This is a genomic window from Nocardioides sp. NBC_00368, from assembly GCF_036090055.1.
Taxonomy (GTDB): domain Bacteria; phylum Actinomycetota; class Actinomycetes; order Propionibacteriales; family Nocardioidaceae; genus Nocardioides.
The window spans coordinates 4881951-4996222 of the sequence record NZ_CP107970.1 but is presented as its reverse complement, the minus strand read 5'-3'; the positions used below and the strand labels follow the sequence as shown (position 1 = coordinate 4996222).

Below are 114272 nucleotides of genomic sequence, written 5' to 3'. Positions count from 1 at the left end.
CTTGGTGGTGAACTTGTCTGCCGAAAACTGGCTCATCTGTCTCTGCACTCCTCCTGGGGACGCACCTGAGTCTGCCGCGAGTGCCTGTCACCCGCATCTATCTCAACACAACCAAAGTTGAGTCTGTTCCACTCAACTTTGACATTTCTAATATTGCGGCAGCGGACCAAACGATCGGGCACACTCCTCCTGTGGACCCCCGAGGCGCCGTGCGCGACCAGCTCGCCGCGCGCCAGCGCGAGGTCCTCGACGACCTGCTGGCGGGACGTACGCCGCCGGGGTTCGATACCGCCGGAACGACCGCGACGACGCGGGTGCTGCACCACAAGCGCTCCTCGGCTGCCGAGCACGCGGCCCCCGAGCTCGACCTGCTGCCGAACTGGCGCGCCCGCTTCCATGCCTGGGCGGCGCAGCATCCGCAGCAGGGCTGCGCCCACGACGACGTACGCGACTTCCTGACCACCATCGGTGCCGACTGGCTCCGCCTGCACGAGGTCTATGAGGGCCGGCGGCGGTTGGCCCTCACCCGGATCGCTGGGCGCCGGGTGCTCACCATCGGTCTCGGCACACAGATCTGGCACCTCGAACGCCGCACCAGGAAACGGAGCTCCCCGTGGAGAACCTGATCGTCATCGTCGTCCTCGGCCTGATCATCCTCGGGTGCCTCCAAGCCGCCCTCGCGGGCAGCCGAGGCAACCGCCGCCGAGGCCCCCGCAGGCGCAACCGCGGCGGCAGTTCCAGCTCGAGCTCCTGCGGCTCCACCTACGACGGCGGCAACAACCACGACAGCTCCTGCAGCAGCTCCTCCTGCGGCTCGAGCTGCGGCGGCGGAGGCGGCGGCGACTGACCCCTCCCGCCGACTCGGCGCAACTGCCCCACACAACACCGCCGAGTCGGCGCAACTGTCCCACGCGTGGGTGACTCAGCCGGCCTCGGCGGGACAGACGCGCCGACTCGGCGCGCAATCTTGGGACAGACGCGCCGACTCGGCATCAGAAGAGGTCCAGAGCCGTCACTTTCCACTGGCCCTCGACCCTGGCGGCCTCGACGGCGATCTGAGCAGCCGAGATGGAGGACTCCTTGTCGGTGGAGCGCTGCGAGGCCTGATCCAGGAAGACCAAGAGCGAAGCGGAGTCGGCGTCGAGCGACTTGACCGCAGCGACCTGGACCTCCGCGCTGAGCACGAGCTTCTGCCCCGGCGCCTTCTCCTGGAGCTGCTTGAAGAGGAGGTCGTACTCCTTGCGGGCGTCGCCGGCCAGGAACTCGTCGGCGGCCGCGGCCGTCGGGGCAGGGTCGGCGAAGTTGTAGGAGAAGACCTGGAGCAGACCGGTGGAGACGGCCGACTGCACCTCGGTGGTGGCCTCGGCGTCGACGACGGCCCGGTTGCCGACGTGGTCGGTCCTCCGCTCCCGGTCGGCCTGCCAGAACGCTCCCAGCCCGAGGATGAGAGCGAGCGCGGCGAGGAAGGGCGCCCAGCGGCGTACGAAAAGGCTCATGACATGTTCACCGCCACCTGCTCGAGGCTCTCCAGGAGCCAGTCGTCGCCGACCTTGACCAGGTCGGCGGCGAAGCGGTTGCGCTTGACGGTCGGCTCCGCGTCCTCACCGGAGGCCGAGCCGTCGCGGACCGTGATCTCGACCGCCGCGATCACGGTCGCGGTGTCGTCGTCGAGCTCGGTCACGGCGATGTCCATCACCGACCCTGTCGAGATCTTCTCCTGCTCCGCGAGGACCGTGCGGTCCTCCTCGGAGACGCTGGTCAGCTGGTCGTGCAGGGTGCCGGTGGTGACCGCGGCCCATCCCTTCAGCCCCTCGTCGACCTTGCGGTAGTCGAGCGAGTTGAGGGTCTCGATGTGGCTGGTCGCGACGATGAGCACCCGGTCGCGGCGGGCGGCCTCGTCGACCATCTCCTGATCGTGCCCGGTCGCCCGCCACCAGGTCAGCGCACCGGCCACCAGCACACACAGCGCCACCAGCGGGAGCGCCCAGGTGAGCACCCGGTCGCGCCTCGACGGTGCGTCGAGTGTGTCCATCTCGACCACCGAGGCCTCCGTCCGGGTCTCTGTTCGTCTCTGCGTCGTCGTGCTCATCGCTCCCCCATCAGTCCGGCGAGCGTGGTGGGGACGCTAACCGTCCCCGGCTCGGCTGTCTCGGTCTTGGTCGTTTTCGGTCGCGGCACGGCAGCGCAGCCGGCCGCGGTGTTGAACGGCTTGCCCTTGCTCACATCGGTGCCGGCACGCAGGTCGGTGCCCTCGTAGCCGGCGACGCAGGCGGGCGGGTTGAAGAAGGACGGCATCAGGCTCAGCCGGGGGCCGTTGGAGGTGTTGATCGCCCAGCCGATGCTGACTGCCTCGGGCACGGTCACGAAGGTCGACTCCAGCGCGGCGGCGTTGGTACCGAACAGCTGCGCCGGGGTGACCAGGTTGCTCATCAGGATCCCCAGCGGCTGCCCGACATCCTTGACCAGCAGCGAGATCTCGGTGGCCGTGCCAGGCGCGGCCCCGATCAGGTCGCGCAGGTCCTTGTCGGAATCAGCCAGCGTCGCGGAGAAGAGGGCGAGGTCGTTGCTCCAGGCCTTGATGCTCGTCGCCGACTCCTCCTGGGTCGCGAGCACCTGGTCGGAGTTGCGGATCAGGCTCGCCGAGACCAGGAAGTTGCGGTCGGCCTCCTTCTGGAACGACAGCGAGGTGTCGACCAGCTTCCGCAGGTCGGAACCGGCACCCCGGGACAGCAGGTAGGACTCGTCGATCGTCGTCACCAGCGCCTCCTCGGGCACCGAGGCGACGAAGTCGCGGCCGGTCTCGATGACCTGGGAGGCGTCGTACGGCAGCGCCTCCTCCCCCGCAGCGAGCCGGTCACCGTCGGCGAGCCGGGACGAACCCACGGCGCCGCCACGGAGGTCCAGATACTGCTCGCCGATGGCCGACCGGTTGGCGACCTTCACGGTCACGTCCTTGGGGATGGCGGGGGCGTCGCCGTCGATCTCCAGCACGGCACGTACGTCGTCGGCCCCTGCCTCCAGGGCCGTCACCTCACCCACGGGCACCCCGCGGTAGGTCACCTCGGAATTGACGAAGAGCCCGCCGCCCTCGGGCAGCGAGACGTCGACGCGATAGGGCTCCTCGAACAGGTCCAGCCCGACGTAGCGGGCCCCGACATAGCTGGTCCCCACGAGGGCGAGGGCGACGAAGAGCCCGAGCTTGACGCGTACGCCTCCGGTCAGCCGTTGCATCATTCGCTCCCTTCCACGGAGCCGGTGCCAGGATCAGAGACCGCGCCTTCCGGCGACGTCTCGGAGGTCTCCGAGCCCGACCCGGACGGCTCGGACGACTCGGACGACTCGGACGGCGACTCCGACGGCGACCCGGAAGGATCGGAGGGCGACGACGAGGACGACCCGGACTCGGACGACGACGGGTCCGAGGAGGACGACGAGCCGGGGTCGGAGGGCAGGATCGACTCCCCCGGGATGGCCGGCGAGGACGAGCCCGGCACCGGCGAGGTGGTCGACGGCAACAGCCCCGGCGCGCCCGACGACCCGGACTGGGAGGAGACCGGGCCGCCGGACCCGCCTTCGACCGACACCTGCAGCCAGTCGCAGCCCTTGGACCGACAGCCGTCGGGAGTGCGGAAGTTCGTGACCAGGAACAGATTCAGGTAGTCGCCGCGGATGGCGTTGAGCACCTCGTCAGGGAACGGGTAGGTGAAGAGGATCTCCAGCGCGTAGGGCAGGTCGGAGCCGGCCTTGGCGAGCTGGTCGAGGATCGGGTCGAGCAGCTTCAGGTCGGCGACGATGTCGTCCTGGGCCTCGTCGAGGGTGCGGATGGTGACCTTGGAGAGCTGGTCGAGCGCCTCCAGCATCGCGACCAGCTGCGGCCGCTGGTCGACGAGGACCTGCATCCCGGGCGAGAGCCCCTCCAACGCGTTCGCGATCTTGGTCTTGTCCTTCTCCAGCGTGACCGCGAGCTCGTTGAGCGAGTCGATCGCCGAGGTGATCGACTCCGAGCGGGAATCGAGGGCGGAGACGAACCGGTCCATCTCCTTCAGGAACGCCCGGATCTCCTCCGGCCGACCGTCGGAGATCTTCTGCATCTCCCGCGAGATCTCCTGGAACTGCGCGATCCCACCGCTGTTGAGCACCATCGACAGCGCCCCGAGCACCTCCTCGACCTGAGCGGCCGCCTCGGTGTCACCCCGCCCGAGGACCGCACCGTCACCCAGCGGCGAGCCCGCGACCGGGGTCGCGGGGCGGATCAGCGCGACGTACTTCTCTCCGAGCAGCGAGGTCTGCTGCAGTCGGGCCGTGGTGCCGGCGGGGAGCTCGACGTCGTCCCTGACCACCAGGGACACCCGCGCGCTGCGGCCGTCCTCGGCGAGCCGGATCTTGGCGACCCGGCCGACCGCGACGTTGTCGATCTTGACGCTGGACTGCGGAACCAGATCGAGTACGTCGCTGAACTCCGCGCTCAGCGTGATCGGGTCCTCCCCCACGTCGGCGCCACCGGGAAGCGGAGCCTCGTAGACGCCGCCGCTGACGGCACCGAGTCCACAGCCGGAGAGGGTCAGCGCGGCGGTGGCCAGGACAGCCACGAGCGGGCGAGACAGACGCGACATCACTGCTCCTCTCCCACACCGGACCCGACACCGGGCAGCAGCACCGGCGGCGCGTCCTCGGAGGTCTGGCCGGTGAGGCCGTCTCCGGACCAGACGCTCAGCTCGTTGAGGTTGGTGCGGCCGACGAGGCTGTTGTTCGCCGGGTCGTAGGCGTTGATGTACTTTTGCAGCACCAACGGGATCGTGGCGACCGCCTCCTCCAGCGACTCGTTCTGGTCGACGAGCACCTGCGTCGGCCCCTGCAGGTTCTCGACGCTCGTCCGCATCTCGGCGCGGTTGTCCTTGATGAACGACTCCAGCAGCGCGAGCGCCTCGCCGAGGTTGCCGACCGCGGAGGCCAGGTCGTCGCGGTCGTCGGCGAGATACTCGGTGACCTGCGCGAACCGGCGGTTGGCGTCATGGACCCCGTCGTCGTGCGCGAGCAGGGTCTTGTTGAAGGTGTCGAGGTTCTCGACGGTGGCGAAGAAGTCCTGGTCGACGTCGGCCAGGGTCGCCGAGGCGTCGGCGCCCTCCCGGATCACCTGGTTGATGTCGTCGCCCTGACCGTCGAGGTTGGCCGCGATCACCTCCAGGAACCGCGACAGTGCGCCGTTCCGGTTGGCGCCATCGGGACCGAGCTGTTCGCCGGCCTCGGTCAGCGAGGCGTAGAGGTCGTCGATCTCCACCGGCACGGCGGTCTCCTCGATGACGGTCCCGTCGCGGAGCTCGGGGCCGTCGACGTACGGCTCGGTGAGCTGCACGAAGCGGTCCGAGACCAGGGTCGGGGCGACGATCACGGCCGAGGTGTCGGCTGCGGCGGTCTGGCCGGGGTCGAGCATCATCGAGACCTTCACGTGCTCGCCGGCCGGGGTCACCGAGGTCACCTCGCCCACCGGCACCCCGAGGATCTGCACGTCAGAGCCCGGATAGAGGCCGACGGAGGCCTCGAAGAGCGCCGAGAAGGTGGTCCCGCGACCCCCCTCCCGGATCCCGTACGCAGCACCCCACCCGATCGCGCCGACGACGGCGACCACGAGGAGCCCAGCGATGAGGCGTCTCATCTCGTCCCTCCCGGCTTGCAGTCGCGCTGGACGTCGTTGTCGAGCACCGGTGCGTTGTTCTCGTCGAAGAGTCCGCAGCCGTAGACGTCGATCCACGGGCCGTTGCTCATCGAGGCGCCGATCACCCGGTAGTAGGCCCCGATCTGGGAGAGCGCCTTGTCGAGGTGGTCCTGGTTGCGCCGCAGGATCTCGGAGACCCGGTCGAGCTTCTCGAGCGCCGGCCGCAGTCGCTTCTGGTTGTCCTCGACCAGGCCGGTGACCTGCTTGGCGAGGTCGTCGGTGTAGGTGAGCATCTGGTGGATCGCCCGCCGACGGGCCGCGAGCTCCTCGAGCAGCTTGTCGCCGTCCTCGATCAGGAGCCCGATCTCCTGGTTGCGCTCGGCGAGGGTCCCGGTGACCTCGGTCGTGGTGCGCATCAGCTCGGCCAGCTCCTGGTCCCGCGAGGAGATCGTGCGGGAGAGCCGGGTGAGCCCGGACACCATGCCGCGTACGTCCTCGGGGGTGTCCTCGAACACCTCCGAGAGCGCGTCCATCGACTCCTCGACCTGCGCCATGTCGATCTCGTCCACGGTCGAGGAGAGGTCGGAGAAGGCGGCGTTGACGTCGTAGGGGGTGGTGGTCCGAGACACCGGGATGGGCTCGCGAAGACGGCCGGGGCCGCCGGGGTCGAGGGCGAGGAACTTGCGTCCGAGCAGCGTCTTCACCTTGATCGACGCGGTCGTCTGCGACCCGAGCGTGACGTCCTTCGCCCGGAACCTGATCAGCACCTTGTCGCCGTCGAGCTCGAGCGCGGACACCTCGCCGACCTTCACCCCGGCGACCCGCGCCTCGTCGCCCGGACGGATCCCGGCGGCCTCGGCGAAGTACGCCTCGTAGGTGTCGCCACCTCCGATGACCGGCAGGTCCTCGGCGTGGAACGTGGCGAAGAAGACACCGGTCATGGCCAGGATTCCGACGACGGCGATGACGACCTTGTTGCGTTCGGCGAACGACTTCGGATAGCGGGCCATCATTGGCACCTTCCTGCCGGCGAGTCCACGCCGAGGTCGCCGTAGTAGCCCTCGGGTTTCGGGATCCGCCCGTCGATGGAGCAGATGTAGAAGTTGAGCCAGCCGCCGTAGGTGGCCATCCGGCCGATCTCGTCGGTCTTCTGCGGCATGGTGGTCAGGAACTTCGTCAGCGCCTCGTCGTTCTCGGCGAGGTTCTCCGAGACGTCACCGAGGGAGTCGATCGAGTCGCGCAGCGGCTCCCGACCCTCCTGCAGCAGGCCGGTGACGCTCTGGGAGAGCTCGCCCATCCCCTCGATGGTCGAGCCGAGCGTCTCCCGGTCGGCGGCCAGACCGGTGACCAGCCGCTGCAGCGTCACCAGCGTGGTGTCGAGCATCCCGGTGCGCTGGCTGACCACCTCGAGGACCGAGTTGAGGTTGGTGATCAGGTCGCCGATCACCTGGTCGCGGTCGGCGAGGGTCGAGGTCAGCGAGGCCGTCGAGGAGAGCAGCGACTCGACCGTCGCGCCCTCACCCTGGAAGACCGCGATGATCTGCGCGCTGAGGTTGTTGACGTCCTCCGGGTCGAGGAACTTGAACAGCGGCTGGAAGCCGTTGAACAGCATCGTCAGGTCCAGCGCGGGTTCGGTCTCGTCGAGCGAGAACGTGTAGCCGGGCTTCAGCCCCTCCCCACCAGGAGCTCCCGGCTCCAGCGCGATGTAGCGCTGGCCGATCAGGTTGCGGAACCGGAGCTCCGCCCGGGTGCCCTCGACCATCGGCGCCGACTCGGCCGCGGTGAAGACGACCTCGGCGGTGTCGTCGTTCCGCAGCCCGATCGACTGGACGGTGCCGATCTTCACGCCCGCCATCCGTACGTCGTCGCCCTTGTTGAGGCTGGTCACGTCGGTGAAGAGCGCCGTGAAGGTACGCCCCGACGAGGTCGATCCGTTGGAGATCGTCGTCGCCAGCGCGGCCATCGCCAGGACCGTCACCAGCGCGAAGACCACCGACTTGGTGAGCGTCACCGCGACCGAGCCGCCGCTGTTCAGCCTCATCGCACGATCACCTCCGTGCCTCGCAGGGTCGGGCCGAGCAGCAGGCTCGACCAGGTCGGGTAGTCATCAGGTGCCATGCCTTCCGCAGGTGCCATCACCTCGGCGATCAGCTGGTTCTCGCCCTCGGAGTTCTGCTCCCCCAGGCCCGTCGTCGCACCGAAGGTGCGCACCCGGTCCGTCGGCGGCGCCTCGATCTGCTCGGCCGTGCCGGCCGTCCCGGTGACGGCCGGCTGGCTGCCGGTCTGACCGGTGACGTACGGGCAGCGCGGGCCGCCGGTGCGCAGCTTCGGGGTGTAGCCGGCCGGATAGGGCTGCCGGATGTCGGAGACGCTGACCAGCGCGTGGATGCCGGGTTCGTCGGTGCCCTTGCCGAGGTTCTTCGCCATCACCGGCGCGTAGTCGCGCAGGGCGCTGAACAGGCACGGGAAGGAGGAGGCGTACGGACTGACCGCGCGCAGCGCGTCGCGTGAGGTGTCGGAGAGCACCACGATCGTCTCCCGGTTGCGCTCGAGCCAGCGGTCGGTGTCGGCCGCCGTGGTGGTCACCGACCGGAACGTGTCGGCGAGCTGTCGCTGCTGGTCGACCAGGGTCTCGGCGGTCACCGTCATCGTGTCCAGCGCCTCGAGCAGATCCGGCGCCGCTTCCTCGTAGTGGCCCGCGACCCGCCCGAGCGCGGCCAGGTCGTCGGCCATCTGTGGCACCAGCGGATTGAGCTTCTTCAGGTAGGCCGCCCAGGCCGAGAAGACCTCGCCGATGTCGTCGCCGTTGTCGCGCAGCATCGTGGCCAGCTCGCTCAGCGTCGCGTTGAGCTTGTGCGGCTGGATCGCCTTGAGCACCGGGAGGAGCTCGTCGAGCACCTGCTCCAGCTCGATCGCCTCGTCGGAGCGGTCCTGCTCGATGACGGCGCCCGCCTCGAGCTCCGGCCCGGGCCCCGGCTGGAGCGCCACGTAGCGCTCCCCGAAGAGCGTCTTGGGCAGCAACCGCGCCGTGGTGTCGGTCGAGAGGTCGGAGAGTACGTCCGGCTCCAGCGCCAGGGTCAGCTCGGCGCCGCCCTCGCGGGCCGAGACCGTGCGGACCGTGCCGACCGGCACGCCACGCAGCTTGACGTCGGAGCCGGCCTGGAGCGCGTTGCCGAGGGTGCCGGTGGTCAGCGTGACCTCGGAGCGGTCCACGAAGGTCTGGTCGTAGGCCAGCCAGGCGCCGAGCGCCACCGCCGCGATCACGGCCAGATAGCACAGGCCGAGGAAGGCATCACGAGCTCTCGACAGCGTCATCCCGCGATCCTCACCGTCGTGGTGGCGCCCCACATCGCCATCGAGAGCGCCAGGTCGAGCAGCGCGACGACCACGATGGTCCGCCGCACCGAGCGCCCGACCGCGATCCCGACCCCCGACGGCCCACCGCTGGCGTAGAAGCCCAGCCGGCAGTGGATCAGGATGATCAGGATCGAGAAGATCAGCACCTTCCCGAAGCTCAGCAGGATGTCGATGGGCGGCAGGAAGAGCTGGAAGTAGTGGTCGTACGTCCCGGCCGACTGTCCGTGGAAGTACACCGTTACGATGCGCGAGCCCGCATAGGAGGTCAGCAGCCCGACCACGTAGAGCGGGATGATCGCCACGAAGCCGGCGACCACCCGGGTGGAGACCAGGTAGGGGATCGTGCCCAGGCCCATCACCTTGACCGCGTCGATCTCCTCGTTGATCCGCATCGCGCCGAGCTGCGCGGTGAACCCGGCACCGACGGTCGCGCTCATGGCCAACGCGGCGACCAGGGGCGCGATCTCGCGGGTGTTGAAGTAGGCGGAGATGAACCCGTTGAGCGTCGAGGTGCCGATCTGGTCGAGCGCCGCGTACCCCTGCATGCCGACGACCGTGCCGACGAAGATGCTCATCCCCGTCATCACCCCGATCGTGCCGCCGATGACGGCGAGCGCGCCGGTGCCGAAGGAGACCTCGGAGAGGATCCGGAGGATCTCGCGCGGGTAGTGCCGGATCGCCGACGGGATCCCGAGCAACACCTTGCCGTAGAACCGGATGTCCTTCCCGGTCTGCGCCAGCCCGTCCAGCGGGCGGCGGACGCCGGTGGTCGAGCTTGTCGAGACACCCTTCGCGGGAACGGTCGTCGTCATCTCAGGCCCCCTTCCCGGGGACGAGCTCGAGATAGAGCGTCGTGATCACGAAGTTGACGAAGAAGAGGAGCAGGAAGGTGACGACGACCGACTGGTTGACCGCCTCCCCGACCCCCTTCGGGCCGGGCTTGGTGTTGAGCCCCTGGTGAGCGGCGACGAGGCCGGCGATGAGCCCGAAGAGCACCGCCTTGAGCTCGCCCACCCACAGGTCGGAGAGCTGGGCGAGGGCGGTGAAGGAGGAGAGGTACGCCCCGGGCGTACCGCCCTGGATGATCACGTTGAAGAAGTAGCCGCCGAGGACGCCGACCACGCTGACCAGCCCGTTGAGCAGCACGGCCGCGAGCACGCAGGCGAGCACCCGTGGCACCACGAGCGCCTGGACGGGATCGACCGCGATCACCCGCATCGCGTCGATCTCGTCGCGGATCGTCCGGGAGCCGAGATCGGCGCAGATCGCCGCTCCGCCAGCTCCCGCGATGACGAGGGAGGTCACGATCGGGGCCGCCTGCTGCACGACCGCCAGGACGGAGGCGGCGCCGGTGAACGACTGCGCCCCGATCTGCACGGTCAGCGTGCCGAGCTGCAGCGCGATCACCGCGCCGAACGGGATCGCGACGAGCATCGCCGGGATCCAGGAGACCGAGGTGACGAACCAGAACTGGTCGAGCAGTTCGCGGGCCGCGAACGGCCGCCGGAAGGCGGCTCGGAACGTGTCCAGCCCCAGCGCGAAGAGCGCGCCGACCTGATCCAGGGCCCGGCTGACCGGGTCCTTGACCTTCGGTCTCGGGGCTCGGTCAACGTCGTCGTCATCGGCGGTGTAGAGCGTCGCCGCCCCGCTCGCCACCCGCGCGGTGTGCCGCTCGACCGCGGCCCGCGGGGCGCCGTTGGCGGGCGCCAGCTGTCGCGGCAGCACCTCGATGGCGCGGGCGCCGGCACGTACGGTCGCGACGCCGGCGGTCGGGTAGTAGGCCTCGCCCTCGACGTAGTCGTCGTTGACGCCGTGATCCGTCTCCTCGCTCATCCCGATCGGCCCGATCGGGTCGCCGCTCATGAACTGGGAGACGACCGGGTGGTCGGTGAGCAGGAACTCCTCGCGCGGCCCGTACATCACCAGGCGCCGGCGGTAGAGCATGCCGAGGTTGTCCGGCAGCGTACGCGCCAGCTCGATGTTGTGGGTGACCACCAGCATCGTGGCGTCGGTGGCCGCGTTGACGTCGACGAGGAGCTGGGCGAGGTTGGCGGTACGCACCGGGTCGAGCCCCGAGTCGGGCTCGTCGCACAGGATGATCGAGGGCTCGGTGACCAGCGAGCGGGCCAGGCCGGCGCGCTTGCGCATGCCGCCGGAGATCTCGCCGGGCAGCTTGTGCTCCTGGCCCAGGAGTCCGACCAGGTCGAGCTTGTCGTTCGTGATCTGCCGGATCTCCGACTCGCGCTTCTTCGTGTGCGCGCGCAGCGGGAAGGCGACGTTGTCGAAGACGCTCATCGACCCGAAGAGGGCGCCGTCCTGGAAGAGCACCCCGAACCGCCTGCGCAGCTCCTGCCGCTGCGACTCGCGCGCCTTGACCATGTCGACCCCGTCGACCAGGCAGACCCCGGCCTCCGGACGCAGCAGCCCCATCAGCGACTTCAGGAACACCGACTTCCCGGTGCCCGACGGGCCGAGCAGCGCGGTGATCTCCCCCTGGGGCAGCGTGAGGGTCACGTCGCTCCAGATGTTCTGAGATCCGAAGCTCTTGGTGAGCCCGGTGACCTCCACGGTTCCGCCCATCGCGGGACCTCCTGATCTGCCGTTGTGGGGTGTGCTTCCGACCGGACAGTACGTGTGGCTCACGTCACAGCGGCAGGAGAAATCGGGCCGTCCGGCAAATGAGTGCCGTCCTTTGTCATGCGCATGACAAATTGCCCGCGCAACTCTCAGCCGCAGCGCTCGAGCTCGACCCAGTCGGCGGCTGGGCTCTCCCCGGCACCGAGGGCGAAGAGGAGCAGGGTGACGAACTCAGGATCCTGGAGCCGGCTGCCGAAGGCGGCCCGCAGCCGGAGCTTGTGGTTGCGGACGGTGTGCTCGTGGATACCGAGCTCCGCAGCCAGTGCCGAGGCGTTCGCGCCGGTGAGCAGCCAGAGCCGCAGCGTACGCAGCACCGCCCGCCGGTGCTCGTCCTTGAACGCCTCCAGCGGCGCGAGCGCCTCGCTCGCCTCCCATCGCGAGAGCGTGGGGTCGGCGTTGAGCAGCAGGGCGACGTGGTGGTCGGCGCAGCGCACCACGGGGTCCGCGGGGATCACCCCGGACTCGACGAGGTCCCGGGCACGCTCGGTCCAGCGGATCGCGGCCGGTACGTCGGCCAGCGGCACCGGCACGGTCACGAAGACCGGACCCGTACGCGGCCACCCGCGCATCACCGCGCTGACGGCGTCGACGTCGGCCGGGTCGGTGACCACCAGCGCGCGCCGGCCGGCGGTGTCCCACACGCACCCGCCGGGCAGCTCGACAGGCCGCTCGGCCGAGTCCAGCGGGATGACGGTGTCGACCGAGCAGACCACCACCGCTTTCGGCAGCTGCCAGCCGACGCGCGCGCCGAGATCACCGATCACCTCGGCGTCCGCCGCTCCGGCGAGACCGCGGACGAGCCGGCGCCGGATCCAGCCCGGATCCGCCTCGCGGTCACGGACCCCGGCGGCGTACCCGCGGGCGACGTCGTCGAGCAGGGTGCCCATGTAGGCGAGGAGCGACCCGCACAGCGTCCCGCGTACGTCGTCGGGGACCAGCCCCTCGGCCTCGTGACGGATCGCCTCGGCCGCTCGGTGGGTGGCCACGTCGACGGCTGCCCTGAACCCGTCGAGGCTCCGTTCGGCCAGCGCCTCTCCCCTGCCCATCGCGAAGTACATCGCCGACACCGCCTCCGGGTCGGACGGGATGTTCTCGACCACGTCGGCATAGAGCTCCACGGCACTGGCGACGGCCTTGGTGATCAGGTCCCGACGCCGCTGGGTGGGATGCCGGGAGTAGGCAGCGACCTGGCGCAGGATCTCGTCGGTGATCTGCGGGACCAGCCCGCGGCCGACCCTGCGGATGACCGCACACTCCGTCGGCGAGACGCGCGGGGCATGGACCTTCTCGGCGAGCTGCCGCGAGGCGCTTCGGCGTGGCAGTCGTGGGTGCGGGACACGCGTTCCGGTGGTCGTCGTCTGGCTCTGCGTCGGACTCATGGATCTACGACTTCTCCCCTCGATCCCCGGCCCGCGGGAGCACTGTGCTTCGTCAGGCCGGCGTCACTCAGTGACGCTCATCACAGAGGACATCGAGCCGATCGGCCAGTGCAGGAAGGCCCGATCAGGACACAAACGCCCCTGAGTTGTCACGCGCGTGACAAATTCGGAGGTCGTCACCGACCACTCGTGGGGATCTCCGGGAGCGGGGGGACCTGTGGCGGCGACACGTCCATGCGGCACGGGACCGACTCGGGGGTCGATGCACCAGGCGCAGGCGGCAGGTTCTTACCGCCGGGGTTCGGCACCGTGCAGCCGAGAACCCCACCCTGATAGGTACGCAACGGGAACCCTTCGCCCGAGACGGTCGCCGTCAGCAAGCTGGAGATGTCGTCACCGTCGGTGGTGACGCACCCCGAGAACGGGGGCACGTCGACGGTACCCGCGAGGAGGCCGCCCGGGCTGAGGTTGAAGAGGCCTTCGTTCCACAGATCCGGCTGCACGCGCGCAGGCACGTTCTGGCTTCCGTCCCACCCCATCAGATACCCCTCCCCGGACAGGTCCAACACTCCCGGCTCCCGAGTCCGACACTCTCCTCGGAAGGGCAGCGACACGCCGTCAACCCGCACCGACATCACGCGCGTACTGACCCGGCCCTTGACCGGGCTGTCCGGAACCTCCACCCCGAACGGGGGAATTCGGGCGCACGTCAAGGTCTCGAGCTCGATCGGCACGGGGAGTCCGTCAGCTCTCTCCTGCTCCAGGCGTACGGTCGCCTCGACGGGGACGGCACCGAAGGTGACCGTACGAACGACGATGTCGGGCGTCTGGCCGTAGTTGTACGCGGACCCTGGCTGAGCGACGAAGTAGATGTTCGCGCCGGCCTTGGTGCACTGCCGGTACTTGGTCGCGTCGAATTCCTCGATACGTCCCTGGTAGAAGTCGGCGGCCACCGTCATGAGGGGCGTACGCAGCCACTGACGCGCCCGCTCCACGTCGGCGAGCGACGAGTTCGCCGCCCCGGTCCAGGAGGCGTGCCGGAGAGGCAGCTCCTGCTGCTCCGGGGCGGGCAGCCCCGGGTACGGACCCTCCTCCGCCTCGCTCGCCCCCAGACCGAGCATCGCGAAGGCGGTGCCGGCGAGGATGGCCAGCGCCGCCGCACGCTGCAGAGTGTGTCGCATACCGACAACGTGGCATCGCGGATATGCGGAAGCAACAAGGTCGGCTCGGATACGTCGGAACCGGTCCCCGGACTTGTCATGCCCATGACAAGTCTCGGGCCGCCGTCCACATCGGATGTCGCGTACGCGACATCGTGGCGCCCCATTTCGTGGTTTCGGGCAGATGGCCGTCGACAGCCCGATTCGCGACGCGGATGAATGGGCCCCGACGGAGACAACCAGTCTCCATCGCCATGAAAGGACGACCTTCGATGAAGAAGAAGCTTCTCCTTGTAGGTGCGGCAGCCGCCGCCCTCACCCTCGCCGCGCCGGCGATGGCCAGCGCCGCGCCTCCCTACACCGTGTCCGTAGGCGGCAGCACGGCCACCGGCAACCACGCCTTCAGCGCCACCGCTGTCGGCGGCATCGCCTTCGCCGTCCCGCTCAACGCGATGTTCTGCACCTCGGCCGGCGCCAGCGGCTCCATCCACAGCGGCACCGGAAAGAGCGGGCTCGCCCCCGACCATCTCGCGACCATCTCATCGACGACCTGGGGCGGCTGCACCGAGCAGTTCGGCACCCCGCTGACCGTCACCCACAGCGGCGCCTGGAAGCTCGAGACGAACGACACCTCGGTGACCTCCGCCGCCACCGACCAGGTCGACGGCTGGATCAGCGGCATCAGCGCACGCGTCACCGACTCCACCGGTCTCTGCGACTTCACGGTCACCGGCACCGCCAACGGCCACTTCGACGAGGCGACGCAGCGGCTGGTCGTCGACGAGACGGGCGACGGGTCCCTGGAGGTGACCACGGTCGTCGCCGACTGCCTCGGCTCGATCTCCGTCGGCGATCCGGCCTCGTTCAACGGCACCTACAACGTCTCCGTCCCGAACGGCGCCGTCAACGTCAGCTGAACCCGGCAAGCGAGAGCGGTGCGTCCGAGCGGCGCACCGTTGTCGCGTCTCCCTGTTCCACCATCTTGAAGGAGCCCGTCATGTCTCTCTCGACCCTCATGAAGCGCCGGCTCGGTCTGCTCGCCGTCCCCGCCGCGGCAGCGCTGCTCACCGTCGCCGCGGCCGCACCCGCCCACGCCGCACCGCTCGACATCCTCTACGACGCCAACGGCACCACGGTCGTCGCCTCGACCGGGTCGCAGATCCCGGTCGGCCCGGCCGTCCTGGACACGACGCTGGAGACCACGACCGGCGCGTTCACCGGCTCGCTCGCGCTTCCCGGCGCCCACACCGAGTTCAAGGCGGCGGGGTTCATCCCGATGAGCGCCGACGTCAGCTTCGAGGAGGCCGCCCCCACCACCGGCACGCTCTCGCCCCATCCGGAGGGCGGCGGCAGCTATGTCGAGGCCACCTCCTACTACAACGTACGTCTCACCAACATCAAGGTCGTCGGCTTCCCGACCTTCTCCGGGCCGTTCTGCCGCACCGTCGAGCCGGTGGCCATCCCCGTGGCCACGCCCGAGGGTGAGCGGTTCGGGGTCTTCACCGGTGGCCGGCTCACCGGGACGTACTCGATCGGCGACTTCCAGAACTGCGGCCTCAACACCTGGCTGGTCAATGCCCTCGTACCCGGCGACGGGAACACCATCGAGCTCAACCTCACCAACCCGCGGCGCGGCTGAGCCTCCCTCCCGAGTCCGCCGGGCGGCCGATCGGCCCCCGGCGGGCTTTGCCCATCCGGGCCACGCAGCGGCACGGGCGTACCGCATTTCGGGGGCACGCCAAGCAAAGACGTGCCATGGTGGTCGATACCTTCTCGGGCATGTTGGACGAAGGAGTTTGACGTGCGACGGAGCACGAGATGACGCAGACCCACCAGTCCCCCGGGCTCCCCGGTTCCGCCGTGTGGATGCTGAAGAGCCTCGAGAGCGAGGTGCGGCCGATCGCGCGCAAGATCACTCGTCACCTGCGCGAGGGGCTGCCGGCCGAGACCGAGGGCTTCGAGGAGCTCATCTTCACCGCCGTCCACGGCGCGATGTCGCACTTCATCGACCTGGGCCTCGGGCGTTCGGCGCCCTACATCGCGATCGACGACCACTTCCGCAAGGTCGGCTTCAAGGTCGCCGCGCTGGGCCAGGACCGGGCCATCGTCGACCAGGGCATCGACATGGCCACCACCGAGCTCTGGGACGAGCTGCGCCGTCGGGCGGTCGAGAACGAGCTCTCCGCCGCGGCGCTGAACGCGCTCAACGAGATGATGACGTCGTACGTCGAGCACCTGACCACGCAGGTCGGCACCGGCTTCGAGGCCGGCACCGAGGCCCGCGACCAGAACAACGACGTCGCCCGCGCGCGGCTGATCGACCGGATGCTGTCGGGCGCGTCGCACGACGAGATCGAGACGCAGGCGGCACTCGGCGAGTGGCCACTGCCGGAGAAGGTGACGGTGATGGCGGTCGAGCTGCTCGACGCCGACCAGATCTCCGCGGACGCGCTCTCGTCCGTCGCGCTCACCCGGCGACGCCGGCCGACGCAGGTCGTGATCTGCCCGCCCAGCGCCACCACCACGGTCACCGAGGAGGTCCGCGCGGCCGCTCCGAAGGCCCGGGTCGCGATCTGCTGGCCGGTGCCGCCGGCCGATGTCCCGGCCGCCTGGCGCTGGGCCAACCGTGCCCTGGCGTTGGTCAACGCACGCGTCATCCCGGCCAAGCCGGTCATCGACTGCCTCGCCTACCGCACCGAGATCTGGCTGCACGCCGAGCCGGTGATGCGTCGCCAGCTCGCCCAGGAGCTGCTCGAACCGCTGCTGGCCGAGTCGGCCAACTCCCGCGAGATCCTCACCGAGACCCTGCTGGTCTGGCTCGAGACGCGGGAGAGCGCGCCGGCGATCGCAGCGGTGCTCGGGGTGCATCCGCAGACAGTCCGCTACCGCTGGAAGCGGATCAACGAGCTCTTCGGCGAGTCGCTGCGCGACCCCGAGTTCGTCACCCAGCTCCTGCTGCTGCTCAAGGCGAGCGTGCCGCTGTGGATGGCCGGCGACCAGAGCGACTTCGACCGCTACCAGCAGCAGACGGGCTGACCCGGGATCGCACATGGAGATGCTCGTTCTCGTGGCCGGTGCTGTCGCTGCCTACGTCCTGGGGCTGGCGCTTCCTCGCGTCGTAGCCGGCTGGGTCGGGCGCCGGCACGGGATCTCGTCGGTGCCCGGTCCTGCGTGGGCGGTGGCCGCCCGCATCGACGCGGTGGTGCTCGACCGGTGGGGGACGGTGACCACCGGGCGCCTCACGGTGACCACCGTCGATCCGCTCGATCCCGACCACCTGCGCAACCTGCGCTGGTTCGCGGGGGCGCTGGAGCACGAGGCCGAGGGGCCGCTGGCCCGGGCGGTCGCCCGGCTCTCGCCGCGCGGCAAGGTCACCGACTTCGGGGTGGTTCCCGGATCGGGGGTGCGGGGGTCGGTGGACCGGCATCCCGTACGCGTCGGGCGGCCCTCGTGGGTCGGCATGGCCGACCGCGACGACCGCGGCACGGTCCTCGGCGTCGAGCTCGACGGTCGCCCGCTGGGCTATCTCGTGGTCGGCGACGAGCCGCGCGAGGACGCGGGATCGTCGGTGTCGCGGCTGGCGTCGGCCGGGGTGTCGCCGGTGCTGGTCTCCGACGACGGTGCCCGCGAGACCGAACAGCTGGCCGAGGCCTGCGGGATCGAGCGATGGCACTCCGAGATCGCCCCCGAGAAACGGGAACGGCTCGTCGCCGAGCTGCAGGAGCAGGGGCGGGTGGTCGCCTTCGTCAGCTCGCGTCCCGAGGACGCCGAGGCCCAGGCGGTGGCAGACCTGGCGATGGGCGGGGACTCCGGCGTGGAGCTGACGGATCTCGACGTCGGACGCGTCGCCGAGCTTGTCTCCCTCGCGCGCGGGGTCGTCGCGGGGCGTCGCTGGGCCGGACCGGTCGCGCTGGCGCCGGCGGTGGTCGGGGCGGCGCTGACGATCCTGGGTGCCGGCTCGGTCGCGCTGGCCGCCGGGTGCGCGCTGCTCTGTCTGCTGACGGCAGCCGTCGCCGCCACGATCCCGGTGACGAGGTCGGGAAACTTGTCACGTACGTGAGTAGTTTCGGGGATTCTCGGGCCTGATCGCGCGCAGCGCGTTGTGGCGGGGCTCACATGATGGCTGGATCGGTGACATCGATCCGCCGCCCGCCCGACCCGAGGATGTGACCGAGGATGACCCCGCGACCCGGTCTGCTGCTCAAGGCAGCGGCGCTGCCCGTCGCCGCCGCCACCGCCGCCTGGACGATCCACGCGATCCAGGAGGGTCGGCCCGTCGACGCCACGGCCAGCGTGCGGCAGGTGCCGGTCGAGGTGCCGGCCCAGGAACTGCTGCCGCCGGTGAGCGTCTCCGCGGTCAAGCCGGTCCCCAAGACCGTTCCCACCCTGGCGGCCAAGCCGGCCGGGTTCGCCGCCGAGGCCGCCGCCGGCGTCATCCCCGAGACCGCGCTCTCCGCGTACCAGCGCGCCGCGACCGTGCTCGCCGACGCCGATCCGGGCTGCCGTCTCGACTGGTCGCTGATCGCCGCCATCGGGCGGGTCGAGTCCGACCACGGCCGGGCGGGCGGTAACACGCTGTCCGCCTCCGGGGTCGCCACGCCCGGGATCTTCGGCGTACCCCTCACCGGGGCCGCCGGCACCGCACGCATCCTCGACACCGACGGCGGCACCTACGACCGCGACCTCGTCTACGACCGCGCGGTCGGGCCGATGCAGTTCATCCCGTCGACCTGGTCCGACGTCGGGGTCGACGCCGACGGCGACGGCCACCGCGACCCGCAGGACGTCGACGACGCCGCGCTCGCCGCCGCGGTCTACCTGTGCTCGGGCTCCGCCGATTTGTCCACCGAGGCCGGGCAACGCTCGGCGGTGCTGCGCTACAACCACAGCGAGGCGTACGTCTCGGCCGTCCTGCAGATCGCCGAGGGCTACCGCCAGGGGACCTTCGAGGCACCGGCCGGTGTCGTCCTCCCCGCCGCGCAGATTCCGGTCACCTCGCCCGCCGACCTCGAGCCGCTCTCCGGAGCCTCGCCGAGCGCTGCGCCGCCCCGGCCCTCGTCCAGCGGGTCGACGGGAGAGACGGACACCGGTACGCCCAGCGGTGGCTCGACCGCGCCCTCCTCCCCGTCCCCGTCGGGTTCGCCCTCCTCCGGCGGTTCCGATGGACCGTCGCCCACCTCTGGCCCGTCGCCGACCGACTCGGCCACGGAGTCGCCGACGGAAACCCCGACGGAAACCCCGACCGAGACACCCACCGAGACCCCCACCGTGGACCCGACTCCCACCGAGACACCGACCGAGACACCGTCCGAGACCCCGGCCGTCTCGGAATCAGCGGCCACAGAATCAGCGGCCACAGAATCGGCGGCCACGGAATCGGCGGCGACGGAGGCCTCCGCGGGCACCCCCTGAGTCTCGGCCCCGATCGTGTTGGCCTCGGTACGCCCGCCCGCGCCCGGCTCGCCCACCGCCCTCCCCCGTTGGTCGAGCCGACGAACCCGCTGGACGAACGTGTCGAGGCCAACACCCCTCGGTTCGGTTAAATCGCGTTACAACCCCGCTCGGGACGGGCACACTAAAGGCGCCGCTTGACTCCCCCACCAGGAGCCGCCCCGGATGCTCACCGATAACGATCGCCTCGTCGCTCATGTCGCGCGCCTCGGGGAGGAGCACCCACCGATCCCGATGGACTCCGTCGACTTCTCAGTGAACGACCCGGCCGCCTTCGGCGACCGCTTCGGCCATGTGCTCGACTACATGGCTCGGGTCGAGCTCGAGGTCGACCGCAACGTACTCGAGATCTCCACGATGCTGCCCAACCCGCCCGAGGTCGACAAGCGGTTCTACGCGGAGGTGTGGCAGCCGCAGGAGATCCAGCACGGACTGATCCTCGACCGGCTCCAGCAGGTCGTCGGGCGGCCGCCGGCGACCACCGACCTGGACCACGTCGGCCTGAAGCTGATGGTGCTCGGCCTGCTGGCTCACCTGGAGCCGTTCCAGGACGTCTGCCGGATGCTCTACTACCTGACCGGGATGGCCACCGAGCGCTCCGCGGTGATCGCCTACAACCTGCTCCACGACGGGGTCGTCGAGACCGGTGAGCACGCCGTCGCCGAGACCGTCATCGCGCCGATCAAGCGCCAGGAGCCGGGCCACTACGCCTTCTACCAGCTCTCCGCCCGGGCCCACTGGGCCACGCTCGCGGCCTGGCAGAAGTGGCTGGTCAGACGCATGCGCCGGATCTCGTTCGCCCCGGTCGGGGTCAACAACGACACCCAGCTGGCCGACTTCGGCGACGTCATGGAGACCCTGGGCGTCGACCACGAGGGTCGCGACCTGGCCGCCGACGTGGCCCGGGTCGAGCAGGAGCTCCTCTGGGCCCGCGACCGCGGCCTCCCCGTCCCCGACTACGTCGCCCGCGCCTTCCGCGAGGCCGTCGAGGCAGCTCAGGCGCGGCGGGCGGTTCGTCTAGGTATGTAGCCGAACCCTCACTTCCCTCGCGGAGTTCCACACGGGATGTGACGGTTGGTCTGCATACCTAGACGAACCGCCCGCCCCGCGACCCCTACCCGCGCCATTTCGACACCAGCATCTCGACCGTCGCGCCCTTGATCGCGCGGCTGCCGGGAACCGTCCCGACGACGGTGCCGGCCTTCCAGCGCGACTTCACCCGCTTGCCGACGACCGGCTTGAACCCGGCCGCCTTCAGCCGGGCGGTGGCCTTGGCGATCGAGAGTCCCTCGACCTTCGGGATCTTGATGCCCCTGCCGTTGATCACGCTGGCCCCGGGACGTACGAAGCTGGCGGAGCCGAGCTTGCCGTCGATCGCCCGCATCGCACCGGCCCACATCGGGCCGGCGACGGTCGAGCCGGAGGCCGAGGCGACGTAGCCACCTCGGAGGCGCTGCCCGTTGAGAGTGACCCAGTTGCCCTCGTAGTCCGCACCGGCGATCATCGACGCGGTCGCGAGCTTCGGCGTGTAGCCGTTGAACCACACCGCACGGTTGCTGTTGGTTGTGCCGGTCTTGCCGGCCGACGGCACGCTGAGCGCGAGCTTCTGCCCGAACCCACCGGGCTGCAGTACGCCGCGGAGGATGTCGTTCATGGCGTCCGCGGTCCCGGTACGCATCACCTGCTCGCACGAGGCCGCGTACTCCTTCATCGTCTTCCCGTCCGGGCCGACGATCGCGGTCACCGGCCGCGAGTCGCAGTGCTTGCCGCGGGCGCCGAACGTCGCGTACGCCTCGGCCATCTCCAGCGGGCTGACGTCGACCGGGCCGAGGGTGAAGGACGGCACCCGCTCGTGGGCCGGGTCGGTCAGGCTGACGCCCATCTTCTTCGCGAGCGCATAGGGCGCGCAGACGCCGGTGAACTGCTCGAGCCGGACGTAGAAGGTGTTCACCGACTCCCGGGTGCCGGTGTAGAGGTTCTTGTTGCCGGAGGTGGTCGAGTTGCCGACCGGGTAGGGGTTGGGGCTGAAGTTGCCCTCGCCGGGACAGTTGGCGAAGGACGCCTGGTTGAAGGTCCGCTTGGCCGGCGACGGGATCTCCTGGCGGAGCGGGAAGCCCTTCTCGATCGCCGCGGCGCCGACGAAGACCTTGAACGTCGAGCCCGCCTGGAAGCCGTTGGCGTCGCCGTACTCCTTCGGGACCAGGTAGTTGAGATAGGACTCGCCCTTGCGACGGCTCTCGCCCATCGGCCTCGACTGCGCGAGCGCCTTGACCATGCCGGTGCCGGGCTCGACCATCGCCAGGGCGCCGACGGCGTTGTCGGTCGGCGAGACGTGCCGGCTCACCGACCGCTGCGCCGCCTTCTGGAAGCTCGAGTCCAGCGTCGTCCTGATGGTCAGGCCACCGGTCTGCAGCAGCCGCCAGCGCTCGGCCTCGGTCTCCCCCAGCGACTTGTCGGCGAGCAGCCACCGCAGCGCGTAGTCGCAGAAGAACTCCGCCGACGACCCGAAGCAGCCGTTACGGCTGTCCTGCACGTTGAGCCCGAGCTCGCTCTCCTTGAGCTTCTCCGCGTCGGCCCGCGGCAGGTCGCCGACCTGGGCCAGCCGCTCGAGCACCAGGTTGCGGCGGGCCAGCGTGGCGTCGGGGTAGTCGGTCGGGTCGTAGCCGGTCGGGTTCTTCACCATCCCGGCCAGCATCGAGGCCTGTCCCCAGGTCAGGTCGGCGGAGTCGACTCCGAAGTAGTGCTTCGCGGCTGCCTGGACGCCGTAGGCGGAGTCACCGAAGTAGGCCGCGTTGAGGTAGCGCTCGAGGATCCAGTCCTTGTCGTGGTTCTCCTCGAGCCAGATCGCGTAGCGGAGCTCGCGGATCTTGCGGGCCGTGGACTTCTCGGTCGCGGCCGCCCGCTCCTCGTCGGAGTCGGCGCCGTAGACGAGGGTCGTCTTGACCAGCTGCTGGGTGATCGACGAGCCGCCCTGCACCGCACCCGACTCCGAGGCCGAGTTGCGCAGCAGGGCCCTCAGGGTGCCCTTGAGGTCCATCGCGCCGTGCTCGTAGAAGCGGCTGTCCTCGATCGCGAGCAGCGCCTTCGGCATGTTGGGCGAGATCTGGTCGAGCGCCTTGTAGGACCGGTTCTGGTCGTAGAGGGTCGTGATCACCTTGCCGTGCACGTCCAGGATCCGTGTCGTCTGCGACAGCTCGCCCATGTCGATGTCGAGGGGCAGATCGTCCATCACCTGAGCGCCCGACTTGGCCGCGACACCGGTCAGGTGGATGAACGGGATCGCCATCCCGGAGGCCACCAGACCCGTCACCGCGGCGACACCGATGAGAGCCGCGAACCGCATCACGATGCGATGAAACGGAAGGGAACGAACGACTTTGCGGGCCAAGTTGGGGGCTCCTACCCGGGCCTCGAGCCGGGACCGGCGAGGGTTGCTGAACGATCGGAGAACAGGTGTTCCAGAATACCGGAAGGCCCCACGCCGACCGCGTCCGATCCGCCACACTTCACCCTGTGAACCCCTCGGTCTCCGGCATCGCCGTGGCCTGGCGTCCCGCGATCGCCGAGCTCCTCCAGACGTACGCCGCCTCCGGCCGTCTGGGGTTCACCGAGGTGGTCGCGGAGAACATGTCCCCGACGCAGGTCCCGCAGGCCGTCACCGACCTGGGCGTCCCGGTCATCGCCCACGGCGTCACCCTCGGGCTGGCCGGAGCCGACCGCCCCACCGCGGATCGGCTCACCCGGCTGGCGGGGCTCGCCGAGGTCCTGGACAGCCCCTTCGTCTCCGAGCACGTCGCGTTCGTGCGGGCGAGCGGCTCCCCCGACCCGCTCCACGGCGACGTCCTGGAGGCCGGCCACCTGCTCCCACCGCCGCGCACGAAGGACTCGCTTGACGTGCTCGCCGACAACATCCGGATCGCCAAGGAGTCCCTGCCGGTGCCGCTCGCGGTCGAGAACATCGCCGCCACCTTCACCTGGCCCGAGGACACCATCGCCGAGCCCGACTTCCTGACCGAGCTCGTCGAGCGCACCGGCGTACGCCTCGTCCTCGACGTCGCCAACCTCTACGCCTCCGCGGTCGCCCGCGGCTCCGACCCGGTCGCCGACCTGGCCCGCTTCCCGCTCGACGCGGTCGCCTACATGCACGTCGCCGGCGGCACCGAGCACGACGGTCTCTACCTCGACACCCACGCCCACCCGATGCCACCACCGGTGCTGTCGCTGCTCGCGACAGCCGTCGAGGCGTACGCCGGACGCCCGCTTCCCGGCATCATGCTCGAACGCGACACCGACGTGTCACCACGGACCGTCGACCCCGAGTTCACCAGGCTGTCCGAGGCGGTCGAGGCGGTCCGCGGCCCTCAGGCCTTGGGCAGGTCCGCCCCGCCGGTCACCGGCGCCTGATGCTCCGGGAAAGCCGACTCGGCCGAGTCCTCGTCCACCAGGGTGGTGCGTCCGAAAGCCTCGCCGAACGGCGTGAGGTGCACCGAGCGACGCACGATCTTGGCGAACTTCACCGAGCGCAGCGCCTCCAGCACATCGGGCTGGGCCTCGAGGACCTGGTATTCCAGCGGGTCGGACAGCGGCTCCTTGGAGAACCACACCAGCCCGAGCCGGAACAGGTTGTTGAGGTAGGCCGGGACCCGCTCCGGATAGCGCACCCCGCTGCGGCCGGCGATCATGTTGAGCCCCGGCGCGATCATGGTGCTGCCGACGAGACCCGTCGGTCCCCCGGTGCGTACGTCGACCGACGGCTGCGGTCCGGCCTGCAGGAGGTAGAGCAGCATCCGCGCCTCGTCGGGCGCGAGCTCGTCGAGGATCCGGGCGTACGCCGGGTGCCCCTGCTCGTCTGCCCAGACGTCGCGCGAGCGGTCGAGCAGCTCGGCCCCGCGACGGCGCAGCACCGGTAGCGAGTCCTGGGACGCCTCGGCCTCGCGGGTCCGCGCGAGCACGACGTCCTGACGGGCGGCCGCGTAGTCGGACTCGGAGATCTCCATCACCGGCCTCGTGCCGGGCAGGATGATCCGCGCGGCGGTGCCGGCGACGATCCCCACGGCCTCGGCCGTCTCCCGCACCAGCCCATCGCGTACGTCCTGGTCGATCACCGCCCGGGCGACCCGCATGCCGGCGCGGCCGGAGGTGCGCAGCCCCCATCCGGCGGTGTGCCAGGCAGCACCCGCCGCGACCCGCGCCAGGCCGGGAGCGGTGCCGGCCACGGCGGATGCGGTCGGGACGACCTTCCCCAAGAGGCTCATGTCGGAAAGATTAGAAGGTGAAGGAAGCCGCCCGCGAGCCCCATGATCGCGCCATGGGCGTAGAGCATCCATTCGTCCTCCTTGATCGCTGACCTCATCATGTCCACGAAGTCGCCCGGCGGAAGCTCCTTCGTGCGCCGCGCGACCAGGTCGCGGATCTTGTCTGCCTGGTGACGGCTGAAGCCGGGATCGCGGAACGGCACCAGCGTACGGTCGGCCGCCTCGTTGGCGACCGAGGTGCTGATCCGGTCGAACCTCTCCGACCCGAGCGCTATCCGCACCGCGCCCCGGTAGGGCCCGGCCGCGCGGTCCACGGCGGGCCTCAGCGCGTTGATCAGCAGCTTGCGGGTGGCGTCGCCACGGGGTCCGTCGAGCAGGAAGTCGCCGATGCGCTCGAGCGTGATCACGTCGGTGGCGATGATGTCGGCGTAGACCTCCGCGGCCTGCTCCTGACGGCGCGGGAAGAGGCCCTGCACCTTGATCCCGAGGATGCGCCGAGGCTCTGCGGGCTCGAAGATCAGCCACATGCCGAGCAGGTTGGTCACCCAGCCGACGACCACGCCGAGCAGCGGGAGCAGCCACCACAGGTGGAAGGTCTGGTCGATCAGCGCCACCGGGATGCCGAGCAGGAACCCGAAGATGAACCCGAAGGCGACCATCAGGTTGAGCTCGCGCTGCCCGAAGTCACGGAAGATCCTGACCACGAGGGCGGGGTTCTTGCGGAAGTGGTCGATGACCATGAGCTTCGGGTCGAGCAGCTGGTCGATGTGCACGCCGATGTCGTCGGTGACCTTGTGCACGATCGAGGGAAGCTGCGCCTGGACCCGGACTGCGATCGCGTCCTTGACCGCCCGCGGAAGGTCGCGCCAGAGCCTGGGGTGCTCGCGCATCATGATCTGCTCGACCAGCTCGGGCACCTCAGGGCGGAAGGTCTCCACGATGTGCGTGGCGATCTCGGAGGGGCCGAGCTGCTGATAGAAGTCGCTGGGGGTGCCGAGCTTGGCGATCGCCTTGTCGACCGCGATCGAGCCCATCTTCGCGGCCCGGGCGGGGATGATGCCCTGCCAGCCGAGCCCGCCCTGGGCGAAGCCCGGGACCTCTTGGAGCTTGTGCGGCAGCACCCTGGTCAGCTCGCGCAGCCCTGGGACCTGGAACCCCTTGAAGGCGAGCGGGGCGAAGAGCATGTAGAGGCCCGACCAGTTGATCAGCCAGCCGATCACCCCGGTGAAGATCGGGATGGTGATCAGCGAGAGCCAATGGACGTGGGCAGCCCAGTCCTCGAACCAGCTGACCAGCGAGTCCTGCCACTCCGGCGACATCCGAGCTCCTTCCGCCAGAGTTCCAGACCGTCAGTATGCGTACCCTACCCACACGCGAACGCAAACACCCTGAAGCGTCTGCCATTCGGGTTGGGCTAGTCGGTTGATGCCTCTGTCGCCGCACCGGGCGGGATCTCGTGGCTCGGCAGCCGGTCGAGATCCTCGGCATCGGCGAAGCAGGCGCGCGCGAAGTCCTGCCCGAACGGCGTCAGATGGATCGAGCGTCGCTTGATCCGGGCGCCGCTCTTGGCGTGGATGGCCTCGAGCACGTCGGGCTGCGCCTCGACGACCTGATAGCGGATCAGCTCGCTGACCGGCTCCTCGGACTGCCATGCGAGACCCAGCCGGGTCAGGTTGTTGAGGTACTGCGGCACCAGCGACGGGTAGCGCACGCTGGCGTGCGCGCCGATCATGGTCAGGCCCCGGGCGATCATCCGAGATCCACGCAGGTGGCCGATCACCCCGCCCTCGACCACGTCGACGGCCGGCTGCGGACCGTCCTTGAGCATCAGCACCAGGATCCGGGCCTCGTCCGGGGCCAGCTCGTCGAGGATGCTGACGAAGGCCGGGTGACGCTCGTGCTCGTCCCACACATCGCGCGAGCGGCGCAGCAGCTCCTCGCCCGTACGCCGCAGCTGATCCGGACCCGTGCCCGGCTCGATCCCGTTGACCCGAGCGGCACGGCCCTCCATCGCCGCCCTCGCCGTCTCGGCCGCCGGGAGCGCGTAGCGCTCCAGCAGGCCGGTGATCGGGTTGCCCGTCGCGACCCGCTTCGCGAAGCCGGTCACCTGGCGGGCGTTGGTCGCCACGTCCTCGGTGAGCCGCACCGCCTCGTTGGGATCGACGACCGCCTTGGCGACCCGCCCGACCCCACGCGCGTACGTCCTCAGCCCCCAGCCCGCGGTGTGGGCCACGGTGACCGCGGAGATCCTGAGCAGGCCCGGGAGCACGTCGATCGCACCGTCGACGAGGCCACCGCCCGGCGCCGGCGTGGGCATGCGGTGCATCCCCTCACGGCCGTCCACGAGCTCCTCGGTCGGTGCGGCGTACGTCTCGGGTCGGCGTGCCCCTGGCTCGGTGTTGATGTGCAGGGCGCTCACAGCACGTTCCACCATTCGAAGACCGCCACGTGCAGGAACCCGCCCGCGAGGCCCATGATCGCCCCGTGGGCGTAGAGCAGCCACTCGTCCTCCTTGATCGCAGCTCTCATCATCTCAACGAAGGTCCTCGGCGGTAGGGCACGGCACCGGTCGGCGATCAGCCGCCGGATGTTGCAGGACTGCTGCTGGCTGAAGGCGGCGTCGCGCATCGGGGTGAGGGTGTATTCGACGGCCTGCTCGGCGACCGAGGACCGGATCGCGTCGAACCTCCTGGTCCCGACCGCCACCCGGACCGCACCGTAGGCCGGACCGACCGCGGCGTCGACGGCCGGCTCGAGGGCCGCGGCGAGCATCTGCCGGGTGCGGTCGCCGGAGGGGCCGTTGAGGAGATGCTCGCCGATGTGCTCGAGCGTGATCACGTCCTTGGCGATGTGCTTGCCGTAGACGTCGGAGGCCTGCCACTGCCGCTGGGCGAAGAGCGCCTGGATCTTGAACGGACCGATCCGCCTGGGCTCGGCGGGCTCGAAGATGAGCAGCATGCCGAGCAGGTTGGTCGTCCAGCCGACCAGCACGCCGAGGATCGGCAGCAGCCACCAGATGTGGAAGGCCTGGTCGACGACGGCGACCGGGATGCCGAGGAGGAATCCGAAGACCGCACCGAAGACGACCATCATCCGGAGCTCGCGGGCACCGAAGTCCTTGAAGATCCGCACGATGATCGAGGGGTCCTTCTCGAAGTTCTCGATCACCATGATCTTCGGGTCGAAGATCTGGTCGATGTGGTTGCCGATCTCGACGGTCACATCGCGGACGACCGCGGGCAGCCGGTCCTGGACCCGCTGGATGACCACCGTACGCAGCGGGCGCGGCAGATCACGCCAGAACCGGGGATGCTCGCGCCACATGATCTCGTCGACGAGCAACGGGATCTCGGGACGGAAGACGTCGACGATGTGCGCAGCGATCTTGTCGGGCTCGAGCTGCTCGTAGAAGTCGCGTGCGGTCGCCATCTGGGACAGTGCCCGGTCGACCGCGATGGAACCCATCTTCGCGGCTCGCGCGGGCACGATCCCCTGCCAGCCGATCCCGCCGCGCAGGATGCCCGGGATCTCCTGGATCTTGCGGGGCAGCGAGCCGGCGATCTGCTTGAGGCCGGGCACGGTGATCCCGTGGAAGTGGATCGGCGAGAAGAGCATCCACAGACCCGACCAGTTGATCAGCCAGCCGATCACGGCCGTGAAGATCGGCACCGACCAGAACTCGAACCAGCTGAAGTCGTCTAGCAGGGACAGCCCTGCCGAAATGGTGTTAGACACAAGACCTGACCTTCATTCCCTCATCCACGAGACCGCCCCAGGTGCACGCAGTGTCGTGGTCTCCCTGGCGCGAAGGCTAGTGCACTGCTTGACAACTTGGGGCAAAATGTCCACCGATCGCTCACATACCGATCCAACGACCCGGCAGGCAGACGCGACGCGCGCAGCTACCGCGGCGAGCCTGATTCGACGGGAGCGAGCCGGACGTCGCGGGCAATCGACCCGTTCCGACCGATGGGGAGCATTCGGAAGACCACCCTGCCATGAACGGCCGCGGCATCGACGAAACCGAAGCTGCGCGAGTCGGTGGAGGCGTTCCAGTTGTCGCCGAGCAGCCAGTACGCGTCCCCGGGAACGGTGATCCAGTCCTGCTCGACACCGGCCTCGGCGGACCAGGCCGGATTGTCGACCACATAGGTCCTCCGATCCCCCTCGGGCCGCACCAGCACGCGCGCGTCGGGGGACACCGAGACCTGGTCGCCGGGCATCCCGATCACGCGCTTGAGGATCCGGGCACCGCCCGACACGGTGCTCGGAGCGTCCGCCTCGACGACGTCGAAGCGTTCGATCTCGTCATGGGCCCAGAACTCCAGGAACATCCGGTCCCCGTCGCGCAGCGTCGGCTCCATGCTGGTGCCGTCGACGGTGACGGAGAAGGCGAGGGCCGCGACCACCATCACGAGCGCGGCGAACGCCGCCACTCCGGCACCGATCCCGCCCGCGGTGAGGAGCTTCTTCACGGCCGTGCGCCCAACCCGGCGACCGGCTCGGTCATCTCGACGAGCTCGACGTCACCGTCGCCGATCCCACCGAACGAACCGGCGGGGAGCAGCCGCAGCCACGCCGTGCCGGAGACGTCTGCCACAGGCAGGAAGCCGAACGCGCGGGAGTCGGTCGAGCCGCCCCAGTTGTCCCCGAGGACCCACAGCGCGTCCTTCGGGACGGTCACCCAGGTCCCGGACGCGGCATTCGGGTCGTACGTCCCGTCCGGCTCGCAGCACATGCCGGCCTCTCCCCCGATCCGGGCCGGCCAGGCAGCGTTGTCGACCCGGAAGACAGTTTCCGACCCGGCAGGGCTCACGTAGACGACCGGCTGCTCGCCACCGGCGATCGCGACCCGGTCACCGGGCAGCCCGATCACCCGCTTGACCACCTGCGAGCCGCCGCCGAAGCGCTCCGGCCCCGGCTCGATGCCCTGGACCAGGTCGAAGCGCTCGATCTCGTCGTTGTGCAACGGGTCGAGCAGGATCCGTTCGCCGGAGGCGAGCGTCGGCTCCATGCTCTGGCCCTTGACCGTGAACGAGCCGAACAGCGCCGCCACGACGACGGTCATCGCGAGCAGGAACGTCACCAGCACGACCCATCCGACGGTCGTCGCGGCGAGGCCGCGTTCGTCGGCGACAGGAGCATTCAGAAACCTTCCGGACACAACCAGGCCCTCTTCCAGGCAGAGCAACGACAGCGCGACCAAACCCAGGCAGGAATAGTCACACTTCATAGACATTTAGGGACAAATTGTCCAGATGTGCTTGACCGTAGCACGTGGCGCCCATCACAGTGTGGATGCCGCCCAGGGTATTAGGGCCTGCGGGCGGTGCATTTTCTCGGGGTTCATCAGCCCGTGAGGGACGGGCTCACAGAGGGAGCACACATGAACAAGTTGGGGCATACAAGTCTCGGCCGCTTCGCGGCCGTCACGCTGCCGGCGGCGGTCGTCTCCGCCGGCATGGGTTACGCGATGCTGTCCGGCATGGTCGGGGCGGTCATCTCGTCCACCGGCGGTTTCAGTCTCAGCACCGACCTGACCGCCGATGCGCTGAAGATGCGCACCGGCGCCACTGAGATCGGCTCGGCCGGCAACAACCAAGGCACGATCTACGCTCAGACCCAAGGCTCGGTCGCCAACGGGCTCAACGTCGTGACGCCTCGGGTCGAGGTCCTGCCGGGCCTGAGTCTCAACCTGGGGATCACCTCGAGCGATCCGCAGATCAACCTCGGCAACGTGGCTCTGAACGCCGCTTCGCTCAACACCCCGAGCGGCGCCACCATGGCCAACGTCACCCTGGGTCAGTCGCAGGCCGACGCCGGGTTCGACCCGGGTGGCCCCGGCTACGTGGCGGACGGCTTCGCACTCCAGGCGGCGCAGACCTCCGGCCGGAGCGGCGAGCAGGTGCTGAACGACCTGTCGGCACAGGCGTACGCGGTCCAGCTCAGCTCGCTGAGCCTCAACAGCCTGTCGATCAGGCTCAACCCGTAACGCCTCCAACCCACCGACCAGCAGCCGTTGGCGGGCGTTCCGGAGCGCCCGCCAACGACTCAGCCCCACTTCCGCCGGAGTAGCCATGCCTGACAAGACGCCCACCGACACCGGTCCTGACGCGATGCCCGACCCCACTGCGAACCCCACCGCCAGCAGCCCCTCGCCGCGCGGCTTCAAGCGCTTCCGCCGCACCCGCCCCTTCTGGGGCAGCCTGATCCTGCTGTGGTCGTCATGGCTGATCGGGTCCTCCGCGCTGTCCAAGCATCTCGACTTCACGATCTTCGCCGCCTTCGGCAACCAGACCCTGCCGCCGGTGCTGATCTCCTTCACCCTGGCCGCCGCGGCGCTGATCGCGATGTTCATGCCGTCGCAACGTACGTTCCCGGGGATCGTCTCGGTCGCGCTCGCGATCGCAGCCCTCCCGCTGGCCAACCTCGGCGGCCTCGTCATCGGCACCGTCGCCGGCATCACCGGTGGCGCCCTGATCGTCGCCTGGACCCCGTACACCGAGGAGCAGCTGGCCAAGATGGCCGAGAAGGACGCCCGCAAGCGCGCCCGCAAGGAGGCCCGCAAGTCGTCCCGCGGGCCGGCCCGGAGCGGAGCGACCGCATGAGCCCCCGCGCCCGCCGCTTCGAGCGGCCCGCCCCCTGGGGCAACGAGCCCGGCATGCGCAGCGCGTGGGGTCGGCTCACCGGTCGTCTCTACCGAGCCGCGTACGCCGCCATCGACCGCGCCGCGGAGCAGTCCGCGCAGATGCACGAGGAGGCGGAGTCCGTACGCCGCGGCAGCCGGAAGCGCTCGCTGCCGCTGATGATCCTCGGGAGCGCCGCGCTCGTCGCGATGTTCGGCGCCGTCTCGCAGAACGCCCTGGCGGTCAACTTCACCACCGGCAACTCCAAGTTCAGGCTCTACTCCAACTACCTCGACGCAGAGCACGCGGCGGGCTATCTCGCCCCGACCAGTCGCCAGGGCGCCACCGACTGCGACGCGGACACCGCCGACGTACAGGCTCAGTGCGGGGTCACCGAGCTCGGCATCCACCAGGCCAAGCTCGCCGGGCTGTGCGGGATCGCCACCGAGAACATCCCGCTCGTCGGGAACTACTCGCTGATGATCACCGCCGGCGACGACGTCCCCGACAGCTACAGCGGTGCATCGATCCCGACCGGCACCACCACCGACCCGAGCACGGGCAAGCTCACCAGCGGGAGCCTCGACAACGCGATCTCGGCGACCAACCTGTACCTCAACTCCGACGCGCTCAGCGGCTACGGGAACAAGATCTCCGGCATGAACCTCGGCCAGTCGGCCGAGACCGTCGGCGACTCGGCCGGCCTCGCCTTCGAGGGCAACGCCAACCAGCTGCCCAAGGCGGGCGCCTTCGGCCTCTACGCCCGCCAGCTCAACGTGGCCGGCCTCAACGGCAACAGCTACGGGCTCAACCTGAAGGGCAACATCACCCTGCCGGACCTGAACATCAGGGTCGTCCCCGGGGCCAGGACGCAGGCGGACTGCTCATGACCGACTCACTGACAGACGACCTCGGCTTCTCCACCGACCCCCGACCGGGGAGTGCGCACCGGCGCAACCGGCTCGGCGCGTTCCTCGCGGCCTCCCGTTCGTGGTTCCGTGCGTGGCGACGTACGCGCCCCTTCTGGGGTGCGTTGTGGCTCATCGTGGCCGGCGCCTGGATCATCTACTGGATGTCCTTCGACATCGGCATCGCGCTGACCGGGGGCTGGTCCTACTCCGCCGGCTACGTCATGGGCGGATCGCTGATCATGTTCGGCCTGGTCACCTGGCTGGCACCGCACTACAAGTCGCTCTCGGGGGTCGTCGCGTTCCTGATCGCGCTCGGTGCCTTCCCCACCGCCAACCTGGGCGGCTTCGTCGTCGGCTCGGTCCTCGGCATCATCGGCGGTTCGATGGTCTGGTCCTGGGGCGAGAAGAAGCCGCGCCCGGCCCGGCATGTCACCTCCGGCGGCTGATCGGCGGTGGCCCACGACCTCACCGTCGGCAGGCAGCGCCTCGTCGTCATCACCGCGATCGCGCTCGTCATCATGTCCTCCGCGCTGTGGCCCTCGGCCGAGCGGGCCGACGCGAACAGCCAGAACGACAGCTACCAGCCGTTCCGGTGCGACCAGCCCGGAAGCAGCGACCCCCAGCAACGACGGCAGGTCGTGCCCCTCAAGAACGCCGGCGACAACGGCAGCTTCCAGAGTCGCACCTTCGGCACCCGGATGTTTCCCTGCCTGTCGGGGACGCGATGGCTCCTGACCGCGGGTGAGCCGAACGGGAGCAGCACCACCAACGTGGCCGCCGATGTCCGCGGCATCTATACCAACACCAGCGGCGGGAACTGCGACAGCAACAAGGGGTTCACCTACTACTACGCCGCCACGGGCAACATGTGTCTCTTCCAGATCGCCTTCAGCGATCTCGTCTTCCGCAGCAACGTCGCCTCGTTCGGTGCGCCGGTGCTCACCGCACGGTCGTCGACGGCGCCCGCTCCCACCGCGAAGGTGCCGCACGTCCTTCGCATCGCCCCGGACGGCCCGTTCACCGTCGGCGGGCCCGGCGTGAAGACGAACCTGCTGACCACGGGCGACTCGTGGGTGGCGATCCCGTGGCGGACGGTCACCAACCTGGCCGGCATCCTGATCATCGCCGCCGGGCTGACCACGACCTCCCAGAAGAACACCATCTGCACGGCCGGGTGGAACGGCGACGTGTGCCGGATGCGGATCCGTACGCTCGCCGGCGACGGCACCGGTGGCTGGAACGACCTGGTCACCGCGATCCTCAGTGGTCTGGCGGCCGGTGGCGACTACAACCTGCTGGCGGTGAACCTGGAGTTCTACTACCTGTTCACCCACGACAACGACGCGACCAAGGACCCGTACGTCTACCCGCCGGGCGGCACCACGAGCCCGCTCAACTCGATCCAGCTCCCCAACACGACGATCACGGTGACCGCAGAATGAGCACGTACGGGACACGATGGCGCCGCATGGTCGCGGCGACGACGGTGGGTCTCGGCCTGCTCGGAGCGATGGTCGTGGCGATGGGCTCCTCCGCGTCCGCGGTCTTCAACCCCACGCTGACGATCAACAACGGCAGCTCGACGTTCTCCTCGAGCCGCATCCACGCCGCCGACGCGGCGTTCGGCACGGCGCTGGTGCAGACCCAGGCGTCCGCCAGCAGCGGGGGCGACTGGGCACCGGTGCTGCGTGCCGGCTTCGCCTCCGCGACGATGAACGGCTTCTGCCTCTCCCGGGTGGAGGAGGTCGGGGCGCTCGGCAGCTACACGATCAGGCTCACCGCCGGGGACGACGACCCGACGACCAATGAGATCAGTGCTCAGAGAGTCGCCTTCGACATCACCCAGCTCCGGGCCGCGTCATCGCCCGGCGTCAATCTGCAGGGCACCGCTCAGATCGGGCTCGCCACCACCGACCTGACGACCAATCCGGGCGCCGCGCCCTACGCCGCGAACCCGATGGGCGTGCCCCAGGGGTTCGACGCGAGGTGGTATCAGACCAGCGGCAACGGAGGTCACAACAACGGCCAGGGATTCACCGGCATCGACGCGACCGTCGCCAACCTCAACTCCGTCTACGGCGACGTCCGGCAGGCCCAGATCGAAGGCGAGGTCACCCTGCCGAACCTGGAGATCGAGCTGCTCCCGGGCAACCAGTCCTGCAAGGGCGCAGCGCAGGCGGGGAAGTTCCCGAACTGAGCGCTCGCCCGAAATTGGAAGGACCCGGCGGGTCCGTCTCGGGTCGGCTCCACCGGGTCCGCCGCGCGTGCCCCGACCATATGGGGGTTGGTCCGACACTCGCGGCTTACTCATCAGTATGGGGGTATCGAACCAACATCGGTTTTAACCAAAATCCACAACTCGCCAACAAATCTGTCAAGCGATCAGTAGGAAAGGCGCTATCCCTGCTGCCGCCGCCAGACCACGATCGCCTGCCCTGGCGGCGCCTGACGAACCGCAGGAAGCCTGCTGGTCGGACCCTTCTGTTCGGGCCCGGCCGACCGTGCCTGGGCGAGCGCCTCGCGGGTCGCCGCCAGCTCGTGCAGCAGCTCCTCGTTGCGCCGACGCAGGGCGTCGACGTGCTGCTCGAGAGCCAGGATGCGGCGCACGCCCTCGATGCCGATGCCGGCCGCGGTCAGGTCGGCGATCGAGCGCAGCAGCTCGATGTCGTGGAAGGAGTAGCGTCGCCCGCCACCCCCGGTGCGACCGGGGGTGATCAGGCCCATCCGCTCATAGGTGCGCAGCGTCTGCGGGTGCAGCCCGGTCAGCTCCGCGGCCACGCTGATGACGTAGACCGCGGCATCCGGGGACGGGCTGCTGAATCCGTCGCTCATCATCACTCCTCGAGAAGAGACGTACGCAGTGGCTTACCGGCCATCGCGGCCCGGTAGGCCTCGACGGCTGCCTTCGCATCGGCGTCGAGCACGGCCGGGATCTGCACCTCGACGGTCGCGAGCAGGTCACCCACGGTGCCGTCTGCGCGCCGGAATCCCTTGCCGCGGACCCGGAACGTACGACCGTTGGGGGTCCCGGCAGGAATCCGCAGCGTCACCGGCGAGCCGGACAGCGTCGGCAGCTTGGCCTCCGCACCGAGCGCCAGCTCGTCGAAACCGACCGGCACGTCGATGGTGAGGTTGTCGTCCTTGCGCCCGAAGACACGGTGTGGCGTGACGTGCACGGTGACGTAGAGGTCACCGGCCGGGCCGCCGTTCTCGCCGGCCGCGCCCTTGCCCTTGAGCCGGATCCGCTGGCGGTCCTTGACCCCGGCGGGGATGCGCGCCTGGATGGTGCGCGCGGAGGTGCCGCGGCCGGAGCCGTGGCAGGTCGGGCAGGCCTCGTCGTAGATCAGTTGACGGCCACCGCAGCGCGGGCAGGTCTCGTTCATCGAGAACGCGCCGCCCACGGAGTTGACCACGTAGCCCGCACCCTCGCACTCGGGGCAGACCCGCGGCTTCGTGCCGGGCTTGCCGCCGGTGCCGTTGCAGTCGGGACAGGCGGCGTCGGAGGTCAGCCGCAGCGAGATGGTCACGCCGTCGAGCGCGTCGGTGAACCCGATCGTGGCGCTCGTCTCGACGTCGGCACCCTTGATCGGCCGAGCCCTCGGGGCCGTACGCCGCCCACCGAAGCCTCCACCGGCGCCACCGCCGAACAGGTCGCCGAACATGTCGCCGAGCCCACCGGTCTGAGCACCGCCGCCACCGAAGAGGTCCTCGAAGTTGTAGCCGCGGCCGCCGCCACCGAAACCGCCCGGGAAGCCGCCGGTGGCACCCAGGGTGCGCACCTCGTCGTACTTCTTGCGTTTCTCGGCGTCCCCGACGACGTCGTAGGCCTCGGCGACCTTCTTGAACTTCTCGTGCTTGGCCTCGTCGCCCGGGTTGGAGTCGGGGTGGTTGGCCCGCGCGAGCTTGCGATAGGCCTTCTTGATGTCGTCGCTCGAGGCGTCCTTCTTGACACCCAGCTCGGCGTAGTAGTCCTTGTTGATCCAGTCCGGCCGGATCCCGTCGTTCTCAGCCACCTAGCCCCTCCTCCCTTCTTCTCGGTGGCCGAGCCTGCCGGTCTCCCGGCAGGCTCGACCACCCATCGTTGTCACTCCGGGTCACTCCGGGTCGACGACCAGGACCTGCGCGGCCCTGACCACCCGGTCGCCGATCATGTAACCGGCCTTGGCGACCAGCTTGACCGAGGTCTCCTCGACCTCCGGGTCGGTGCCCATGTGGCTGAGCGCCTCGTGACGGTTGGGGTCGAAGACGTCGCCCGGCTCACCGAACTTCTTCAGACCCAGGTTGGTCACGATCTTCTCGAGCTGGTCGGCGACGGCCTTGAAGCCGCCCTCGACCTCGCCGTGCTCGCGGGCACGGTCGATGGTGTCGAGCACCTCCACGATCGGAGTGAGCACCTTGTAGGTCGCGTTCTGCGAGACCAGCTCGCGGTCACGGTCGACCCGCTTCTTGTAGTTGACGTACTCGGCCTGGAGACGCTGCAGGTCGGTGGTCAGCTCGGCGACGCGCTTGTCGACCTCGTCGGCGGCGTCGCCCATGAGGTCCACCTCGCTCTCGTCCTCGATGATCACGTCTGCCTCGTCCTCGGTTTCGTCGTCCTCGTCCTTGTCCTCGTCGTCGGTCGACTCCTCGATGGCCTCCTCGTCGGAGGCCTTCGTGTCGGAGCCGGCGTCGGCGGAGCCGTCCGAGTCCGAGGCGTCGCCGTCAGCAGCGTCCACCTCGGAGCCCTCGGTCGACTCCTCGCCAGCCTCTGTCGCAGTGTCGGTCTCGGGCGGCGGGGACTCGGAGGTCGTCTCCTCGACGACCTCCTCCGCCCCGCCGGGGCGGCGCTTGGTCACTTCTTGTCGCCCTCTTCGCCCTCGACGGGCTCGTCGACGATCTCGGCGTCGACGACGTCGTCGTCGGCCTCGCCGGTGGCGCCGGTGGCACCGCCGGCAGCGGACTGCTCGGCCTCGGCCGCGGCGTACATGGCCGCCCCCATCTTCTGCGAGGACTCACCGAGCTTGGTGATCGCGGTCTGGATGGCGTCCTTGTCGGCCTCGGTGTCCTCGAGGACCTTCTTCAGCGCGTCCAGGTCGGCCTGCACCTCGGTCTTCACGTCGTCCGGAACCTTGTCGCCGGAGTCGGTGATGAACTTCTCGGTGGTGTAGACGAGGCTGTCGCCCTGGTTGCGGATCTCGATGGACTCGCGACGCTTGGCGTCCTCCTCCGCGTACTGCTCCGCCTCCTTGACCATGCGGTCGATGTCGTCCTTCGACAGCGCGGAGCCGCCGGAGATCGTCATGGACTGCTCACGGCCCGAGGCCTGGTCCTTGGCGGAGACGTGCACGATGCCGTTGGCGTCGATGTCGAAGGTGACCTCGATCTTCGGCACGCCACGCGGCGCCGGCGGGAGACCGGTGAGCTCGAAGTTGCCCAGCGGCTGGTTCTCCGACCACATCGGGCGCTCGCCCTGGGCGACCTTGATCTCGACGCTCGGCTGGTTGTCGTCAGCCGTGGTGAAGATCTCGGAGCGCTTGGTCGGGATGGTGGTGTTGCGCTCGATCAGGGTGGTGAAGACACCGCCCTTGGTCTCGATGCCGAGGCTCAGCGGGGTGACGTCGAGGAGCAGGACGTCCTTGACCTCACCCTTCAGCACGCCGGCCTGCAGCGCGGCACCCACGGCGACGACCTCGTCGGGGTTGACGCCCTTGTTGGGCTCCTTGCCACCGAGCAGGCTCTTCACCAGGTCGGTCACGGCGGGCATACGGGTCGAACCACCGACCAGGACGACGTGGTCGATGTCCTTGAGGGCGACGCCGGCGTCCTTGAGGACCGACTCGAACGGCTTCTTGGTGCGGTCGAGCAGGTCCGCGGTGATCTTCTGGAACTCCGCCCGGGTCAGGGTCTCCTCGAAGTGGAGGGGGCCGGACTCACCGTGGGTGATGTAGGGCAGGTGGATGGAGGTGTTCTGGCTCGAGGAGAGCTCGATCTTCGCCTTCTCGGCGGCCTCCTGGAGGCGCTGCGCGGCGATCTTGTCCTTGGACAGGTCGACGCCGTTGGCGGCCTTGAACTTGTCGACCATCCACTTGACGATCGCGTTGTCCCAGTCGTCACCACCGAGGTGGTTGTCACCGGAGGTCGCCTTGACCTCGACGACACCCTCACCGATCTCGAGCAGGGACACGTCGAACGTGCCGCCGCCGAGGTCGAAGACGAGGATGGTCTGGTCGTCGCCCTTGTCGAGGCCGTAGGCCAGCGCGGCGGCGGTCGGCTCGTTGACGATGCGGGAGACGTTGAGGCCCGCGATCTCACCGGCCTCCTTGGTGGCCTGGCGCTGCGCGTCGGAGAAGTAGGCCGGCACGGTGATGACCGCGTCGGTCACCGTCTCACCGAGGTAGGCCTCGGCGTCGCGCTTGAGCTTCTGCAGGACGAACGCGCTGATCTGCTGCGGCGTGAAGTCCTTGTCGTCGATGGTCACCTTCCAGTCGGTGCCCATGTGACGCTTGACCGACTTGATCGTACGGTCGACGTTGGTGACGGCCTGGCGCTTGGCGACCTCGCCGACCAGCACCTCACCGGACTTGCTGAACGCGACCACGGAAGGCGTCGTACGGGCGCCTTCGGCATTCGCGATGACGGTGGCCTCGCCACCCTCCAGAACCGAGACGACCGAGTTGGTGGTCCCGAGGTCGATACCGACGGCACGTGCCATCTTTGCTACCTCCGCTTGTTGAAGCTGTGTGTATGTGGATCCGGGGAGCCCGGAAGACTGGTTGGTCTGCGCCGACCCCGCGGCTGCTGCCGCCGAGTGTTGCAAACAAGTTGAGTCGGTTCAACTCAACTTCGTTCACTGTCCACAACGAAGACCCTACGCCCCCTATTCCAGCCCGCCGGAATCAGCCCGAGTCGGCTCGTCCTGACCGGAAACCACGTCGAGCCGGCTCGTCATGACGAGCCGACTCGACGTGGACGGGTCAGAAGGACGGGATCCAGTCGAAGGTGTCCGGGTTGGGGCCGGAGCGGCCGGACTCGCCCTTGTCGAGGGCCGCGAGGGCGGCGACCTGGTCGGCGCTCAGCTCGAAGTCGAAGATCGCGAGGTTCTCCTCGAGCCGCTCGCGGCGTACGGACTTGGGGAAGACGATGTCGCCACGGTCGATCTGCCAGCGGAGCAGGACCTGGGCGGGCGACTTGCCGTGCGCGGAGGCGATCTCGGCGACCACCGGGTCGGTGAGCTCGCCACCGCCCTGGCCGAGCGGCGACCACGCCTCGACCTTCGCACCGTGGGCCAGGGACGCGGCGCGCGCGGCCTCGTTGGCGAAGTAGGGGTGGACCTCGATCTGGTTGACCGCGGGGGCGACGCCGGTCTCGGCGACGATCTTGTCGAGGTGGTCGGGCTGGAAGTTGGAGACGCCGACGGAGGTGGTCAGGCCCTCCTCGCGGAGACCGACGAGGGCCTCCCACGTCTTCGCGTACGTCCCGTCGTACTGCGTCGGCAGCGGCCAGTGGATCAGGAACAGGTCGACGCGGTCCAGGCCGAGCAGCTCCAGGGACCGCTCCAGCGATGCCTTCGCCTTGGCCGGGTCGTGCTGGGAGTTGTTGAGCTTGGTCGTGACGTAGACGTCCTCGCGGGCGAGGCCGGCGCTCTTCAGCGCGGCCCCGACACCGGCCTCGTTCTGGTACATCTGCGCCGTGTCGATGTGGCGGTAGCCGACCTCGAGGGCCTGGCTCACCACCTGCTCGGTCTCGTCCTGGGGGACCTGCCAGACGCCGAGACCGAACTGCGGGATCGAAGTGCCGTCGTTGAGCTTGATCGTGGGAACCGTCATGTCCCCATACAACCAACCGAGTCCAGGCCTATTCCAGCCTCAGCCGATCGTCACGCTCACCACGTTGGAGAAGGCGCCGGCGTCGATGTCCTTCATCCGGAACTTGTGCTTCCCGGTCCGCCCGGACTGGATCACGGTGGAGAACTGCTCGCCGGTGACCGGAACGTCGGGGATGCCGAACTCCTCCCAGCCCTGGCCGTCGTTGCGCTCCAGGCGGAGGATCGCACCCTCGCCGCCGGGGTAGATCCCGCTGATGTCGATCCGCTCCATCGGCTTCGCCTGGACGGTGCCGACCTGGAGGGTGATCTCCTTCGCCGGCTTCTCATCGGTGGACTTCGACGGCGACGGGCTCGTCGAGGTCGTGGCCGCCTTCTTCTCGGGAGCGCTGGTGGGCGAGGCGCGCAGCGTGATCGCCGGACCCGACGCGGTCTTGGTCGGCTTCGGCGAGGGGGCGTAGAGCGAGGCGCCCGCATCGGGGTCGGTGGCCGGGTCTTCGGCGGTGCCACCGCCACCGAGACCCATGACGTTGGCACCGACGAACATCGCGATCCCGACGATCAGTCCCACCCCGACCGCCACCGCTATCAGGGCGGTGACACCGGCCGCGATCGGGTGCTGCTGACCCTGCTTCACATCTGCTCCTCAACGTGCCGCCACAGCCGTCCCCGTCGACCCGTGTGGTGATGGTGACAATTGAGCCACACGTTTACATCGCACACCACGAATTCAGCTGATCAGCTGCTGCCTGCGCGCGATCGCCGCCGCCTCGGTGCGGCTCCCGGCCCCCAGCTTCCCGAGGATGTTGGAGACGTGCACGGAGACCGTCTTCGTCGAGATGAACAGCTGCTTGCCGATCTCGCCGTTGCTGCGCCCTGCGGCCACCAGCGTGAGGATCTCGCTCTCGCGCGGCGTGAGCGCCGTCGACGCCGCCGGCTGCTGCTTGACCGCCGTCGCGCCGAGCGACCGCAGCTCGTCGAGCAACGGCTGCAACCCGAGCCGCTTGGCGGTCTCCCTGGCCTTGTCGGCGGTCGCCCGTGACGCGGCCACGTCGCCGGTGGCGCGCTGGATCGCTGCGTACGTCGTCCGGACGGCGGCCAGGCCCGGAACGTCGCCGTAGGCCTCGACCTGCTGCTCCGCGCGCGCCCACGCGGCCAGGAGCGACTCCTGCGGCGGGGCGTCGATGCCGGCCAGCCAGTGGACGCGAAGCACCTCGGCCTCCAACCGCGCGGTCCAGGCGCGGCCCTCCGGGCCCCACTCCCCGGGCTGATACTGCGCGACCACCTGCTCGCCGTCGCTGTGCAGCCCGTCGACGGCCTCGACCAGCGCCGGCCACTGCGCCGCCGGCAGCGAGGGCAGCATCTGCGCGATCGCCGAGGCGGCCACGACCGCCAGCCGGACCCGGCCACCGAACCACTCGGTCCAGAACTGGGAGAGGGTCTCGACCGTGTCCGCGTAGACCGCGAGAACCCCGGCGTGGTCTCCGGCGCGGCCCGCGTCGACCATCTCCACGGTGGCGCCGTAGAGGGCGATCAGGCCCTCCTGCGTCCAGAACGAACGCAGTGCTCGCGCCGCCTCACCGACCGACGCCCCCTGCGCCTGCTCCATCATCATCCGGAGCATGTCGAGGAGCGCGACCGGGATCGGCGGTGCGTCGGGCAGGTTGCCACCGGTCAGCGCCATCGCCTCGTCCCACTCCCCCAGGACCATCTGGATGCGGACGATGTCGGCGCGGGCCGCGGCGGCGTAGGGCGACCACTGCAGCGACTCGCCGCCGGCGTCGTCGATGACCGCCCGGAACCACCTCAGCGCCTCCGTGTAGTCGCCGGCCTCGTCGTAGGAGCGGCCGAGGGTGAACAGCCCCCGGCTGACCGCGTACGTCGACCCGACCTGCCGCGCCTGGTCGATCGTCTCGCGCAGCACCTGACGGAAGCCCTCGACCTTGTCGCCGCCACCGCGGCCGGTGCGGACCTTGAGCATCGACAGGCTGGTGGCCATGTCGGAGGCGAGCTTGGAGAGGCTGTGCCGCTCGGCGATCTCGATGCCCTCGAGACCGACCGCCTCGGCCTCCTCGCTGCGGCGGAAGGTGACCAGCGTCCGGGTGCGCACGGCGAGCACGGCGCAGCGCGCCTTCGGCTCGGCATCGTCGGGCAGCGCGACCATCGCGTCGCGGGAGTGGGTGAGCGGGTCGCCGTTCTCCATGGCGAGAGCCGCCTCGGCGCGAGTCGCCAGCAGCAGCGCACGGCCGACGGACGGCTCCACCGGGATGGCATCGAGCCGTTCGGCGAGGATCGCGTCGGCGCGCGAGGGCAGCCCGGCAAGGATGAGAGTGTCGGCCGCGCGCTCGTAGACCCGATCGAGGTCGACCGCTGCCGCCTTGGCGACCTTCGGGTCCGCAGCGAGGCCGAGCGCCTTCTCGTAGTGGTGGGCGGCCTCGCCCACGCCGCTGACGTTGCGGGCCTCCTCCGCTGCGGCGATGCGGGCACGCAGCGCGGTCGCGAGGTCGCCGGCGTGCTTGGCGTGCAGCGCCAGCTCGGCGGCCGCGCCCAGTCCGGGCGTCTCCTTCAGCACTTCGGCGAACCGGGCGTGCAGGCGCACCCGCTCGCCGGGCAGCAGGTCGTCGTAGACCGCCTCGGCGAGCAGCGCGTGGCGGAACGTGTAGCGCGAGCCGGTCGGCTCCAGCACCTTCTGCTCGACCGCGGTGCGCAGCGCGTCGTCGAGCTCGTCGGTCTTCATCTCGGTCACCGCGGCGAGCAGCTCGTGGGTGACGCGGCGTCCAGCGATCGACGCGGTCCGGACCACACTTCTGGCCGCGCCGTCGAGCCGGTCCAGACGCACGAGCAGCAGGTCGGCGAGGTCGACCGGGAGGTCCTCGTCGCAGCCGGCCTGGACCAGCTCCTCGACGAAGAAGGCGTTGCCCTCGGCGCGGCGTACGACCCGCTCGGCGTCGACCTTGCCGGGAGCCAGCTCGTGGACCAGCAGGCGCACCGACTCGTCGGAGAGCGGCTCGAGCACGATCCGCTCGACGTCGGGCAGCCGGCCCCACTCGCCCACCTGGCGGCGCAGCGGGTGCCGGCGGTGGATGTCGTCGGCCCGGTAGGAGGCGACCATCGCGACCGGGCCGTCGTAGGGACGGGTGAAGAGGTAGGTCAGCAGGTCGCGGGTGGACTGGTCGGCCCAGTGGGTGTCCTCGACCACGACCAGCAGCGGCGCCTTCTCGGCGGCCGCCTCGAAGAGGGTGTGGACGGCGTCGAAGAGCTGGCCCCGGTCGGTGCCCGACGCGGCGGCACCCTGGTTGGCGCCCATCACGCGACGTACGGGCCTGAGCCTGGCCAGCGCGGGATAGTCGGCCGCCACCCGCTCGACGACGTCGGGCAGGTCGGCGACGATGCGGTCGAGGATCTCCGAGAACGGCATGTAGGCCACGGCGCTCTCGCCGAAGTCGACGCAGTGCCCGGCATGCACCTGCCAGCCGTCGGTCACCGCGCTGTCTCGCAGGGCGGTGAGCAGGCGCGTCTTGCCGACGCCGGCGTCACCGGCGAGGAGGACGTGCTGGCGTCGAGCGTCCGTCGAGGCGACTCCGAGCAGCCCGGTGAGGGTCTGCAACTCCGAGTCGCGACCTACGAAGGACCGAGCACTTTGCGCCATGTCCCCTATCATCGCGCCTCCGGGCCCGGGATTCTCCCGCATTACCGACCTCCGAGGACTCAGTTGTGTATCGAGTCCATCCGGCGCGGACGACGGCGCCTCACCTGGCGGGCGAGACGGTCGGCCGCGGTCGCGCGGCGAATGCTCTGCTGGCGGTACGCCACCTCGGCGTCGTAGCTGATCTGGCTGCTGTAAGTCATGCATCCAGACTCGGCCCCTGAGGTAGTGCAACGCATGAGGCGCCTGCCTTAGGTCCAGGTCAGAGGTGCCTCAGGAGGTCGTGATCCGTATCACTCCACGAGCCCGCGACGCCGTCCGATGGCCGCGGCCTCGGTGCGCCCGGAGGCGCCGAGCTTGGCCAGGATGTTGGAGACATGGACCGAGACGGTCTTGGTGGAGATGAACAGCTGCTTGCCGATCTCGCCGTTGCTCCTCCCGGCCGCGACCAGGGCGAGGATCTCGCTCTCCCGCGCGGTCAGCTGGCCGGAGGGACCCGCCGCGGAGCGCAGTGGTGTGGTGCCGAGAGTGAGCAGGTGGTCCAGGAGCGGCTGGGCACCGAGCCGCTTCGCGGACTCCCGAGCCTGGTCGGCCAGCTCCCGCGCACCGGCGGTGTCGCCGCCGGCGCGGAGGATCTCGGCGAGCCGGGCGCGGGACCAGGCGAGCTCGTGGACGTGCGGGAAGGCCGTGAAGGCGGCGACGCTCGCTCGCCACGCGTCGACGAGCTCGGCCTGGTCCGGAACGGCGATACCGGCCAGCCAATGGGCCCGGAGCCCTTCGGCCCGCAGCCGCGCCGACCACGCCTGACCCTCCAGCCCCCAGGGCTGCTTCGACCGGGCGGGCCGCCTGCCCTTCTCGATGATGCGGTCGACCTGCGCCATCACGTCGGGGCGCTCACCAGCGGAAAGAGCCGGGATCGCCGCGCTGATCGCACCGACGGCGATCGCCGCGAGCCGGGCGTGAGCGCCGAACCACTTGCCCCAGCCGGCCGTGAGGGCCGCAACGCCTGCCTCGTACGCCTCGACGACCGCATCCACGTCCCCACGGGCCCCGGCGGCCCTGATCTCCACCGGCACCGACTCGCTGGCGGTGGCCACCTCCTGCTTCCACGACGGCCGCAGTCGCCGTGCCTCCGCGCCGACATCGGCGCCGCGGGCCTGCTCGATCATCAGCCGCTTGGACTCCAGCCACGGCCACAGCGCCGGCGGGATGCCGTACGCGTCGGTGAGCGCGAGCGCCTCGTCCCAGCGGCCGGCGGTGTGGAGATAGTCGAGCCAGGCGATGCGAGCGTCGAACGAGTAGGGAGCCCACGGGACGCCTCGGTCCACGCCGAGCTCGAAGGCACTGCGGTAGGTCTCGCCGGCCTCGTCGAGCCGGTCGGCGGCGTCGAGAGCGAAGCCGAGCTGGATCCGGCCACGCAGCTCCGGATGGAGCGCGCCGACCTTGGCGGCTCTGGCCACGGCCTCGCGCAGCGGCTCGATCCAGGCCTGCGGCGGGCGACCCCACGACCCGGCCAGCGTCACCGCCACCTCCGCAGCGAGACCGGTCCGGCCGAGCTCCTCGGCCAGCGCCAGCGCCTCCCGGCCGGCTCTCTCGGCGTCGTCGTGACGGCGGGCGATCATCAGCTCCCGGGCGTACGCCGCGAGCAGCCGCGCGCGCACGATCGGCGGGGCGTCCTCGGGAAGCTCGGCCATCGCCGCCTCCGCGATCTCCCCCACCCGGACGTCGTTGACATAGGCGAAGCTGGTCTCGATCTCGACCGTCATCAGCTGCGCGCGCCACAGGCCGGGCGCGTCGGCCGGAAGCGATTCCCGCTGCTCACGGGCCAGTTTGCCGGCGCGGTCGGCGTGCCCGGCGGCCACCATCGCGTCGCTGGCCTTGACCACCAGGTCGACGAGTCGCTGGGTGTCGTGGTCGGAGCCCGCGCGGCCGGCGAGCAGGGCGATCGCCTGCTGATAGTGCTGGGAGGCCTCGTCGGGACCACCGGTGGCCGCGGCCTCGTCACCGGCCGCGATCCCTGCGCTGAGCGCGGTCTCGTGATCGCCGGCAAGGCGAGCGTGACGCGCGAGACCTGCCGCGCTGCCGGTCGTGAGGTCACCCGTCAACGCCTGGACATAGCGCTGATGGAGCCTGACCCGTTCGCCCGGGAGCAGGTCGTCATAGACCGCCTCGCCGAGCAGGGCGTGCCGGAAGACGTAGTAGCCGTCCTCGCGCGGCACCAGGATGGCGCGCTCGATCGCCTGCCTCAGCCCGGCGTCGAGCGTGGCGCGGTCGAGTCCGGCGACGGCCTCGAGGAGCTCGTCGCTGACGTCGCGACCGGCGGCGCTGGCGGTGTCGACCACCTCGCGAGCGGTCGCGTCGAGCTGGTCCAGCCTGATCAGGAGCAGGTCGGCGAGGTCCCAGGGCAGCTCGTCGGCGCCCGCGGCCTGGACCAGCTCCTCGACGAAGAATGCGTTGCCGTCGGCGCGGCGTACGACGCTCTCGACATCGATCTCGTCGGCGAGCTGACCGGCGAGCTCGGCGACCAGGACGCGTACGTCATCGTCCGAGAGCCGCCCCAGGTGGAACCGCTCGACCGACGGCAGCCGGGTCCATTCCGCGAGCTGGCGGCGCAGCGGGTGGCGGCGGTGGAGGTCGTCGGCACGGTAGGACGCGACCATCGTCACCGGGCCGTCGAAGGGTCGGGTGAACAGGAAGGTCAGCAGGTCGCGGGTGGACTGGTCGGCCCAGTGGGTGTCCTCGACCACGACCAGCACCGGCGCCTTCTCGGCCGCATGCTCCAGGAGCGCATGGATCGCGGCGAAGAGGTTGCCTCGGTCGAGCGCCTCCTGAGCGGCCGGGTCAGCCCCGCCGAGTGCACGGGCGACGGGCGCCATCCGCAGGAGCGCCGGATGTACGTCGGCGACCTGCGCGACCACGTCGGGCAGCGCGGTGGTGATGTTGTCGAGGATCTCGGTGAAGGGGAGGTAGGCCTCGGCGCTGTCGCCGAAGTCGAGACAGTGACCGACCAGCACCTGCCTGCCGTCCCCGGCGGCGCGGGCACGGAGCTCGCGCAGGATCCGGGTCTTCCCGACACCGGCGTCGCCGGCGAGGAGGACATGCCTGCTCGCCCCCGGCTTGGCGGTGCCGTCCGGACCGGCCAGCCCCACCAGGCTCGTCAGGGTCTCCAGGTCCGCGTCGCGGCCGACCAGCCTCTCGGCACTCTGCGCCATGGGCGCAATCATCGCGCCATCGGACAACCCTTCGTCCACATTTCCGTGGCCCGGACATGGAACAACGCCGAGCCGGATCTCTCCTGCTCGGCGTTGTGGGTCCCGCGCCCGCATCTCAGCGGGTGCGGTTGCGTCGGGTCGAACGAGCCTCGCTGGCCCGCTGGCGCTTGGCCAGGTCCTTCTGGATCTGCTGGCGGCGGTACTTGACCTCTGCTTCGTAACCTACGGTGCTGTACATCTCGATCTCCTGGTGAGTTGCCCTGCTGGGCTGTCCTGCTGACATCGAGAAGACTCCTCCGCTGAGGTAGGTGCCCGGATCGGTCGCGCGCCTTACTTTCCGACCTCAGCCCCGGCCCGACCGCCTTAGACGACAGACTGGGCCTATGGAGTTCTCCGAGGTCGTACGTCGCCGCAAGATGGTCCGCAGCTACACCAGTGATCCGGTCGACCCCGAGGTGATCGACAAGATCCTCCACAACGCCACCCGGGCGCCGTCGGCGGGCTTCTCCCAGGGCTGGGCCTTCCTCGTGCTCGACACCCCCGAGGACGTACGCCGCTACTGGGAGGCCACGGCCGACGTGGACGACCCCGACAGGTGGCTGACCGGGATGATGACGGCTCCGGTGATCGTCATCCCGTGCTCCTCCAAGGCCGCCTATCTGGACCGCTACGCGGAGCCCGACAAGGGCTGGACCGATCGCGACGAAGCCCACTGGCCGATGCCGTTCTGGCACATGGACACGGCGATGGCGACCATGCTGATCCTGCAGACCGTGGTCGACGAGGGCCTCGGCGCGCTCTACTTCGGCATCCCGCCGGAGTCCGACGCCGCCGTCCGCAAGGCGTTCGACATCCCCGACGACTTCGACCCCATCGGCGCCGTCACCATCGGCCATCCCGCCTCCGGCGGCGCCAAGGGCTCCCCCACCCGCCGCAAGCGGGCCCCGCTCGAGGAGGTCGTCCACCGCGGCCGGTGGTGAGGGGGGGGTGGATGTTCGTCTAGGTATGCAGACGAACATCCACTTCCCCAGCGGAGTTCCACGAGGGGAGTGACGGTTCGGCTGCGTACCTTGACCAACATCCCCCGGGCCGCTGACCATCCACATGGGCATCTCACGCACGGGTTATCCACACGCACCCGGATCGGGCTGGAAACGCAGTCGCGACCGGGCGACGGTCGGGCCATGGATGAACTGGACCTTGCCGTCGAACGAGCCGGCTTCTTCACGACACGACACGCCAAGGCGGCGGGCTACGCCGACCGCGAGATCACCAAGATGGTTCGGCGCAAGGAGTGGCACCGGATCAGACGGGGCGCCTACGCCTCGGCGGCCGCATGGGCGGAACTCGACGACGTCGGCCGTCACCGCGTGCGCTCCAGCGCCGTGCTCCACGCGCTCGGGCCGAATGTGGCGTTGAGCCATGCGTCAGGAGTCGTACGCCACGACATCGACCTCTGGCGGGTCCCGCTCGACCGCGTGCACGTCACCCGGCTCGACGGAGGCCCGGGCCGGATCGAGGGTGACGTTGTGCACCATGAAGGGTTCACCGGTCACGACGACATCATCGAGGTGGAAGGTCAGCGGGTGGTGCGCCCGGAACGGTGCGTACTCGAGACAGCATCACGCATCGACACCGAGGCGGCGTGGTGTCTGCTCGACTCAGGTCTGCGGAGCAAGAGGTTCAACCGGGAACAGCTCGACGCGGCGTACTCGATCATGGAGCACTGGCCCTTCATGCGCCGCGTGGGAACGGTGCTGCCCTACGCCGACGGGCGCTCAGGCTCGGTCGGTGAGTCGCGAGGCACGGCGATGTTCAAACGCTACGGCGTCCCCCGGCCCGTCCTGCAGTACGAGGTGCGTCGCCCCGACGGCACGCTCGCCGGCATCACGGACTGGGCATGGCCGCAGTACGGGCTGCTCGGCGAGTTCGACGGAAAGGTCAAGTACGGCAGGCTGCTCGAGCCTGGCCAGAACCCGGGTGACGTGGTGTTCGAGGAGAAGCGCCGAGAGGACGAGCTGCGCGAGCTGACCAGGTCGGCGATGATCCGATTCATCTGGTCCGACTACGACCGCCCCGCCGAGTCGATCGAACGGCTCTTTCGGGCGATGCGCCGGGCGGGGTGATCCGGGTGGATGTTCGTCTAGGTACGCAGACGAACCATCACTCCCCTCGTGGAGCTCCGCCAGGGAAGTGGATGCTCCGCTGCATACCTGGATGAACATCCACTCCACGAGCCGCAGCCGAGTCCGGCGTACGGATGTGGGAGACCGCCATCGCGAGGTCGGCCAGCCGAGGAGCCGCGATGTTGAGGATCTCGAAGACGGAGCCGAACGCGCCGTCGACCGTGACCGGCCGGTCCTCGAGCGCCCGCACGACCCGCTCGGCGCACTCCTCGGGGCTCTCGCCGCGGCCCTCGTACTCCGCGGTCGGCGCGATCATCGGCGTGCGCACGATGGCGACGCGCATGTTGGTGCAGGTGACGTTCTCGAAGTAGGCCTCGCGGCTCAGGATCCGCCCGAACACGTCGAGCGCCGACTTCGCGGCGATGTAGGCGGCGAACTTGGGGGCCTTGATCTGGTTGCCCCAGGTGACGATGTTGACCACGTGGCCGAACCGCTGCGCCCGCATCGCCGGCAGCAGCCCCATCGTGAGCCGCACCGCACCGAAGTAGTTGACCGCCATCATCCGCTCGAAGTCGTGGAAACGGTCGTGGGTCAGCTCCAGGGATCGCCGGATCGACCGGCCCGCGTTGTTGACCAGGTAGTCGACCGCGCCGTGCTCGGCCAGCAGCCGCTCCACCAGGGCGTCGATCGAGTCACCGTCGGCCATGTCCACGAGGTAGGTCGACGCCCGCCCACCGCTCTCCTCGATGGCCTTCCGCACGCGCTCGAGCTCCTCGGCCCGGCGGGCGGCAAGGAGCACGTGTGCGCCACGTCGAGCCGCGGCGTACGCAGTGGCCTCACCGATCCCCGAGCTCGCGCCGGTGACCAGCACGGTCCGCCCGTCGAGCGGGCTGGGGCCACCAGTCACCGCCCGAAGCGTACGGGCGACCCGGGCGCGGGGTGTCTGCAGGAGCGGGAGCGAGAAGAGGCGGACCACGTCTGCACCCTAGGGCCTCAGGAACGCACCGGGGCGTAACGGAGGTCGACCTCCAGGTGCGGATCGTCGCCGATGAGGTTGTGGAGCCGGATCGGCTCGCCGCCGGGTTTGTCATAGAGGCGGATACCGTCACCCAGGAGGACCGGCGCGACGTGCAGGTCGATCTGATCGATCAGGCCGCGTTCGAGGAGCTGGCGGCCGATGTCGGCAGAATGGACTTCGACGTTCTTACCGTCGGCGGCCTCGACCGCGATTCGCAGCGCCTCACCGACGTCGCAGCTGAGGAACGTGACGTGCTCCTGCGGCCGGGCGTCCTCAGGGTGGTTGGTGAGGATGAAGACCGGACCCTGCCAGTCCCCGTACGGCATCGCGTCGGGGTAGGCGTCGTGACCGTTGCGCCCGCCCAGGACGGCGCCGAGCTGCGAGGAGTACGCCGCAGCGACCCCGGGTGGGCCGGTGACGCCCTTCAGCCACGCCATCCCCGGCGCGCGGGCGTCGACGAACCCGTCCAGCGACATGGAGAAGTGCCACAGCACCTTGCCGGCCATCACGAGACCTGCTTCCGGTCGAAGGTCACGTGGGTGACGCCGCTCGGCGTGGTGGTCGCGGCCACCTCGTAGCCCTCCTCCAGAGCCTCCAACCCGTCCCACAGCCGTACGCCACGACCCAGGATGATCGCGGTGACGGCCACGTGCAGGTGGTCGACGAGACCGGCCGCGAGGTAGTCCCGGATCGAGGAGGGTCCACCGCCGAGGCGTACGTCCTGGCCGTCGGCCGCCTCCCGGGCCTCGGCCAGCACGTCCTCGATCGGGGCGTTGCGGAAGTGGAAGACGGTGCCGCCCTTCATCTCGATCGACTCGCGGGGCTGGTGGGTGAGCACGTAGGTCGGCGTGTGGAACGGCGGCTCCTCGCCCCACCAGCCGGTCCACCCGGGGTCGTCCTGCCATCCCGGAGGGCCGAACTTGCCGGCGCCCATGATCTCGGCGCCGATGCCCTCCCAGGCGCGCCTGGCGAAGACGTCGTCCGGGTCGGCCGCCGGGTCGACGTCGACCCGCTCCCGGTGACCGGTCGCGCCCTGGAACGTCGCGGTGGGGAAGAACCACTCCATCAGCCGGTGGCCGGCGTGGCCGAACGGCGCTTCGAGGCTCAGGCCCTCACCGGTGGCGAAGCCGTCCAGCGAGATGCCGATGTTGTGAGCACGGACGAGCGACATGTCGATCTCCTCATGGTCAAAGTGATTGCACTTTGCAATCACTGCGACCGAGAGTAGACTTCCCGATTGCAGATTGCAACCACTATTTCCGGCACAGGAGCAGGCCAGTGAACGAACCCAGGTCGGGCTGCCCGATCAACGCAGCGGTGGAGGTCTTCGGCGACCCCTGGTCGGTGATCGTGCTGCGCGATGTGATGTTCGGGAACCGGCGCCACTTCCGCGAGCTGCTCAGCAGCTCCGAGGAGGGCATCGCCTCCAACATCCTCAGCAGCCGGCTGAAGAAGCTCGTCGACGGCGGCCTGCTCACCAAGGAGGAGGCCGGCCGCGGCCAGCGTGCCGCCTACGCGCTGACCGAGGCGGGCATCCAGACGCTGCCGATCATGGTCGCGCTCGGCAACTGGGGGCTCGCCCATCGCGACGGCACCCGGCAGCTCCGGGTCCGCGCGGAGCTGCTGCGCGATGCCGGCCCCGAGATGACGGAGTCGTTCATGGACGAGCTGCGCGAGCTCCACCTCGGCACGCCGCGACCCGACCCGGACGCTCCGCGAGCGAGCGAGCAGCTCGCTGCGGCGTACGAGGCGGCGATGGGCGGCTGAGCTCGGGGCGCACGTTGGTCTAGGTATGTAGCCGAACCGTCGCTTCCCTCGTGGAGTTCCACCCGGGAAGTGACTGCTCGGCTACATACCTAGACGAACATCCCCCGGCCAACCTCACCTCTCCTTGGCGTGCAGCTTCAGCTTCGAGATCTGAGTCTTCAGCTCGTCGAGGAAGAGCGACCGGATGCTCTCGGTGTCCAGGGCCCCGTTGACGCCGCGGAGCTTGCCCTCGCCGAGCTTGATGCAGACGGCCGACCAGGCGGCGCCGATGGCGCCGGTGAAGCCCGCGGCGACGGTGGCGTTGATCGCACCGCCGCCGACGGTGCCGAAGCCGGGGACCATCTTGAGCAGGTTGCCGGCCACCGTGCGGCCTGCCTGGGTGGCTGCCGCGGTGGCCGCGATCGAGGCCATCGCCGCCTTGTCGACCTCGATGCCGTAGATCGCCGAGATGCGCGCCATCATCCCGAGCTGGATCGGCACCAGGACGACCGCGTCGGAGAACGGGATCGGGGTGACACCAGCGGCCCCCGCCGCGGTCGCGGCACCCGCGATCACGGTGTTCGCCTGCTCCTGCTTCCGCTTGAGATCCACCCTCTGCGCCGCGGTGAGGGCCTCCTCGACGCCTGCAGGCGCGCATCGAAAGGTGGCATCGACGAGCTCCTGCAGGCCGTGGACCTGCTGGCCCGAGAAGTCGTCGGCCTTCGCGTTGGTCAGGTAGACCCGCGCCCCGTGCACGGGCAGCCCGCGCGCGTCGATCTGCTGGGCGAACTCGACCGCATCCGGGTGGTAGGCACCGGTTGGCGAGGTCGGCACCTGGGTCATCACCAGCACGACCGGCAGCCCCAGGTCGGCGAGCTTCTGGATGAACGCGGCCTCGGTGTCCTCGAAGCGGCGGTCGGCGAAACGTACGGCGTACCAGGCGACGTGGATCTGCTCCGACTGCGGCTTGCGCCGCCGCTCCTGGATGAGCTTCGCCAGATCACGGATCACCCGGTCGCCCTCGATGCCGATCTCCAGGCCCTGGGTGTCGAGCAGCCCGAAGAAGCCGCTGGTGTGCAGGTAGAGCGTCGACTCCTTCGTCACCGGCTCACCGATCCCGGTCTTCGCCACCTCCGCCCCGAAGACGGCGTTGACCAGCGTGGACTTGCCGACACCCGTCTTGCCGAACACGGCCAGGTTGAACCGGCCGATCTCCTTGGCCGACTCGGCGTACCTCTTGTGGAACTCGTCCTTGAACCAGCCGTCGGATGCGAAGTTGTTCACGTCGACCAGGATGCCAGCCGGCACCGACGAATTGTCGTGGCCGCGCGCTCTCATGAGGAATAGCGTTCCGACATGAGATCTCGGTCCCGCCTCGCGTACGTCGCCGCCCTCGCCGCCGCGGCCGTCCTGGTCGCGCCCACGACTCCGGTCCACGCGGCCGAGCCCGAGACCCGGCCCACCGATATCACCCTCACCCGGTGGAACAGCCTCGAGGACTTCGCCAAGGGCAGGTCGAGCAACCTGCACCCGGACCGGCACGGCACCCTCCGGATCGGCCGCGGCAGCGAGACGAGGACCTACACCGACCCGTTCGGTGACGGCTCGGCGAAGACGTACGAGCTCGGCACCTGGACCTCGCCCGTGGTCCGGACCGGGTACGCGATCGACGAGTCGATCACCTCGTGGGACGTCGACACCCCGACCGGCACCTGGGCCGAGATCCGGTTCCGCGGCCGCAAGTCGGACGGCACCTGGACGAAGTGGTTCGTGATGGGTCGTTGGACCGCCGGCGACGACTTCGCGGCCGGCGACATCCACCGCACCTCGGTCGAGGGACAGAGCGACACCGACGCGGCGCTCTACACCGACACCTACGTGGCCCGGACCGGCAAGGAGCCCGAGGCGTTCCAGACCCGGGTCACCCTGCTGCGCCCCGAGGGCGCGACCGTCTCCCCCAGTCTGCGATCGGTCGCGACGCTGACCAACGAATACCTGCCCGACTCGGCCCACCCCGGGACGAGCACGCCGACCCTCGACAAAGCGATCGACCTCGGTGTCCCGCCGTTCAGCCAGAACATCCACCGCGGCGAATACCCGGAGTTCGGTGGCGGCGGCCAGGTCTGGTGCTCACCGACGTCGACGACGATGGTGCAGTACCACTGGGGTCACGAGGTCCCGGCGAGCGAGCTGAAGGGCATCGAGGCGCCGAACGGCGACCCGCAGGTCGCCTATGCCGCGATCAACACCTGGGACTACGCCTACGAGGGCGCCGGCAACTGGCCGTTCAACACCGCCTACGCCGGCCGCTGGGGCCTGGACGGGGCCGTGACCAGGCTGCGTTCGCTGGCCGAGGCAGAGACCCTGGTGGCGGCCGGCTTCCCGCTGGTCGTCTCGGCCAGCTGGGAGCGTGAGGAGATGCCGGAGGCGGGCTACGGCACCGACGGACACCTGCTGGTCATCGGCGGCTTCACCGCGGAGGGCGACCCGATCGTCTACGACCCCAACCACGCCTCCAACGACGAGGTGCGCAACGTCTACACCCGCGAGAACTTCGAGCGGGTCTGGCAGACCTCGACCGACGGGATCACCTACGTCATCCACCCGCGCGACGTGAGGCTGCCCGGGAACGCCACAAACTGGTGACGGAGTCGTCGTCCGCGCCGTCCGCACCACCCGGGAACGACTAGGTTTCGGGTATGACACTCGACCCCGTTGCCGCTCTTCAGGACGCACTTCGGGCCCCGACCGTCAACGACGGCTCGGGTGCGGAGCAGAAGGCGTTCGAGCAGCTCCACGACGCGCTGCGCGAGCACTTCCCGCAGCTCCACTCCTCCCTCGACCTCACCCCGGTCGGCAGGCACGGGCTCCTCTTCCGCTGGCCCGGCGCCTCGGCGGACAAGCCGGTCGTGCTGATGGCCCACCAGGACGTCGTCCCGATCGCGGGCGAGTGGACCCACGACCCGTTCGGCGGCGAGATCGTCGACGGCGTGATCCACGGGCGCGGCACCCTCGACGACAAGGGCCAGCTCGTCGCGATCTGCGCCGCGGTCGAGGGGCTCCTCGTGGAGGGGTTCGCGCCTGCGTACGACGTGTGGTTGTCGTTCGGTTCCGACGAGGAGACGACCGGCGAGGCCGCGCGGGCTGCGGTCGAGGAGCTGCGGAGGCAAGGGGTCGCGCCCTGGTTCGTGCTCGACGAGGGCGGCGCGGTCGCCTTCGACGCGTTCCCCACCATCACGGCCCCGGTCGGTGTCGTCGGCGTCGCCGAGAAGGGCACCACCGACGTACGCCTCCGGGTCACCGGCGACGGCGGCCACTCCTCCACCCCACGACGGAACGGCCCGACCGCGCGGCTGGCCCGTGCGATCACCCGGCTCGACCGGATGTCGATGCCGGTGCAGCTGCCGGCACCGACGGTCGAGATGTTCGAGCGGATCGCCCCGTACGCCGCCAAGCCCCTGCAGCCCGTGCTGGCCAACGCCGGCAGGCTGGCGCCGGTGCTGGCCCGGCTGCTGACCCGGCTCGGGCCGGAGCCCGCCGCGCTGACCCGCACCACCGTCGCGATCACGACACTCGAGGGCAGCCCGGCGGCCAACGTGATCGCCTCGGCGGCCTCGGCCGGGGTCAACCTGCGCATCATGGTCGGCGAGACGGTCGCCGAGGTCGTCGAGCGGCTGCGGGCCGCGATCGGCGACAAGCAGGTCGAGATCGAGGTCGTCCGCGCGGGTGAGCCGTCCCCGATCTCGCCTCGTGACGAGGCCTTCGCGAAGATCACCGACGCCATCGCGGAGATCTTCCCGGAGGCGGTGCCGGCGCCCTACACGGTCATGGCCGCGACCGACTCGCGCTTCTTCTACGAGATCAGCGACCGGGTCTACCGGTTCGCGCCGTTCCGGATGACCGCTGCCCAGCGGGCCACGATCCACGCCGCCGACGAGAACATCAGAGTCGATGACTACCTCGACGGGATCCGCTTCTACCGAAGGTTGATCGAGTCGCTGTGACCACCGAACGCCAGAGCAGCACCGGGCTCGAGAGGGCCGCCCGCGGGATCTGGGTGATCGTCGGCTTCCTGGTGGCCGTCGAGTTCGCCAGCGGCATCCTGCAGGGCTACTACACCCCGATCTTCTCCGACCTCGCCGACCACCTCGGCGTCTCCGACGCCGACCTCAACTGGCTCGAGGCCGGGCAGCTGATCGTCTCCGCGCTGTGCGTGCCGCCGCTCGCCCGGCTCGGCGACCTGATCGGCCACAAGAAGGTGCTCCTGCTGGCGACCGGGATCACTGCCCTCGCCACCTGGTGGACCGTCGTCGCCCCCGACTTCGGCTCGTTCCTGGTGGCCTGGTCGATCCAGGGCGCCTACGTCATCTGGCTCCCGCTCGAGGTCGCGATCGTCCACAAGCGCACCGGTGGCGACACCGCGCTGACCCGGCGGGCCGCCGGCGTCCTGGTCGGCGCCCTGCAGCTCTCGGTGATCGTCGGCGCGCTCGCCGCGGGTGCCCTCGTCGGAGTGCTGCCGATGACCGCGATCCTCGCGTTCCCGGCCCTGGCGGTGACCGCGGTCTTCGTCGTGATCGCCGTCGGCATCGAGAGCGACTCCGGGGCCGGCGGCGGTGCCTTCGACTGGCTCGGGCTGACCGTGCTGACGCTCGTGCTCGGCCTGGTCATGGCCGGCCTCGTCGGCGTACGCGTCCTCGGGGCCGGGTCCCTGCTGGCCTGGGCACTCGTGGTCCTGGGGCTGCTCACCCTGGTCCCGTTCTGGCGCATCGAGACCGCGCTGGACGACGCCGGCCGAAGAGAGCCGCTGATCGACGTACGCCTGCTGGTCTCGCGGCGGCAGTGGCCGATCCAGCTGACCGCGTTCCTGTTCGGGATGTCGGTGCTCGGAGCGCAGATCCCGCTGTCGACCTTCGCGCGCACCGACCCCGCCGAGGCCGGCTTCGGGCTGGGAGCGGATGCGTCGTTCGTGTCGCTGCTGATCGCGGAGTACGTCATCGCGATGGCCGTCTCCGCCTTCACGTTCCCGCTGTGGGCCCGGTTCCTCGGGCCGATGCGAGCCCAGGCCGTGGCGTGCTTCCTGGTCGCTGCCGGCTATCTGATGTGGCTCCCGTTCCACGGCTCCACCGGCCAGGGCCTGCTCAACATGGCGGTCGTCGGCCTCGGCTCGGGCGCGCTGGTGGCCTCTCTGCCGGCGGCCGCCGCCGCGGCCGCTCCCGCCTCTCGCACCGCCTTCGCCACCGGCATGACCAACGCCACCAAGACCGTCGGCGGCGCCATCGCCTCGGCGGTCTTCGCCATCGCGCTCGCCGCGGACGGGTCGATCAGCGGCGAAGCGCACGCGGCGCTGTCGGGCTATCTGACGGTGTGGGCGGTGTGCGGCGTCACCGCGCTCGTCGCCGGGCTGCTGCTCCTGCTGCCCCGCCGCACAACCAGCGCTCGGTAAACTTTCCCGCGCTGGAGGTGATCACATGCCCACGAGCGAGGACCGGCCCGAGGAGCGCCCGGAGACGCAGGCTCCCCCTCTCTCCGACGCGGCAAGCAAGGCCGCGGCCGCCGCCCGGATCGAGAACCAGACCAAGTGGGTCGACCTCCAGGTGCAGCAGTCGATCCAGCGCGGCGAGTTCGACAACCTGCCCGGCGCCGGCAAGCCGATCAAGAACCTCGACCGCGACCACGACCCCGACTGGTGGGTCAAGCAGCTCATCGAGCGCGAGCAGATCGTCGTGCTCCCCCGGTCGGTCCAGCTCCGCAAGGACGACGCCGAGCTCGACGACCTCCTCGACACCCAGACCACCGAGGACAGCGCCCGCCGGATCGTCGAGGAGTTCAACGAGCGCGTGATCGCGGCCCGCTACGGCGCGCCCGAGGGACCGCCGCTCATCACCATGCCCCGCGACGTCGACGCCACCATGGCCGCCTGGCGCGAGCGCCGCGCGGCCAGGGTGGAGGCCGCCAGACGGCGCCAGGCCACCACGCAGGAGAAGAAGCGCCGCTGGTGGCAGCGGCGCTGAGCTTCATCGTTTGCGCGTGAGCGTCACGTGCGTGACGCCGCTGGGTGTAGAGACCGACTCGATGTCGTAGTCCGCCTCCAGCCCCTCCAGACCATCCCACAGCCGTGCGCCACGGCCGAGCACGATCGGGACCACGGCCACGTGCAGGTGGTCGACGAGACCGGCCTTCAGGAAGTCGCGGATCATCGTCGCGCCGCCGCCGAGGCGTACGTCCTGACCGTCGGCGGCCGCACGGGCCTCCTCCAGCACCTCGGCCGGCGAAGCGTCGCGGAAGTAGAACGTGGTGCCGCCCTGCATCTCGATCGGCTCGCGGGCGTGATGGGTCATCACGAAGGTCGGCGAGTGGAACGGCGGATTCTCGCCCCACCAGCCCTTCCACTCCGGGTCCTCGTGCCATCCCGGCGGACCGAACTTGTTCGCACCCATGATCTCGGCGCCGATCCCCGGCTGGTGCCTCCGGGCGATGGCGTCGTCGACTCCTGTGGTTCCACCGGGCTCGCCGACGTTCTCGTTCCACCACCGGGTGGCGAACATCCACTCGTGTAGCCGCTCGCCCGCATGCCCGAACGGCTCTTCGAGACTCTGCGGCTCGCCGGTCCCGAAGCCGTCGAGGGAGATGGCGAAGTTGTGTACGCGGGTGAGGGACATCATCGTCTCCTGTCGTTGTCGCTGCCCTTCCGCAGCCTTCCACCACCGGTCGACGCCGGACAGTGAATATCGATGACAGCCCCGATCTTCCGGTGAGAACCGCTCACACGGCCCGTGCGGCGAACCGTGCCCGGTAGCGACCGGGCGTCACCCCGACCTCCGAGGTGAACCCGGTCCGGAAGGTCACCGGGGAGTAGTAGCCGGCCTCGTGGCTGATCCGGTCGATCGGGAGGTCCGTGGTCTCGAGGAGGGTCTTGGCGACCGCGATCCGCTCGGCCGCTACCCAGCGCATCGGGGTGGTGGCGAGGTCGCGCTCGAAGCGCCGCGCGAGGGTGCGGGGCGAGACCGCGGCCGCCGCTGCCAGGCGCTCGAGGGTGACGTCCTCGTGCAGGTTGGCACGGAGCCAGGTGCGCAGCTCGTCGAGCCAGTGGGCCTGCTCGGTGAGCGGGTCGGCCGCGACGTACTGGGCCTGGTCGCCGTCGCGGTGCGAGGCGATCACCAGGTTGCGGGCGATGGTGTTGGCGGCATGCTGGCCGTGGTCGGTGCGGATCAGGTGGAGGCACAGGTCCAGCCCGGCCGCCGAACCCGCGCTCGTCAGCACGCCGTCGTCGACATAGATCGCCCTCGGGTCGAGCTCGACCCCGGGATACGTACGCCGGAACAGCTCCGCCCAGCGCCAGTGGGTCGTGGCTCGGCGACCGTCGAGCAGGCCGGCCTCGGCCAGGGCGAAGGCGCCGGTGCACAGCGAGACCATCCGGGCTCCGGCCTCGGCGGCCCGGCGGAGCTCGCGGAGCAGGGTCGGACTGATCGTCTCGCCCGGCCGGATGGCCGGCACCAGCACCGTGTCCGCCTCGGCCAGAGCGGTCATCGGCCGCTGCGGCGTCAGCCGCGGCCCGCCGTGGACGCGCACTCCGCGCAGGTCACCGCACAGCACCACGTCGTAGAGCGGGCTGGCGTCGTGGTCCCAGTCGTAGCCGAGCGCCTCGAGCGGCATCCCGATCTCGAACAGGGTCATCCCGTCGACGATCGGGATGGCGATGGACGGCTTGACAGGCATGGCAAGAATCTAACATTTATAGTCAATCCTGCCACTCCTCCGAGACGCGTCGCACGAGCACGATGGAGTCATGACCAACACCAGGAAGAACCCCAGCAAGCTCCGCACCACGGTGCGCTCCGTCCTCGCCGGTTTCGACGCCGGCGCCCGGATCCGGCACGGCGCCCCCGTACCGAAGGACCATCCCTCCCGACGCCGACCGTGATCGTTACAAGCCGAGACGCCTACCGACGGGTAACCCCCGGCCGTTAGGGTGACCGGCATGAGTCACAAGAGCCCTAAGGACTTCTTCGCGCCGTTGGCGGTGGGCGCCCCCGCACCGCTGCGAGAGATCCCGGCACGGCCGAGTCGCGCGATCCACTTCTTCGACCCGTCGAACCCGAAGATGGCGGCCAAGGTGCCCGCCATGGTCGGCACCGTCGACGTGCTCCTGGGCAACCTGGAGGACGCCGTCAAGGCTGACAACAAGGTCGCCGCCCGCGAGGGCCTGGTCGAGATCGCCAAGGCGACCGACTTCGGCAAGACCCAGCTCTGGACCCGGATCAACAGCCTCGACTCCCCGTGGGTGCTCGACGACCTCCTCACCCTGGTCACCGAGATCGGCGACAAGCTCGACGTCGTGATGGTGCCGAAGGTGCAGGGCCCCGAGGACATCCACTACGTGGACCGGCTGCTCGCGCAGCTCGAGGCCAAGGGCGGCGTACGGAGGCCGATCCTCATCCACGCCATCCTCGAGACCGCCCGCGGCGTGGCCAACGTCGAGGAGATCGCGCTGGCCTCCCCGCGCATGCAGGGCATCAGTCTCGGCCCGGCCGACCTCGCGGCCGACCGCAAGATGAAGACCACCCGCGTCGGCGGCGGCCACCCGGGCTACCTGGTCCGTCAGGACCCGGTCGACGGGGACATCCACGGCAACCGCACGGTCTTCCAGCAGGACCTGTGGCACTACACGATCGCGAAGATGGTCGACGCCTGCGCCGAGGCCGGCATCTACCCCTACTACGGCCCGTTCGGCGACATCACGGACGTGGTCGCGGCCGAGGACCAGTTCCGCAACGCGTTCCTGCTCGGCTGCGTCGGCACCTGGAGCCTGCACCCCAAGCAGATCGAGATCGCCAACCGCGTCTTCTCCCCCAGCGTCGAGGACATCAAGCACGCCCGCAGGGTCGTCAAGGCGATGGGCGACGGCACCGGCGCGGTCATGCTGGACGGCAAGATGGAGGACGACGCCTCGCTCAAGCAGTGCCTGGTCCTCGTCGACCTCGCCGAGGAACTGGCCGCCATCGACCCGAAGCTCAAGGAGCTCTACGACACGATCGAGATCGAGGACTGAGATGACCGAGACCACCTTCCGCCCCCTGCGCTCGGTCCTCTACATGCCGAGCTCCAACACCCGCGCCCTCGAGAAGGCCAAGACGATCACCGCCGACGCGCTGATCCTCGACCTCGAGGACGCCGTCGCCCCCGACGCCAAGCCGGAGGCGCGCGAGAACGCGGCCGCGGCCGTGACCTCGGGCGAGTACGGCAACAAGTACCTCACCATCCGCATCAACGGTGCCGACACCGAGTGGCACGCCGACGATCTGGCCGCCGCCGCCAAGGCCGGTCCCGACGCCATCGTCGTCCCCAAGGTCAACAGCCCCCAGCAGGTGCTCGACCTCGTCGCGGCCTTCGAGAAGGCCGGCGTCCCGGAGAAGACGAAGCTCTGGGCGATGATCGAGAGCCCGTACGCCATCCTCCACGCCGAGGAGATCGCCTCCGCCTCCGAGCGGCTGACGGTGCTCGTCCTCGGCACGAACGACCTGGTCAAGGAGCTCTACGTCGACCACGTTCCGGCTCGCGCCAACCTGGTCACGTCGCTCCAGCTCGCGGTGCTCGCCGCGCGCGCGAGCGGCAAGGTGATCCTCGACGGCGTCTACAACAACGTGAAGGACGCCGAGGGCTACGCGGCCGAGGTCGAGCAGGGCCGGATCTTCGGGTTCGACGGCAAGACCCTGGTCCACCCGAGCCAGGTCGAGGGCGCCAACGCGGGCTTCGCGCCCAGCGAGCAGGCGGTGGCCGACGCCAAGGGTCTCATCGAGGCGTTCGAGGCCGCCGGCAGCGGCGTCGCGACCTACAACGGCAAGATGGTCGAGGCCCTCCACGTCGAGTCCGCCAAGCGAGTCCTCAGCATCGCCGAGGCCATCGCCGCGCTGTAGGCCACCGGCCAGGAATACCTCTCAATGTATAGAAAAAGTTACTCGTCTCCCATTTTGGCTGATCAGTAACTTTTTTCCGAGAAGAAGGTGACAAACCGGCGGGATTCTGGTTCCGTTACGTGCTGCGCGACACAACCGACACTCGCTAAGCGCTCAGGAGACAGCGTCAGATGACTGAAGCGAACAGTCGGCCCGCGACGGGGGACCTCTCGAACGTCCCGCCCACGCCGGCTCGACACCACGCCCCACAGATGCGCACCGAGAACGACACCACGGCCGACCCCCTCGAGATCGCCAACCGCGCTCTCGAGGGGTTGTCGCCGGCGACCGAGTCGTGGATCGACTCTCCCAGGACCAACGCCGCCCCCGAGCGGGTGCGACCGCGTCACACGCCGTACACGCCGCCGCCGCAGCCCGGCACGGCGCTCGTCCCTGTGCAGCCCGCGCCCGTTCCCGTCCGCTACCAGCCGCCTCGGCCCAGCTACCAGCGCCCGATGCCTCCGCACTCCCGGCTGCCGCAGTACGCCTACCAGCCGAGCCCGTACACGGCACAGCAGTTCCACCCCGCCGGGCCGGTGACGTTCGCCAACCCCGCGATGCCGCCGTACGCCGCCGCGCAGGTGCCGACCCGGAACGCCGCGGTCGAGGAGTACCGGATCCCGAAGAACCGTGCCCGCAACAAGAAGGCGGTGCTGCTGCCGCTCGCGGCGATGGCGATCGCCTCGGCGGGCATCGGCGCCTTCGCGCAGTCCAACGTCGGCAACGGCCTCGAGGCCGAGACCCAGCAGGTCAAGGCCCACGCCGGCGAGTACGACGCCATCGCGGTCGTCGACACCGGCGAGCAGAAGGTCATCGACGCCCCTGGCGTGATCGCACCGGAGGAGACCTCCCTCTTCTCCCGCAACGCCGGGCGCGGCACCCCCGGCAAGCACTCGAGCGGCGACTACGACGCGCCCTCCAGTGCCGATTCCTACGGTGGCGCCCACTCCGCCAGCGGGTCCATCTCCACCCCGCGCGACGGGACCGTCCTGGAGGACGAGCAACCGAAGCCCGCTCCCCAGCCGGCCCCGGAGCCCGCCCCCGAGCCGAACCCCGAGCCTGAGCCCGCCCCCGAACCCGCACCGACCCCCGCGCCGGCTCCGCCGTCGATCGGCGAGAACGTGGTGGCCCCGGTGCTCGACACGGTGACCGGTGTCATCGACGGCCTCACCGGCATTCAGCTCGACTTGACCCCTTAAGCGAGGGTCCTCGAACGGGCCGTGACCTCTCCCGAGGTCACGGCCCGTTTGCCTATGCCCGGGTGGGTTACCCATGACAAGGAAGGGCCATCTAGAAATAGGACCTCCGTCCCGATAACTTCCGTGGTTTTCTCTCGTTTGCCCGATGTGCCACCCCTTAACTCGGGAGTGCGCCAGGTTCCCCCGGATCTGGCAGGTGGCACGGCCCCGTTGCGGGGATCTTGGGGGATCCCCACCGCAGAATCGGAGTCCAACCAACAATGCGAAGCATCCGTACGCTTGCGCTGTCCGCAGCCGCTGCCGCCGTCGTCGGCGCAGTTCTGGTTGTGCCGGCGCCTTCACAGGCCGCACTGACGAACACCTCTTTCGGGATGTTCGCGAGCGGCTTCGGCACCCGCGTGACCGGTGGCAGCATCCCGGCCAACTCGGGCGACCTCGGATACCAGACCATCGGCTGCACCCGTAAGGCCGGCCACAACGTCAACAACAACACCGCCGGCGCCAAGGTGCCCGGCGTGGGCACGATCGGTGCGACCACGACCAAGCAGCGGACGATCAAGTCCGGCGACATGGTCAAGTCCATCTCCGAGCACAAGATCGCCGACGTCGTGCTCGACAAGAGCCCGCTGGGCAAGGTCACCGTCGAGGGCCTGAGCTCCGTCTCCCAGGCCTGGTGGGACGGCAAGGGCTACAAGGCCGACTCGAAGGCCAAGATCGCTCACGTGGTCCTCGACCCGGCCGGCCCCGGCCAGACGATCGACCTTCCGATCCCCGGCCGTGACAAGCCGCTGGTCATCCCCGGCATCGCCACCATCGGCATCGGCAACACCGTCGAGAAGACCAACGCCGACGGCGCCGAGGCTTACGCCAACGGCATCTGGATCAAGCTCCACGGCAGCGACTCCGAGGTCATCGTCGGTCGCTCCCGCGCCGAGATCAACGGCCAGGCCTTCAGCGCGACCTTCCGCGGTTTCGCCGACTCCATCGACGCCACCGCTCTCGGCGGTGCCGTCGAGATCGGCAAGAACCCGCTGACCAACGCCGGCTGCGCCGGCACCAAGGGCAAGCTGAAGACCAAGTCCATCGCCGGCGTGCCGCTGGGCAACGCGGGTGACATCCTGGACGTCAAGGGCCTGACCAGCGGTCAGCGTTCGAACCAGACCAAGACCACCGCCGAGGGCTACACCTTCGGTGAGGTCGCCAGCGTCAACATCGGCGACGGCGCGATCCGCATCGAGGCCATCCGCGCCCAGGCGAACGCCAAGTTCGTCAAGGGCAAGGGCGCCTCGACGTCCATCTCGGGCACCAAGTTCGGTGACATCTACGTCGGCGACCAGAAGGTCTCCCTCGCCCAGCTCGAGTCGGCGCTCTCCCGCGTCGACATCCCCGGCCTGGCCAAGATCGAGACCAAGGTCGTCGTCGAGCGCAGCAAGAACCTGGTCGAGGTCGTCGCCCTGCGGCTGACGCTCCTCGACGCGACCAAGGGCACCAAGACGGTCGTGAACATCGGTCACGCCAAGTTCAAGGTGAACTCCAACGCGTGAGGCCTTGATCCACTGAGGCTGTCCTAAGAAACGGCCCGCGTCCTGACCAGGGCGCGGGCCGTTTCTTCATTCTGAAGTTACTCACGGGTAGTATCAACCCACCCATACGCAGTCGAGCCGACCTGAAGCATTAGGCTCGGTTCATTCCGGCAGTCCTGCCCCCTGATGAGGAGCGCCTAGGCATGTTGCAGATCATCGCCATCGTCGTGTGTCTTGCGGCAACGGTGGCCACCGCCTACCTGGTGATCAAGGCGGTCCGGTCGATGCTCGCGGTCATCAAGATCGGTACGCCGATCAGCCGCGTCGACCAGCCGCTGGCCCGCACCCTGACGATGTTGAAAGAGACCGTCCTCCACACGCGCATGCTGCAGTGGACCTGGGTCGGGATCCTGCACTGGTTCGCCTTCGCGGCGTTCATCGTGCTCTCCACGGCGGTCGGGGCGGCGTACTTCCAGCTCTTCGACCCGGAGTGGACGCTGCCGGTGGTCGGCAAGCTGTTCGCATACGAGTGGATCGCCGAGATCCTCGGCCTGCTCGGCTCGCTGGGCATCATCCCGCTGATCATCTACCGGCTGACCCACCTGCCCGCACAGAAGGGCCGCGGCACCCGCTTCTACGGCTCCACCCAGTGGCAGGCGTTCTTCGTCGAGGCGATGGTGCTGGTGGAGAGCGCGGCGATCCTGTTCATCCGCGGCGCGGAGTACAACCTGGCCAAGGCTCACGGCGGCGAGGTCGCCGAGCACGCCACCGCGTTCCACTTCCCGATCTCGCAGTTCTTCGGGGCGCTCTACCCCACCGGCCCCGACGCGATCCACACCCTCGAGAACGTCATCTACGCGATCGCGGCCTTCAAGATCATCACGGCGCTGATCTGGCTGACCATCGTCTCCACCCACCTGACGATGGGTGTCGCCTGGCACCGCTTCACCGCCTGGTTCAACATCTGGTTCAAGCGTGAGCCGGGTTCGCGTACGTCCGACACCGACGGCGCGCGCCCGCTCGGCACCGCGCTCGGCGCGATCAAGCCGATGCTCATCGACGGCAAGCCGGTCACCCTCGAGGACGTGGAGGAGGACCGCATCCCCGAGGACGCCATCCTCGGTGTCGGCTCGATCCAGGACTTCTCCTGGAAGGGCATCCTCGACTTCACCACCTGCACCGAGTGTGGCCGCTGCCAGTCGCAGTGCCCCGCCTGGAACACCGAGAAGCCGCTCTCGCCGAAGCTGCTGATGATGGGCCTGCGCGAGCACGCGTACGCCGCGGCCGCTGACGGCGATCTCAAGGAGAAGCCGCTCATCGGCAAGGCCGACGGCGCTCCGGAAGGTGCCGAGGGCAACGCCGAGGTGCTCGACTGGTTCTACAACCCCGAGGACGGCGGCTTCGTCATCGACGAGGACGTGCTCTGGTCCTGCACCTCCTGTGGTGCCTGCGTCCAGCAGTGCCCCGTCGACATCGAGCACGTCGACCACATCATGGACATGCGCCGCTACCAGGTGCTCGTCGAGTCGAACTTCCCCTCCGAGCTCAACGGTCTGTTCAAGGGCCTGGAGGGCAAGGGCAACCCCTGGAACATGAACGCCAACGCGCGCATGGACTGGGCCAAGGACCTGCCCTTCGAGGTCAAGGAGGTCGGCAAGGACATCGAGTCGCTGGAGGAGGTCGACTGGCTGTTCTGGGTCGGCTGCGCCGGCGCCTACGAGGACCGCGCCAAGAAGACCACCCGCGCCGTGGCCGAGCTGCTCGACATGGCCGGGGTCACCTTCGGCGTACTCGGCAACGGAGAGACCTGCACCGGTGACTCCGCCCGCCGCGCCGGCAACGAGTTCGTCTTCCAGGGCCTGGCTCAGCAGAACGTCGAGACGTTCAAGGAGTTCAAGGTCAAGAAGGCCGTCACCACCTGTGCTCACTGCTTCAACACCCTGAAGAACGAGTACAAGGAGTTCGGCATCGAGCTCGAGGTCGTCCACCACACCCAGCTGCTCAACCGTCTCGTACGCGAGGGCAAGCTGACTCCGATCGCGGACGGCGCCGGCGCCCACAAGCGCTCCATCACCTACCACGACCCGTGCTACATCGGTCGCCACAACGGCGTCTACGAGCCGCCGCGTGAGCTGCTGCAGATCATGCCGGGCGCCGAGTACAAGGAGATGCCGCGCAACTCCGAGCGCTCCTTCTGCTGTGGTGCCGGTGGCGCCCGGATGTGGATGGAGGAGAAGATCGGGTCGCGGATCAACGAGAACCGCACCGACGAGGCCGTCGCCACCGGCGCCGACCAGATCGCCGTCGGCTGCCCGTTCTGCCGCGTCATGCTCTCCGACGGCCTGACCAAGGCCCAGGCCAACGGCTCGGCCCGCGAAGAGGTCGAGGTCCTCGACGTCGCGCAGATGCTGCTCGCGTCCGTGAAGGGCGAGCAGGCCACCAAGCTGGCCCCGGGCGAGGGCGCGAAGGTCGGCGCCACCGCCAAGGCCGCTCCGGCCGTCGAGGAGGCCGCTCCGGCTGCTGGTGCCGCCACCGCGGCTGCGGGCTCGTCGCTCTTCGACTCCCCCGCCGAGACCACTGAGACCCCGAAGGCTCCGGCCGACGCGTCCTCACTCTTCGACACCCCTGCCCCGGCCGAGCCGGCTTCGGGCGGTACGTCGGGTGGCGGCTCGCTCTTCGACACCCCGGCTCCCGCCGCGGAGCCGGAGAAGCCGGCCTCCGGTGGTTCGCTGTTCGACGACGGTGGGTCGCTCTTCGACACGCCTGCCGAGGCGCCCGCCGAGGAGAAGCCGACCGAGGAGCCTGCTGCCGATCTCGGGACCGGTGGGTCGCTCTTCGACGTACCCGCGCAGGAGGCGGAGCCTGCCGCCGCACCCGAGGCGAAGGCGGCGCCGGCTGCTCCGGCACCGGCGTCCGAGGAGCCTGCTGTCGACCTGGGTGGGGGCGGCTCGCTCTTCGACATCCCGGCCGCACCTGCCGAGGAGGCCGCACCGGCCCCCGAGGCGAAGGCAGCGCCGGCTGCAGCCGAGCCCGAGGCACCGGCCCCGGCTGCGGCCCCGGCCGACGAGGAGCCGAGCATCGACCTCAGCGCCGGTGGTTCGCTCTTCGACATCCCGGCGAGCGAGCCCACTCCCGCGAAGGCCCCCGAGGCCGCTGCTCCGGTCGAGGCCGCTCCGACCGAGGCGCCCGAGGCTGCTGCTCCGGTCGCGCCTGCCGCGCCCGCTGCGCCGGTCGCGGGTTCGGGGGTGACCTCGGAGCCGAAGACCGACGTCGACTTCGACAGCCTCGGCTCGCTCTTCGATATCGAGGCGCCGGAGGGCACGGTCGCCGCTGCGGCTCCTGCCCCTGCGGCTCCTGCTCCCGTCGCCGAGGTCGCTCCTGCGACCGAGACTGCGCCGGAGTCCGTGGTCGAGGAGACGCCTGACGAGGACACGGCCGTCGAGGTGGAGGCCCCGGCCGAGCCGGAGCCCGAGCCTGAGGCCGCCCCCGCACCGGAGCCGAAGTCGGCGCCGGCCGTGAGCGGAGACGCTCACACGCCGCGTACCGACGTCGACATCCACGAGGCAGGGTCGCTCTTCGACCTCTGACCCACCGCAGTTCGCTGCACCAGACGATGACACCTTGCGAGCACTCGCAAGGTGTCATCGTCATTTCAGCCGGGGTAGTCCAGGGAGTTTCCGTCGGTCTACCGACGAGTAATGGACGGAAACTCCCTGGACTACCCGAGCCTGCCACCCACTCGCCTGACATCACGTGATGTCACATTGAGATTGTGATGACGTCAAAATGATGTCATAGTGGTGCCCATGGACATCACGCCGTACATCGACAGCCTGCGACGGGACCTGCTGGCCGCGGCCGAGGCATCCGGGCCGGAGGCTCGGGAGACCGCGGAGCGACTCACCTACGCGCTCGACCCGGCGGCTCGGCTGGCGGTGATGGAGGCGGTGAGCCAGGCGGCCGCGGAGATCACGGCGGAGCTGCCGACGGGCAACGTGGACGTACGTCTGCGGGGACGCGACCTGGAGTTCGGGGTCACGCTGCCGGAGCTCGCCGAGCCGATCCCGCCGACCCCACCCACGCCTCCGGCGCCCCCCGCTCCCCCCGCTCCCCCGGCTCCCCCGGCGCCGGGGGAGCCCGAGGGAGACGACGCCCTGGCCCGGGTGACCCTGCGCATCCCGGAGTCGCTCAAGGCGAAGGCCGAGGAGGCAGCGGCCGAGGCCGGCCAGTCGCTCAACACCTGGCTCGTCGGCGCCGTACGCGCGGCCACCCGGGAGAACGCGGTCAACGTCGACGTCGACCTCTCCGCGATCCCCCACATCGTCACCGAGGCGATGAACAGCCTCGATCCGTTCCGCGGAAGCAACCGCGGCAGGTCCGACCGCCGGATGACCGGCTGGCTCTGACCTGAACCCCCGCGCACCAACGGACGGCCGCCCGGCCGGTCCGGTAGATCAGCACACCCTGAGGAGCAGCATCATGAGCACGTACACCTTCATGTCCACCGCACCGGCCAAGCTGTTCGTCGAGTTCGGGAAGGGCAACCTCGAGGTCCAGGCGACCGACACCGACGAGACGACCATCGAGATCGAGGGCGACGACGCCGAGCATCTCGTGGTCGAGCAGAGCGGCGACACGATCAACATCATCGACCCGCACAAGGGCCCCTTCAGCCGCTCGCGGCGCTACGACATCACCGTGACCGTCCCGGCCCGCAGCCAGCTGCGCGCCCGCACCGGAAGCGCCGACATCGCGACCCAGGGCGTCCTGCGAGCCGCATGGCTCCAGACCGGTTCGGGCGACGTACGCATCGACCGGGTCACCGAGGAGTTCCAGATCGAGTCCGGCTCGGGAGACGTCGAGGCGGACACCCTCGACGGGCGCGCCTCGATCAAATCCGGATCCGGCGACGTCCGGATCGGCACGGCCCACGACCTGCACACCAAGACCGGCTCCGGCAGCGTGGAGATCGACGAGGTCGAGGGCGATGTGAGCCACTCGACCGGCGCCGGTGACTTCGCGATCCACTCGGTCAGCGCGGGCCGGATCTCGGTGAAGGGCGCCTCGTCCGACGTACGCATCGGGATCCCGAACGGCACCCCGGTGTGGACCGACGTCAACACAGTGACCGGCCGGTGCACCAGCACTGTCGAGAGCGCTGGCGCACCGGCCGCGGGTGAGCCCTACGTCGAGCTCCGCACCACCACTGTCAGCGGTGACATCACCCTGATCGGGCTGTGAGAGGGCTACTTCTCCTCGTGGGCGCCCGGGGCGTCCGGCACGACCGGCCGGAGCACGCCCCAGGCGATGAAGACGGCCCCGATGACGAGCAGGACGATGCCCGCCCACAGGTTGGCGTTGGGCCCGCCGGTCTTGTCGACCTCCGGGTCGCCGAACAGGCCCATCAGCAGCAGGATGATGCCGTAGACCGCGAGCAGGGATCCGATCACGTTGCGGATGTCGAAGAGCGACAGCAGCGTGGCCAGAAGTCCTTTGTTGGTTTCGGTGGACATCTCAGCCTCCTCTAGAAGATCACGTTCAGGATGATGACCAGGACCAGCGCGACACCCGCCAGGGGCACCGGGCGCTCCCACCACGGGCGACCGGCGTCCTCAGCGTCGACCAGGTCCTCCTTCGGGGTCTCGGAGTAGACCAGGCCCTTCAGGGAGCCTTCCGGCTTCGGCGCGGTCACCAGCGAGACGATCACGCTGACCACGATGTCGACCACGAAGGCCGCACCGGCGGCCACGAACGAGGCGCCCTGGCCGGAGAGCGGCAGAACGCCGACAGAGAGCCCGCCGAGGGTGCCCTCGGCGAGGACGCCGACGAGCACGGCCGCCAGGGTGCCGGAGACCAGACCCGTCCAACCGGCGGTCGCGGTCATCCGCTTCCAGAACATACCCAGGATGAACGTCGCGAACAGCGGCGCGTTGAAGAACCCGAACAGGGTCTGCAGGTAGTCCATGATGTTGGAGAAGTTGGACGCCAGGACCGCGGTGAAGATCGCGATGGCGGTCGCCGCGACGGTCGCCCAGCGACCGAGCTTGACGTAGAAGTCGTCGGGGCGGTCCTTGATGATGTACTCCTGGATGATGTCGAAGGACACCACCGTGTTGAAGGCCGAGACGTTGGCCGCCATACCGGCCATGAACGCGGCCAGGAGACCGGTGATCGCCAGCCCGAGCAGACCGTTGGGCAGCACCTCCGCCATCAGGTAGAGCAGCGAGTCGTTGTAGGTCACGCCCTCACCGGAGGCGCCGCCGGGCACCGCCTCCCCTGCCTTCGTACGCGCGATCTCGGTGACCAGGACCGCCGCGATCATGCCGGGGAAGATGGTGATGAACGGGATGAACATCTTCGGGAAGGCACCGATGATCGGCGTCTTCCGGGCGGCCGAGATCGAGTCGGCGGCCATCGCGCGCTGGACCTCGACGAAGTTGGTCGTCCAGTAGCCGAAGGAGAGCACGAAGCCGAGACCGAACACGATGCCGACGACGGAGAGGAAGTCGGAGCCGAAGCCGGTCAGCGCCGCACCGGGCCAGGAGTTGAGCTGGTCCGCGGCAGGGGCGATGGTGTCGGGGTTGGCGGCCGCGGCCTTCTCGATCTTCGACGTGAGGCCGTCCCAGCCACCGACCCGGTGGAGACCGAGCAGGGTCAGCGGCAGCAGCGCGGCGACGATCACGAAGAACTGCAGCACCTCGTTGTAGATCGCGGCCTTCAGACCACCGAGCGTGATGTAGGACAGCACGATCACGGCGGCCACGATCAGCGCCACCCACAGCGGCCAGCCGAGCAGCGCGTGCACGATCGAGCCGAGCAGGTAGAGGTTGATACCGGCGATGAGCAGCTGCGCCAGCGCGAACGAGAGCGCGTTGACCAGGTGGGCACCGGTGCCGAAACGGCGCTTCATGAACTCGGGGACCGAGCGCACCTTCGAGCCGTAGTAGAAGGGCATCATCACGACGCCCAGGAACAACATGGCGGGAATCGCACCGATCCAGAAGTAATGGACGGTGGGGAGCCCGAGCTGTGCTCCCGTTGCCGACATACCCATGATCTCGACAGCGCCGAGGTTCGCCGAGATGAAGGCGAGCCCGGTGACCCACGCGGGCAGTGACCTGCCCGAGAGGAAGAAGTCCACCGAGTTCGACATGCCCCGGCTGGCCAGGAAGCCGATGCCGAGAACGAACGCGAAGTAGATGGCGATCAGGAGGTAGTCGACCGCGTTGGCCTGGATCAGAGTGTCCGCGGCCAGGATGCTTGCTTGCATTCCGAGACCCTTCTATTTGATTGGGCGCACCAAACTTAACCACGCGTACGCCTCTAAACCGCGCTGGGTCACCCCTTCATCGACACGCCTTCGCGCCAGTAGCCCATGAAGGCGACCTGCTTGCGCGGCATCTCGAGCTCGTTGACCAGGTGACGGCGCAGCGCGGTGACCATCCGGGACTCGCCCGCGATCCAGGCGTAGCGCCCGTCCTCGCCGTTCCCGGAGCCACTCTCGGAGCCACTCTCGGAGCCACTCTCGGAGCCGCTCTCGGCGACCGCGACCTCCTCGCCGGAGGACGAGTAGATCGGGGTCTCCCACAGGTCCGGGTCCTCGACCTCGACCGAGGTGACGTCCTCGGGCGTCGCCTCGAAACCGAGCAGACCACCGACGGCGGCCAGGGCCGGGCCGCCGACCGGCGCACCCTCACGCGGCAGCCAGGTGACCTTCAGCCCCTCAGGCGCCGACACCTCCTGTACGTCACCGGCGACCGGCACCTCCAGGAAGGCCGATCCGGTGGCGTCCGCCGGCAGGGACTCGAGAATCGAGACGACCGCCGGGACGGCGGTCTCGTCGCCGACCAGGAGCAGCCGGGTCGCGTCACCCGGAAGCCACTCGATCCCGCCGTAGGGCTCGCCGAGCTTGGGGCCGGCCACCAGGATCTCGTCGCCCGGCTCGGCCGCGCCGGCCCAGTCGGAGCCGGGACCGTGCGCTCCGGGATGGAGCACGAAGTCGACGTACAGACGCTTCTCGATGCCGTCCCCCTCGATCGAGCGGATCGTGTAGGTGCGCATCCGCGGACGCTCGTCGTCGGGCAGGGCGAGCCATTCGGCGTACCAGTCCTCGGCCGAGAGCTCGGGCAGCACACCCGGGGCGGCCGGGAAGAAGAGCTTGATGCGCTGGTCGAGGGTCGGTCCGTCGTTGCCGAAGTCGGCCAGGTCGTCTCCGACCAGCTCGATCCGGGCGAAGGACGGCGAGAGGCGCTCGACGGAGCGCACCGAGACGCGGGCGAGGATGGGCATGTCAGGCTCCTTGTGCGTGGGGGTGAGCAGCGGGTCGGTGGTGACGTCCGATGGGGACGACCAGCGGTGTGCCCGAGACGGGGTCGTGGATGACCTGGCACTCCAGCCCGAAGACCTGCTCGACGCGGTCGGCGGTCACCACCTCGGCAGGCGTGCCGGTGGCGGCGACCTTGCCGCCGCTCATCGCGATCAGGTGGTCGGCGTAGCGGGCCGCCAGGTTGAGGTCGTGGAGCACCATCACGACCGTGGTCCCTCGCGAGGAGCGCAGCCCGTGGAGCAGGTCGAGCAGGTCGACCTGGTGGGCGACGTCGAGGAACGTGGTCGGCTCGTCGAGGAGCAGCAGGTCGGTCTGCTGGGCGAGCGCCATCGCCACCCAGACCCGCTGCCGCTGACCGCCGGAGAGCTCGTCGACGACACGGTCGGCCAGGTCGAGGGTGTCGGTCAGCTCGAGCGCCTCCGCGACCGCGGCGTCGTCCTCCGCCGACCAGCGCTGCAGCGCGCCGCGGTGCGGCTGGCGTCCACGGCCGACCAGGTCGACGACGGTGATCCCCTCGGGCGCGACCGGCGACTGCGGCATCAGGCCGAGCGTCTTGGCGACCGCGCGGGTGGGCTGCTTGTGGACCGCCTTGCCGTCGAGCACGACCTGCCCCGAGATCGGCTTCAGCAGTCGCGCCATCCCGCGCAGCAGGGTGGACTTCCCGCAGCCGTTGGCGCCGACGATCACCGTGGTGAGGCCGTCGGGGATCTCCAGCGAGACCCCGTCGACGACCGGGTCCGCGCCGTAGCCGAGGCTCACACTCTCCGCGGCGAGTCTCATCTGGGCCTCTTTCATGTCATCGCCTTCCAGCTCGCCCGGCGGCGAGCAACCACAACAGGAACGGCGCCCCGAACGCACCGGTGACGACGCCTACCGGGAAGGAGACGCCGGGAACCGCATAGTCGGCGATGTAGTCGCCGGCCACCATCACGATGGCGCCGACGAGCGCAGCGCCGACCAGGGTCGTACGCCCGCCGTTGAGCGCCCGCGAGATCGGTCCGGCCACGAACGCGACGAAGGCGACCGGCCCGGCGGCGGCGACGCCGAGAGCGGTGAGCAGGACGGCGAGCAGGAGCAGCAGGTCCGTACGCCGCCGGCTGACGCCCAGCCCGGTGGCCACGTCCGGTCCGAGCTGGAGGATCTGGGCGGACCGTGCGGTCCAGATCAGCGCCGGGACGAGCACGACCAGGAACCCCAGCAGGATCCAGATGGTGGGCCAGGTGACGCCGTTGAGCGCGCCGGTCAGCCAGCGCAGCACGAGCAGGGCGTCGAACTCGTTGGCGCGGGTGAAGAGGTAGTGGACGACCGCGGTCATCGCGGCCGCGGCGGTGACGCCGACCAGGACGAGCCGGTAGCTGCCGTCGGAGCCGGCCACGAGCCGGACCGCCACCGCGATCGCGATCGCCCCCACGATCGCGGCGATGCTCAGGGCCAGCCCCTGCAGGTCGAGGACCACGATGGCGAAGACCGCCGACGCGCTCGCGCCGAGCGAGACGCCGACGATGTCGGGGCTGGCCAGGGGATTGCGCAGGGTGCTCTGGAAGACCGCGCCGGCGCTGCCGAACGCGATCCCGACCAGCACTCCGAGGATCGCCCTGGGGAGCTTCTCCGACATCAGCAGGAAGGTCGCGCCGGGGATCTCGGCTCCGCCGAGGATCCTGAAGAAGTCGGGCACGGTGATGATGAAGTTGCCGAGCAGCACCCGGGCGACGAAGGCCGCGAAGAGGAGCACCGCCAGGACCGCGATGACGACGGCATGGCGGCGTCGCGGGGCCCGCCGGGCCTTGCGTACGACGTCGACGGACCGCACAGGGTCAAGAGTCGCGCTCACAGTCCGGCCATCCGTCCACGTCGCAGGAACCACACGAAGGCAGGTACGCCGACGACGGCCGTCATGATGCCGACCTGCACCTCGGTGGGCGGCAGCACCACCCGGCCAAGCGCGTCGGCGATGGCGGTGAGCGCGGCGCCGCCGGCGATCGAGAGCGGGAGGACCAGGGTGTAGCTGGGACCGACCAGAGCACGTACGGCGTGCGGGACGACCAGGCCGACGAAGGCGACCGGGCCGACCAGGGCGGTGGCGGTGCCGCTGAGCAGCACCACCGCGATCCCGACGACCACCCGGTCCAGGCCGGTGCGTCGGCCGAGCCCCTTGGCCAGGTCGTCACCGAGCGCGAGTGCGTCGAGGACCCGAGCACCCAGCAGCGCCATCACCGCACCCACGGCGAGGAAGGGAGCACAGATCGCGAGGTCGCCCCAGTCGCTGCCGATGGTGCCGACCTGCCACTGCCGGAAGACCTCCAGGCCCTTGTGGTCCATCAGCAGGATGCCGCTGGTCCAGCTGGTCAGCGCCGCGGTCAGTGCCGCACCGGCCAGCACGAGCTTGGCAGGGGTGGCGCCGTCACGGCCGATCGCGGCGATGCCGTGCACGAGGATCGCGGCCAGGGCCGCGCCGATGAAGGCGGCCCACAGCAGCGAGTCGAGGCCGGTGGCACCGACGTAGACCAGCGCCACGACGACCGCGAAGGCCGCGCCGGCGTTGAGGCCGAGCAGTCCAGGATCGGCCAGCGGGTTGCGGGTGAGTCCCTGCAGGCAGGCACCGCCGAGCGCGAGCGCGCCGCCGACGGCGAAGGCGATCGCGGTGCGGGCGATCCGGTTCTCCAGGATCGCGTGCCCGAAGCTGCCGTCGTCGAAGAGTGCGGTGGGCGGAACCCACTCGGCACCGAGCAGGATCGAGGCGACGGCCGCGAGGAGCAGCACGCCCAGGATCAGCCCGACCCCGGGCAGCCGTCGGCCCCGGACGACCGCGGCGGCAGCTGCTGCCGGGTCGGCCGGGGCCAGAGGCGTACGGATGGTCAACGCGGGCTTCACTCAGCCGCGGTGACGTTGACCTTCCCGCCGTCGACCGCCTCGGCGATCGAGGGAACGAGCTCGTCGATGAAGTAGGGGATCGACAGGGTGCTCGCGGCGGAGAAGGTCAGGGACAGCGGCTGGTCGGTCACGTCGAGGTAGTGACCGCTCTTGATCGCCGGGATCTGGCTGAGCAGCTTGTCCTTCTGCAGGGCCTCGAAGCTGCCCGCGGTGTAGCCGAGGTTGATCAGCACCTCGGACTCCAGCTCGGGAGCCTTCTCCGCGGAGACGTCGGTGTAGAACTGGCCGGCCGGGACGAGCTTGTCGGCGACCGGGGCGAGCTCCATGCCGAGCTGGGTGAGCATCTGCGGGCGGGCGTCGCCGGCGCCGTAGAGGCCGATGGTGCCGAGCTTCGAGTTGTCCTGGACACCGGTGACCAGGTAGCTGGCGCCGACGATCTGCGGGTGGTCCTTCTGGGCCTGCGCAATCTTGTCCTCGGTCTCCTTCTTGACCTCCTCGGACAGGGTGACCCGCCCGGTGGCCTTGCCGATCATCTCGAGCGAGTCCTGCCAGGAGGTCAGCCACGGGTCACCGGGGAAGGCGACGGTCGGGGCGATCTCGCTGAGCTTCTTGTAGTCGGCCTCGGTGATGCCCGAGTTGGTGGCCAGGATCAGGTCGGGCGCAGCCTTGCTGATCTCGGTGAAGGGGATGCTGGTGTCGGCGTTGTAGCGCACCGGCTGCTTGCCGCCGACCTTCTTCAGCTCGGCGTCGAACCAGTCGGTCGACTGCTGGTCGTTGCCGCCCCAGGTGATCGCCTGGGCCGCGACCGGGACGACGCCCAGCGACAGCGCCACGTCGTGGTCCGACCAGCCGATGGTGGCGACGTCGGTCGGCTCCTCGGTGATCTCGGTGCTGCCGTAGGCGTGCTCGACGGTCACGGGGAAGGCGCCCTTGTCCGCCTTCGAAGCGGAGTCCGCGGAGCTGTCCGCGGAGTCGGTCGCGCCTGTGCTGCACGCAGCCAGGCCAGTGGCAGCGAGCACGAGGCTCGCTGCGATGAGTACGGATCGACGAATCACGGGGGGAACCACCTCGGGTTAGGCAATGCTTAGTTAGGACAGCCTAAACACATCTCGGGTTCGAACGAGGCATCGGGCCCCCGGATTTGGACAGGTCAGGGCCTGACGAACGCCGCCCGCTCGGCCTCGACCCGGTCCCGGATCACGCAGTCGAGCGAATGGTCGTTGACGATCCCCATCGACTGCATGAACGCGTACATCGTCGTCGGCCCGACGAACTTCCAGCCGCGCTTCTTGAGGTCCTTGGAGAGGCTGACCGAGGCGGGCGAGGTCGCCACCACCTCCGGGATCTTCAGCGGCTCGGGCTCGAAGTCCCAGACGTACGCAGCCAGCGACCCACGCTCCTCGACGAGCTCGACCGCGCGACGGGCGTTGTTGATCGCCGCCTCGATCTTGCCCCGGTGACGGATGATCCGTGCGTCCCGCAGGAGACGCTCGACGTCGCCCTCGTCGAACTCGGCGACCTTGTGGAAGTCGAAGCCCGCGAAGACCTCGCGGAAAGCCGGCCGCTTGTTGAGGATCGTGCGCCACGACAGCCCGCTCTGGAACCCCTCGAGGCAGATCTTCTCGAAGAGCCGCACGTCACCGCCGGCCGGAAATCCCCATTCGGTGTCGTGATAGTCGAGGAACTCCGGCGCCCCGCCGGCCCACGCGCAACGCGTCTGGCCATCGGGAGCCAGGAACGGTGTCTCACTCATCCACCCGACCCTAGCGGCGACCACCGACAGTCAGATCTTGGTGCGGTGGAAGCTCTGGAAGCTGCGCGAGGCGGTCGGGCCACGCTGACCCTGATAGCGGCTCCCGTACTTCTCGCTGCCGTAGGGGTTCTGTGCCGGCGAGGTGAGCCTGAAGAAGCAGTACTGACCGATCTTCATGCCCGGGTAGAGCTTGATCGGCAGCGTCGCGACGTTGGCCAGCTCCAAGGTCACGTGGCCGGAGAAACCCGGGTCGACGAAGCCGGCGGTGGCGTGGGTGAGCAGCCCGAGCCGTCCCAGCGACGACTTCCCCTCGACACGGGCGGCAATGTCGTCGGGCAGGGTCACGGTCTCGTAGGTCGACCCGAGAACGAACTCGCCCGGGTGCAGGATGAACGGCTCGTCCCCCTCGGTCTCGATCTGCCGGGTGAGCTCGGACTGGTCCACGGCCGGGTCGATCGTGGCGTACTTGTGATTGTCGAAGACCCGGAAGAACCGGTCCAGACGTACGTCGACGGACGACGGCTGCAGCATCGACTCGTCCCACGGGTCGATGACGATCCTTCCGTCGTGGATCTCGGTCAGGATGTCCTTGTCGCTCAGCAGCACGAGGCAAACCTAACGCAGCCGGACGCCACACACGCCTCCTGCGGCCTCCCTGAAATCTCCCCTACCTCATCTGTCACAGATTCCGCTCGAGAGTCGTACGTCCCGGCGCAAACCCGGTTGAATCGGGCGCATGGCACTGGATGCGCTGATCCCCGGCGGCTATCGCCGGTATGTCGCGCTGGGCGACTCCTTCACCGAGGGCGTCGGCGACACCGACCTCCGCCGCCCGAACGGCGTACGCGGCTGGGCCGATCGGGTCGCCGAGGTGATGGCCAAGCGGACCCCTGAGTTCACCTACGCCAACCTCGCCGTCCGCGGCCGTGGGATCGACCGGATCGTCAAGGAGCAGGTGGCCCCGGCGCTCGCGCTCGAGCCGGACGTGGTCACGATCTACGGCGGTTCGGTCGACCTGATGTGGCCGCACGTCGATATCGACACCCTGCTCGCGACCTACGAGACGGCGATCGGGCAGCTGGTCGACAGCGGCGCGAAGGTGGTGGTCTTCACGGCCTACGGCGCGCGGGCGTCCACCGTCGGGCGGCTGCTGCGCGGGCGCTTCGCGGTCTACAACGAGGCCGTCCGGGAGATCGCGCAGCGGCGCGGGGCCACGCTGGTCGACTTCTGGCGGATGACCGAGTACGACGACGCGGGCTACTGGGACGGCCACGGTTTCCTGGGTGCTCCCGGCCATCAGCTGATGGCGATCAAGGTCCTCGACACCCTCGGCGTACGCCACCACCTGCCCACGCCGAAGCCGCTGGTCGTCATCGAGGAGCCGGGCCCGAACGGCCTGGCCGGCCCGATCCGCGAGGTCCGGCGGCTGGCCGCCCGGGCACTCCCCTGGGCCGTACGCCGCATGCTCCGTGGTCCCGTGGGCGACGGCCTGTCGGCTCGCTATCCCCGGATGACACGACTTTCCTGAGTCGGTTCACACCTGGCCGCGCGGGTGGGGTAACATCCTGGTCGCACCTGCGGACGTAGCTCAGTTGGTAGAGCGCAACCTTCCCAAGGTTGATGTCGCGAGTTCGAGCCTCGTCGTCCGCTCCACGTAACACCGCAGATCAGCCCGCACTTTCGTCTTCATCGTCGTCAGTGCGGGTTTCTGTTGTTGATGAGGTGGCCGTAGAGATCCATCGTCATCGCGGCGGCGTGCGGCCTGGCGGCCGGTCCCCCTAGGTGCCGCGCGCATGAAGAAGAGCACCCAGTCCGAAGACCGAGCGCTCACTCTCCAGGGTCAGCAGCTAGAACCGCAATCTCTCGTGGAGGACGCTGATCCTCATTCGCGAGCAACGCCAGTTCTTCGGCACGGCGACGGCGGGGGGGGTCCGTGCGTCGTGCGCTCTCCGGCCCTTCGCCAGCAGGCCACACGTCGAGCCCGCCAACTAGACCGCGGCCCCGAGTCGGTGCCCGAGACCACGGCACCAACGGCACCCATCGTGGTGTCGCACCCCACGTAGGAGTAGTCACCCAGACTGTCCCGTCGGCGCCAACACGGTAACCAGAAACGCGTTCCAGATGCACGGGACGACGTCCAGTCCGCGATATCCAGGCGATCCGGGATCCAGCAAACCGGCAGATGACGAGGGGGCTGCTGCCGATCGGGACACTCCCCGCGACACCTCCGAAATGGGCGACGCTCGGCCGCCGCGATACGGACACCCGCGCCTACCCCCGGATACCCCCGATAATCTTGGCTAGGCCGATCACTGCCTGAAGCCAGCACCAGATCCCGCTCCACGGAGGAGTGGATGTGGGGTGGGGTAGGTCGTGCCCTTCGGCACGGCCTGTTTCAGTTCACTTGCACGATCCAAGTGATGCAGCACACGATCACGGGTGTTTGCGCTTTGCTTCGATTAAGATTGGGTTTCTGTTTTCCAATCATTGTGTGAACGACACGTAAAGGATCACTCGCCATGAGCGCGGGCTCGAGCAGCCGATTCACCGATGGACGAGTCCCCGACCACGGCATCGGAGACCTGTTCACCTATGAGGCACGCCTCCAGGCGCGGCTCGACGTCGAAGCGGCGCTCGCCGAGGCAGAAGCGGCCGTGAAGGTGATCCCCGCGGAGGCCGGCGAGGCGATCGCCGAGGCCGCCGATCTGGACAAGCTCGACCTGGACCGCATCGAGAAGGCCACCGCCGAGCACAGCCACCCGCTGACCCCGTTGGTCGAGGAGCTCTGCCGGGTCGTCGGCAAGAAGCACGGCGGCTGGGTCCACTGGGGCGCCACCACGCAGAACATCACCCAGACGGCCGACCTGATCCTGCTGCGCCAGGCGCACGACAAGATCCTCGACCTGCTCGGCGACCTGCTCCGTTCACTCTCCAAGGTCGCCGAGGCCGGCGCCGAGGTGCCGATGCCGGGACGTACGCACTCCCAGCACGCCGTCCCGATCACCTTCGGCTTCAAGGTCGCCATCTGGATCGACGAGATCGCGGCGCACGTCGACCGGCTCCGCTCGGTCGAGGACCGCGTCTTCCGTCTCCTGATGGGCGGGGCCGCCGGCACCATGGCCTCCTTCGGCTCCCACGCCCGCGCCATCGAGACCGAGACCGCTTCCCGGCTCGACATGGGCTCGATGCCCGTCCCCTCGCGCGCGATCAACGACGGCATGGTCGAGTGGGTCTCGATCCTCGGTCTCCTCGGTGGCACCGCCGGCAAGATCGGCAAGGACGTCTACTCGATGATGCAGCCCGAGTTCGGCGAGGCCTTCGAGCCGATCCCCGAGGGCACCATCGGCTCCTCGACGATGCCCCACAAGCGCAACCCACAGCTGACGCTGGACGTGATCACCGCCGCCACCCAGCTGCGCGGGCTCGTCGCCCCGGCGATGGAGTCGATGCTCCACGACCACGAGGCCAACGGCGCCATGACCGGGATCCTCGAGGACGCTGTCGCCCAGGCGTCGCGTCTTGCAGGCGACGTCCTGGCCCGGCTCGTGGTCATCTTCACCGGCCTGACCTTCGACGAGGACCGGATGCGCGCCAACCTGGCCCTCTCCGGCGGCCTCATCGGCTCGGAGTCCCTGATGCTCGAGCTCGGCGAGCGCATCGGCCGCCAGGTCGCCCACGACGTCGTCTTCGAGCTGGCCCAGCGCTCCGCGGTCGAGGAGCTCGACTTCGCCTCGCTGCTCGCCGCCTCCCCCGAGGTCTCGGCCCACTTCAGCCGCGACGAGATCACCGCGCTGCTCGACCCCTGCCGCCACCTCGGCGAGTCCGCCAACATCGCCCGCTCGATGGCCGAGCACGCGCGCCGGGTGGCCGATACCATCCAGATCCCCGCCGCCTGACCATAGGCGGAGGTCGCTGAGCTGACGTCACGGATGAGGCCGGTTGGTGAATTTTCATGAAGTCGAGTGGGAGACCGGTCGACGCGCCCGACTCCAGCAGATCCTCGCCGTGCCCACCGGAGCGACGGCACTCGCACTGATCCCTCTGGGAATACTGACCGCCCTCGAAACCAGTCCATGGGGCTGGCTGTGGATGCTCCTCATCGTCCCTGGCGCACTCCTCATGGCAGGGCTCACCTTGAACATGTGGGATGCGCCCGCTCGCGCCGGCGTCGCTCGACGACTTCTTCATGAGGGAACCACGCAGACCGCCATGGTGGTCGGCTACGACGACCACACCGACGAGAGCACGATCTACTCGTTGCATCTGGAGATTCGAACGCCGGAGGGAGCACATCGCGTGCGCCACTTCTGCTCCAGCTCGCTGTGCACCTTTGCCGCCGACGGCCGCGCCGACCCGACCGTTCGGGTCGTGCTCGACGACTCCACCGGGGCCTGGATGGTCCGCCACGACTGAAAACCCTCGGCACCTAGACTTGCCGGGTGACTTTCGAAGGCTTTCCCGTTGCGGCGCTCGACTTCTACGACGACCTCGAGGTCGACAACACCAAGTCGTTCTGGGAAGCCCACAAGCACATCTACAAGGAGTCGGTGCTCGCGCCGATGAAGGCGCTCACCGACGAGCTCGCCGAGGAGTTCGGTAGCGCCAAGATCTTCCGGCCCTACCGCGACGTACGTTTCTCGAAGGACAAGCTCCCCTACAAGACCCACCAGGGAGCCTTCGTGGCCGTCGCGCCGCAGACCGGCTACTACGTCGAGGTCTCGCCCCGCGGCATCCGCACCGGCGGCGGCTGCTACTGGTTCGAGCCGCCGCGGCTGGCCGCCTTCCGCGACGCCATCGTCCACGACCACTACGGCGCCGACCTGGAGAAGCGCCTCGCCGTCGCGGAGAAGAAGGGCTACGAGGTCACCGGCGATCGCCTCAAGACCGCCCCGCGCGGCTTCGACAAGGACCACCCCAAGATCGAGCTGCTCCGCCACAAGTCGATCCACCTCGGCCGCACCATCGGGTTCGAGCCGATCATCCACACCCCCGACCTGGTCGGCGAGGTGAAGAAGGACTGGCGGGCCGTACGTCCCCTCGTCGAGTGGATCGCCGAGCACGCGGTGGCGTGATTGCCGAGACGCTGCGGCGCGATACCCGTTAGGGTGTGCCGCTGTGCGTACGACTGTCCTCCTCTCAGGAGCCGCTTCGCTTCTGGTCATCCCCGGAATCACACTGACCGCCAGCACCGCGAACGCGGCCGCTACCTGCGGAGGAGTAGTGGTCACTGTCGACATGAATCGGGGACAGACGCCGAGGACGTCCTCCGACCAGGACTTCATCCTCGGCACGCCCGGAGCCGACACCATCTATGCCGACTCGAACGACGTCGTGTGCGGCGGCGACGGTGATGACAAGATCCACGCCACAGACATCGTCTTCGGGCAGGGCGGAAACGACGAGATCTGGTCGGCGTACGCCTTCGGCGGCTCCGGCAACGACCGGATCCACGGAACCTCCGCCCGCGATCACCTGCGCGGCGGCACCGGCTCCGACGTCATCTGGGGCCTGGGCGGCAACGACGCCATCCACGGTCACTACAACCCTGGCGACCGCATCGAGAGCAGCGGGATCGACAGCGGCGACACCCTTTACGGCGGCGATGGCGACGATCTCGTCGAAGGACAGGGCGGAAACGACCGGGTCTACGGCGAGGCGGGCGGTGACAACCTCTACGGCACCACCGGGAACGACGTCGTTTCTGGTGGAGCGGGCGACGACTACGTCCGAGGGAACGGTGGCGCCGATCAGCTCTACGGCGGGGCCGGAGCCGACGGTATCTCAGGAGGCGACGGGGCCGACCAGGCGAGCGGCGGAATCGGCCCCGACAGCCTCCACGGCCAGGCCGGCAACGACACTCTCTACGGCGGTCCCGGACCCGATTGGATCCTGGGTTACAGCGGTGCCGACTACTTGGCGGGAGCCGACGGCAACGACGGCATCGGGGGCGGAGACGACAAGGACCGCATCCTCGGCGGCGATGACAACGACAGCCTGGCCGGCGGCGCGAGTGCCGATGTCGTCAAGGGTCAATCCGGCAGAGACGTCTGTGCACCTGAGCCCGGCGCCGGGGCGACGTACTCCTGCAACCAGGTCGGCGGCCTTCGGCCGTTTCCGAACAGCAGCGCCATCTACTGGACGCCATGACGTCGCGCACCGAGGACCCGCTCAGGCGGAGGTGAACGATGCCATCGTGCGCTCGGGCTCCCAGAAGGCCTTCATGGACTTGATCCGGCCCTCGTCGTTGACGGTGTAGACCATGATCAGGTCGGTGGTGGTGTGGCTGCCGTCGGGGAACGAGGTCTTGATGCGGCCGATGTTGGCGCAGGTGTTGCCCTCGGGGTTGGCGAAGGAGTCGTTGATCTCGAACTCGAACTTGTGGACCGAGGCGATCGCCTTCTCCCAGAACGCCTTCAGCCCCTCGTGACCGTGGTGGCCCTTGCCCTCGGGGTCGAACATCGAGGGCCCGACGGGGTCCTCGAGGACGCAGTCCTCGGCGTAGATCGTCAACCACTCGTCGAGGTCGCCCTTGGCGACGGCGGCATAGGAGCGCTGGCCGGCCGTACGTGCGGGGTGTTCGTCGTCGGGAGCGTTCCAGGTGATGGCGTCGGAGGAGATCATGCGGCAGATCGTACGCCGAAACTGAAACGTGTTCTACCGGATCGTCGATCCCTGCCCGGATAGGGTCGCCGGGTGACCGTCTCGGAGACCGATCGCAGGACCGCGACACCGGGACGGGATTTCAACCGGCTCTGGCTGGCGACGGCGACGAGCCAGGCGGGGTCGACCATCGCCTACGGCGCCCTGCCGCTGGTCGCGGTGCTCGTCCTGGACTCGTCCACGTTCCACGTGTCCCTGCTGGCGGCGCTCTCCGGGTTCGCGGCCGCGGCGGCCGGGATCCGGCTCGGGCCGTGGATCGAGCACCGGCACAAGCGACCGACGATGATCGGCGCCGATCTGATCCGGTTCGCGGCGATGCTCAGCATCCCGGCGGCCGGGGTCCTGGACCTGCTCACCTATACCCACCTGTGCGTCGTCGGGGTCGTCGCGGCGACCTGCGAGCTCGCCTTCACCGCCGCCTCCGGGGCACACCTGAAGGCGCTGGTCGCCCCGGAGGCCAGGCTCGCCGCGACGAGCCGGCTGGAGACGACGTTCTGGACCACGTTCACCGCGGGGCCGCCCATCGGCGGCGCTCTCGTCTCCGCGTTCGGGCCGACGCTGACCGTGCTCGTCGACGCGGTGACCTACCTGCTCTCCGCGCTCGGCATCCGCTCCATCCGTACGCCGGAGCCGCAACCACCGGCACGGAAGCCGCAGCACTGGCTCGCCGAGGTGACCGCCGGCTGGCGCTACATCTTCGCCCGGCCCGATCTGCGCGCGCTCTTCCTGAACGCCGCCCTCTTCGGCTCGTGCGTGATCGCGACCAGCCCGCTGCAGACCGTGCTGACGCTGCGGGAGCTCGGCATGGAGCCGTGGATGTACGGCGTCGCCATGGGCCTACCCTGCCTCGGCGGCATCCTCGGCGCCATGTGCGCACCTCGCCTCACCCACCGGCTCGGCGAGCGGGCGGTGCTGCTGGGGTCGGGGGTCGCCCGCACCCTCTGGACCGTCCCGATCGCGCTCACCCCGGCCGGGGCGACCGGGTTCGTCTGGTTCACGGCCGCCAACTTCGGGCTGATCCTCTGTGCGGGCGTCTTCAACCCGACCTTCGCCACCTACCGGATGCGCGAGACCGACGACGACCACATGGCGCGGGTGCAGGCGGCCTGGTCGATCACCATGAAGGTCGCCCAGCCGGTCAGCGTGCTCGCAGCCGGAGCACTGGCAGCTGCGACGAGCCCACGGACCGCGATCGCGGTGGCCGGCGGCGTACTCCTGCTCTCCTCCGGGCTGCTCCCCTGGCGTTCCGCTGTGACGAAGAACCCTACCTGTGAGTAGCCCCGGGCTTGCCACCCCTTAACCGCATGCCTATTCTTGATGTTACCCGCCAGTAGTGCGTGCCGATCGGCGCTCCCGCAACTGGTACATCCGACAAAGGTTATGAAGGTGGATCAGTGAGCCACTACAAGAGCAATCTCCGCGACATCGAGTTCAACCTGTTCGAGGTCTTCGGCACCGACAAGGTTCTCGGTACCGGTCCCTTCGCGGACCTGGACGTCGACACCGCGAAGGAGATCCTCGCCGAGGTCGAGCGTCTTTCTCGCGAGGACCTCGCCGAGTCGTTCGTCGAGGCCGACCGCAACCCGCCGGTCTTCGACCCCAAGACGAACACCGCTCCGGTCCCGGCCGCGTTCAAGAAGTCCTACGACGCGTGGATGGAGTCCGGCTTCTGGAGCCTGCAGACCCCCGAGGAGATCGGCGGCCAGGTGGCCCCGAACTCGCTGATCTGGGCGACCGCCGAGATGCTGCTGGGCGCCAACCCGGCGATCTGGATGTACGGCGCCGGCCCCTTCTTCTCGAAGGTCGTCTACGAGAACGGCAACGACCGCGACAAGCGGATCGCCGAGATCATGGTCGAGCGCCTGTGGGGCTCCACCATGGTGCTGACCGAGCCCGACGCGGGCTCCGACGTCGGCGCCGGCAAGACCTTCGCCACCCCCAACGAGGACGGCTCCTGGAACATCACCGGCGTCAAGCGCTTCATCACCAGCGCCGAGTCGGACCTGCAGGAGAACATCATGCACCTCGTCCTCGCCCGCCCGAAGGGCGTCGAGGGCATCGGTGGCCCGGGCACCAAAGGCCTCTCCCTCTTCCTGGTGCCGAAGTACCACTTCGACCACGAGACCGGTGAGCTCACCGGCGAGCGCAACGGTGCGTACGTCACCAACGTCGAGCACAAGATGGGCATCAAGGTCTCCAACACCTGCGAGCTCACCTTCGGCGACCCGCAGGTCGGCGGCGGCGAGCCCGCCAAGGGCTGGCTGCTGGGCGAGGTGCACGACGGCATCCGCCAGATGTTCGACGTCATCGAGAACGCCCGGATGATGGTCGGCACCAAGGCCATCGCGACCCTGTCGACCGGCTACCTGAACGCGCTGGAGTACGCCAAGACCCGCGTCCAGGGCGCCGACCTGACCAAGGCCGCCAAGACCGACCCGCGCGTCACGATCACCCACCACCCCGACGTGCGTCGCTCGCTGCTCGTGCAGAAGTCCTTCGCCGAGGGCATGCGCGCACTGGTCTACTACACGACCTCGTGGCAGGAGAAGGTCGTCCTCACCGAGGACGGCTCCGACGAGAACAAGCTGGCCGCCGCGGTCAACGACCTGCTGCTCCCGATCGTCAAGGGCTACGGCTCCGAGCGCGCCTGGACGCTGCTCGGCACCGAGTCGCTGCAGACCTTCGGCGGGTCGGGCTTCCTGCAGGAGTACCCGATCGAGCAGTACGTCCGCGACGCCAAGATCGACTCGATCTACGAGGGCACCACCGCGATCCAGGGCCAGGACTTCTTCTTCCGCAAGATCGTGAAGAACCAGGGCGCCGCGCTCGGCCAGATCGCTGGCGAGATCCAGGCCTTCCTCGACAACGAGGGCTCCGCCGAGCTCAAGGAGTCGCGTGCCCTGCTCGCGACCGCGCTCGAGGACGTCAACGCGATCGTCGGCCACATGTTCAACGACCTGATGGCCTCCCAGGAGGAGATCACCAACATCTACAAGGTCGCCCAGAACACCTCGCGCCTGCTGCTCGCCGTCGGCGACGTCGTGGTCGCGTGGCTGCTGCTGCGCCAGGCCGAGATCGCCCTCGCGGCGCTGGCCGGCGACCCCGGCAAGGACAAGGACTTCTACACCGGCAAGGTCGCCGCCGCGAAGTTCTTCGCCTCCTACAACCTGCCGAAGCTGACCGCTGAGCGGGCCATCGCCGAGGCGATCGACAACTCGATCATGGACCTGCCGGAGTCGGCCTTCTGATCTCCAGGTTCTGATTGGCACGTACGCTGCGGCCCGCCCGGTTCTCCGGGCGGGCCGCTTCGTCGTCCGCCGCTCAGATCGCGGAGGCGGTGACCGCGTCGGCGAGCCGTGCAGCGGCCGCAGAGATCCGGCGGTTGCTGGCGACGGCGAGCTGGAAGGACCAGTCCAGACCGATCGGGACGGCGACGACCCCCGGATCGCCCTCGACCGACGCGCGGGGCACGATCGAGACGCCGAGACCGCGGCAGACGAGGTTGCGGGCGAGCTCGAAGCTGGTGACCTCGGTGCGGACCGTCCGAGGGACGCCGGCCGAGGCGAACGCGGTGTCCACGACCGTACGGTTGCCCCATCCCGTCGGGAAGTCGACCCAGGTCTCCCCGGCGAGGTCGGCGGCGGTCACCGCACCGGCCCGCGCCAGGCGGTGGTCGGGCGCGCAGACGAAGACCAGCTCGTCGCCGTGGATGCGGGTGAGCGTCAGCCCGGGCAGCGAGGCCGCCGGCGTGGAGACCAGAGCGAGATCGAGGGCGCCGGAGCGTACGTCTGCCTCGTTGGTGGCGCTGCCGGAGATGGTCTGGCGCATCCGCACGGTGATGCCGGGATGGCGGGCGGCGAAGCCCTGCAGGACCTCGGCGATGTTCCAGCGACCGGTGTAGGAGAGGGTGCCGAAGAGGACGGTGCCGACCACCTGGCCGCGGGCGCCGGCGACCGCCTCTCGGGCAGCCGCGATGCCGGCGAGCACGTCGCGAGCCCGTGGGAGCAGCGCCTCACCCTCGGCGGTGAGCGCGAGCCGGTGGTAGCCGCGCTCGATCAGCGGCGCCCCCAGCCCGCGCTCGAGCTGCTTGATGGCTGCGGAGACGGCGGACTGCACGACACCGACCCGGTCTGCGCCGGCGGTGAAGCTGCCGGTCTCGGCGACGGCGACGAAGTACTCCAGCTGGTGGGGCTGCATGCTCTTCACTATCGCAGATGGTGATGCGTACCTTCGACAAGATTCGTTGGAGATGATCCCGTGGATCGGCGAGCATGGAAGCATGACGACAATCCAGGCAGCGCCTCTCGCCGACCGGCACCACCACGCCCGCGGGTTCTGGTCGGTGGCGTTCCTGTTCGCCGCGACGATGGGCTTCGCGGCCGCGCCGGCGCCGCTCTACGTCTTCTACGTCGACGAGCAGGGGTGGGGCTCGTTCGCGATCACGGTGGTGTTCGCGACGTACGGCGCGGGGGTGGCGATCTCGCTCTTCCTCGCCGGCCACCTCTCGGACCGGTTCGGGCGGCGGCGGGTGGTGGCGCCGGCGGTGCTGCTCAACGTGCTCTCCGCACTGATCTTCCTCTCCACCCATGAGCTGGGCTGGCTGCTGCTGGCGCGGTTGCTGTCGGGGCTGGGCGTCGGGATGCTGACGGCGACGGCGACGGCCCATCTCGCCGAGCTGCACCGAAACGCGCGGCCGGAGGCTCCCGCAACCCGTGCCGAGGTGGTCGCGACCGCGGCCAACATCGGAGGGCTGGGGCTGGGCCCGCTGGTCGCCGGGGCCCTGGCCGAGTGGGCGCCGCGGCCGCTCTACACGCCCTACGCGGTCTTCGCGTTCCTCATGGTGGTCGGGCTGCTGGCGGTGGTGGCGGCGCCGGAGACGGTCGACACCGACCAGCCGGGATGGACCTACCGGCCGCAGCGGGTGCGGGTTCCGGCCGACGCCCGCAGCGCCTACTTCGCCGCCGGGACGGCCAGCTTCGTGGCGTTCGCGATGTTCGGCTTCTTCACCTCGCTGGTGCCGTCGTTCCTCGCCGACGAGCTCGGTCTCCACTCGCACGTCGTCGCGGGCGTGGTCGGGTTCTCGATCTTCGGGGCCGCGGCGCTCTTCCAGGTGCTCGCCGGGCGCTGGCAGCGCCGTCAGCTGTACGTCACCGGCCTGGTCGCACTCACCACCGGGCTCCTCCTCGTGGTCGGCGCCCTCCTGTCCGGCACGTTCTGGGTGCTGGTCGTCGGGGCCGTCGTCACCGGGGCCGGGTCGGGGATGTCGTTCAAGGCGGCGGTCGCGACCGTGATCTCGGTGGCGCCCGCAGACAGCCGCGGTGAGGCGCTGGCCGGCCTCTTCCTGATGGCCTACGTGGGGATCACGGTGCCCGTGGTGCTGTTGGGGATCATGGTTCAGTACGTCTCGACCGGGCCCGCCGTGATTGCCTTCGGCGTGCTCCTGCTGGTGCTGCTCGCGGTGGCGGCGCGCGGGGTGGCCGGGACGCGGCGTACGGCCTGAACGGCTGGGGTCCGTGATGCGGGGGACGGTATGGGGGCCTGAAACGGCTGGGTAGCGTGGCGCGCCTGCCCCCAACCTCTGGAGTTCTGCCATGACCATCGGCCTAGGAATCATCCTGCTGGTCCTCGGACTCGTCCTGCTCACCAGCGCCGTGGATCTGCCCGACGAGGTCGCCAACGCGATCGCCAGCGAGCCGCTGGGCTGGATCTTCGTCGTCACCGGCGGCCTCGCGATCGTGATCGGCGTGCTGCTGTCGGTGAACCGGTCCCAGCACACCACCGCCGTCGAGCACCGCCAGTACGACCCCGGCCCCTACGGTGGCGGCCCTCAGGGGCCCTACCCTCCCGGCCCTCAGTCGCCTCCGCAGGGCCACTACCCGCCGGCCGGGCAGCCCATGCCGGGCAACGGCCCTCAGGGCCAGCACTTCGGTGCCGGCTATCCGGGCGGTCGGGCCTGACCCGTTCCCGTTCAGCGACGGCGCGTCGGGCGTAGCCCGGAGCGGGCGGCGCGGCGTACGGCCTCGCTCAGGTCGTCGAGGGCGATCGAGTCGAGGCGCCAACGCTGCCAGAAGAGCTGGATGTCGATCGGTTTCGCGCCCGGGAGCGGGATCGTCGTCCTGGTCTCGAGGTCGGACTCGGCCTGGGCGTCGAGCAGCATTCCCCAGCCGAGGCCGCGCCGGATGGCCTCGTGGAAGTCGTGGCTGCTCGGGACGCGGTGGATGACCGGTGGCCGGGTGGCGCCGTGCGCGGCGAGCACCTCGTCCTGGAGGTGGTCCTTCTCGTTGAAGACGATCATCGGCATCGCGCCCCACTCGATGCCCCTGCCCTTGCGGTGGCGCTCGACGAGCGCCGGGGCCGCACCGGGGGTGTAACGGAGCCTCCCCAGCGGCTCGACGGCGCAGCCCTGGACCGGTTTCGGTTCGCTGGTGACGGCGGCGAGGACCTCGCCGCGACGCAGCGCGTCGGCCGAGTAGCCCTGGTCCTCCACGGTGATCCGCAGCGCGGTCCGCTCCCAGGTCGCGACCTCGTCGAGCACCGGGCGGAACCAGGTCGCGAGCGTGTCCGCGTTGACCACGACCGAGAGGTCGACGACGGTGTCGTCGTCGGTGTCGCCCGTCCTCAGGGTCGCGGCCGCCTCGGCGAGCAGCAGGCGGAGCTGTCTTCCTTGTCGGATGAGGGGTTCGCCGGCTTCGGTGGGCGTGCAGGGCGTCGTACGCCGCACCAGCACCTGACCGGCCGCGCGCTCGAGCGCCCGGATCCGCTGGCTGACGGCGCTCGGGGTGATGTGGAGGCGGCGCGCCGCAGCGTCGAACGTGCCTTCCTCGGCGATCACGACGAGGGTCTCGAGCTGGGTCGGGTCGAGAGCTGGCACGTCTTAAGTGTGGCTTATCTTCGGTTAGATTCTTTCGCTGGTCTGTTGGCCGGTCGCGCTCTAGCGTCGCCGGCGTGATCAACGCCAGCCTCGCCGGACTCCTCACCGGGCTCAGCCTCATCGTCGCCATCGGCTCGCAGAACGCGTACGTCCTGCGTCAGGGCATCCTGCGCTCGCACGTGCTGGTCGTGGTGAGCGTCTGTGCGGTCTCCGACCTCATCCTCATCTGCGCCGGCGTCGGCGGGATGGGAGCGGTCGTCGCCCGGGCGGGCTGGGCCGTCGAGGTGCTGCGGTGGTTCGGGGTGGCGTTCCTCGGCTGGTACGGCATCGGATCGTTCCGCCGGGCGCTGCGCCCGTCGGGCCTGGAGGCGGCGGACGCGCCCCGTGAGGCGCTACCCCGCGTGATCGCCAAGGCCGCCGCCTTCACCTGGCTCAACCCGCATGTTTACATCGACACACTTGTGCTCCACGGGTCGATCGCGGCGACGTACGGCTCGGCGCGGTGGGGGTTCGCCCTCGGCGGGTGCCTGGCCAGCATCATCTGGTTCGCCGGGCTCGGCTACGGCGCGCGGCTCCTCGGTCCGCTGCTCGCCAGCCGGCGGGCGTGGCAGGTGCTCGACAGCCTCATCGGGTGCATGATGCTCGCGATCGCCGGCGGGCTCGCGCTCGGCGGGCTGGGCTGATCGAGCTGGGCTGACAGGCCGGGGCCGACCGTCAAATGCGTCCATTGTGTGGAGTCGCCGCCTAGTGTGGCCGCATGCCGTGGACGACCTCCGACATTTCTGACCTGACCGGCAAGAACGCCGTGGTGACCGGACCGACGCTGGGCGGGATCGGCTACTTCACCGCGCGCGGCCTCGCGGCCGCCGGGGCACGGGTGATCCTGGCGGGGCGGTCCTGGGAGAAGCTCGACGCGGCTGCGGCCGCCCTGGCCGAGGAAGTCCCGGGCGCCAGGCTCGACCGGGTCGCGCTCGACCTCTCCTCGCTCCAGGCGGTGCGGGCCGGTGCCGAGGCGATCGCCGCGGCGACCTTCGACGGAGGTGGGCCGCTGCATCTGCTGGTCAACAACGCGGGTGTGATGGCGACGCCGCAGTCGCGCACCGTCGACGACCTCGACCTGCAGATGGCGACCAACCACTTCGGGCCGTTCCTGCTGACCGGGCTGCTGCTCGAGCCGCTGGCCGAGAGCGGCGACGCGCGGATCGTGACCGTGTCGAGCATGATGCACAAGCTGGCCCGCAAGGCGCCGCTCGGCTACCCGACCGTGCAGGTCGGGCGGTACTCACCCTGGAACGTCTACTCGCAGTCCAAGCTCGCCAACCTGCTCTTCACCTTCGAGCTCCAGCGGCGCCTGGAGAAGGCGGGGCTGCCGATCGCTGCGTACGCCGCCCACCCGGGGCTCGCCTCGACGCGGCTGATGGCGAACGGCACGTCCAGGCGGCTGATCGCGCCGATCGCGAGCATCAGCGAGGCCGCCGTCCATGCCATGGCGCAGACCCCCGAAGCGGGCGCCTGGCCGGCACTGATGGCGGCGACCTATCCGGGGCTGGAGCCGGGGACGTACATCGGGCCGAGCGACGCCTTCGAGGCCCGCGGTGTGCCGAAGCCGGTCACCGCGTCGCGGCTCGCGCGCGATCGTGAGGCGGCGCGGGCGTTGTGGGAGCTCTCCGAGCAGACCACGGGGGTGTCCTACCCCTGATCGGCCCACCCCTGACCAAAGTCTGATCCCGGTCGCTACCTCCGGCCGATGCCTCGACGGTGCCCCGGATCCTAGATTCACCAGGGTGAGCAAGAAGGTCCAGATCTGGTCGCGAACGATCTCCGGGCACACCCACCATCTCGAGGTGACCGGCGAGATCATCCGTACGTTCGTGTGGACCGTCGACGGCGAGGAGATCCTCACCCGGAAGACCGCCGACGACCGGGCCCGGCTCGAGACCGACGACCACGGAAGCATGCTCGTGATCCACTCCGGGCTCGGTACGCCGCGGCGCGCGACCTACTTCGCGCCCGGCGAGGACCTGGCCGGGATGGCCGGCATCGGCGGCGTCGACCTGACTCCGGAGCCGGGGTCGCGGGCCGCTGCGTACGAACGCCGGGTGATCGAGCATCCCAGGCGCTATGCGCTCATCGAGACCCTCGGCGGTGCTGCGGGAGTCGTCGGCGGCATCGTCGCGGCGATGGTCGTCGCGTGGATCCTCGCCCGGATCTCGCTCCCGGACATCGACCTCCCACTCCCGAACCTTCCGGACCTCCCCGACCTGCCGCTCCCCGACCTCCCCAGCATCCCGTGGCCGTCGATCCCCTGGCCGGACCTACCGGACGTACAGGTTCCCGAGTGGGTCAAGTGGGCGGCCAACCATCTGAAGTACGTCTGGCCCGTCATCCTCGCCTTCGTCCTCGCCCAGGGCGAGATCAAGCGTCGCCGCAAGCACGCCGAGGCGTTGGCGGCGCAGGCCGAGACTGCAGAAGTGGCGGCCGAAACCGCAGAAGTGGGCGACGAAACTCGACTCTCGTCACCCACAACTACAGATTCGGCCGCCACAACTGAGGACTCGGCTGATTCTGGTCAGCGGCGGGGCTTGTAGGTCGGCTTCTCGCGCTTGAAGGCGGCCTCGCGGGCGATCTTGGTGTTCTCGCCGAAGAGGAGGCGGAGCTGCTCGATGCGCTCGCGGGAGAAGGTGCGCTTGATGGGGGCGTACCAGGTGTCGTTGAAGAGGCGCTTGGCGGCGGCGAGCTGGTCCGGGGAGCGCTCGGAGAGCTTGCGGGCGAAGGCGGTCGCGGTGGCGACCGGGTCGGCGGAGAGCTCGGTGACCAGGCCCAGCTCGTAGGCGCGCTCGCCGGAGAACTGCTCGGCGGTCATGGTCAGCTTCTTCGCGGTGTCGATGCCGACGACCTCCGACAGCGACCGGATGCCGGTCATGTCGGGGATGATGCCCCACTTGCCCTCGAGGACGGACCACTGCGAGTCGGGCTCGGCGATACGGAAGTCGGCGCCGAGCGCGATCTGTACGCCGCCACCGAGGCAGTGGCCGTGGACGGCCGCGATCACCGGGACCGGCAGCCGGCGCCACGCCCAGACCGACTCCTGGAAGAGGTTGGTGCCGCGGAAGGGCACCGGGATGAACGCACCGACGATCTTCTTCGGGTCGCGCAGCACCGAGGCGAAGTCGAGACCGGCGGTGAACGCGTCCCCCTCACCGGCGATGACCACCGCGCGCAGGTCGTGGTTCTTGCGGAGCTCCTTGGCGGTGTCGACCAGCTCCTGGAGCAGGTCGAGGGTCAGCGCGTTGAGCTTGTCAGGGCGGTTGAGACGCACCTGGGCGATGCCGTCGTTGATTTCGGTGGTGACGAGGGGCATGGGGAGAAGACTACGGGGCAGTAGGCATGATGGGACACATGGCTGACCCACGCGCTGGAACGCTCGCTACGCCCGCCGACCTGGTCGACGTACCTCACCTGGTCGCCTCCTACTACAACCTGCAGCCCGACCCCGAGGATCCGGCGCAGCAAGTCGTCTTCGGCACCTCGGGGCATCGAGGGTCCTCGCTCAGGTCGGCCTTCAACGAGACGCACATCCTGGCCACGACCCAGGCGATCGTCGACTACCGGGCCTCGCAGGGGATCGACGGGCCGCTGTTCATCGGGCGTGACACCCACGGCCTCTCCGAGCCCGCGTGGGCGAGCGCGCTGGAGGTGCTGGTCGCCAACGACGTACGCGTCCTGGTGGACGATCGCGACGGCTACACGCCCACCCCGGCGGTCTCGCACGCCATCCTTCGCGCCAACGCCGGCCGTCTGTCGGGCCCCGGCCTGGCCGACGGGATCGTGGTGACGCCGTCCCACAACCCGCCCTCCGACGGCGGCTTCAAGTACAACCCGCCCCACGGCGGCCCCGCCGACTCCGACGCCACCAAGGTCATCGCCGCCCGCGCCAACGAGCTGATCCGGGCCGGTCTGGCCGGCGTCAAGCGGGTGCCGTTCGCCGCGGCGCGGCGGAAGGCCGAGGCGTACGACTTCCTGGGCACCTACGTCGACGACCTCCCCAACGTGGTCGACCTGGCCGCCATCCGCGACGCCCGGGTGCGGATCGCGGCGGATCCGCTGGGCGGGGCCTCGGTCGCCTACTGGGCCGAGATCGCCGAGCGGCACAAGATCGATCTCAACGTGGTCAACGAGCTGGTCGACCCGACCTGGCGGTTCATGCCGCTGGACTGGGACGGGAAGATCCGGATGGACTGCTCTTCCCCCAGCGCGATGGCCGAGCTGGTGCGCTTCCTGGAGAGCACCCCGGAGTTCGACATCGCCACCGGCAACGACGCCGACGCCGACCGGCACGGCATCGTCACCCGGGACGCCGGGCTGATGAACCCCAACCACTTCCTCGCGGTCGCCATCGACCACCTCTTCGGCGGCGCACGTCCGGACTGGCCAGCGACCGCGCGGATCGGCAAGACGCTGGTCTCGTCCTCGATGATCGACCGGGTCGCCGGAGCGCTCGACAAGCCGCTGGTCGAGGTGCCGGTCGGGTTCAAGTGGTTCGTGCCGGGGCTGATCGACGGCTCGTTCGGCTTCGGTGGCGAGGAGTCGGCCGGCGCCTCGTTCCTCCGCTTCGACGGCACCGTGTGGACCACCGACAAGGACGGCATCATCCTGGCGCTGCTCGCCTCCGAGATCCTGGCGCGCACGGGGAAGTCGCCGTCGGAGCGCTATGCCGAGCTGGTCGCTGCACATGGGGAGCCGGCGTACGCCCGGATCGACGCCCCCGCCTCGCGCGAGGAGAAGGCGAAGCTCGCGGCCCTCTCCCCCGAGGCCGTCACCGCGACGACGCTGGCCGGCGAGGAGATCACCGCCAAGCTCACCGAGGCGCCCGGCAACGGCGCGGCCATCGGAGGCCTCAAGGTGACCACCGAGTCGGCCTGGTTCGCCGCACGCCCGAGCGGGACGGAAGACGTCTACAAGATCTACGCCGAGTCCTTCCGCGGCGCCGACCACCTGGCGAAGGTCCAGGAGGAGGCCAAGGCGGTGGTCACTGCGGCGTTGAGCTAGCGCTTCCCGGACGTGTAACACGTCGTTCGTAGGACTACTCGCCCTATGAGAGCGACCGGATAGTCCGACGAACAACGTGTTACAGCTGGCGCGGGCCCGGCTGGTCAGCGCATCCAGAAGGGGTGCTCTGCGTCCTCCCGGACGGTCACGTTGACCCGGTTGAAGAGGTTGTGGGTGGCGATGCAGAGGATCAGCGCGGCGGTCTGCCTCTCGTCGTAGTGCTTGGTGACCTGGCGCCAGAGCTCGTCCGGCACGGCTTCCTCGGCATCGGCCAGACGGGTCACGGCGTCGGCGAGAGCGAGCGCCGCCTTCTCGGCCTCGCTGAAGAAGGGCGACTCACGGTAGGCGGCGAGGCCGACGATCTTCTCGATCGGAAGACCGACCTCGTCGACCCGGACGGCGTGGCCCTGGAGGCAGGCAGCGCAGCCGTTGAGCGAGCTGACGCGCATCGCGATCAGCTCGGTCGTGGTCTCAGGGAGGCCGCCGTCCGCGACAGCGGCGAGGAGGTTGCCGATGCCCTTGTAGGCCTGCGGGATGACTTCTGCTGGGTTCTTCATTCGGTTGCTCATGCCATCCCCGACCCGTCGGAACGGACGGATGTGACGGGTCCGAGAAAGAAAAGATTCTTCCCCGGATCGGTCACATCTGGTCTGCTTCACGTGTCGGGTCCAGGGGGCGAGAAGACCCCGGAGACCTCGAGAACCAGGAGTGAACGATGCAGCAGGAGTGGCTGGCCGAGCGTTTCGAGGAGGAGCGGCGGCATCTGTTCGGGGTGGCCTACCGGATGCTCGGGTCGACCTCCGAGGCCGAGGACGCCGTCCAGGACGCCTGGCTCCGACTGAGCCGGACCGACGCGGACGAGATCGACAACATCGGCGGCTGGCTGACGACCGTGGTCGCACGCGTCAGCCTCAACATGCTCCGCTCGCGCAAGACCCGCGGCGAACTGCCTCTCGAAGATCGACTGCCGGAGCCCACGGTCGTGCTCGACGACGCCACCACCCAGGACCCCGCGGAGCGCGCGATGCTCGCCGACTCGGTCAGCATCGCTCTCCTGGTCGTGCTCGACCAGCTCTCCCCGGACGAGCGGCTGGCCTTCGTACTCCACGATCTCTTCGCGGTGCCGTTCGACGAGATCGCGACGATGCTCGACCGCTCCTCGGACTCGACCCGCCAGCTCGCCAGCCGCGCGCGGCGCCGGGTCCGAGGACGTACGCCGCACCCGGATGTCGCCGCGCAGCGCGAGGTCGTCGACGCCTTCTTCGCCGCGGCCCAGGACGGCGATCTGAACCGGCTGATCGGTGCCCTCCACCCCGAGGTCGTCCTGCGGGCCGATCTCGGCACCGGGATCACCACCTACCGCGGAGCCGCGAAGGTCGCCGGCAACGCCGTCATGTACGCCCACGCCGACCGCATCACCCACGACGCCCTCGTCAACGGCTCCGCCGGTGTCATCGTCACCTTCCACGGCAAGCTCTACAGCGTCATGTCCTTCACCGTGGTCGACGGGCAGATCACCGAGATCGAGGCGTACGCCGCCCCCGCCCAGGTCGCGAAGCTCGCCGAGAGCCTGGGACTCGAGTCAGCGCACGCCTAAGCGGCCTGACGGCGGGGTCGGCCGCGGCCGCGCTTGTGGGTGACCACCTGGCCGCGCTCGACGATCTCGCCGCCCCAGACGCCCCAAGGCTCAGAGCGCGCGAGAGCACCCGAGAGGCACTCGCGCATCACCGGGCAGTCGAGGCAGCGGTCTTTGGCCACCTCGAGGGCGGCGGGGGACTCTGAGAACCACAACGCAGAGTCGTCTCCGTGGCACGGCAGGCCGGCGGCGTACAAAGGCGGGATGATCTCCAAGGGCACCCCTCGAGAATCTGCGCCTGAGGTAGGCCCGCGCATCGGGAAACTACCTTAGATCGCCCCTGAGGCCCTCGCCTGAGGATCTCCAGAGGAGGAATCGTTTAGGACTCGTGATTCGCGTTTGCACCCCTCTTCGGCGCAAATCTCTCTACGATGCGAAACGCCGCGACCTGACGCGGCGCATCCCCGAGAGGAGCAAACCCGTGCAGCTCGGAAAGCAGGGAATCAGCCTTGCGCTCGTCGCCGCCGGCCTGGTGATCACACCGGTCGCCGCGGTCGCCGCGAAACCGGATCCCAGCGGCATCGACCAGCTGAAGGCCACGGCCGACCAGACCGTCACCCTCAAGAAGGAGGGCGCGACCGGCCTGATCGGCTTCGTGTCCACCCAGGGCGATCTGCTGCCCCGCATGGCCGCCGACTCGAAGTCCGAAGCGGCCGCGAAGGCGCGTGAGTACCTCGATGAGTACGCCTCGGTCTTCGGCGCCGAGGCCAACCAGCTCGACCAGTCGAAGGTCACCACCACCCCAGCCGGCTGGACGGTCGAGTTCGAGCAGGCCTACGACGGCGTGCCGGTCTTCGGCGGCGTCCTGAAGGCCCACGTCGACAAGTCCGGCGACCTGACCTCGGTCAACGGTTTCGCCGCCCCCGATCTCGACCTCAGCACGACCCCGAAGTGGTCGAAGGAGAAGGCCAGCGCCAAGGCGCTCGAGCTGGTGAAGGCGAAGCCGGCTCAGGCCCACCCCGACAGCAAGGTCGACACCAGCGGCGTCGAGGTCGTCAAGGCCGACCTCAACGTCTACCGCATGGGCGCCGCCCAGGGCGTGAGCGGCAAGAGCCTGCTCGCCTGGGTCATCGAGGTGTCCAACAAGTCCACCGTGCGCGAGACCCTCGTGCTCGACGCCGCCAGCGGCAAGGCGGTCAACCGCTACTCGATGATCCACGCGGCCACCGACCGCGAGCTGGTCGAGAAGCACAACACCCCTGACACCACCGACGACGCGACCGTCTGGCGCGAGAACGACGCCTTCCCGGGCACGCTCGACCAGGACCAGCAGAACGAGGTCGCCAGCACCGGCGAGTCCTACTGGCTCTTCAAGAACACCTTCGGTCGCGACTCCTACGACGGCAACGGCGCGAAGATGGTCACGGTCAACAACGACCCGGCGATCTCGTGCCCCAACGCCAACTGGAACGGCGAGACCACCAACTACTGCTCCGGGGTCACCTCCGACGACGTGGTGGCACACGAGTGGGGCCACGCCTACACCGAGCACACCTCCGGCCTGATCTACCAGTGGCAGTCGGGTGCGCTCAACGAGGCATACTCCGACATGTGGGGCAACACGGTCGACTTCCTCAACGCCCGCGAGAACACCACCGACGACGTGGCTCGTACGGACGGAAAGTGCTCCTCCTCCACGCGCGGAGCCATCACGCTGACGATCAACTCGCCGGCCGACGTCGCCGGGGACTGCCCGGCCGCTGCCGCCAACTTCGGTCCGGTCTACCCGACCGCCGGAGTGACCAGCGACATCGTGGTCGGCCTCGACGCCGCCAACAGCGGCGGCCCGACGACCACCGACGGCTGCTCGCCGCTCGAGAACGCCGCCGCCGTCAGCGGCAAGTTCGTGCTCGTCGACCGTGGCACCTGCCCGTTCACCCAGAAGGTGGCGAACGCGAAGAACGCAGGCGCCAAGGGCGTCGTGATCGCGTTCCTGCAGGGACAGTCGATCGGCAGCATCTCCGGCAACTCCGACATCTACGGCGCGACCACCGACTACGCCACCGGCCAGAAGATCAAGAACGCCACCGGCACCGTCAACATCACCATCAAGGACGCCTCGACCGAGTCCAAGGACGAGTCCGTACGTTGGCTGATGGGTGAGGACTCGACCGCCTTCGGCGGCGCGATCCGCGACATGTGGAACCCGAACTGCTACGGCGACCCGGGCAAGGTCTCCGACGAGGAATACCACTGCGACGGTGCCACCGACTCCGGCGGCGTCCACGTCAACTCCGGCGTCATCAACCACCACTACGCCCTGCTCGTGGACGGTGGCGCCTACAACGACACCACCGTGGCCGGCATCGGCCTGGACAAGGCCGCCAACCTGATCTGGCACGCCCAGACCAACTACCTGACGCCGACCTCGGGCTTCCCCGAGTACGCCCAGGCGATGGTCTCCTCCTGCGCCGACCTGATGGGTGTGACGACGCTCAAGAAGCTCACCCTGGGCACCTCGACGCCGCAGACCGGCGGCGGCGAGACTCCGGGTGGCGAGGCCACGGCTCCGGCTCTGGACCCGATCACGGCCGATGACTGCGCGGCGGTCGCGGCGGCCAACACGGCCACCGAGCTCACCAAGGAGCCGGTCCAGTGCAACTTCGGTCCGATGCTCGACCCCAACACCCCCGCCCTGTGTGGCGAGGGCACCAACGAGGTCACCACCTACACCGAGGACTTCGAGGACGGTCTGACCGGTTGGACCCAGGACGCCGAGGCCCTGGTCCCCGGCAACGACTACCCCTGGGAGGCGGGCTCCGACGTCGAGGGCAACACCAGCGGTCTTGCGTTCGCGCCGGGGCCGAACGAGGGCGCCTGCGGGTCCGCGACGGGTGACATCACCAGCCGCAACGGCCTCGTCAGCCCGACCCTCACCGTGCCCGACGGCCTCTCGCCGCGGCTGAGCTTCGACCACTCGGTCCTCACCGAGTGGGGCTACGACGGCGGCAACGTCAAGGCCTCGGTCAACGGCGGCGAGTTCAAGGTCGTCGACCAGGCCGCGTACGCCTTCAACGCGCCGGGCGGCACGATGAGCGCCGACAGCGGCTTCATGGAGGGCCAGCCGGCCTGGACGGGTTCCGACGGCAACAGCTTCACCGGTGAGTGGGGCACCACCATCGTGAAGCTCGACTCCATCGCGGCCGCAGGCGACACCGTGCAGTTCCGCTTCGACTTCGGTCGCGACGGCTGTGGCGGCGCCAGGGGCTGGGCGATCGACAACGTCTCGGTGAGCTACTGCACCGAGAAGGCGGTCCCGGAGATCTCCGCCACCTCGCCCAAGCGCGGCAAGGTCGAGATCACCGTCGACGGCAAGCGCGCCACCGGCGAGATCGTCGTCCGCGAGAACGGCATCCGCGTGGGCCGCTTCACCCTGAAGAAGGAGGAGGCGACCTTCCGGGCGCTCCGAGGCACGCACACCTACGAGGTGGCCTACTCGGGTGACCGCAACAACGAGGCGATCACCGAGACGGTGACCGTCAGGGTCAAGTAGCAGTCACACCTTCAGAGGCCCCGCCGGAAGAAACCCACTCCGGCGGGGCCTTCTGTGTCCCTACACTCAGCCTCATGCGCGGAACGATCCTGACCCTGGGCGGTGGCGGCTTCTCGATGCCGGAGGTGCACGGGCAGGACTTCTCCCCGCTCGATGCCGAGCTCAACCGGCTGAGCGGCAAGGATCGACCCAAGGTCTGCTTCATCGCGACCGCGAGCGGCGACGCGGAGAGCTACCACGACAAGTTCCTCGCCGCGTACGCCGACCGTTCCGAGGCGACCGTGCTGTCGCTGTTCAACAAGGCACCCGAGGGGCACGAGCTCCCGATCAACGCCCTCGAGCAGCTGCTCGACCAGGACATCGTCTACGTCGGCGGAGGTTCCACGGCCAACCTGCTCGCCGTCTGGCGGTTGCACGGGCTGCCCGCCCTCCTGGAGAAGGCCGCTGCCGGCGGGACAATTTTGGCGGGGATCTCGGCCGGGGCCAACTGCTGGTACGAGGCCTCCTCGACCGACTCCTTCGGCCCCACCGCGCCGCTTCCCGACGGTCTGGGCTTCCTCCCCGGCTCGTTCTGCCCGCACTACCTCGGCGAGGCGGACCGGCGGGAGACGTACGTCCGGTTCGTGGGTTCCGGGGCGCTGCCGTCCGGCTATGCCGCCGATGACGGCGTCGCGCTGCTGTGGCGCGACGGGGAGCTGGTCGAGGTGCTCAGCGAGCGGCCGGACGGAGTGGCGTACGCCGTCGGACCGGCCGGGGAGACCCCCCTCGACGTGAGGGTTCTCGGCTAGGGCAGGTAGAGCAGGCCGTACGTCGCGAGGTGGCAGAACCCGAAGAGCGCGGGTGCCCACACCTCGATGTTGCTCATCGGCAGGTAGCGCGAGCTGTCGCGACCGAGGCCGACCGCCGACCACTCCGCGACGCCGGGTGCCGCGGGCAGCTGCTTCTCGAGGTGGGAGATGACGGCGTACTTCCCGCTCGCCATCTGCCGGTAGGAGCGGATGATCCAGAACCAGCCGAGGCACAGGCCGGAAGCGGCGATCAGCGCGACCGTGAACAGCCACGGCCGCTCGGGGGCACTGGCCACGAGCGCGGTGCCGGCGACCAGGACGCCGAGGTTGAGGATCAGGAAGAACGCGCTGGTGATCGTCCGTCGCACGCTGAGCCGCTCGGCCTCGGCGACGTAGAGCTTGTACTGCTCGAAGAGCACCGCGCGGTCACCGCTGGAGAGCACGTCGGGAGGCAACACCCACAGGCCCTCGGCGAGCGCCGACGGGTTCGGCTTGTTGGCGGTCACATAGCTGCGCACCGCGGTCTGCGACTCAGCTCCGGGAATCAACTCGTTCTCCATAGTGGCTAGTTGTCTACCGGTCCAGGCGGGTGATGTCCATACGACATTCCTCACCGTGGGGCAGGTGTGACCCAGGTGTTCACCAACGTCTCACCTAGGTCAGGGCACGCAGCGCGGCGGCGGCCTCGTCGACGCACTCGGGGAGGCCGAGGTCGGTGGCCCCGGACACCCACCGGGTGAAGGCCGCCTGGAAGACGGCGACGGCGCTGTAGGCGGCCAGCGCGGCGGTCGGCTCACCCACGCCACGCTCGGCGAGGGCGGCCTGCGCCGCGGTCGTCATGGCGGCCATCTTGAGCAGCTCACGCTCCTGGAGGGCGGGGGTCGACTCGACGATCCGGGCGCGCTGGGCGGCCTGCTCCCGGCTGCGCGCGTCGGCGATCCCGACCGCCGCCTCGCGTACGCCGCCCAGCACCATCTGCAGCGGGGTCGCCTGCTCGTCGGCGGCCGCGATCGCCTTCACCACCACGTCGTCGAGCGGGCTGGGATTCGCGAAGAGCACCTCGCGCTTGTCGGCGAAGTGGCGGAAGAAGGTGCGCTCGGTCACCCCGGCGCGGGCCGCGATGTCGCCGGCGGTCGTCTTGTCGTAGCCCTTCTCGGCGAACAGGTCCAGGGCAGCGGACAGCATCCGGCCACGCGCGTCCGGCTCCCATCTCGCCATGGCTCCATCCTAGCGTGATGTCAGTTTCTGACATCCAGTGCTACTGTTGATGTCAGAAACTGACATTGGAGGAAGCATGACGAACATCTTCATCACCGGAGCCTCCGGCTGGATCGGCTCGGCCGTCACCGACGAGCTGCTCGCTCACGACTACACCGTCACCGGCCTGGCCCGCTCCGACGAGAGCGCCGCCGCCCTCGACGCGAAGGGCGTCCAGGTCCACCGCGGCTCGCTCGACGACCCCGACTCGCTCGCCACCGCCGCCAAGGCTGCCGACGGTGTCATCCACCTGGCCTTCAAGCACGACTTCTCCGACTACGCCGGCGCCGGCCACACCGAGCACGCGACGGTCGAGGCGATGCTCACCGCGATCGAGGGCACCGGGAAGCCGTTCCTGCTCGCCTCCGGGCTGGTCAGCGACGTCACCGGGCGGCCGTTCACCGAGGACGACGCCAACCCCAACCACGGCCCCGACTCGATGCGCGGCGGCAGCGAGAACCTCGCGCTCGGCTTCGCCGACCGAGGCGTACGTCCCGTGGCACTGCGCTTCGCCGCCTCGGTCCACGGCGAGGGCGGCGACCACGGCTTCGTCGCGGTCCTGTCATCGATCGCCCGGCAGCACGGCGTCGCCGGCTACATCGGCGACGGCCAGAACCGGTGGCCCGCCGTGCACCGAGCCGACGCGGCCCGGATGGTGCGGCTCGCGCTGGAGAAGGCGCCGGCGGGCTTCCGCGCCCACGCGGCGGCCGAGGAGGGCATCCCCACGCGTGAGATCGCCGAGGCCATCGGCCGTCGGCTCGGCCTGCCCACGGCCTCGATCGACCCGGGCGAGGCCGAGGCCCACTTCGGCTGGATCAGCACGTTCTTCGGTTTCGACGCCTGGGCAAGCTCCGAGAAGACCCGCAACACCCTCGACTGGACCCCCACAGGCCCGACCCTGCTGGCCGACATCGCCTCGGGCGCTTACGACGCCTGACGCGTACGACGGGGAGTTCTGCAGGGGTTACCGGTCGGTAATCCCTGCAGAACTCCCCGTCGTATCGACTCAGATGGCCTTGCCGACGGAAGCGGCGCCGGCCGCCTCGAACTCCTTCAGCAGGCGACGGCGGGTGCGGGTGTCGCCGCGGACGGCCTTGACCAGCTTCACCAGCTGGCTCGGCGCGTTGCGCACGTTGGTGGACTCGAGGAAGCCGTTGGGCAGCGAGAGACGCAGCACCTTGTGCCACGCGGAAGCGACCTGCTGCGGCATCGGCGCGGTGTGGTAGTTGAGGCCGTACTTGTCGAAGAGCGCGCGGACCTTCGGCGCGATCTCGGCGTAGCGGTTCGAGGGCAGGTCCGGGAAGATGTGGTGCTCGATCTGGTGGGACAGGTTGCCCGTCATCACGTGCAGGAACTTCGAGCCCGAGATGTTGGCCGAGCCGAGCATCTGCCGGACGTACCACTCACCGCGGGTCTCGTTCTCCGGGATGTCCTTGAGCTCGAAGGTCTCCACGCCCTCGGGGAAGTGACCGCACATGATCACCGAGTGGGTCCAGACGTTGCGGGTGAAGTTGGCGATGACGTTGGCCAGCAGCGTCGTCGGGCCCGACAGGGTCACCATCGAGACGAGCGGGTGGGCGACGTAGTCCTTGAACGCCTGACGGCGGACCTTGGCGACCGTACGCTTCGCCGCCATCTGCCACTCGGCGGACGGGCGGCGGCCCTTCTTCTTCTGCCGGATCACCCGGCCGAGCTCGAGGTCGTACATCGCGATCCCGTACTCGAAGATGCACATGTTGATGAAGTTCATCGCCGGCTGGAACAGGCTCGCCGGCGTCCAGCGCTGCTCCTCGTCGACGCGCATGATGCCCCAGCCGAGGTCGTTGTCCTTGCCGACGATGTTCGTGTAGGTGTGGTGCAGCTCGTTGTGGGAGTGCTTCCAGCCCTCACTCGTCGAGGCGTTGTCCCACTCCCACACGGTGGAGTGGATCTTCGGGTCACGCATCCAGTCCCACTGGCCGTGCATGATGTTGTGGCCGATCTCCATGTTGTCCAGGATCTTGGCGATCGAGAGACCGACCGTGCCGACGACGAACGCCGGCGGGAAGATGCTCGCGAGCAGGACCGCGCGGGAGCCGAGCTCCAGCGAGCGCTGGACCTTGATGACCTTGTGGATGTACGCCGCGTCGCGCTCGCCGCGGGTGTCGATGACCTCTTGGCGGATGGCGTCGAGCTCACGGCCGAGCTGCTCGATGTCCTCGCGGGTCAGGTGGGCGATCGGGCCGGTGTAGGCCGGGGCATCAGGTGCGATGGTCATGGCTGTCTCACTTCTCGTCGTGTGGGGGGATGCTCAGGAGGCGGGGTGGTCGATGACGCACTCGCCGGCGGCGGCGGAGATGCAGGTCTGGATCGGTACCCCTTCGGGGCCGGTCTCACCCGGGCGGGCGACGGTGAGCTCGCCGTTGCGGAGGTCGCGGACGGCGCCCTCCTTCATCGGGAGCACACAGCCGAAGCAGATGCCCATACGGCAGCCGCTCGGCATGAGGACGCCGGCCTCTTCGGCGGCGTCGAGGATCGGCTTGTCACCAGGTGCTTCGACGGTCTTGCCGGTGAAGGTGAGCGTGCCACCCTCGCCGGTGACGACCGTGGCCAGCCGGAACTGCTCGGTCTGGAGCGGCAGGCCCTCGGCGTCGTACCAGGCCTGGAGGTTGTCGAGGAGCCCGGCCGGACCGCAGGCGTAGGCCTTCCGCTCCTTCAGGTCGGGCACGAGCTCGGTGAGGGTATCGATGTCGAGGCGGCCCTCGGAGCCGGTGTAGCGGGTGACGAGGCGGATCGCGCCGGCCTCGTGGAGGGACTCGAGGTTGCGGATGAAGATCGAGTCGGGACGGCTCGGGGCGACGTGGACGACGGTGACGTCGAGGCGCTGGTGCTCGACCACGCCCTCGTCGGTGACCGGGAAGAGGTTGCGCAGCATCCCGATGACCGGGGTCACGCCGGAGCCGGCGGTGACCATCAGGAACTTGTGGCCGCGCAGGTCGCTGGGCAGCACGAAGTCGCCGGCCGCCTGCTCGAGGTGGACGATCTTGCCCGGGCGCAGGCGGCGCACCAGGTGATTGGAGACCTTGCCGTCGGGGACGGCCTTGACGGTGATCGAGATGAGGCCGTCCTTGCGAGGGCCGTGGGTCAGCGAGTAGGCCCGCCAGTGGCGTACGCCGTTGACGTCGACGCCCACGCGGACGTACTGACCGGGCGTGTGGCCCGCCCAGTCGGCGCCGGGCTTGATCTCGATGGTGGCCGCGTCGGCGGTCTCCGGGGTGACCTTGACGATGCGTCCGCGCAGGTCAGCGCCTGGTCGCAGCGGGTTGAACATGTCGAGGTAGTCGGCCGGCGCCAGGGGCGTGGCGATCGTCTCGGCGACCTCCCACGCCTTGCGCGAGAACCGCTCCCGCCATGCGGGGCGCCTGGCCTCGCCCGGGGCGAACAGGGCGGGGGACGTGGACATCTCAACCATGTATTCCATGGTGCTATTTGTGCGAGGTAAACTCCTGTGTCAGCGACGTGAATCTGATAGGCGGATTTATACGTGACGAACAAAAGTTCCCGAGAGATCCCCTCACTTTCCTCCTATGACGTCCACCTGACGCCCGAGATCGTCGCCGCGATCCGCGCGGTGCTCCCCCAGGTCGGTGAGGACGTCGTCTCCGCGATCATCGCCGAGGTGCCGCCGTACCAGGACGCGCTCTCCGGGCACATGGGCGAGACCATCCGCACCGCGGTGGGCGTGGCGCTGGGCGGCTTCCTCTCGCTCGCCTCCGGAAGCGGCCTGCCCGCGGACGTGTCGGCAGCGACCCCGCCGGCGCTGCAGGGCGCCTACGACCTGGGTCGTGGCGAGGCCAGGAGCGGACGCACGATGGAGGCCCTGCTGGCCGCCTACCGCATCGGCGCCCGGGTCGCCTGGCGAGAGCTCGCCGGCAAGGCCGTCGAGGGCGGCATGGCCCCGGCGATGCTGGTGGAGTTCTCGGCGCTGGTCTTCGCCTGGATCGACGAGATCTCGGAGGCCTCCGCGGCCGGGCACGCCGACGAACGTGCCACCACAGGACGCGTACAACGACAGCTGAGGGAGCGGCTGGCCCGCAAGCTGCTTGCCGAGGCGACGCCGGAGGAGCTCGACGACGCGGCAGTGCGGGCGGAGTGGACCCCGCCGAGCACGCTGACCGCGGTGCTCGTCCCCAACTCCCAGGTCGGCACCATCCTCGCCAAGGTCAACCAGGCCACCCTGGAGCACGACGACCTGCAGGACCTCGACGACCACACCCTGCTGCTCGTCCCCGACGCCCACGGTCGCCGACGCCGGGCCCTGATGAAGGCGCTGGAGGGCCGCCGATCGGTCGTGGGTCCGGCCAAGCCCTGGCGCGAGGCCCGGATCTCCTACGAGCGTGCCCGCCGTGCCCACTTCGCCGGCCTCGGCTCCGACACCGAGCAGCACCTCGTCGAGCTCGTCCTCTCCGCCGACGCCGACGCCCGTGAGGACCTTCGCGCCCAGGTCCTCGCTCCCCTGGCCGAGCTGCGCCCCGCCACCGCCGAGAAGCTCACCGAGACCCTCCGCTCCTGGCTCCTGCACCAGGGCCGGCGCGACGAGGTCGCCGCCGACCTCTTCATCCACCCCCAGACCGTCCGCTACCGGATCGGACAGCTACGCGATGTGTACGGGGACCGGCTCGACGACCCCGCGACGATCCTGGCCCTCACGGTGGCGTTGGGCTAGTCGAGGTAGAGACAGAAGGGATGACCCTCGGGGTCGAGCATGACGCGTACGTCGTCCTGGGGCTGGAAGTCCGCGACCTGCGCGCCCAGGCCGACGGCGTCCTCGACCGCCGGCGCGAGATCCGTGACGCCGATGTCCAGATGGACCATCTGCTGCTGCGCATCGGGCTCGCTCGGCCAGACCGGCCGGCGGTAGTGGCGGTCGAGCTCGAAGGCGAGGTTGCTGTGGGTGCCGTTGCCCGACGGGTCACGGATGAGGACCGTGACGCACGCCGGCTCGGAGCTGCTGATCTCCCAGCCGAACAGGTCTGCATAGAACCTGGCGAGTGTGGGCGGGTCGGTGCAGGCGAGGTTGACGCCGATCCATCCGGTGACACCGCGGATCCCCGCCATGTCACTCGGCGTCCCTCGGGTCCTCGCCGACGAGACCGTCGATGGACTCGCGGATGAGGTCGGCATGGCCGGTGTGGCGGGCGTACTCCTCGATCATGTCGGCGATGTAGCGACGGGCGTTGGCCTCGATGCCCCACTCGGCGTTGGTGGCGAGCGTGTCCATCCCGTCCCGGTCGAGGGCTACGGCGATCGAGCGACGCGATCTGGCGACCGCGCCCTCCCAGAGGGCCATCAGCCCGTCCGCCGTGTCCTCGGCCTCGGTCTTCCAGTCCCAGCCCTCCTCCCCCGGACCGTACGGTGCCCAGACCTCCGGGTAGCCGCTCTCGGCGAGGACCGCGGTGAAGTAGTGGTCCTCGCAGAACGCGAGGTGCTTGAGGAGCCAGCCGAGCGTGATCCTCGAGGGCTCCAGCCGCTGGCGCAGCTGCTCGTCGGTCAGTCCTCCACACTTCCAGGCGAACGTACGCCGAATCCTGTCGAGCGTGCTGAGCAACGTCCCGGTCTCGTCCATGACCGGCGTCATCTCGACCGGCCGGGTGGTGTCGATGGTCGTCATGCGGCTGAGGCTAGGCCCGGTTCCGGACGCAAACCTTCCGCTTTGCCGGGCTCATCGGCATAGGGATCTCACCATCGGGGTACCGCCGAGGGATGACTGACATATCTGACTATCGGTCCATGACCGCGACGCCGCTGCAGACGGCCGCGACGGTCGTGGGCGGCACCTTTCTGCTCGTCGGAGTGCTCGGGTTCATCCCCGGTGTCACCACCGACTACGACTCGATGACCTTCGCCGGCCACGAGTCCGAAGCCCAGCTCCTCGGCATCTTCCAGGTGTCGATCCTGCACAACATCGTGCATCTGCTGTTCGGAGTCGCCGGCCTCCTGCTCGCCAGGACCTGGAACGGAGCCCGCGGCTTTCTGATCGGCGGCGGCGCGGTCTACCTGGTCCTGTGGATCTACGGCCTGGCCATCGACCACCAGAGCGCCGCGAACTTCGTGCCGATCAACGATGCCGACAACTGGCTCCACCTGATCCTCGGTGCCGGCATGGTCGTGCTCGGATTGGCACTGGGACGTACGCCGCACTCCGGGAGCCACATCGCACCCTGACCGAACGGTTCCGGGGAGACGCTCGCGGCTCCACCCGGACGTCGACGGAGAGGACGTACCTGATGGAGCACAACAGCGTGTGGCTGGCCACGGCCGAGAGGCCCGGCTTCGCCAGCCTGGACACCAGTCGCGACGCCGACCTCTCGGTCGACGTCGCGGTGGTGGGTGGTGGCATCGTCGGTCTGACGACCGCGCTGCTCGCCCAGCGGCGCGGCATGCAGGTCGCCGTGCTGGAGGCGGCGACCGTGGGTGACGGCACCACGGGATACACCACCGGGAAGGTGACCGCACAGCATGGCCTGATCTACGCCGACCTGGTCAAACGGCTCGGCGACGACAGCGCTCGCCGGTACGCCGACGCGATGCGGGCAGGGGTGGAGAAGGTCGCCGACCTCGTCTCGGAGCTGGAGATCGGATGTGACCTCACCCGCGCTCCGGCGGTGGCCTACACCCGGTCGCCGGAACAACGATCCCGGATCGAGGACGAGGCCGAGGCAGCTGCTCGACTCGGACTGCCGGCACGGGTGACCGACCGCACCGATCTGCCTTTCGATGTCGAGGCCGCGGTCGTGTTCGACAACCAGCTCCACTTCCATCCCGGCAGGTACATGGCGGGTCTCGCCGCCGCGTTCACCGCGGCCGGAGGACTGATATTCGAGGATGCCCGGGTCACGGCCATCGACGAGCAGCGCGACCGAACCGTCGAGCTCGCCACGTCCGCCGCGACCGTGGTGGCGAAACAGGTCGTCGTCGCCACGCTGCTGCCGCCCGGACTGCTCGGCGGATTCTTCGCGCGGACGAGGCCGTCCCGCTCCTACGGGTTGGCTGCCCGCCTACGCGGCCCGGCACCGACCAGCATGGCGATCGGTCTCGACGCGCCCACCTACTCGACACGGCCGTGGCTGGACCCCGGCCCGAACGGCCTGATCGTGGTCGGCAACGGCCACGAGACCGGTGCCGAGCCCGACACCCAGGCGATGTACGCGGACCTCGAGATCTGGGCCCGGGCCACCTTCGACGTCGAGGCGATCGACTACCGCTGGTCGGCCCAGGACTACACCACCCCGGACCGAGTGCCGTACGTCGGCCGCTCGCCGGGGAACGAACTGGTTCTCGTGGCCACCGGCTTCCAGAAGTGGGGCCTGAGCAGCGGGACCGCGGCCGCGATGATGCTGGCCGATCTTCTTGCCGGCACCGACAATCCGTGGCTGCCCGTCTTCGACGCCGCCCGAATCGGCGACGCCCGGGCCGTCGCCCGACTCATCAAGGACAATCTGAAGGTCGGCCAGGAGCTCATCGCAGGCCGTCGCCACGACCCCGAGGTCCGCTCGCTCTCCGACCTGCGGCCGGGCGAAGGCGGACTCGTCGATGTCGGCGGCCACACGGTCGGCGGCTACCGCGACCCGGTGGGCGCGGTGCACACCGTGAGTGCCAGGTGCAGCCATCTCGGCTGTCCGTTGCACTGGAACGCCGCCGAGACCAGCTGGGACTGCACCTGCCATGGCTCCCGGTTCTCCCCCGACGGCTCCGTTCTCGACGGTCCCGCCGTCAGGCCGCTCGTACGACCGTCGACGACGGACCGGAGCGGGGTCGACCTCGACCCGACCTGAGCACCGACGTCGAGGATCAGCGCTTGCGCCACAGCCGAGCGGGCAACAACGAGAGCGGGTTGATCGCGGCCCGGATGCGCTGCCACCTGGTGCGCGACTCGGAGACCGAGGAGCGAAGCGTCCCGACCTGCTCCCAGAACGCGGCCACCTCGGCATCGTCCGGTCCGGCCTCGCCGAACATGGTGTTGTCGGTGAGCAGCGCCAGCCCCGGCGCACCGTCCAGGCCCGGCGAGGTGGCCAGCACGGACGCCTGCTCACGGCGGGTCGCCCCGACCGGCACCCCCACCCCGAAGTCACGGGCATGGTCGATGGTCTCTCGCCAGCCACCGGAGAGACGGGCGACCGGGGTGCCGCGCGTGCGCCGGCGATGTCGGCGCCAGATCTTGGCGCCGATGATCGCCCCGCACACGGCCGCGATGAGCAACAGCGGGATACCGACGTACGTGAAGACGGCGATCAGCCATCCCGGCAGCGTGAACCCGTCGGGACGCGAGTTGGCCTTCTGGTTCACCGACTCGTCCAGCGGGTCGCCGGAGGTCGCGGGCGGGCGCACCGGCGCCGGCGGCGGGACCACCTTGCCGGTGACGAGCTCCTCGGGCTGAGGGGCGTTCTGCTCGGGCGGCTTCTCGGTGTTCATGAACTCGGACCAGTCCAGGGTCGCCCAGGACCCGTCCGACATCCGCAGCTCGACCCAGGCGTGCATGTCCTTGCCCTGGACGACGCCGTCGGAGCCGACGACCGCGCCCAGGACCACCCGGGCCGGCACACCGACCTGGTTGGCCAGGACGGCCATCAGAGCGGCGTACTGCTCGTCGTTGCCGGCGAGCTGGCCGCCCTTGGCGGTGAAGTCGGCGAGACGACGCAGCGAGTGGCCGGCAGGGTACTGCTGGTTGGGCGGCTCGCCGTCGGTGTAGGTGCCCTCCGCCTTGAGCTTCTCCGCCACCGCCAGCGCGTTGGTGATCGGCGAGTCACCTCCACCGGCGTACTCGGCCGCGAGCGCCTGGAACTGGGCCGCCTCGTCGCCGATCGGCGATCCGCCCGACCACGGCTCGCTCTTCTTGCTCACCTTCTCGTCATCCACCGAGGCGGTGAAGGAGTAGGAGTCGCCCGGCTTCAGCGCGGACGGCAGCACACCGGTCGACGTGGCCAGGTTGTAGCGGAACGAGTCTGAGTCGGGGCCGTCGAAGGAGATGTGGGTGAGCGCGGTCGGCAGAGGCACCCAGACGCCGCCGAAGTCCTCCCCGATCGTGATCGTCCCGCGCACCTGCTTGCCGTCGGCGAGCGGGTTGCGCAGGGTCGAGCTGATCTTCTGGAAGGTGTCGTCGGGGCCCTCGGTCTCGCCGGAGTCGTTGGCCGCGCGCCAGACGGTGCCGTCGTAGGAATCCATCGCGGCGACCCGGACGCGCGTCCCCTCGGGCAGGCCCGAGACGGTGAACAGCTCCTTCTCGTAGAGCCGGCGGTCGTCCTCCGGGGTCTGGTAGCCCTTGGTGTAGACCCGGAAGCCGGCCAGGGGCGAGGGGTACTGCCCGACGTTGAAGGGCGGCTCGATCTCGCCGCGCAGCACGGTGCGCTCGGGCGCGAGACCCGGCAGCAGCGGCCCGCCGAGGAAGGCCAGCCCGGCTGCGCCGAGGCACAGTGCGGCGCCGATCGCGGTCCGCGAGAGCCGACGGCCACCGCCTGCGGCGAGGGCACGGGCCCGCATGCCGCGGATGCAGAGCCAGGTGATCGCGATCGCCCCGAAGAGCGCGCCGAGCAGGGCGGTCTTGGACGGGTCCTGAACGCCGAGCAGGATCACCCCGGCCATCAGCGCGAACGCGACGAGCACCGGCGGCAGCGCCGCCTTGACCCGCACGGCGAGCGCGAAGCCGACACAGCCGGCGACCAGGCCGAGGATGTAGGGGATCGTCAGCAGCGCCCCGCCGTCGACCGGCGGGAGCGTGGTCAGCAGCCGCTTCCAGCCGTGCACGGAGTTGTCGGCGAGGGTGCCGATCGTGTCCGGGACCGGGAGGAAGGAGAGGTCGCCGATGCCGTGCAGCGCGACCGCGCCACCGAGCACGAAGAAGGCGGCCAGGAGCCCGACGGCCAGCACGACCACCGGCTGGCCGCGACCGACGAAGGCGATGAGGATCCCGAGCAGGAGCCCCGCGACACCGGCGACGAGGTAGGTCCAGCCGGCGTAGGTGTCGTCGAACCCGAGGAAGGCGATGGTGCCGAGCAGGAAGAGGAGGAGGCCGTCGACGGCCTGGTGCTTCTTCATCCGGACAACCCCTTCGACAGCACGATCGGCAGCTGGTCGAGGTCGGGCAGGGTGAGCACCGGCAGGTCGGCGACCGCCTTGAAGCCGGCGCGCTGGGAGGAGTCGACCCGGACGGCGACGGTGGTGGCGTCGACCGAGAACTGCCCGGCCGCACGCTGGAGGGTCACGAACTCCGGGTAGCGCCCGGTCACCAACATCACCAGGGAAGCGTCCGGCGCCTGCCGGGCCGCCTCGGCGGTGATCTCGATCAGGTTGCTCGGCTGCGGGGTCGCCCGCGAGCAGGCGTCGAGGGCCGTACGCCCTCCCCCGCTCGCCGCGGTGGCCCGCACCATCAGCACGTCGCCGGTCGCGAACGAGACGTCGAACTCGTCCAGGATCCCGCGGCGGAGCAGCGAGCCCGCGATCGACATCGCGGTCTCGTACTCCTCCTCGCTGTCGTAGGACATCGGCGAGGAGTCGACGATGACGACGATGTGGGAGCGACGGGTGTCGAGGAACTGGCGCACGAGCAGCTGTCCGTGGCGTGCCGAGGAGCGCCAGTGGATGTGGCGCAGGTCGTCGCCCGGGACGTACTCGCGCAGGGCGTGGAAGGCGAGGTCGCTCATCGAGGTGTTCTGTGCCGTGGACCCCTCGAGGTCACGGACCAGGCCGACCCCGAAGGGCTCGAGGTGGGTGGTGCGCGGGTGGACGAAGACCTCGGTGCGGTCGGTCCACTCCTGCACCCGCCGGAAGAGCCCGAGCGGGTCGCCGCGGACGGTCCGGACGGGGCCGACGTCGATGACGCCGCGGCGCTGGGTCGGCACCACGAAGAGCTCGGTGTGCTCGGCGCCGGGAAGCAGCATCG

General features: G+C 69.5%; 109 protein-coding genes and 1 tRNA gene (2 of these 110 cut by a window edge). 51 read left to right on the top strand and 59 right to left on the bottom strand.

Annotation, left to right across the window (positions count from 1 at the left end):
* On the bottom strand, positions 1-36 hold the 5' portion of the coding sequence (gene clpB / locus OG984_RS23815) for an ATP-dependent chaperone ClpB (protein ID WP_328528657.1). 2550 nt of this gene lie to the left of the window's left edge; 36 of the gene's 2586 nt are visible here — the first part of the coding sequence; its start codon is at positions 34-36; its stop codon lies off the left edge, out of view.
* A 155-nt stretch (positions 37-191) separates the two neighbouring features.
* On the opposite strand from clpB, the gene OG984_RS23810 reads away from it, so the two are divergent.
* Positions 192-626, top strand: a complete 435-nt coding sequence (locus OG984_RS23810; protein WP_328528656.1) for a hypothetical protein — start codon at positions 192-194, stop codon at positions 624-626.
* The gene (locus OG984_RS23805) at positions 614-847 is read left to right on the top strand and encodes a hypothetical protein (RefSeq protein WP_328528655.1); all 234 of its coding nucleotides are present in this window, start codon (positions 614-616) and stop codon (positions 845-847) included. The genes OG984_RS23810 and OG984_RS23805 overlap by 13 nt, the downstream gene beginning before the upstream one ends.
* Before the next feature lie 145 nt (positions 848-992).
* Here the strand turns inward: OG984_RS23805 and OG984_RS23800 are convergent, their stop codons facing one another.
* The 12 genes from OG984_RS23800 to OG984_RS23740 all read right to left on the bottom strand — a co-directional run bounded on the left by OG984_RS23800 (position 993) and on the right by OG984_RS23740 (position 14207).
* Entirely contained in the window at positions 993-1496 is a 504-nt protein-coding gene (locus tag OG984_RS23800; protein ID WP_328528654.1) for a hypothetical protein, read from the bottom strand.
* Entirely contained in the window at positions 1493-2032 is a 540-nt protein-coding gene (locus OG984_RS23795; protein ID WP_328528653.1) for a hypothetical protein, read from the bottom strand. The genes OG984_RS23800 and OG984_RS23795 overlap by 4 nt, the downstream gene beginning before the upstream one ends.
* 53 nt (positions 2033-2085) lie before the next feature.
* Entirely contained in the window at positions 2086-3231 is a 1146-nt protein-coding gene (locus OG984_RS23790; protein WP_328528652.1) for an MlaD family protein, read from the bottom strand.
* Positions 3231-4613 (bottom strand): MCE family protein, encoded by a 1383-nt coding sequence (locus tag OG984_RS23785; RefSeq protein ID WP_328528651.1) that lies wholly within the window; start codon positions 4611-4613, stop codon positions 3231-3233. Before OG984_RS23785 ends, OG984_RS23790 begins: the two co-directional genes overlap by 1 nt.
* Positions 4613-5653, bottom strand: a complete 1041-nt coding sequence (locus OG984_RS23780) for an MCE family protein (protein ID WP_328528650.1) — start codon at positions 5651-5653, stop codon at positions 4613-4615. Before OG984_RS23780 ends, OG984_RS23785 begins: the two co-directional genes overlap by 1 nt.
* Positions 5650-6663, bottom strand: a complete 1014-nt coding sequence (locus OG984_RS23775) for an MCE family protein (protein ID WP_328528649.1) — start codon at positions 6661-6663, stop codon at positions 5650-5652. The genes OG984_RS23780 and OG984_RS23775 overlap by 4 nt, the downstream gene beginning before the upstream one ends.
* A complete protein-coding gene (locus OG984_RS23770; RefSeq protein ID WP_328528648.1) occupies positions 6663-7694 on the bottom strand; it encodes an MlaD family protein in 1032 nt (343 codons plus the stop codon). The genes OG984_RS23775 and OG984_RS23770 overlap by 1 nt, the downstream gene beginning before the upstream one ends.
* Positions 7691-8968, bottom strand: coding sequence for an MCE family protein (locus OG984_RS23765; RefSeq protein WP_328528647.1), 1278 nt, complete (start codon positions 8966-8968; stop codon positions 7691-7693). The genes OG984_RS23770 and OG984_RS23765 overlap by 4 nt, the downstream gene beginning before the upstream one ends.
* Entirely contained in the window at positions 8965-9822 is an 858-nt protein-coding gene (locus OG984_RS23760; RefSeq protein ID WP_328528646.1) for an MlaE family ABC transporter permease, read from the bottom strand. Before OG984_RS23760 ends, OG984_RS23765 begins: the two co-directional genes overlap by 4 nt.
* 1 nt (position 9823) lies before the next feature.
* Complete coding sequence (locus OG984_RS29550) at positions 9824-11590, bottom strand: ABC transporter permease (protein ID WP_442940922.1); 1767 nt, start codon at positions 11588-11590, stop codon at positions 9824-9826.
* A gap of 146 nt (positions 11591-11736) precedes the next feature.
* Positions 11737-13026: a helix-turn-helix domain-containing protein gene (locus tag OG984_RS23745; RefSeq protein ID WP_328528645.1), complete on the bottom strand. Its 1290-nt coding sequence runs from the start codon at positions 13024-13026 to the stop codon at positions 11737-11739.
* Positions 13027-13202: 176 nt separating this feature from the next.
* On the bottom strand, positions 13203-14207 hold the full coding sequence (locus tag OG984_RS23740; RefSeq protein WP_328528644.1) for a hypothetical protein: 1005 nt from the start codon (positions 14205-14207) through the stop codon (positions 13203-13205).
* Between the two features lie 251 nt (positions 14208-14458).
* On the opposite strand from OG984_RS23740, the gene OG984_RS23735 reads away from it, so the two are divergent.
* The 6 genes from OG984_RS23735 (at position 14459) to OG984_RS23710 (ending at position 20666) form a co-directional block, all read left to right on the top strand.
* Positions 14459-15103, top strand: coding sequence for a hypothetical protein (locus tag OG984_RS23735; RefSeq protein WP_328528643.1), 645 nt, complete (start codon positions 14459-14461; stop codon positions 15101-15103).
* Between the two features lie 80 nt (positions 15104-15183).
* Complete coding sequence (locus OG984_RS23730; RefSeq protein WP_328528642.1) at positions 15184-15825, top strand: hypothetical protein; 642 nt, start codon at positions 15184-15186, stop codon at positions 15823-15825.
* Positions 15826-16004: 179 nt separating this feature from the next.
* On the top strand, positions 16005-17222 hold the full coding sequence (locus tag OG984_RS23725) for a PucR family transcriptional regulator (RefSeq protein WP_328528641.1): 1218 nt from the start codon (positions 16005-16007) through the stop codon (positions 17220-17222).
* A gap of 13 nt (positions 17223-17235) precedes the next feature.
* The gene (locus OG984_RS23720) at positions 17236-18246 is read left to right on the top strand and encodes an HAD family hydrolase (RefSeq protein WP_328528640.1); all 1011 of its coding nucleotides are present in this window, start codon (positions 17236-17238) and stop codon (positions 18244-18246) included.
* 116 nt (positions 18247-18362) lie between these two features.
* Complete coding sequence (locus OG984_RS23715) at positions 18363-19598, top strand: lytic transglycosylase domain-containing protein (RefSeq protein WP_328528639.1); 1236 nt, start codon at positions 18363-18365, stop codon at positions 19596-19598.
* Positions 19599-19802: 204 nt separating this feature from the next.
* Positions 19803-20666 (top strand): GTP-binding protein LepA, encoded by an 864-nt coding sequence (locus OG984_RS23710; RefSeq protein ID WP_328528638.1) that lies wholly within the window; start codon positions 19803-19805, stop codon positions 20664-20666.
* 85 nt (positions 20667-20751) lie between these two features.
* Here OG984_RS23710 and OG984_RS23705 read toward each other — a convergent pair whose 3' ends face one another.
* Positions 20752-22980 carry a transglycosylase domain-containing protein gene (locus tag OG984_RS23705; protein WP_328532384.1) on the bottom strand — a complete coding sequence of 743 codons (2229 nt, stop codon included), beginning with the start codon at positions 22978-22980 and terminating at the stop codon, positions 20752-20754.
* 170 nt (positions 22981-23150) lie between these two features.
* Between OG984_RS23705 and OG984_RS23700 the strand changes: the two genes are divergently transcribed.
* On the top strand, positions 23151-24041 hold the full coding sequence (locus OG984_RS23700) for a multinuclear nonheme iron-dependent oxidase (RefSeq protein WP_328528637.1): 891 nt from the start codon (positions 23151-23153) through the stop codon (positions 24039-24041).
* Here the strand turns inward: OG984_RS23700 and OG984_RS23695 are convergent.
* The 6 genes from OG984_RS23695 to lepB (OG984_RS23670) form a co-directional block, all read right to left on the bottom strand.
* On the bottom strand, positions 23999-24892 hold the full coding sequence (locus OG984_RS23695; protein WP_328528636.1) for an Abi-alpha family protein: 894 nt from the start codon (positions 24890-24892) through the stop codon (positions 23999-24001). The genes OG984_RS23700 and OG984_RS23695 overlap by 43 nt on opposite strands.
* Positions 24889-26211, bottom strand: coding sequence for a hypothetical protein (locus OG984_RS23690; protein ID WP_328528635.1), 1323 nt, complete (start codon positions 26209-26211; stop codon positions 24889-24891). The genes OG984_RS23695 and OG984_RS23690 overlap by 4 nt, the downstream gene beginning before the upstream one ends.
* Positions 26212-26306: 95 nt before the next feature.
* Complete coding sequence (locus OG984_RS23685; protein WP_328528634.1) at positions 26307-27311, bottom strand: Abi-alpha family protein; 1005 nt, start codon at positions 27309-27311, stop codon at positions 26307-26309.
* Positions 27308-28627, bottom strand: coding sequence for a hypothetical protein (locus OG984_RS23680; protein ID WP_328528633.1), 1320 nt, complete (start codon positions 28625-28627; stop codon positions 27308-27310). The genes OG984_RS23685 and OG984_RS23680 overlap by 4 nt, the downstream gene beginning before the upstream one ends.
* 167 nt (positions 28628-28794) lie before the next feature.
* Positions 28795-29367, bottom strand: coding sequence for a signal peptidase I (gene lepB, locus OG984_RS23675; protein WP_328528632.1), 573 nt, complete (start codon positions 29365-29367; stop codon positions 28795-28797).
* Positions 29364-30056, bottom strand: coding sequence for a signal peptidase I (gene lepB / locus OG984_RS23670; protein ID WP_328528631.1), 693 nt, complete (start codon positions 30054-30056; stop codon positions 29364-29366). Before lepB (OG984_RS23670) ends, lepB (OG984_RS23675) begins: the two co-directional genes overlap by 4 nt.
* 222 nt (positions 30057-30278) lie before the next feature.
* Between lepB (OG984_RS23670) and OG984_RS23665 the strand changes: the two genes are divergently transcribed.
* The 6 genes from OG984_RS23665 to OG984_RS23640 all read left to right on the top strand — a co-directional run bounded on the left by OG984_RS23665 (position 30279) and on the right by OG984_RS23640 (position 34626).
* Positions 30279-30884, top strand: coding sequence for a DUF6230 family protein (locus OG984_RS23665; protein ID WP_328528630.1), 606 nt, complete (start codon positions 30279-30281; stop codon positions 30882-30884).
* Between the two features lie 85 nt (positions 30885-30969).
* Complete coding sequence (locus OG984_RS23660; protein WP_328528629.1) at positions 30970-31500, top strand: DUF6114 domain-containing protein; 531 nt, start codon at positions 30970-30972, stop codon at positions 31498-31500.
* Positions 31497-32408 carry a DUF6230 family protein gene (locus OG984_RS23655; protein WP_328528628.1) on the top strand — a complete coding sequence of 304 codons (912 nt, stop codon included), beginning with the start codon at positions 31497-31499 and terminating at the stop codon, positions 32406-32408. The genes OG984_RS23660 and OG984_RS23655 overlap by 4 nt, the downstream gene beginning before the upstream one ends.
* Entirely contained in the window at positions 32405-32875 is a 471-nt protein-coding gene (locus OG984_RS23650; RefSeq protein ID WP_328528627.1) for a DUF6114 domain-containing protein, read from the top strand. The genes OG984_RS23655 and OG984_RS23650 overlap by 4 nt, the downstream gene beginning before the upstream one ends.
* Positions 32876-32881: 6 nt before the next feature.
* Positions 32882-33871: a hypothetical protein gene (locus OG984_RS23645; protein ID WP_328528626.1), complete on the top strand. Its 990-nt coding sequence runs from the start codon at positions 32882-32884 to the stop codon at positions 33869-33871.
* Positions 33868-34626, top strand: a complete 759-nt coding sequence (locus OG984_RS23640) for a DUF6230 family protein (protein WP_328528625.1) — start codon at positions 33868-33870, stop codon at positions 34624-34626. The genes OG984_RS23645 and OG984_RS23640 overlap by 4 nt, the downstream gene beginning before the upstream one ends.
* A gap of 200 nt (positions 34627-34826) precedes the next feature.
* Here OG984_RS23640 and OG984_RS23635 read toward each other — a convergent pair whose 3' ends face one another.
* The 10 genes from OG984_RS23635 to OG984_RS23590 all read right to left on the bottom strand — a co-directional run bounded on the left by OG984_RS23635 (position 34827) and on the right by OG984_RS23590 (position 47326).
* Entirely contained in the window at positions 34827-35261 is a 435-nt protein-coding gene (locus OG984_RS23635; RefSeq protein ID WP_328528624.1) for a heat shock protein transcriptional repressor HspR, read from the bottom strand.
* A 2-nt stretch (positions 35262-35263) separates the two neighbouring features.
* On the bottom strand, positions 35264-36442 hold the full coding sequence (locus tag OG984_RS23630; protein WP_328528623.1) for a DnaJ C-terminal domain-containing protein: 1179 nt from the start codon (positions 36440-36442) through the stop codon (positions 35264-35266).
* Positions 36443-36523: 81 nt separating this feature from the next.
* Positions 36524-37264: a nucleotide exchange factor GrpE gene (grpE, locus tag OG984_RS23625; RefSeq protein WP_328528622.1), complete on the bottom strand. Its 741-nt coding sequence runs from the start codon at positions 37262-37264 to the stop codon at positions 36524-36526.
* Positions 37261-39120 (bottom strand): molecular chaperone DnaK, encoded by a 1860-nt coding sequence (gene dnaK / locus OG984_RS23620; RefSeq protein WP_328528621.1) that lies wholly within the window; start codon positions 39118-39120, stop codon positions 37261-37263. The genes grpE and dnaK overlap by 4 nt, the downstream gene beginning before the upstream one ends.
* A gap of 262 nt (positions 39121-39382) precedes the next feature.
* Positions 39383-40234, bottom strand: coding sequence for an aldo/keto reductase (locus OG984_RS23615; RefSeq protein ID WP_328528620.1), 852 nt, complete (start codon positions 40232-40234; stop codon positions 39383-39385).
* A 39-nt stretch (positions 40235-40273) separates the two neighbouring features.
* Complete coding sequence (locus tag OG984_RS23610; RefSeq protein ID WP_328528619.1) at positions 40274-40867, bottom strand: hypothetical protein; 594 nt, start codon at positions 40865-40867, stop codon at positions 40274-40276.
* A 93-nt stretch (positions 40868-40960) separates the two neighbouring features.
* Positions 40961-43879, bottom strand: coding sequence for a helix-turn-helix transcriptional regulator (locus OG984_RS23605; protein WP_328528618.1), 2919 nt, complete (start codon positions 43877-43879; stop codon positions 40961-40963).
* 59 nt (positions 43880-43938) lie between these two features.
* On the bottom strand, positions 43939-44079 hold the full coding sequence (locus OG984_RS23600) for a hypothetical protein (protein ID WP_328528617.1): 141 nt from the start codon (positions 44077-44079) through the stop codon (positions 43939-43941).
* A gap of 90 nt (positions 44080-44169) precedes the next feature.
* Complete coding sequence (locus OG984_RS23595) at positions 44170-47088, bottom strand: helix-turn-helix transcriptional regulator (protein ID WP_328528616.1); 2919 nt, start codon at positions 47086-47088, stop codon at positions 44170-44172.
* A gap of 115 nt (positions 47089-47203) precedes the next feature.
* Positions 47204-47326 (bottom strand): hypothetical protein, encoded by a 123-nt coding sequence (locus tag OG984_RS23590; RefSeq protein WP_328528615.1) that lies wholly within the window; start codon positions 47324-47326, stop codon positions 47204-47206.
* A 145-nt stretch (positions 47327-47471) separates the two neighbouring features.
* Between OG984_RS23590 and OG984_RS23585 the strand changes: the two genes are divergently transcribed.
* Together OG984_RS23585 and OG984_RS23580 are read left to right on the top strand one after the other, a co-directional pair.
* On the top strand, positions 47472-48068 hold the full coding sequence (locus tag OG984_RS23585; RefSeq protein ID WP_328528614.1) for a nitroreductase family protein: 597 nt from the start codon (positions 47472-47474) through the stop codon (positions 48066-48068).
* Between the two features lie 204 nt (positions 48069-48272).
* Positions 48273-49214, top strand: coding sequence for a type IV toxin-antitoxin system AbiEi family antitoxin domain-containing protein (locus OG984_RS23580; protein WP_328528613.1), 942 nt, complete (start codon positions 48273-48275; stop codon positions 49212-49214).
* Positions 49215-49251: 37 nt separating this feature from the next.
* Here OG984_RS23580 and OG984_RS23575 read toward each other — a convergent pair whose 3' ends face one another.
* The 3 genes from OG984_RS23575 to OG984_RS23565 are packed head-to-tail and all read right to left on the bottom strand — an operon-like array spanning position 49252 to position 51403.
* On the bottom strand, positions 49252-50190 hold the full coding sequence (locus OG984_RS23575; RefSeq protein ID WP_328528612.1) for an SDR family NAD(P)-dependent oxidoreductase: 939 nt from the start codon (positions 50188-50190) through the stop codon (positions 49252-49254).
* Between the two features lie 17 nt (positions 50191-50207).
* Complete coding sequence (locus OG984_RS23570) at positions 50208-50738, bottom strand: dihydrofolate reductase family protein (protein WP_328528611.1); 531 nt, start codon at positions 50736-50738, stop codon at positions 50208-50210.
* Entirely contained in the window at positions 50738-51403 is a 666-nt protein-coding gene (locus tag OG984_RS23565) for a dihydrofolate reductase family protein (protein ID WP_328528610.1), read from the bottom strand. The genes OG984_RS23570 and OG984_RS23565 overlap by 1 nt, the downstream gene beginning before the upstream one ends.
* A 107-nt stretch (positions 51404-51510) precedes the next feature.
* Between OG984_RS23565 and OG984_RS23560 the strand changes: the two genes are divergently transcribed.
* On the top strand, positions 51511-51999 hold the full coding sequence (locus tag OG984_RS23560) for a winged helix-turn-helix transcriptional regulator (protein ID WP_328528609.1): 489 nt from the start codon (positions 51511-51513) through the stop codon (positions 51997-51999).
* 114 nt (positions 52000-52113) lie between these two features.
* Here OG984_RS23560 and OG984_RS23555 read toward each other — a convergent pair whose 3' ends face one another.
* Entirely contained in the window at positions 52114-53286 is a 1173-nt protein-coding gene (locus OG984_RS23555) for a GTPase family protein (protein WP_328528608.1), read from the bottom strand.
* Between the two features lie 48 nt (positions 53287-53334).
* Between OG984_RS23555 and OG984_RS23550 the strand changes: the two genes are divergently transcribed.
* The 4 genes from OG984_RS23550 to OG984_RS23535 are packed head-to-tail and all read left to right on the top strand — an operon-like array spanning position 53335 to position 57989.
* Complete coding sequence (locus OG984_RS23550; protein ID WP_328528607.1) at positions 53335-54624, top strand: C39 family peptidase; 1290 nt, start codon at positions 53335-53337, stop codon at positions 54622-54624.
* 53 nt (positions 54625-54677) lie between these two features.
* Entirely contained in the window at positions 54678-55982 is a 1305-nt protein-coding gene (locus OG984_RS23545) for a M20/M25/M40 family metallo-hydrolase (RefSeq protein WP_328528606.1), read from the top strand.
* Entirely contained in the window at positions 55979-57421 is a 1443-nt protein-coding gene (locus tag OG984_RS23540) for an MFS transporter (protein ID WP_328528605.1), read from the top strand. Before OG984_RS23545 ends, OG984_RS23540 begins: the two co-directional genes overlap by 4 nt.
* 25 nt (positions 57422-57446) lie before the next feature.
* Positions 57447-57989: a J-domain-containing protein gene (locus tag OG984_RS23535; protein ID WP_328528604.1), complete on the top strand. Its 543-nt coding sequence runs from the start codon at positions 57447-57449 to the stop codon at positions 57987-57989.
* Positions 57990-57992: 3 nt separating this feature from the next.
* Here the strand turns inward: OG984_RS23535 and OG984_RS23530 are convergent, their stop codons facing one another.
* Both OG984_RS23530 and OG984_RS23525 read right to left on the bottom strand, forming a co-directional pair.
* Complete coding sequence (locus OG984_RS23530; RefSeq protein WP_328528603.1) at positions 57993-58637, bottom strand: dihydrofolate reductase family protein; 645 nt, start codon at positions 58635-58637, stop codon at positions 57993-57995.
* Positions 58638-58740: 103 nt separating this feature from the next.
* Positions 58741-59694, bottom strand: a complete 954-nt coding sequence (locus OG984_RS23525) for a GlxA family transcriptional regulator (protein WP_328528602.1) — start codon at positions 59692-59694, stop codon at positions 58741-58743.
* Positions 59695-59764: 70 nt separating this feature from the next.
* Between OG984_RS23525 and OG984_RS23520 the strand changes: the two genes are divergently transcribed.
* From OG984_RS23520 to OG984_RS23485, 8 genes are all read left to right on the top strand, one after another.
* Complete coding sequence (locus tag OG984_RS23520) at positions 59765-59899, top strand: hypothetical protein (RefSeq protein ID WP_328528601.1); 135 nt, start codon at positions 59765-59767, stop codon at positions 59897-59899.
* A 57-nt stretch (positions 59900-59956) separates the two neighbouring features.
* A complete protein-coding gene (locus tag OG984_RS23515; RefSeq protein WP_328528600.1) occupies positions 59957-61027 on the top strand; it encodes an HpcH/HpaI aldolase/citrate lyase family protein in 1071 nt (356 codons plus the stop codon).
* 1 nt (position 61028) lies between these two features.
* Complete coding sequence (locus OG984_RS23510; protein WP_328528599.1) at positions 61029-61892, top strand: HpcH/HpaI aldolase/citrate lyase family protein; 864 nt, start codon at positions 61029-61031, stop codon at positions 61890-61892.
* A 251-nt stretch (positions 61893-62143) separates the two neighbouring features.
* Positions 62144-63130: a hypothetical protein gene (locus tag OG984_RS23505; protein ID WP_328528598.1), complete on the top strand. Its 987-nt coding sequence runs from the start codon at positions 62144-62146 to the stop codon at positions 63128-63130.
* Between the two features lie 260 nt (positions 63131-63390).
* Entirely contained in the window at positions 63391-64674 is a 1284-nt protein-coding gene (locus tag OG984_RS23500) for a choice-of-anchor P family protein (RefSeq protein WP_328528597.1), read from the top strand.
* Between the two features lie 182 nt (positions 64675-64856).
* Entirely contained in the window at positions 64857-68240 is a 3384-nt protein-coding gene (locus tag OG984_RS23495; protein WP_328528596.1) for a (Fe-S)-binding protein, read from the top strand.
* 219 nt (positions 68241-68459) lie between these two features.
* A complete protein-coding gene (locus OG984_RS23490; RefSeq protein WP_328528595.1) occupies positions 68460-69059 on the top strand; it encodes a toxin-antitoxin system HicB family antitoxin in 600 nt (199 codons plus the stop codon).
* A gap of 73 nt (positions 69060-69132) precedes the next feature.
* A complete protein-coding gene (locus tag OG984_RS23485) occupies positions 69133-69894 on the top strand; it encodes a DUF4097 family beta strand repeat-containing protein (RefSeq protein ID WP_328528594.1) in 762 nt (253 codons plus the stop codon).
* Between the two features lie 5 nt (positions 69895-69899).
* On the opposite strand, the gene OG984_RS23480 is transcribed toward OG984_RS23485, so the two are convergent.
* The 9 genes from OG984_RS23480 to dcd form a co-directional block, all read right to left on the bottom strand.
* Positions 69900-70166: a hypothetical protein gene (locus tag OG984_RS23480; RefSeq protein ID WP_328528593.1), complete on the bottom strand. Its 267-nt coding sequence runs from the start codon at positions 70164-70166 to the stop codon at positions 69900-69902.
* An 11-nt stretch (positions 70167-70177) separates the two neighbouring features.
* Positions 70178-71908, bottom strand: a complete 1731-nt coding sequence (locus OG984_RS23475) for a sodium:solute symporter family protein (protein WP_328532383.1) — start codon at positions 71906-71908, stop codon at positions 70178-70180.
* Positions 71909-71991: 83 nt separating this feature from the next.
* The gene (locus OG984_RS23470) at positions 71992-72942 is read right to left on the bottom strand and encodes a siderophore-interacting protein (RefSeq protein ID WP_328528592.1); all 951 of its coding nucleotides are present in this window, start codon (positions 72940-72942) and stop codon (positions 71992-71994) included.
* Position 72943: 1 nt separating this feature from the next.
* Positions 72944-73774: an ABC transporter ATP-binding protein gene (locus tag OG984_RS23465; protein WP_328528591.1), complete on the bottom strand. Its 831-nt coding sequence runs from the start codon at positions 73772-73774 to the stop codon at positions 72944-72946.
* 1 nt (position 73775) lies between these two features.
* Positions 73776-74789 (bottom strand): FecCD family ABC transporter permease, encoded by a 1014-nt coding sequence (locus OG984_RS23460; RefSeq protein ID WP_328528590.1) that lies wholly within the window; start codon positions 74787-74789, stop codon positions 73776-73778.
* A 17-nt stretch (positions 74790-74806) separates the two neighbouring features.
* Positions 74807-75838, bottom strand: a complete 1032-nt coding sequence (locus tag OG984_RS23455) for a FecCD family ABC transporter permease (RefSeq protein ID WP_328528589.1) — start codon at positions 75836-75838, stop codon at positions 74807-74809.
* Between the two features lie 8 nt (positions 75839-75846).
* The gene (locus OG984_RS23450; RefSeq protein ID WP_328528588.1) at positions 75847-76905 is read right to left on the bottom strand and encodes an iron-siderophore ABC transporter substrate-binding protein; all 1059 of its coding nucleotides are present in this window, start codon (positions 76903-76905) and stop codon (positions 75847-75849) included.
* A 95-nt stretch (positions 76906-77000) separates the two neighbouring features.
* Positions 77001-77603: a DNA-3-methyladenine glycosylase I gene (locus OG984_RS23445; RefSeq protein ID WP_328528587.1), complete on the bottom strand. Its 603-nt coding sequence runs from the start codon at positions 77601-77603 to the stop codon at positions 77001-77003.
* A 30-nt stretch (positions 77604-77633) separates the two neighbouring features.
* Positions 77634-78209, bottom strand: a complete 576-nt coding sequence (gene dcd / locus OG984_RS23440) for a dCTP deaminase (RefSeq protein WP_008354516.1) — start codon at positions 78207-78209, stop codon at positions 77634-77636.
* Positions 78210-78339: 130 nt separating this feature from the next.
* Here dcd and OG984_RS23435 point away from each other — a divergent pair, with 130 nt between their 5' ends.
* The 6 genes from OG984_RS23435 (at position 78340) to OG984_RS23410 (ending at position 83750) form a co-directional block, all read left to right on the top strand.
* Positions 78340-79131, top strand: coding sequence for an SGNH/GDSL hydrolase family protein (locus OG984_RS23435; RefSeq protein ID WP_328528586.1), 792 nt, complete (start codon positions 78340-78342; stop codon positions 79129-79131).
* Positions 79132-79180: 49 nt separating this feature from the next.
* Positions 79181-79256 (top strand) — tRNA-Gly (locus OG984_RS23430).
* An 866-nt stretch (positions 79257-80122) separates the two neighbouring features.
* Positions 80123-81499: a class-II fumarase/aspartase family protein gene (locus OG984_RS23425; RefSeq protein ID WP_328528585.1), complete on the top strand. Its 1377-nt coding sequence runs from the start codon at positions 80123-80125 to the stop codon at positions 81497-81499.
* Between the two features lie 46 nt (positions 81500-81545).
* Entirely contained in the window at positions 81546-82016 is a 471-nt protein-coding gene (locus OG984_RS23420) for a hypothetical protein (protein ID WP_328528584.1), read from the top strand.
* Between the two features lie 26 nt (positions 82017-82042).
* Positions 82043-82675, top strand: a complete 633-nt coding sequence (locus OG984_RS23415; RefSeq protein ID WP_328528583.1) for a DUF2461 domain-containing protein — start codon at positions 82043-82045, stop codon at positions 82673-82675.
* A gap of 163 nt (positions 82676-82838) precedes the next feature.
* On the top strand, positions 82839-83750 hold the full coding sequence (locus tag OG984_RS23410) for a calcium-binding protein (protein ID WP_328528582.1): 912 nt from the start codon (positions 82839-82841) through the stop codon (positions 83748-83750).
* Between the two features lie 21 nt (positions 83751-83771).
* On the opposite strand, the gene OG984_RS23405 is transcribed toward OG984_RS23410, so the two are convergent.
* Positions 83772-84224 carry a nuclear transport factor 2 family protein gene (locus tag OG984_RS23405; protein WP_328528581.1) on the bottom strand — a complete coding sequence of 151 codons (453 nt, stop codon included), beginning with the start codon at positions 84222-84224 and terminating at the stop codon, positions 83772-83774.
* 72 nt (positions 84225-84296) lie between these two features.
* On the opposite strand from OG984_RS23405, the gene OG984_RS23400 reads away from it, so the two are divergent.
* Positions 84297-85541 carry an MFS transporter gene (locus tag OG984_RS23400; protein WP_328528580.1) on the top strand — a complete coding sequence of 415 codons (1245 nt, stop codon included), beginning with the start codon at positions 84297-84299 and terminating at the stop codon, positions 85539-85541.
* Between the two features lie 116 nt (positions 85542-85657).
* Positions 85658-87511: an acyl-CoA dehydrogenase gene (locus OG984_RS23395; RefSeq protein WP_328528579.1), complete on the top strand. Its 1854-nt coding sequence runs from the start codon at positions 85658-85660 to the stop codon at positions 87509-87511.
* A gap of 73 nt (positions 87512-87584) precedes the next feature.
* On the opposite strand, the gene OG984_RS23390 is transcribed toward OG984_RS23395, so the two are convergent.
* Positions 87585-88460, bottom strand: coding sequence for a LysR family transcriptional regulator (locus OG984_RS23390; protein ID WP_328528578.1), 876 nt, complete (start codon positions 88458-88460; stop codon positions 87585-87587).
* 82 nt (positions 88461-88542) lie between these two features.
* Between OG984_RS23390 and OG984_RS23385 the strand changes: the two genes are divergently transcribed.
* Both OG984_RS23385 and OG984_RS23380 read left to right on the top strand, forming a co-directional pair.
* A complete protein-coding gene (locus OG984_RS23385; protein WP_328528577.1) occupies positions 88543-89763 on the top strand; it encodes an MFS transporter in 1221 nt (406 codons plus the stop codon).
* 91 nt (positions 89764-89854) lie between these two features.
* A complete protein-coding gene (locus tag OG984_RS23380; RefSeq protein ID WP_328528576.1) occupies positions 89855-90220 on the top strand; it encodes a hypothetical protein in 366 nt (121 codons plus the stop codon).
* Between the two features lie 11 nt (positions 90221-90231).
* Here OG984_RS23380 and OG984_RS23375 read toward each other — a convergent pair whose 3' ends face one another.
* Entirely contained in the window at positions 90232-91134 is a 903-nt protein-coding gene (locus OG984_RS23375; RefSeq protein WP_328528575.1) for an ArgP/LysG family DNA-binding transcriptional regulator, read from the bottom strand.
* A 74-nt stretch (positions 91135-91208) separates the two neighbouring features.
* Between OG984_RS23375 and OG984_RS23370 the strand changes: the two genes are divergently transcribed.
* The 3 genes from OG984_RS23370 (at position 91209) to OG984_RS23360 (ending at position 93722) form a co-directional block, all read left to right on the top strand.
* Positions 91209-91817: a LysE/ArgO family amino acid transporter gene (locus OG984_RS23370; protein ID WP_328528574.1), complete on the top strand. Its 609-nt coding sequence runs from the start codon at positions 91209-91211 to the stop codon at positions 91815-91817.
* 74 nt (positions 91818-91891) lie between these two features.
* Positions 91892-92833: an oxidoreductase gene (locus tag OG984_RS23365; protein ID WP_328528573.1), complete on the top strand. Its 942-nt coding sequence runs from the start codon at positions 91892-91894 to the stop codon at positions 92831-92833.
* Positions 92834-92918: 85 nt separating this feature from the next.
* Positions 92919-93722, top strand: a complete 804-nt coding sequence (locus OG984_RS23360) for a hypothetical protein (RefSeq protein ID WP_328528572.1) — start codon at positions 92919-92921, stop codon at positions 93720-93722.
* Here OG984_RS23360 and OG984_RS23355 read toward each other — a convergent pair.
* Positions 93704-94495, bottom strand: a complete 792-nt coding sequence (locus OG984_RS23355; protein WP_328528571.1) for a crotonase/enoyl-CoA hydratase family protein — start codon at positions 94493-94495, stop codon at positions 93704-93706. The two genes, OG984_RS23360 and OG984_RS23355, sit on opposite strands and share 19 nt — an antisense overlap.
* A gap of 38 nt (positions 94496-94533) precedes the next feature.
* On the opposite strand from OG984_RS23355, the gene pgm reads away from it, so the two are divergent.
* Entirely contained in the window at positions 94534-96183 is a 1650-nt protein-coding gene (pgm, locus tag OG984_RS23350; protein WP_328528570.1) for a phosphoglucomutase (alpha-D-glucose-1,6-bisphosphate-dependent), read from the top strand.
* Between the two features lie 104 nt (positions 96184-96287).
* Here pgm and OG984_RS23345 read toward each other — a convergent pair whose 3' ends face one another.
* A complete protein-coding gene (locus OG984_RS23345) occupies positions 96288-96752 on the bottom strand; it encodes a carboxymuconolactone decarboxylase family protein (protein ID WP_328528569.1) in 465 nt (154 codons plus the stop codon).
* 146 nt (positions 96753-96898) lie between these two features.
* On the opposite strand from OG984_RS23345, the gene OG984_RS23340 reads away from it, so the two are divergent.
* The gene (locus OG984_RS23340) at positions 96899-97780 is read left to right on the top strand and encodes a sigma-70 family RNA polymerase sigma factor (protein WP_328528568.1); all 882 of its coding nucleotides are present in this window, start codon (positions 96899-96901) and stop codon (positions 97778-97780) included.
* Here the strand turns inward: OG984_RS23340 and OG984_RS23335 are convergent.
* Complete coding sequence (locus OG984_RS23335) at positions 97777-98076, bottom strand: WhiB family transcriptional regulator (RefSeq protein ID WP_328528567.1); 300 nt, start codon at positions 98074-98076, stop codon at positions 97777-97779. The genes OG984_RS23340 and OG984_RS23335 overlap by 4 nt on opposite strands.
* A 164-nt stretch (positions 98077-98240) precedes the next feature.
* Here OG984_RS23335 and OG984_RS23330 point away from each other — a divergent pair, with 164 nt between their 5' ends.
* Together OG984_RS23330 and OG984_RS23325 are read left to right on the top strand one after the other, a co-directional pair.
* Positions 98241-101312, top strand: coding sequence for a M4 family metallopeptidase (locus OG984_RS23330; RefSeq protein ID WP_328528566.1), 3072 nt, complete (start codon positions 98241-98243; stop codon positions 101310-101312).
* Positions 101313-101386: 74 nt separating this feature from the next.
* Positions 101387-102100: a peptidase E gene (locus OG984_RS23325; protein ID WP_328528565.1), complete on the top strand. Its 714-nt coding sequence runs from the start codon at positions 101387-101389 to the stop codon at positions 102098-102100.
* Here the strand turns inward: OG984_RS23325 and OG984_RS23320 are convergent.
* Both OG984_RS23320 and OG984_RS23315 read right to left on the bottom strand, forming a co-directional pair.
* Positions 102097-102648: a RipA family octameric membrane protein gene (locus OG984_RS23320; protein WP_328528564.1), complete on the bottom strand. Its 552-nt coding sequence runs from the start codon at positions 102646-102648 to the stop codon at positions 102097-102099. The two genes, OG984_RS23325 and OG984_RS23320, sit on opposite strands and share 4 nt — an antisense overlap.
* 106 nt (positions 102649-102754) lie before the next feature.
* Positions 102755-103318, bottom strand: coding sequence for a TetR/AcrR family transcriptional regulator (locus OG984_RS23315; RefSeq protein ID WP_328528563.1), 564 nt, complete (start codon positions 103316-103318; stop codon positions 102755-102757).
* A gap of 76 nt (positions 103319-103394) precedes the next feature.
* Between OG984_RS23315 and OG984_RS23310 the strand changes: the two genes are divergently transcribed.
* Positions 103395-104294, top strand: coding sequence for an SDR family oxidoreductase (locus OG984_RS23310; RefSeq protein ID WP_328528562.1), 900 nt, complete (start codon positions 103395-103397; stop codon positions 104292-104294).
* A 69-nt stretch (positions 104295-104363) separates the two neighbouring features.
* On the opposite strand, the gene OG984_RS23305 is transcribed toward OG984_RS23310, so the two are convergent.
* Positions 104364-105614, bottom strand: coding sequence for a fatty acid desaturase family protein (locus OG984_RS23305; RefSeq protein ID WP_328528561.1), 1251 nt, complete (start codon positions 105612-105614; stop codon positions 104364-104366).
* 33 nt (positions 105615-105647) lie between these two features.
* Positions 105648-106808 (bottom strand): ferredoxin reductase, encoded by a 1161-nt coding sequence (locus tag OG984_RS23300; protein ID WP_328528560.1) that lies wholly within the window; start codon positions 106806-106808, stop codon positions 105648-105650.
* A gap of 72 nt (positions 106809-106880) precedes the next feature.
* Between OG984_RS23300 and OG984_RS23295 the strand changes: the two genes are divergently transcribed.
* Positions 106881-108062 carry a PucR family transcriptional regulator gene (locus tag OG984_RS23295; protein WP_328528559.1) on the top strand — a complete coding sequence of 394 codons (1182 nt, stop codon included), beginning with the start codon at positions 106881-106883 and terminating at the stop codon, positions 108060-108062.
* On the opposite strand, the gene OG984_RS23290 is transcribed toward OG984_RS23295, so the two are convergent.
* Together OG984_RS23290 and OG984_RS23285 are read right to left on the bottom strand one after the other, a co-directional pair.
* Positions 108059-108454 (bottom strand): VOC family protein, encoded by a 396-nt coding sequence (locus OG984_RS23290; RefSeq protein ID WP_328528558.1) that lies wholly within the window; start codon positions 108452-108454, stop codon positions 108059-108061. The two genes, OG984_RS23295 and OG984_RS23290, sit on opposite strands and share 4 nt — an antisense overlap.
* Position 108455: 1 nt before the next feature.
* Positions 108456-109007: a DinB family protein gene (locus OG984_RS23285; RefSeq protein ID WP_328528557.1), complete on the bottom strand. Its 552-nt coding sequence runs from the start codon at positions 109005-109007 to the stop codon at positions 108456-108458.
* A gap of 119 nt (positions 109008-109126) precedes the next feature.
* Here OG984_RS23285 and OG984_RS23280 point away from each other — a divergent pair, with 119 nt between their 5' ends.
* Together OG984_RS23280 and OG984_RS23275 are read left to right on the top strand one after the other, a co-directional pair.
* A complete protein-coding gene (locus OG984_RS23280) occupies positions 109127-109561 on the top strand; it encodes a DUF4383 domain-containing protein (RefSeq protein WP_328528556.1) in 435 nt (144 codons plus the stop codon).
* A gap of 62 nt (positions 109562-109623) precedes the next feature.
* A complete protein-coding gene (locus OG984_RS23275) occupies positions 109624-111171 on the top strand; it encodes an FAD-dependent oxidoreductase (RefSeq protein WP_328528555.1) in 1548 nt (515 codons plus the stop codon).
* A 16-nt stretch (positions 111172-111187) separates the two neighbouring features.
* Here the strand turns inward: OG984_RS23275 and OG984_RS23270 are convergent, their stop codons facing one another.
* Together OG984_RS23270 and OG984_RS23265 are read right to left on the bottom strand one after the other, a co-directional pair.
* On the bottom strand, positions 111188-113428 hold the full coding sequence (locus OG984_RS23270; RefSeq protein ID WP_328528554.1) for a DUF3488 and transglutaminase-like domain-containing protein: 2241 nt from the start codon (positions 113426-113428) through the stop codon (positions 111188-111190).
* Positions 113425-114272 carry the 3' portion of a DUF58 domain-containing protein gene (locus OG984_RS23265; protein WP_328528553.1) on the bottom strand. It continues 424 nt past the right edge of the window, so the window shows 848 of its 1272 coding nt (coding positions 425-1272); its start codon lies off the right edge, out of view; it ends in the stop codon at positions 113425-113427. The genes OG984_RS23270 and OG984_RS23265 overlap by 4 nt, the downstream gene beginning before the upstream one ends.

Coding starts and splice junctions, on each gene's coding strand:
- OG984_RS23800 (WP_328528654.1), bottom strand. CDS start 1,496: ATGAGCCTTTTCGTACGCCGCTGGGCGCCCTTCCTCGCCGCGCTCGCT.
- OG984_RS23795 (WP_328528653.1), bottom strand. CDS start 2,032: ATGGACACACTCGACGCACCGTCGAGGCGCGACCGGGTGCTCACCTGG.
- OG984_RS23790 (WP_328528652.1), bottom strand. CDS start 3,231: ATGCAACGGCTGACCGGAGGCGTACGCGTCAAGCTCGGGCTCTTCGTC.
- OG984_RS23785 (WP_328528651.1), bottom strand. CDS start 4,613: ATGTCGCGTCTGTCTCGCCCGCTCGTGGCTGTCCTGGCCACCGCCGCG.
- OG984_RS23780 (WP_328528650.1), bottom strand. CDS start 5,653: ATGAGACGCCTCATCGCTGGGCTCCTCGTGGTCGCCGTCGTCGGCGCG.
- OG984_RS23775 (WP_328528649.1), bottom strand. CDS start 6,663: ATGGCCCGCTATCCGAAGTCGTTCGCCGAACGCAACAAGGTCGTCATC.
- OG984_RS23770 (WP_328528648.1), bottom strand. CDS start 7,694: ATGAGGCTGAACAGCGGCGGCTCGGTCGCGGTGACGCTCACCAAGTCG.
- OG984_RS23765 (WP_328528647.1), bottom strand. CDS start 8,968: ATGACGCTGTCGAGAGCTCGTGATGCCTTCCTCGGCCTGTGCTATCTG.
- OG984_RS23760 (WP_328528646.1), bottom strand. CDS start 9,822: ATGACGACGACCGTTCCCGCGAAGGGTGTCTCGACAAGCTCGACCACC.
- OG984_RS29550 (WP_442940922.1), bottom strand. CDS start 11,590: ATGGGCGGAACCGTGGAGGTCACCGGGCTCACCAAGAGCTTCGGATCT.
- OG984_RS23745 (WP_328528645.1), bottom strand. CDS start 13,026: ATGAGTCCGACGCAGAGCCAGACGACGACCACCGGAACGCGTGTCCCG.
- OG984_RS23740 (WP_328528644.1), bottom strand. CDS start 14,207: ATGCGACACACTCTGCAGCGTGCGGCGGCGCTGGCCATCCTCGCCGGC.
- OG984_RS23735 (WP_328528643.1), top strand. CDS start 14,459: ATGAAGAAGAAGCTTCTCCTTGTAGGTGCGGCAGCCGCCGCCCTCACC.
- OG984_RS23730 (WP_328528642.1), top strand. CDS start 15,184: ATGTCTCTCTCGACCCTCATGAAGCGCCGGCTCGGTCTGCTCGCCGTC.
- OG984_RS23725 (WP_328528641.1), top strand. CDS start 16,005: ATGACGCAGACCCACCAGTCCCCCGGGCTCCCCGGTTCCGCCGTGTGG.
- OG984_RS23720 (WP_328528640.1), top strand. CDS start 17,236: ATGGAGATGCTCGTTCTCGTGGCCGGTGCTGTCGCTGCCTACGTCCTG.
- OG984_RS23715 (WP_328528639.1), top strand. CDS start 18,363: ATGACCCCGCGACCCGGTCTGCTGCTCAAGGCAGCGGCGCTGCCCGTC.
- OG984_RS23710 (WP_328528638.1), top strand. CDS start 19,803: ATGCTCACCGATAACGATCGCCTCGTCGCTCATGTCGCGCGCCTCGGG.
- OG984_RS23705 (WP_328532384.1), bottom strand. CDS start 22,980: ATGCGGTTCGCGGCTCTCATCGGTGTCGCCGCGGTGACGGGTCTGGTG.
- OG984_RS23695 (WP_328528636.1), bottom strand. CDS start 24,892: ATGAGCCTCTTGGGGAAGGTCGTCCCGACCGCATCCGCCGTGGCCGGC.
- OG984_RS23690 (WP_328528635.1), bottom strand. CDS start 26,211: ATGTCGCCGGAGTGGCAGGACTCGCTGGTCAGCTGGTTCGAGGACTGG.
- OG984_RS23665 (WP_328528630.1), top strand. CDS start 30,279: ATGAACAAGTTGGGGCATACAAGTCTCGGCCGCTTCGCGGCCGTCACG.
- OG984_RS23660 (WP_328528629.1), top strand. CDS start 30,970: ATGCCTGACAAGACGCCCACCGACACCGGTCCTGACGCGATGCCCGAC.
- OG984_RS23655 (WP_328528628.1), top strand. CDS start 31,497: ATGAGCCCCCGCGCCCGCCGCTTCGAGCGGCCCGCCCCCTGGGGCAAC.
- OG984_RS23650 (WP_328528627.1), top strand. CDS start 32,405: ATGACCGACTCACTGACAGACGACCTCGGCTTCTCCACCGACCCCCGA.
- OG984_RS23640 (WP_328528625.1), top strand. CDS start 33,868: ATGAGCACGTACGGGACACGATGGCGCCGCATGGTCGCGGCGACGACG.
- OG984_RS23635 (WP_328528624.1), bottom strand. CDS start 35,261: ATGAGCGACGGATTCAGCAGCCCGTCCCCGGATGCCGCGGTCTACGTC.
- dnaK (WP_328528621.1), bottom strand. CDS start 39,120: ATGGCACGTGCCGTCGGTATCGACCTCGGGACCACCAACTCGGTCGTC.
- OG984_RS23615 (WP_328528620.1), bottom strand. CDS start 40,234: ATGACGGTTCCCACGATCAAGCTCAACGACGGCACTTCGATCCCGCAG.
- OG984_RS23605 (WP_328528618.1), bottom strand. CDS start 43,879: ATGGCGCAAAGTGCTCGGTCCTTCGTAGGTCGCGACTCGGAGTTGCAG.
- OG984_RS23600 (WP_328528617.1), bottom strand. CDS start 44,079: ATGACTTACAGCAGCCAGATCAGCTACGACGCCGAGGTGGCGTACCGC.
- OG984_RS23595 (WP_328528616.1), bottom strand. CDS start 47,088: ATGGCGCAGAGTGCCGAGAGGCTGGTCGGCCGCGACGCGGACCTGGAG.
- OG984_RS23590 (WP_328528615.1), bottom strand. CDS start 47,326: ATGTACAGCACCGTAGGTTACGAAGCAGAGGTCAAGTACCGCCGCCAG.
- OG984_RS23585 (WP_328528614.1), top strand. CDS start 47,472: ATGGAGTTCTCCGAGGTCGTACGTCGCCGCAAGATGGTCCGCAGCTAC.
- OG984_RS23580 (WP_328528613.1), top strand. CDS start 48,273: ATGGATGAACTGGACCTTGCCGTCGAACGAGCCGGCTTCTTCACGACA.
- OG984_RS23570 (WP_328528611.1), bottom strand. CDS start 50,738: ATGGCCGGCAAGGTGCTGTGGCACTTCTCCATGTCGCTGGACGGGTTC.
- OG984_RS23565 (WP_328528610.1), bottom strand. CDS start 51,403: ATGTCGCTCGTCCGTGCTCACAACATCGGCATCTCGCTGGACGGCTTC.
- OG984_RS23550 (WP_328528607.1), top strand. CDS start 53,335: ATGAGATCTCGGTCCCGCCTCGCGTACGTCGCCGCCCTCGCCGCCGCG.
- OG984_RS23545 (WP_328528606.1), top strand. CDS start 54,678: ATGACACTCGACCCCGTTGCCGCTCTTCAGGACGCACTTCGGGCCCCG.
- OG984_RS23535 (WP_328528604.1), top strand. CDS start 57,447: ATGCCCACGAGCGAGGACCGGCCCGAGGAGCGCCCGGAGACGCAGGCT.
- OG984_RS23530 (WP_328528603.1), bottom strand. CDS start 58,637: ATGTCCCTCACCCGCGTACACAACTTCGCCATCTCCCTCGACGGCTTC.
- OG984_RS23525 (WP_328528602.1), bottom strand. CDS start 59,694: ATGCCTGTCAAGCCGTCCATCGCCATCCCGATCGTCGACGGGATGACC.
- OG984_RS23520 (WP_328528601.1), top strand. CDS start 59,765: ATGACCAACACCAGGAAGAACCCCAGCAAGCTCCGCACCACGGTGCGC.
- OG984_RS23515 (WP_328528600.1), top strand. CDS start 59,957: ATGAGTCACAAGAGCCCTAAGGACTTCTTCGCGCCGTTGGCGGTGGGC.
- OG984_RS23510 (WP_328528599.1), top strand. CDS start 61,029: ATGACCGAGACCACCTTCCGCCCCCTGCGCTCGGTCCTCTACATGCCG.
- OG984_RS23505 (WP_328528598.1), top strand. CDS start 62,144: ATGCGCACCGAGAACGACACCACGGCCGACCCCCTCGAGATCGCCAAC.
- OG984_RS23500 (WP_328528597.1), top strand. CDS start 63,391: ATGCGAAGCATCCGTACGCTTGCGCTGTCCGCAGCCGCTGCCGCCGTC.
- OG984_RS23495 (WP_328528596.1), top strand. CDS start 64,857: ATGTTGCAGATCATCGCCATCGTCGTGTGTCTTGCGGCAACGGTGGCC.
- OG984_RS23490 (WP_328528595.1), top strand. CDS start 68,460: ATGGACATCACGCCGTACATCGACAGCCTGCGACGGGACCTGCTGGCC.
- OG984_RS23485 (WP_328528594.1), top strand. CDS start 69,133: ATGAGCACGTACACCTTCATGTCCACCGCACCGGCCAAGCTGTTCGTC.
- OG984_RS23480 (WP_328528593.1), bottom strand. CDS start 70,166: ATGTCCACCGAAACCAACAAAGGACTTCTGGCCACGCTGCTGTCGCTC.
- OG984_RS23470 (WP_328528592.1), bottom strand. CDS start 72,942: ATGCCCATCCTCGCCCGCGTCTCGGTGCGCTCCGTCGAGCGCCTCTCG.
- OG984_RS23465 (WP_328528591.1), bottom strand. CDS start 73,774: ATGAAAGAGGCCCAGATGAGACTCGCCGCGGAGAGTGTGAGCCTCGGC.
- OG984_RS23445 (WP_328528587.1), bottom strand. CDS start 77,603: ATGAGTGAGACACCGTTCCTGGCTCCCGATGGCCAGACGCGTTGCGCG.
- OG984_RS23435 (WP_328528586.1), top strand. CDS start 78,340: ATGGCACTGGATGCGCTGATCCCCGGCGGCTATCGCCGGTATGTCGCG.
- OG984_RS23425 (WP_328528585.1), top strand. CDS start 80,123: ATGAGCGCGGGCTCGAGCAGCCGATTCACCGATGGACGAGTCCCCGAC.
- OG984_RS23410 (WP_328528582.1), top strand. CDS start 82,839: ATGAATCGGGGACAGACGCCGAGGACGTCCTCCGACCAGGACTTCATC.
- OG984_RS23405 (WP_328528581.1), bottom strand. CDS start 84,224: ATGATCTCCTCCGACGCCATCACCTGGAACGCTCCCGACGACGAACAC.
- OG984_RS23390 (WP_328528578.1), bottom strand. CDS start 88,460: ATGCAGCCCCACCAGCTGGAGTACTTCGTCGCCGTCGCCGAGACCGGC.
- OG984_RS23385 (WP_328528577.1), top strand. CDS start 88,543: ATGACGACAATCCAGGCAGCGCCTCTCGCCGACCGGCACCACCACGCC.
- OG984_RS23380 (WP_328528576.1), top strand. CDS start 89,855: ATGACCATCGGCCTAGGAATCATCCTGCTGGTCCTCGGACTCGTCCTG.
- OG984_RS23365 (WP_328528573.1), top strand. CDS start 91,892: ATGCCGTGGACGACCTCCGACATTTCTGACCTGACCGGCAAGAACGCC.
- OG984_RS23355 (WP_328528571.1), bottom strand. CDS start 94,495: ATGCCCCTCGTCACCACCGAAATCAACGACGGCATCGCCCAGGTGCGT.
- pgm (WP_328528570.1), top strand. CDS start 94,534: ATGGCTGACCCACGCGCTGGAACGCTCGCTACGCCCGCCGACCTGGTC.
- OG984_RS23345 (WP_328528569.1), bottom strand. CDS start 96,752: ATGAGCAACCGAATGAAGAACCCAGCAGAAGTCATCCCGCAGGCCTAC.
- OG984_RS23340 (WP_328528568.1), top strand. CDS start 96,899: ATGCAGCAGGAGTGGCTGGCCGAGCGTTTCGAGGAGGAGCGGCGGCAT.
- OG984_RS23335 (WP_328528567.1), bottom strand. CDS start 98,076: ATGCGCGGGCCTACCTCAGGCGCAGATTCTCGAGGGGTGCCCTTGGAG.
- OG984_RS23325 (WP_328528565.1), top strand. CDS start 101,387: ATGCGCGGAACGATCCTGACCCTGGGCGGTGGCGGCTTCTCGATGCCG.
- OG984_RS23315 (WP_328528563.1), bottom strand. CDS start 103,318: ATGGCGAGATGGGAGCCGGACGCGCGTGGCCGGATGCTGTCCGCTGCC.
- OG984_RS23310 (WP_328528562.1), top strand. CDS start 103,395: ATGACGAACATCTTCATCACCGGAGCCTCCGGCTGGATCGGCTCGGCC.
- OG984_RS23305 (WP_328528561.1), bottom strand. CDS start 105,614: ATGACCATCGCACCTGATGCCCCGGCCTACACCGGCCCGATCGCCCAC.
- OG984_RS23300 (WP_328528560.1), bottom strand. CDS start 106,808: ATGGTTGAGATGTCCACGTCCCCCGCCCTGTTCGCCCCGGGCGAGGCC.
- OG984_RS23290 (WP_328528558.1), bottom strand. CDS start 108,454: ATGGCGGGGATCCGCGGTGTCACCGGATGGATCGGCGTCAACCTCGCC.
- OG984_RS23285 (WP_328528557.1), bottom strand. CDS start 109,007: ATGACGACCATCGACACCACCCGGCCGGTCGAGATGACGCCGGTCATG.
- OG984_RS23280 (WP_328528556.1), top strand. CDS start 109,127: ATGACCGCGACGCCGCTGCAGACGGCCGCGACGGTCGTGGGCGGCACC.
- OG984_RS23275 (WP_328528555.1), top strand. CDS start 109,624: ATGGAGCACAACAGCGTGTGGCTGGCCACGGCCGAGAGGCCCGGCTTC.
- OG984_RS23270 (WP_328528554.1), bottom strand. CDS start 113,428: ATGAAGAAGCACCAGGCCGTCGACGGCCTCCTCCTCTTCCTGCTCGGC.